The 97,750-nt window shown below is 73.3% G+C and carries 84 protein-coding genes; 36 read left to right on the top strand and 48 right to left on the bottom strand.

Annotated features, from left to right (window positions below; genetic code table 11):
• On the bottom strand, nt 1-668 hold a 668-nt coding region (locus RB614_RS33090), incomplete at its 3' end, for an amidohydrolase family protein (protein WP_308716624.1).
• Nucleotides 665-2,131, bottom strand: a complete 1,467-nt coding sequence (locus tag RB614_RS33085; protein WP_308716623.1) for a flavin-containing monooxygenase — start codon at nt 2,129-2,131, stop codon at nt 665-667. The genes RB614_RS33085 and RB614_RS33090, both read right to left, overlap by 4 nt.
• Before the next feature lie 182 nt (nt 2,132-2,313).
• Between RB614_RS33085 and RB614_RS33080 the strand changes: the two genes are divergently transcribed.
• Both RB614_RS33080 and RB614_RS33075 read left to right on the top strand, forming a co-directional pair.
• A complete protein-coding gene (locus tag RB614_RS33080; RefSeq protein ID WP_308716622.1) occupies nt 2,314-4,779 on the top strand; it encodes a CaiB/BaiF CoA transferase family protein in 2,466 nt (821 codons plus the stop codon).
• Between the two features lie 3 nt (nt 4,780-4,782).
• On the top strand, nt 4,783-4,938 hold the full coding sequence (locus RB614_RS33075; protein WP_308716621.1) for a hypothetical protein: 156 nt from the start codon (nt 4,783-4,785) through the stop codon (nt 4,936-4,938).
• A 27-nt stretch (nt 4,939-4,965) separates the two neighbouring features.
• Here RB614_RS33075 and RB614_RS33070 read toward each other — a convergent pair whose 3' ends face one another.
• Complete coding sequence (locus tag RB614_RS33070) at nt 4,966-5,505, bottom strand: hypothetical protein (RefSeq protein WP_308716620.1); 540 nt, start codon at nt 5,503-5,505, stop codon at nt 4,966-4,968.
• A gap of 660 nt (nt 5,506-6,165) precedes the next feature.
• Here RB614_RS33070 and RB614_RS33065 point away from each other — a divergent pair.
• A complete protein-coding gene (locus RB614_RS33065; protein ID WP_308716619.1) occupies nt 6,166-7,812 on the top strand; it encodes a hypothetical protein in 1,647 nt (548 codons plus the stop codon).
• 48 nt (nt 7,813-7,860) lie between these two features.
• Here RB614_RS33065 and RB614_RS33060 read toward each other — a convergent pair whose 3' ends face one another.
• The gene (locus RB614_RS33060) at nt 7,861-8,670 is read right to left on the bottom strand and encodes an SDR family NAD(P)-dependent oxidoreductase (RefSeq protein WP_308716627.1); all 810 of its coding nucleotides are present in this window, start codon (nt 8,668-8,670) and stop codon (nt 7,861-7,863) included.
• 31 nt (nt 8,671-8,701) lie between these two features.
• The gene (locus tag RB614_RS33055; RefSeq protein WP_308716618.1) at nt 8,702-9,661 is read right to left on the bottom strand and encodes a cyclase family protein; all 960 of its coding nucleotides are present in this window, start codon (nt 9,659-9,661) and stop codon (nt 8,702-8,704) included.
• Between the two features lie 65 nt (nt 9,662-9,726).
• On the opposite strand from RB614_RS33055, the gene RB614_RS33050 reads away from it, so the two are divergent.
• From RB614_RS33050 to RB614_RS33040, 3 genes are read left to right on the top strand one after another with little or no spacing between them, the layout of a single operon-like run.
• Nucleotides 9,727-10,905 (top strand): acyl-CoA dehydrogenase family protein, encoded by a 1,179-nt coding sequence (locus RB614_RS33050; protein ID WP_308716617.1) that lies wholly within the window; start codon nt 9,727-9,729, stop codon nt 10,903-10,905.
• Nucleotides 10,906-10,914: 9 nt separating this feature from the next.
• A complete protein-coding gene (locus tag RB614_RS33045) occupies nt 10,915-12,060 on the top strand; it encodes an acyl-CoA dehydrogenase family protein (protein ID WP_308716616.1) in 1,146 nt (381 codons plus the stop codon).
• 2 nt (nt 12,061-12,062) lie between these two features.
• Nucleotides 12,063-12,998 carry a quinone oxidoreductase family protein gene (locus tag RB614_RS33040; protein ID WP_308716615.1) on the top strand — a complete coding sequence of 312 codons (936 nt, stop codon included), beginning with the start codon at nt 12,063-12,065 and terminating at the stop codon, nt 12,996-12,998.
• 11 nt (nt 12,999-13,009) lie between these two features.
• Here the strand turns inward: RB614_RS33040 and RB614_RS33035 are convergent, their stop codons facing one another.
• The 3 genes from RB614_RS33035 to RB614_RS33025 form a co-directional block, all read right to left on the bottom strand.
• Nucleotides 13,010-13,414 (bottom strand): hotdog family protein, encoded by a 405-nt coding sequence (locus RB614_RS33035; RefSeq protein WP_308716614.1) that lies wholly within the window; start codon nt 13,412-13,414, stop codon nt 13,010-13,012.
• A gap of 90 nt (nt 13,415-13,504) precedes the next feature.
• Nucleotides 13,505-14,017 carry an FAS1-like dehydratase domain-containing protein gene (locus tag RB614_RS33030; protein WP_308716613.1) on the bottom strand — a complete coding sequence of 171 codons (513 nt, stop codon included), beginning with the start codon at nt 14,015-14,017 and terminating at the stop codon, nt 13,505-13,507.
• Nucleotides 14,014-15,132 (bottom strand): NAD-dependent epimerase/dehydratase family protein, encoded by a 1,119-nt coding sequence (locus RB614_RS33025; protein ID WP_308716612.1) that lies wholly within the window; start codon nt 15,130-15,132, stop codon nt 14,014-14,016. The genes RB614_RS33030 and RB614_RS33025 overlap by 4 nt, the downstream gene beginning before the upstream one ends.
• Before the next feature lie 51 nt (nt 15,133-15,183).
• On the opposite strand from RB614_RS33025, the gene RB614_RS33020 reads away from it, so the two are divergent.
• On the top strand, nt 15,184-15,936 hold the full coding sequence (locus RB614_RS33020) for an SDR family NAD(P)-dependent oxidoreductase (protein ID WP_308716611.1): 753 nt from the start codon (nt 15,184-15,186) through the stop codon (nt 15,934-15,936).
• 89 nt (nt 15,937-16,025) lie between these two features.
• Here RB614_RS33020 and RB614_RS33015 read toward each other — a convergent pair whose 3' ends face one another.
• From RB614_RS33015 to RB614_RS33005, 3 genes are read right to left on the bottom strand one after another with little or no spacing between them, the layout of a single operon-like run.
• Entirely contained in the window at nt 16,026-16,913 is an 888-nt protein-coding gene (locus tag RB614_RS33015; protein ID WP_308716610.1) for an enoyl-CoA hydratase, read from the bottom strand.
• 43 nt (nt 16,914-16,956) lie between these two features.
• On the bottom strand, nt 16,957-17,430 hold the full coding sequence (locus tag RB614_RS33010) for an alpha/beta fold hydrolase (protein WP_308716609.1): 474 nt from the start codon (nt 17,428-17,430) through the stop codon (nt 16,957-16,959).
• A 2-nt stretch (nt 17,431-17,432) separates the two neighbouring features.
• Entirely contained in the window at nt 17,433-19,034 is a 1,602-nt protein-coding gene (locus tag RB614_RS33005) for an FAD-dependent oxidoreductase (protein ID WP_308716608.1), read from the bottom strand.
• An 87-nt stretch (nt 19,035-19,121) separates the two neighbouring features.
• On the opposite strand from RB614_RS33005, the gene RB614_RS33000 reads away from it, so the two are divergent.
• From RB614_RS33000 to RB614_RS32985, 4 genes are all read left to right on the top strand, one after another.
• Nucleotides 19,122-20,330, top strand: coding sequence for a cytochrome P450 (locus RB614_RS33000; protein WP_308716607.1), 1,209 nt, complete (start codon nt 19,122-19,124; stop codon nt 20,328-20,330).
• A gap of 3 nt (nt 20,331-20,333) precedes the next feature.
• Nucleotides 20,334-20,525, top strand: a complete 192-nt coding sequence (locus RB614_RS32995) for a ferredoxin (RefSeq protein WP_308716606.1) — start codon at nt 20,334-20,336, stop codon at nt 20,523-20,525.
• A 91-nt stretch (nt 20,526-20,616) separates the two neighbouring features.
• Complete coding sequence (locus RB614_RS32990) at nt 20,617-22,254, top strand: flavin-containing monooxygenase (RefSeq protein WP_308716605.1); 1,638 nt, start codon at nt 20,617-20,619, stop codon at nt 22,252-22,254.
• On the top strand, nt 22,254-23,861 hold the full coding sequence (locus tag RB614_RS32985; RefSeq protein WP_308716604.1) for a GMC family oxidoreductase: 1,608 nt from the start codon (nt 22,254-22,256) through the stop codon (nt 23,859-23,861). The genes RB614_RS32990 and RB614_RS32985 overlap by 1 nt, the downstream gene beginning before the upstream one ends.
• A 4-nt stretch (nt 23,862-23,865) precedes the next feature.
• On the opposite strand, the gene RB614_RS32980 is transcribed toward RB614_RS32985, so the two are convergent.
• Both RB614_RS32980 and RB614_RS32975 read right to left on the bottom strand, forming a co-directional pair.
• Nucleotides 23,866-24,060 (bottom strand): ferredoxin, encoded by a 195-nt coding sequence (locus tag RB614_RS32980; protein ID WP_308716602.1) that lies wholly within the window; start codon nt 24,058-24,060, stop codon nt 23,866-23,868.
• A gap of 24 nt (nt 24,061-24,084) precedes the next feature.
• Nucleotides 24,085-25,278 (bottom strand): cytochrome P450, encoded by a 1,194-nt coding sequence (locus tag RB614_RS32975; protein ID WP_308716601.1) that lies wholly within the window; start codon nt 25,276-25,278, stop codon nt 24,085-24,087.
• A 219-nt stretch (nt 25,279-25,497) separates the two neighbouring features.
• On the opposite strand from RB614_RS32975, the gene RB614_RS32970 reads away from it, so the two are divergent.
• On the top strand, nt 25,498-26,769 hold the full coding sequence (locus RB614_RS32970) for an ABC transporter substrate-binding protein (RefSeq protein WP_308716600.1): 1,272 nt from the start codon (nt 25,498-25,500) through the stop codon (nt 26,767-26,769).
• Nucleotides 26,770-26,950: 181 nt separating this feature from the next.
• On the opposite strand, the gene RB614_RS32965 is transcribed toward RB614_RS32970, so the two are convergent.
• The 4 genes from RB614_RS32965 to RB614_RS32950 all read right to left on the bottom strand — a co-directional run bounded on the left by RB614_RS32965 (nt 26,951) and on the right by RB614_RS32950 (nt 33,424).
• The gene (locus tag RB614_RS32965) at nt 26,951-27,706 is read right to left on the bottom strand and encodes an ABC transporter ATP-binding protein (RefSeq protein WP_308716599.1); all 756 of its coding nucleotides are present in this window, start codon (nt 27,704-27,706) and stop codon (nt 26,951-26,953) included.
• Nucleotides 27,703-30,405, bottom strand: coding sequence for an ABC transporter permease subunit (locus RB614_RS32960; protein WP_308716598.1), 2,703 nt, complete (start codon nt 30,403-30,405; stop codon nt 27,703-27,705). Before RB614_RS32960 ends, RB614_RS32965 begins: the two co-directional genes overlap by 4 nt.
• A 141-nt stretch (nt 30,406-30,546) precedes the next feature.
• Nucleotides 30,547-31,932, bottom strand: a complete 1,386-nt coding sequence (locus tag RB614_RS32955) for an aldehyde dehydrogenase family protein (protein ID WP_308716597.1) — start codon at nt 31,930-31,932, stop codon at nt 30,547-30,549.
• A 28-nt stretch (nt 31,933-31,960) separates the two neighbouring features.
• The gene (locus RB614_RS32950; protein WP_308716596.1) at nt 31,961-33,424 is read right to left on the bottom strand and encodes an aldehyde dehydrogenase family protein; all 1,464 of its coding nucleotides are present in this window, start codon (nt 33,422-33,424) and stop codon (nt 31,961-31,963) included.
• Nucleotides 33,425-33,468: 44 nt separating this feature from the next.
• Here RB614_RS32950 and RB614_RS32945 point away from each other — a divergent pair, with 44 nt between their 5' ends.
• Nucleotides 33,469-35,070, top strand: coding sequence for a GMC family oxidoreductase (locus tag RB614_RS32945; RefSeq protein WP_308716595.1), 1,602 nt, complete (start codon nt 33,469-33,471; stop codon nt 35,068-35,070).
• 57 nt (nt 35,071-35,127) lie between these two features.
• On the top strand, nt 35,128-35,658 hold the full coding sequence (locus RB614_RS32940; protein ID WP_308716594.1) for an HtaA domain-containing protein: 531 nt from the start codon (nt 35,128-35,130) through the stop codon (nt 35,656-35,658).
• Here the strand turns inward: RB614_RS32940 and RB614_RS32935 are convergent.
• The 3 genes from RB614_RS32935 to RB614_RS32925 are packed head-to-tail and all read right to left on the bottom strand — an operon-like array spanning nt 35,609 to nt 40,852.
• The gene (locus tag RB614_RS32935; protein WP_308716593.1) at nt 35,609-37,114 is read right to left on the bottom strand and encodes an MFS transporter; all 1,506 of its coding nucleotides are present in this window, start codon (nt 37,112-37,114) and stop codon (nt 35,609-35,611) included. The genes RB614_RS32940 and RB614_RS32935 overlap by 50 nt on opposite strands.
• Nucleotides 37,115-37,128: 14 nt before the next feature.
• Nucleotides 37,129-39,582, bottom strand: coding sequence for a CoA transferase (locus tag RB614_RS32930; protein WP_308716592.1), 2,454 nt, complete (start codon nt 39,580-39,582; stop codon nt 37,129-37,131).
• 4 nt (nt 39,583-39,586) lie between these two features.
• Complete coding sequence (locus RB614_RS32925) at nt 39,587-40,852, bottom strand: cytochrome P450 (protein WP_308716591.1); 1,266 nt, start codon at nt 40,850-40,852, stop codon at nt 39,587-39,589.
• 75 nt (nt 40,853-40,927) lie between these two features.
• Between RB614_RS32925 and RB614_RS32920 the strand changes: the two genes are divergently transcribed.
• Nucleotides 40,928-42,235 (top strand): cytochrome P450, encoded by a 1,308-nt coding sequence (locus RB614_RS32920; protein ID WP_308716590.1) that lies wholly within the window; start codon nt 40,928-40,930, stop codon nt 42,233-42,235.
• Between the two features lie 112 nt (nt 42,236-42,347).
• Here the strand turns inward: RB614_RS32920 and RB614_RS32915 are convergent, their stop codons facing one another.
• Nucleotides 42,348-43,301, bottom strand: coding sequence for an alpha/beta hydrolase family protein (locus RB614_RS32915; protein WP_308716589.1), 954 nt, complete (start codon nt 43,299-43,301; stop codon nt 42,348-42,350).
• A 57-nt stretch (nt 43,302-43,358) separates the two neighbouring features.
• Here RB614_RS32915 and RB614_RS32910 point away from each other — a divergent pair, with 57 nt between their 5' ends.
• Complete coding sequence (locus tag RB614_RS32910) at nt 43,359-43,886, top strand: helix-turn-helix domain-containing protein (RefSeq protein ID WP_308716588.1); 528 nt, start codon at nt 43,359-43,361, stop codon at nt 43,884-43,886.
• 193 nt (nt 43,887-44,079) lie between these two features.
• On the opposite strand, the gene RB614_RS32905 is transcribed toward RB614_RS32910, so the two are convergent.
• Complete coding sequence (locus RB614_RS32905; protein ID WP_308716587.1) at nt 44,080-44,466, bottom strand: MerR family transcriptional regulator; 387 nt, start codon at nt 44,464-44,466, stop codon at nt 44,080-44,082.
• A gap of 100 nt (nt 44,467-44,566) precedes the next feature.
• Here RB614_RS32905 and RB614_RS32900 point away from each other — a divergent pair, with 100 nt between their 5' ends.
• Nucleotides 44,567-45,676 carry a sporulation protein gene (locus RB614_RS32900; protein ID WP_308716586.1) on the top strand — a complete coding sequence of 370 codons (1,110 nt, stop codon included), beginning with the start codon at nt 44,567-44,569 and terminating at the stop codon, nt 45,674-45,676.
• On the top strand, nt 45,676-46,491 hold the full coding sequence (locus tag RB614_RS32895) for a Bax inhibitor-1/YccA family protein (protein ID WP_308716585.1): 816 nt from the start codon (nt 45,676-45,678) through the stop codon (nt 46,489-46,491). Before RB614_RS32900 ends, RB614_RS32895 begins: the two co-directional genes overlap by 1 nt.
• A gap of 48 nt (nt 46,492-46,539) precedes the next feature.
• On the opposite strand, the gene RB614_RS32890 is transcribed toward RB614_RS32895, so the two are convergent.
• Nucleotides 46,540-47,430, bottom strand: a complete 891-nt coding sequence (locus tag RB614_RS32890) for an ion transporter (protein WP_308716584.1) — start codon at nt 47,428-47,430, stop codon at nt 46,540-46,542.
• Between the two features lie 377 nt (nt 47,431-47,807).
• Between RB614_RS32890 and RB614_RS32885 the strand changes: the two genes are divergently transcribed.
• On the top strand, nt 47,808-48,356 hold the full coding sequence (locus RB614_RS32885; protein WP_308716583.1) for an SMI1/KNR4 family protein: 549 nt from the start codon (nt 47,808-47,810) through the stop codon (nt 48,354-48,356).
• A 117-nt stretch (nt 48,357-48,473) separates the two neighbouring features.
• Here RB614_RS32885 and RB614_RS32880 read toward each other — a convergent pair whose 3' ends face one another.
• Both RB614_RS32880 and RB614_RS32875 read right to left on the bottom strand, forming a co-directional pair.
• On the bottom strand, nt 48,474-48,734 hold the full coding sequence (locus RB614_RS32880; RefSeq protein WP_308716582.1) for a hypothetical protein: 261 nt from the start codon (nt 48,732-48,734) through the stop codon (nt 48,474-48,476).
• A 221-nt stretch (nt 48,735-48,955) separates the two neighbouring features.
• Nucleotides 48,956-49,357 carry an MMPL family transporter gene (locus tag RB614_RS32875; protein ID WP_308716581.1) on the bottom strand — a complete coding sequence of 134 codons (402 nt, stop codon included), beginning with the start codon at nt 49,355-49,357 and terminating at the stop codon, nt 48,956-48,958.
• 193 nt (nt 49,358-49,550) lie between these two features.
• Between RB614_RS32875 and RB614_RS32870 the strand changes: the two genes are divergently transcribed.
• On the top strand, nt 49,551-50,207 hold the full coding sequence (locus tag RB614_RS32870) for a response regulator (RefSeq protein WP_308716580.1): 657 nt from the start codon (nt 49,551-49,553) through the stop codon (nt 50,205-50,207).
• A 682-nt stretch (nt 50,208-50,889) separates the two neighbouring features.
• A complete protein-coding gene (locus RB614_RS32865) occupies nt 50,890-51,468 on the top strand; it encodes a thioredoxin family protein (protein WP_308716579.1) in 579 nt (192 codons plus the stop codon).
• Between the two features lie 443 nt (nt 51,469-51,911).
• On the opposite strand, the gene RB614_RS32860 is transcribed toward RB614_RS32865, so the two are convergent.
• Complete coding sequence (locus tag RB614_RS32860; RefSeq protein WP_308716578.1) at nt 51,912-52,889, bottom strand: WD40/YVTN/BNR-like repeat-containing protein; 978 nt, start codon at nt 52,887-52,889, stop codon at nt 51,912-51,914.
• 342 nt (nt 52,890-53,231) lie between these two features.
• Between RB614_RS32860 and RB614_RS32855 the strand changes: the two genes are divergently transcribed.
• Entirely contained in the window at nt 53,232-54,467 is a 1,236-nt protein-coding gene (locus RB614_RS32855) for an MFS transporter (protein ID WP_308716577.1), read from the top strand.
• A 268-nt stretch (nt 54,468-54,735) separates the two neighbouring features.
• On the opposite strand, the gene RB614_RS32850 is transcribed toward RB614_RS32855, so the two are convergent.
• From RB614_RS32850 to RB614_RS32840, 3 genes are all read right to left on the bottom strand, one after another.
• Nucleotides 54,736-55,962 (bottom strand): sulfite oxidase, encoded by a 1,227-nt coding sequence (locus RB614_RS32850; RefSeq protein ID WP_308716576.1) that lies wholly within the window; start codon nt 55,960-55,962, stop codon nt 54,736-54,738.
• Between the two features lie 34 nt (nt 55,963-55,996).
• Nucleotides 55,997-56,530 carry a PadR family transcriptional regulator gene (locus RB614_RS32845; protein WP_308716575.1) on the bottom strand — a complete coding sequence of 178 codons (534 nt, stop codon included), beginning with the start codon at nt 56,528-56,530 and terminating at the stop codon, nt 55,997-55,999.
• 63 nt (nt 56,531-56,593) lie between these two features.
• Nucleotides 56,594-57,904, bottom strand: a complete 1,311-nt coding sequence (locus tag RB614_RS32840; RefSeq protein WP_308716574.1) for an MFS transporter — start codon at nt 57,902-57,904, stop codon at nt 56,594-56,596.
• Between the two features lie 84 nt (nt 57,905-57,988).
• Here RB614_RS32840 and RB614_RS32835 point away from each other — a divergent pair, with 84 nt between their 5' ends.
• Both RB614_RS32835 and RB614_RS32830 read left to right on the top strand, forming a co-directional pair.
• The gene (locus RB614_RS32835) at nt 57,989-58,969 is read left to right on the top strand and encodes a GlxA family transcriptional regulator (RefSeq protein WP_308716573.1); all 981 of its coding nucleotides are present in this window, start codon (nt 57,989-57,991) and stop codon (nt 58,967-58,969) included.
• Nucleotides 58,970-58,990: 21 nt separating this feature from the next.
• Nucleotides 58,991-60,700: a sugar ABC transporter substrate-binding protein gene (locus RB614_RS32830; RefSeq protein WP_308716572.1), complete on the top strand. Its 1,710-nt coding sequence runs from the start codon at nt 58,991-58,993 to the stop codon at nt 60,698-60,700.
• Between the two features lie 107 nt (nt 60,701-60,807).
• On the opposite strand, the gene RB614_RS32825 is transcribed toward RB614_RS32830, so the two are convergent.
• Genes RB614_RS32825 through RB614_RS32810 form a run of 4 tightly spaced genes read right to left on the bottom strand, consistent with a single transcriptional unit; the run spans nt 60,808 to nt 63,872 of the window.
• A complete protein-coding gene (locus tag RB614_RS32825; RefSeq protein ID WP_308716571.1) occupies nt 60,808-61,254 on the bottom strand; it encodes a universal stress protein in 447 nt (148 codons plus the stop codon).
• A 21-nt stretch (nt 61,255-61,275) separates the two neighbouring features.
• Nucleotides 61,276-62,376 carry a zinc-binding alcohol dehydrogenase family protein gene (locus RB614_RS32820; RefSeq protein ID WP_308716626.1) on the bottom strand — a complete coding sequence of 367 codons (1,101 nt, stop codon included), beginning with the start codon at nt 62,374-62,376 and terminating at the stop codon, nt 61,276-61,278.
• 24 nt (nt 62,377-62,400) lie between these two features.
• Nucleotides 62,401-62,568, bottom strand: coding sequence for a hypothetical protein (locus RB614_RS32815; RefSeq protein ID WP_308716570.1), 168 nt, complete (start codon nt 62,566-62,568; stop codon nt 62,401-62,403).
• A 2-nt stretch (nt 62,569-62,570) separates the two neighbouring features.
• Nucleotides 62,571-63,872, bottom strand: coding sequence for an NAD(P)/FAD-dependent oxidoreductase (locus RB614_RS32810; protein ID WP_308716569.1), 1,302 nt, complete (start codon nt 63,870-63,872; stop codon nt 62,571-62,573).
• 286 nt (nt 63,873-64,158) lie between these two features.
• Between RB614_RS32810 and RB614_RS32805 the strand changes: the two genes are divergently transcribed.
• Nucleotides 64,159-64,968 (top strand): alpha/beta hydrolase fold domain-containing protein, encoded by an 810-nt coding sequence (locus tag RB614_RS32805; protein ID WP_308716568.1) that lies wholly within the window; start codon nt 64,159-64,161, stop codon nt 64,966-64,968.
• 5 nt (nt 64,969-64,973) lie between these two features.
• Here RB614_RS32805 and RB614_RS32800 read toward each other — a convergent pair whose 3' ends face one another.
• Complete coding sequence (locus RB614_RS32800; protein WP_308716567.1) at nt 64,974-69,596, bottom strand: hypothetical protein; 4,623 nt, start codon at nt 69,594-69,596, stop codon at nt 64,974-64,976.
• Nucleotides 69,597-69,893: 297 nt separating this feature from the next.
• Between RB614_RS32800 and RB614_RS32795 the strand changes: the two genes are divergently transcribed.
• Nucleotides 69,894-70,736, top strand: coding sequence for a hypothetical protein (locus RB614_RS32795; protein ID WP_308716566.1), 843 nt, complete (start codon nt 69,894-69,896; stop codon nt 70,734-70,736).
• On the opposite strand, the gene RB614_RS32790 is transcribed toward RB614_RS32795, so the two are convergent.
• Both RB614_RS32790 and RB614_RS32785 read right to left on the bottom strand, forming a co-directional pair.
• Nucleotides 70,733-72,370 (bottom strand): tetratricopeptide repeat protein, encoded by a 1,638-nt coding sequence (locus RB614_RS32790; RefSeq protein ID WP_308716565.1) that lies wholly within the window; start codon nt 72,368-72,370, stop codon nt 70,733-70,735. The genes RB614_RS32795 and RB614_RS32790 overlap by 4 nt on opposite strands.
• Nucleotides 72,357-73,283 carry an S-4TM family putative pore-forming effector gene (locus RB614_RS32785; protein ID WP_308716564.1) on the bottom strand — a complete coding sequence of 309 codons (927 nt, stop codon included), beginning with the start codon at nt 73,281-73,283 and terminating at the stop codon, nt 72,357-72,359. Before RB614_RS32785 ends, RB614_RS32790 begins: the two co-directional genes overlap by 14 nt.
• A gap of 114 nt (nt 73,284-73,397) precedes the next feature.
• Here RB614_RS32785 and RB614_RS32780 point away from each other — a divergent pair, with 114 nt between their 5' ends.
• The 6 genes from RB614_RS32780 to RB614_RS32755 all read left to right on the top strand — a co-directional run bounded on the left by RB614_RS32780 (nt 73,398) and on the right by RB614_RS32755 (nt 79,215).
• Entirely contained in the window at nt 73,398-73,628 is a 231-nt protein-coding gene (locus tag RB614_RS32780; RefSeq protein ID WP_308716563.1) for a hypothetical protein, read from the top strand.
• Between the two features lie 63 nt (nt 73,629-73,691).
• Nucleotides 73,692-74,933 (top strand): glutamate-cysteine ligase family protein, encoded by a 1,242-nt coding sequence (locus tag RB614_RS32775; protein ID WP_428983154.1) that lies wholly within the window; start codon nt 73,692-73,694, stop codon nt 74,931-74,933.
• Between the two features lie 82 nt (nt 74,934-75,015).
• Nucleotides 75,016-76,305, top strand: a complete 1,290-nt coding sequence (egtB, locus tag RB614_RS32770) for an ergothioneine biosynthesis protein EgtB (RefSeq protein ID WP_308716561.1) — start codon at nt 75,016-75,018, stop codon at nt 76,303-76,305.
• The gene (gene egtC / locus RB614_RS32765) at nt 76,305-77,096 is read left to right on the top strand and encodes an ergothioneine biosynthesis protein EgtC (RefSeq protein ID WP_308716560.1); all 792 of its coding nucleotides are present in this window, start codon (nt 76,305-76,307) and stop codon (nt 77,094-77,096) included. The genes egtB and egtC overlap by 1 nt, the downstream gene beginning before the upstream one ends.
• Nucleotides 77,093-78,055, top strand: a complete 963-nt coding sequence (gene egtD / locus RB614_RS32760) for an L-histidine N(alpha)-methyltransferase (RefSeq protein ID WP_308716559.1) — start codon at nt 77,093-77,095, stop codon at nt 78,053-78,055. Before egtC ends, egtD begins: the two co-directional genes overlap by 4 nt.
• Nucleotides 78,052-79,215 carry an aminotransferase class V-fold PLP-dependent enzyme gene (locus RB614_RS32755; RefSeq protein ID WP_308716558.1) on the top strand — a complete coding sequence of 388 codons (1,164 nt, stop codon included), beginning with the start codon at nt 78,052-78,054 and terminating at the stop codon, nt 79,213-79,215. Before egtD ends, RB614_RS32755 begins: the two co-directional genes overlap by 4 nt.
• Before the next feature lie 55 nt (nt 79,216-79,270).
• Here RB614_RS32755 and RB614_RS32750 read toward each other — a convergent pair whose 3' ends face one another.
• Nucleotides 79,271-80,575, bottom strand: a complete 1,305-nt coding sequence (locus RB614_RS32750; RefSeq protein WP_308716557.1) for a S8/S53 family peptidase — start codon at nt 80,573-80,575, stop codon at nt 79,271-79,273.
• A gap of 51 nt (nt 80,576-80,626) precedes the next feature.
• Between RB614_RS32750 and RB614_RS32745 the strand changes: the two genes are divergently transcribed.
• Entirely contained in the window at nt 80,627-83,356 is a 2,730-nt protein-coding gene (locus RB614_RS32745; protein ID WP_308716556.1) for a CHAT domain-containing protein, read from the top strand.
• A gap of 445 nt (nt 83,357-83,801) precedes the next feature.
• On the opposite strand, the gene RB614_RS32740 is transcribed toward RB614_RS32745, so the two are convergent.
• Both RB614_RS32740 and RB614_RS32735 read right to left on the bottom strand, forming a co-directional pair.
• On the bottom strand, nt 83,802-84,272 hold the full coding sequence (locus RB614_RS32740) for a hypothetical protein (RefSeq protein ID WP_308716555.1): 471 nt from the start codon (nt 84,270-84,272) through the stop codon (nt 83,802-83,804).
• A 79-nt stretch (nt 84,273-84,351) separates the two neighbouring features.
• The gene (locus RB614_RS32735; RefSeq protein WP_308716554.1) at nt 84,352-84,936 is read right to left on the bottom strand and encodes an RNA polymerase sigma factor; all 585 of its coding nucleotides are present in this window, start codon (nt 84,934-84,936) and stop codon (nt 84,352-84,354) included.
• A gap of 196 nt (nt 84,937-85,132) precedes the next feature.
• On the opposite strand from RB614_RS32735, the gene RB614_RS32730 reads away from it, so the two are divergent.
• Entirely contained in the window at nt 85,133-86,017 is an 885-nt protein-coding gene (locus RB614_RS32730) for a hypothetical protein (RefSeq protein WP_308716553.1), read from the top strand.
• Between the two features lie 7 nt (nt 86,018-86,024).
• Here the strand turns inward: RB614_RS32730 and RB614_RS32725 are convergent, their stop codons facing one another.
• Together RB614_RS32725 and RB614_RS32720 are read right to left on the bottom strand one after the other, a co-directional pair.
• Nucleotides 86,025-86,792 (bottom strand): class I SAM-dependent methyltransferase, encoded by a 768-nt coding sequence (locus tag RB614_RS32725; protein ID WP_308716552.1) that lies wholly within the window; start codon nt 86,790-86,792, stop codon nt 86,025-86,027.
• Nucleotides 86,793-87,095: a metal-sensitive transcriptional regulator gene (locus RB614_RS32720; RefSeq protein ID WP_308716551.1), complete on the bottom strand. Its 303-nt coding sequence runs from the start codon at nt 87,093-87,095 to the stop codon at nt 86,793-86,795. It abuts the gene before it with no gap.
• A gap of 62 nt (nt 87,096-87,157) precedes the next feature.
• Here RB614_RS32720 and RB614_RS32715 point away from each other — a divergent pair, with 62 nt between their 5' ends.
• Entirely contained in the window at nt 87,158-89,323 is a 2,166-nt protein-coding gene (locus tag RB614_RS32715; RefSeq protein ID WP_308716550.1) for an HAD-IC family P-type ATPase, read from the top strand.
• A gap of 55 nt (nt 89,324-89,378) precedes the next feature.
• Here the strand turns inward: RB614_RS32715 and RB614_RS32710 are convergent, their stop codons facing one another.
• The 6 genes from RB614_RS32710 to RB614_RS32685 all read right to left on the bottom strand — a co-directional run bounded on the left by RB614_RS32710 (nt 89,379) and on the right by RB614_RS32685 (nt 96,288).
• Nucleotides 89,379-90,263 carry a hypothetical protein gene (locus RB614_RS32710; protein ID WP_308716549.1) on the bottom strand — a complete coding sequence of 295 codons (885 nt, stop codon included), beginning with the start codon at nt 90,261-90,263 and terminating at the stop codon, nt 89,379-89,381.
• Nucleotides 90,264-90,414: 151 nt separating this feature from the next.
• The gene (locus RB614_RS32705; protein WP_308716548.1) at nt 90,415-91,209 is read right to left on the bottom strand and encodes an ABC transporter permease; all 795 of its coding nucleotides are present in this window, start codon (nt 91,207-91,209) and stop codon (nt 90,415-90,417) included.
• A complete protein-coding gene (locus tag RB614_RS32700; protein WP_308716547.1) occupies nt 91,209-92,162 on the bottom strand; it encodes an ATP-binding cassette domain-containing protein in 954 nt (317 codons plus the stop codon). The genes RB614_RS32705 and RB614_RS32700 overlap by 1 nt, the downstream gene beginning before the upstream one ends.
• A 187-nt stretch (nt 92,163-92,349) precedes the next feature.
• Nucleotides 92,350-95,442, bottom strand: a complete 3,093-nt coding sequence (locus RB614_RS32695) for an AfsR/SARP family transcriptional regulator (RefSeq protein WP_308716546.1) — start codon at nt 95,440-95,442, stop codon at nt 92,350-92,352.
• Nucleotides 95,443-95,508: 66 nt separating this feature from the next.
• Entirely contained in the window at nt 95,509-95,703 is a 195-nt protein-coding gene (locus tag RB614_RS32690) for a hypothetical protein (protein ID WP_308716545.1), read from the bottom strand.
• A 111-nt stretch (nt 95,704-95,814) separates the two neighbouring features.
• Nucleotides 95,815-96,288: a methylated-DNA--[protein]-cysteine S-methyltransferase gene (locus RB614_RS32685; protein ID WP_308716544.1), complete on the bottom strand. Its 474-nt coding sequence runs from the start codon at nt 96,286-96,288 to the stop codon at nt 95,815-95,817.
• A 134-nt stretch (nt 96,289-96,422) separates the two neighbouring features.
• On the opposite strand from RB614_RS32685, the gene RB614_RS32680 reads away from it, so the two are divergent.
• Nucleotides 96,423-97,547, top strand: a complete 1,125-nt coding sequence (locus RB614_RS32680; RefSeq protein ID WP_308716543.1) for a peptidoglycan recognition protein family protein — start codon at nt 96,423-96,425, stop codon at nt 97,545-97,547.
• Nucleotides 97,548-97,574: 27 nt separating this feature from the next.
• Here RB614_RS32680 and RB614_RS32675 read toward each other — a convergent pair whose 3' ends face one another.
• Entirely contained in the window at nt 97,575-97,733 is a 159-nt protein-coding gene (locus RB614_RS32675) for a hypothetical protein (RefSeq protein WP_308716625.1), read from the bottom strand.
• Nucleotides 97,734-97,750: the final 17 nt, after the last annotated feature.

Below are 97,750 nucleotides of genomic sequence, written 5' to 3'. Positions count from 1 at the left end.
TCCACGAGGGCGTACACGGTGTCGGTGATGGAGGGGAAGGGGTACGGCTCGCGCACGAAGCAGGGCAGGGCCGACGCCTTGACCGCGACGTTGGGGAGCTTGGCCAGCGGCAGCAGCGGCTCGACCGCGGTGCGCAGCGGCACCTCGTCGCTATCGACCGCGAGGTGGTCCACCGTGATCCGCAGCGCCGGGAAGGACTCGGCGAGGTCGCGGATCTCGGTGTGCAGCCGCGGGGCGTAGAGGCTCAGCGGCACCCCGTACCGTTCCATCGTGGCGAAGAAGCCGGACGCGAGCGCCCGGTCGAGCTGCTGGCGGGTGTCGCCGCGGTTGACCGACAGCCGGACGCCGAGCATGCCGGTGCGCTGCCGCCAGCCGGCCAGCCGTTCGACGTCGGCCGGGTCGTGGGCAGCGACCCGGCACAGCGCGCCGAACCGGTCCGGCGCCGCGGCCGCCGCCGCCAGCACGTAGTCGTTGCGCGAGCCCTCCCAGGTCGGGGGCACGAGCAGGCAGCGGTGGACGCCGGCCTGGGCCATCCGCTCGGTCAGCTCCGGTACGCCGAGCGGTGGTACCCGCTGGGGTGGGATCTCCGCCGGCGGCCAGGGGCGCTCGGGCGTCGACTCCTTCCAGACGTGGACCTGCGCGTCGGTGATCCGGTACCCGGTGGTCATCGCGCCTCTCCGGCGGCGGCGGGCGCGGCGACCGGGTAGGTGTCGAAGTCGGCGACGTCCAGCGTGGCGTACTGGTCGGCGTGCTGCTGCCGGGTGAACGGCCAGATGATCGGCGTGCCGGCCTGGTCGGTGTACCAGTTGTCGCACAGCGAGTAGGTGGTGCCCGGCAGCGCCGCCCGGATCCGGTCGCAGAACTCCTTCGTGGCGCGCTCGGTCGGTGCCAGGGCCTTCCCGGTGGTGCGGATGACCTCGAAGACCTTCATCAGGTAGCCGACCTCGTCGCGCAGGCTGGTCGGGATCGCGACCGAGTTGACCGGGGCGAACGGGCCGTTGAGCAGGAAGAAGTTCGGCATGCCCGGCAGGGCGACGCCGCGGTAGGAGTAGACGCCGTCGTTCCAGAGCTGGTCGACGGTCACACCGTCCGGACCGATGACGTTCATCGGGCGCATGTACGCGTGGGTGTCGAAGCCGGTCGCGTAGACGATCACGTCGAGCGGGTGCAGCGTGCCGGACTCGTCGACGATGCCATCCGGTTCGACCCGCTGGATGCCGCCGAAGACGCACTCGACGTTGTCCCGCTGGACCACCTGGTAGTAGTCGGGCGACTTGGGGATCCGCTTGCAGCCGGGCGGCTCGGTGGGGGTGAGCCTGGCGCGCAGCTCCTCGTCGGGGATCTGCTCGCGCAGGACGCGATAGAACTGTTCGGCCATCTGCTCGCGGTCGGGGCCGGGCACGAGCCGCCAGGTCTCGGTGCCGTCGGTCTTCAGCCGGAGCCGGCTCATCCGCCAGTCCCAGTACCGGACGAGTGCCGGGACGCGCAGCAGCAGCCGCTCGACCACCGAGATCCGGGGGTTCGGCTTGACGATGATCCACTGCGGGGTACGGATGAAGTGCCGCACCTGGTGGCCGCGGTTGCCCATCTCGCTGACGATCTGGATGCCGCTGGAGCCGGTGCCGACCACGCCGATCCGCTTGCCTTCGAGGGAGACGGAGTGGTCCCAGGCGGAGGAGTGGAACGCCGCGCCGGCGAAGCCGTCCATGCCGGGCAGCCGCGGCAGCCGCGGCACGCGCAGGAAGCCGGTGGCGGCCACGACCACGTCGTACGTCTCGGTGGCGCCGCCGGCGACCGTGACGTCCCAGCGCCCGTCGCGGTACTTCGCGGAGGTGACCTCGGTGTCGAACCGGATCCGGGGCGTGATGCCCGCCTCGTCGGCGAAGTCGACGAGGTAGCGGCGGACCTCGGTGCCGGGGGCGTAGCGGCGTGACCAGAACGTCTTGCGCGCGAACGGGAACTCGTAGCTGCGCGTGATGACGTCGACGTGCAGCCCGGGGTACGTGTTGTCGTGCCAGGTCCCGCCCGCGCCCGGTCGCTTCTCGTAGATCGTGTACTCGATCCCCGCCCTATCGAGGTGGTAGCCGAGGAAGAGACCCGACATGCCGGCCCCGATGATGGCGACCTTCATCCGCTACCGCCTCCACCTAACTTGTGTTGGTCACGACATACTAACACCATCTTGTTGTGCTACAACGCCGGCAATGGTGTTCTGCGTCTCCGTACCCGCTGCCAGCCGCCCCGCACGGCCCGTCTTTTTATTATGGTCACAGTTGTGTTCGCAAGCATGGAGTAGCTAGCATCATTGCCACTATGGATGATGCTTCCGTTCCCGCTCCGCTGGCCGGTCTGCGCGTGCTGGACCTGTCCCGCGTCGTCTCCGGGCCCTTCGCCTCACAGCTCCTCTCCGACCTGGGGGCCGAGGTGATCCGGGTCCAGGCCATTCCGGCCGAGAAGGGCGCGCGGCACATCGACCCGACGACCCTGAGCGAGGAGGAGGCGTTCTCCTGGGGGTTGAGCCGCAACAAGCACTCGGTGAGCATCGACCTCAAGAGCGACCAGGGCCGGGAGCTGTTCCAGCGCCTGGTCTCGGTGGCGGACGTCGTGTTCGACAACTTCCGCCCCGGGGTGATGGCCCGGCTCGGCCTGGACCGCGCTTCGCTCGTCGCGCACAACCCGCAGATCATCACCTGCTCGCTCACCGGGTTCGGCCAGTCCGGCCCGTGGGCGACGATGCCCGCGTACGACCCGATCGTGCAGGCGATGTCCGGCGCCATGAACTACACCCGGCTCGACGACGACGGCGCGCCGGTCCGCTGGGGGATCCCGATCGGCGACCTGTTCGCCGGCGTCTTCTGCGGGATCGGCACGATGGCCGCCGTCCTGCACCGCGACCGCACCGGCGAAGGTCAGCACGTCGACGTCTCCATGCTCGACGTCATGCTGGCCACGAACACCTACCGGGTCCCGCAGGCCCTCACGTTCGGCCAGGAGCCGCGCAGCTCGCCGTTCGAGGGCGGGCAGGGCACCGTGCCCTTCGGCAACTTCAAGTGCCGCGACGGGTGGCTCGCCATCTGCATCAGCCAGCGCGCCTGGAAGGCGGCCTGCGACATCCTCGGCCTTCCCGAGCTCGCCGCCGACGAACGGTTCCACACCAACCTCGCCCGCCACGCCCACCGCGACGAGCTGATCGCGATCCTCCAGCGCGCCTTCGCCCGGCACAGCGCCGACGAGCTGCAGACCGCCTTCATGAACGCCGGTGTGGTGGCCGGCAAGGTGCTGACCATCGGCGAGGTCTTCGACCACCCGCAGGTCCTGGCCCGGGGGATGGCGGTCGAGGTCTCCGACGACACCGGCCGCAGCGCGACCGTCGCCGGCGACCCGCTCAAGTTCAGCGACCCGACCACCTGGCGCGCCCCCAGCCGCACCGGAGCCGACACGGCCGCCGTACTCTCCTCCCTGCTCGGGCTCACCGCCGCCGAGATCGTGGCGCTCGCCGACGCCGGCGTGGTCTACGCGCCCCGCGAGGCCGGCGGCGCGCTGGCCCCGTCGCCGTACACGCCGCTTCCGCGAACGGAACCGCCGGCTCCCGGCAGCCATGGCGGGTCGATCGGCCGCGCGCTGGACGGCACCGTCGTGCTCGAGCTCAACGGCGACGAACCGAGCAAGTGCTTCGCCGCCCAGCTCCTGGCCGACCTCGGGGCCCGGGTCATCCGGGTCGACCGGCCCGCCGGCCAGGTGGTCGAGCCGTACCCGAACCCGGAGCGCGAGGCGTCGTTTCGCTTCGGCCTCAACCGGGGCAAGGAGAGCGTGACCGCCGACCTCAAGACGCCGGACGGCCTCGCGCTGTTCCGCGCCATGGTGTGCCACGCGGACGTCGTGCTGGACAACTACCGGCCCGGGGTGCTGCGCCGCCTCGGCATCGACATGGAGGCGCTGCACGAGGTCAACCCGCGGGTGCTCTCCTGCTCCATCACGGGTTTCGGGCACACCGGGCCGTGGAGCCAGTTCCCCGCGTTCGACAACGCCATCCAGGCCCTCGGCGGCGGGATGAGCCTCACCGTCGACCACACCCGGCCGGACACGCCCGTGCGCTGGGGCAACCCGATCGGCGGCCTGACCGGCGCGCTGTTCGCGACCCTGGGGGTGCTCGCCGCCCTTCGCGTCCGGGAACGGAGCCAGGTCGCCAAGCGGATCGACATCGGCCTGCTCGACGCCCAGGTCGCCCTGCTCTCCTACCGCGTACCGCAGGCGGTCACGCTCGGCCGGCCGTTCTTTCCCGAGCCGCGCCGCGGCGGGAGCGGGTCGCTGCCCTTCGGTGTCTTCAAGACCGCCGACGACCGGTGGTTCACGATGTGCATCACGCCGCAGTTCTGGCCGACGTTCTGCAAGGTGGTCGGCGCCCCGGAGTGGGAGAACGACCCGAAGTTCGCCACCGAGCCGCTGCGCCGCGAGAACGAGGACCTGCTCAACACGTTGCTGGAGCAGCGGATGCTGACCCGTACGGCCGGGCAGTGGCGCGAGACGTTCTTCGCGTACAAGCTGCCCGGCGCGGTCGTGGTCGACATCCGCTCCGCGTTCAGCCACGAGCAGGTGCTGGCCCGCGGCATGCGGGTCACGATCCCCGACGGGCGGCGGCCCGGCGGCGTCGAGGTCGCCGGCTTCCCCGTCAAGTTCTCCGCGGCCGGCAGCGCACCGGCCGCACCGGCGCCCCTGCCCGGAGAGGACACCGCCCGCGTCGCCGAGGAGGTCGGGTACACCGGCTTCGTCCTCAGCTAGCCCGTGCGGTCCCTGGCCGTCCCCGTCCCGGCGCGGATCCAAGCCGGCTTCGACACCGACCCGGCGACCGTCACCTGGGTCCTCGCCGCGTACCCGCTGTCCGCGTCGGTGGCGAGCCCGCCGCCGGCTCCGGCGGCAGCGCCGACCCCGCGTCGCTGAGCGGCGCGGGGTGAGGGCGGACCCGGGTCAGCCGGCGGTGCGGGCGGGCTCCTGGACCGGCGCGTCGCCGAACAGCTCGTTGAGCTTGGCGCGGGCGAGCTCGAGCCGCTTGGCGTACTCGTTTCGCTCGGCCTTGACGCGCTCGAGGTCGGCGTCGCGGCGCTTGCGCGGCACCGACGCCGGCTCGATGTGGGCGGTCGCGAACTCCCAGAGCTCGCGCACCAGCGCCTTCGCCAGCAGGTCGTAGTCGATGACCAGCTCGCCGTCGGCGGCCGCGGTGGTCACCGCGGCGACCGGGACCCGCGCCGAGCGCGGCGTGCCGGCGTCGGCGCTGTCGCCGGCCTGGACGCCGGGGCTGATCCGGTAGGTCCGCTTGCCACGGATGTCGCGCACGATCTCGCCGTCGTGGTCCATCGCCGCGATGAGCTGGATGAACGCCACGGACGAGCCCTCGTACGAGATCGCGTCCTTCAGTACGCTCGTGGCGAGGCCGGACGGGTCCTCGACCGGCCCGTGCTTCGCCAGGTACTGCTGGATTCGAGTCCGCGCCGTGCGATCACGCGCCACGGTCCACCTACCCCAGTGTTAGTCGATGCTCGGTTGTCACCTTGCATTGCTTCTTCCCAAAACACGACTATAGCGCACCCACAACAGTTGGGCACGCCGGTAGTCGTCAAGGATCATGGGAGTAACACTAGAAGGATCTTCGGGGGCCTATCCTCCGGCGGACCGGTGACGCTGCGCCGCGGACCTCCTTACTAATGGTGGGACATGACAATCGGCGGTCGGTGTCCGAACGCCCGGGGTCCGTGGGCGCGCCCCCTGGCCAGTGCCCGGACGTCAGGAGCCGGATCGTGCGGCGGGACGCGGCCCGGCGGAGTCAACGCGGACGCCAGCGCGAGCAACGCCTGCCAGGTAACAGGGGAATGTCCGTCGAGTTTGCTATGTGACGGGGAAATGTCGAATCCGCGGCAGTCGACAATCGCGCTGATCCGCACCGCGGTGTCGAGGACCAGGTCGCGCCAGGCGAGGTAACCCTCCACGTCGTCCGCCGGCGGAGGCTCGGGGAGCAGCTTTGCAGCATGCTTAGCCAGTGCTACTGCACGACGCATGTTAAGCACTCCGTTCCTCCGGTTCAACTTTGTAACCCCCGTCACGCCACCGTAAGCGGTACGTGGCGGCGCGTCAAGCGATGCTATTGACAATGTCCCGTAGACTTTGGGCACTATGACGAGCAACTCCGAGGACACGATCTCCACCGCGCTGGAGCGGCTGGCCCTGACTCTCGGCGAGAGCGGAGCGGTGCCGGTGCCCGAGCTCGTGCGGGCGCTGGAGCGCGCGGCCGAGCGGCTGCGCACCCGCACCGTCAGCGAAGAGCTCCCCACCGACCTGGTGACCCAGGCGGAGGCCGCCCGCGCGATCGGGGTGAGCCGTCAAGCGGTCAACCAGTGGGTCCGCAACGGCACCTTGCGCTCGTACGTGCGGGCCGGTGCGAGCGGCCGCTACGGCCCCGAGGTGTCCCTGGCCGAGGTCGCCATCGCGGCCAACCGCCGCTCGCGCGAGGTCCCGTTCGCGCAGGGCCGCCGCCGCGAGCTGCTCGACTTCCTCGGCCTCGTCGAGCGGGACTCGACCGCCTCGATCGCCCGCGACATCCGCGAGTCCATCGAGGACGACTCGTTCTCCGGCCGGTCGCACGACCAGCTGCGGGTCCTGCGCGAGTTCGTCATCGCCTCGATGGGCGTCGGCGACCAGCAGCACGAGTTCAACGCGGCCGGGGTCAAGCTGCTGGCCGACCTGGATCCGCGCTTCGAGGTCGACCGCACCAGCCCGTTCGGCCGGCTCGCCGAGTCGCTCGGGCTGGTGATCAGGTCGGCGCACGGGGCGGCCGGGTTCGACTCCCCCGCCACCGCCGTGCTGGGCCTGCTCGGCAGCGCCACCGTCGGCGCGCTCTACGACGGCGACGACGCCGACTGCGGCCGCGCGATCGCCCGGGCCGCCCGGGAGGTGTGGGGAGAGGACTGGCCACTGCGGCTGTACGACGTCGCTTTCCACGTGGGTCAACTGCGCCCGACACCGCTGACCCGGTACACGGCTTCGCTCACCTACCTGGACAACAACCGCTTCCTGCGCCAGGCCCAGTCCTCCGGCGTCACCATCGCGTACGCCCGGGGTCCCGGCGTGATCCTGCCGCAGCGGTTCTACGGCGCGCCGATCCTGCGTGACATCCTCGACGGGCGCCGCGACGACTCGACCACGTGGTGGTTCTCCCCGAGGGCGGCCACGACCGGCCGCCCCAATCAGCTGCCCAGCGGCGAGAGCCCGTTCCGCGCCTTCCACTACGAGCACGGGCTTCTGGACACCACCATCCACGGCATCCGGCGCTACTGCTTCCCAGCCGTCGACGCCGGCCAGGAGCTGCGCTCGTACGCGCGGTCGCTGTCGGCGCCGGAGCGCAAGACGTATCTACAGTGCGCCGTCGACACGCTGGCCCGCACCCTCGGCCAGACGCACATCGAGCTCGGCGTCATCGACGAGCTGGAGCACTTCGACTGGTGGAAGGACCACATCATCCGGGCCTCGCCGCGGGAGATCCTGATCGGTCTACGCGACGAACGCGCCCGCCGTACCGCGCACGCGCTGCTGGTGGAGACGAGCCTGCTGCCCGAGGTCGTGGAGGCGGCCGACTCCGACGGCTCGCTCCGCGACCGGCTGCGCATCTACGTCAAGAACCTCGAGTTCGACGTGATCGACGCCCGCTACCGCGACGACATCCGGCGCGGTGTCGCGCGGGTCGTCAAGCCCGGCGGGCAGGCCCTGTCCCACGGCGAGAGCCTGGAACTCGCCCGGACGCTGATCCGCGACTTCATGCGCTGAGCGGCGGCCCGACCTCCGGAGAGAGCCCCAGGAGAGGGGCTCGCGGTCTCAGGAAGGGGACTCGCAGTTGAAGACGACGCCGGCGCCGCCGTCGACGACCAGCGTCTGGCCGGTCACGTGTCCGGCCAGCGGCGAGGAGAAGAAGAGCAGGGCGCCGGCCACGTCCGGTGGGTAGCCCAGCTTGCGCAGCGGCGTCCGCTCGACGTTGGCCCGCACCAGCTCGTCGGTCCACTTCGGATTCCCCTGGGACCGCGGGGTGCGGATGACGCCGGGCGCGACCGCGTTGACCCGGATCCCGTCCGGCCCGAGCTCCACCGCCGCCGTCCGTACCAGCGACATCAGCGCCGCCTTGGCCGCGCCGTACGCGCCGAGGCCGGGCGCGCTCAGCAGCCCGGCGGCCGAGGCGACGAACGTCAGCGCGCCGCCGGTGCCCAGCGCCCGCCACTGCTCGGTCGCGTACTGGATCGCCAGGTAGGCGTGGCGCAGGACGATGTCGTGGTGGAACGCCCAGTCGTCGTCGGTGTACTCGACCACCGGCTTGGCACGGGCGAGGCCCACGATGTCGATCACACCGTCGAGCCGGCCCTTCGCCGCCACCACGTCCGCGAAGAGCCGCCGCACGTCCGCCCGGGAGGTGATGTCGCCGTTCCACGCGATGCCCTTGACCTCGCCGGCCACCGCCTCCGCGCGGGCGGCGTCGAGGTCGACGCAGACCACCGTCGCGCCGAAGGCCGCCAAGGCGTGGGCGGACTGCTGCCCCATCCCGTTGCCGGCGCCGAGGACCACGTGCACCTGGTCGTCGAGGCGCATCAGCGCGGTGTAGTCGGGGATCAGATCGGCCGGCGGTTCGTCCTTCATCGTCACCCAGGCATCGTACACAACTAGAACATTACTTGATAGCGATCGGGTTCAGCGGCGAACCGACCGCGCCGGTGATCGTGAGCGGTGGCGCGGTGAGGAAGAACTCGTAGACCCCGTCGGCGGCGCAGTCGGCGGCGAGCGCGTCGAGGTCCCAGATCTCGCCGATCAGCACGCCGGCGTTGACCAGCAGCACGACGTGTACCGGATGCCGCACGTCCACCGACTCGAACGGGATGACCTCGAGGCCCCAGGTGTCGGTCGCGACCGCCGCGACGCCGCGGGGGCACAGGAAGTCACAGGCGCCGAGGCCAAGCCCGGGTGCGGGCCCGGCGACGAAGTCGCCCCAGGCTTCCTGGGCGCGCCGGCGCGCCAGGTGGCCGGTGCGCACCAGCACGATGTCGCCCGCGCCGACCTCGACACCCGCCGCCTCCGCGCAGGCCGCGAGGTCCTCGGCCTGGATCGCCTCGCCCGGATCGAGGTAGGGGCGCTGGTGGAACCGCGCCAGGTCCAGCAGCACGCCCCGTCCGACCAGGCGGTCGGCCATCGCGGTGATGCTGTTGCGCAGCGCGCCGGCGCTGGTGACCGTCTCCGGGCCGCGGTCGTTGTAGGTGCGGCCGTCGTGGAACACGTGGCAGAACGCGTCCCACTGGGTGGCCGACTGCAGCGCCATGTAGACCGCGTCGTCGGTCGACTGCATGCCGCGCCCGGCGTTCTCCCAGTCCGCGAGCAGGTCGCCGCCGTGGCGGAACATCACGTGCTGCGGGTTGACCCGGGCCTTGCGGCCGCTCTGCGGGCCGTCCCGATCCATCGGGATGGCGAGCGAGAACGTGGCGCCGCGGCGGATCAGCCCGGCCGCGGCGCGGATCCGGTCCGCCGTGAGGTGGTTGACGTGGCCGAGCTCGTCGTCCGGTCCCCAGCGGCCCCAGGTGCGGTGCCGCCGCGCGATCCCGTGCACCTCGTCCGCGGTGTACTCCCGGCGGTTGATCACGACATCATCATATCTGCGAGACCAGTCACAGCCATCCGACCATAGTAGTGACATAATTGGCGGCCATGAGCATCGACGCGGAGGAGGTCGCGGCGCTCGCCCGCGACGTCGTGCGGAGCCACCCGCCCCGGGCGGTACCTGTCCCCCAGCTCATGGGTGCCTGGTACGACGTCGGCCTCACCTGGTTGCACTTTCCGGTCGGCCTGGGCGGCCTGGACGCGCCGCGCACCCTCCAGCGGGCGGCGAACCGCGTGCTGATCGAGGCCGGTGGCCCCGAGCCGCGCACCGTCAACACCGTCGGGTACGGGATCGTCGCCGGCACGATCGTCCGGTACGCGCCGCGGGAGCTGGCCGCCCGGTGGCTGCGCCCGCTGGCCACCGGCGAGGAGCTGTGGTGCCAGCTGTTCAGCGAGCCGGGCGCCGGGTCCGACCTCGCGGGCCTGGCCACCCGGGCGGTCCGGGACGGCGACGAGTGGGTGGTCAACGGGCAGAAGGTGTGGACCAGCCTGGCCCACCTGTCCCGCTGGGCGGTCCTGCTCGCCCGCACCGACCCGGACGTACCCAAGCACAAGGGCCTGACGTACTTCGTCGCCGACCTGCACGCGCCCGGGGTGCGGGTCCGGCCGCTGCGCCAGCTCACCGGCCGCGCCCAGTTCAACGAGGTGTTCCTGGACGACGTACGGATCCCCGACGCGCACCGGCTCGGCGACGTGGGGCGCGGCTGGCAGGTCTCGATGAGCACGCTCTCCGACGAGCGGCTCTCCCTCGGCGACCGGGTAACCGCCCGCGGCACCGGCCCGATCGGCGACGCGCTGGCGCTGTGGGCGAGCCGGCCGCGGGCGCACACGCCGGTGGCCCGCGAGCGGCTGGCCCGGCTCTGGCTGCGCGCCGAGGCGCAGCGGCTGACCGTGGAGCGGGCGAAGGTGGGCGCGGCCAAGGGCGTCTTCGGGCCGGAGGCGGCGATCGCCAAGCTGGTCGGGTCGGAGCTGAGCCAGCACGTGTACGAGTTCTGCGTGGAGCTGCTCGGCCCCGAGGGCGCGCTGTACGAGTCGTACGACTCCGACCTCGGCGACGACGAGGGCCCCACGACGTACCAGCGCAAGTACCTGCGTTCCCGGGCCGCGACGATCGAGGGCGGCACCTCCGAGATCCTCCGCAACGTCCTGGGCGAGCGCGTGCTCAAGTTGCCCCCCGACACCCGTACCGACAAGGACATCCCGTGGCGCGACGTACCCCGTTCGTAGGTGACGCAGATGGCTGAGTTCGAGTTCACCGAGGACCTGGACGACCTGCGCGCCATGGTCCGCAAGTTCTGCGCGGAGTTCTCACCGGAGCCGGTCGTACGCGCCACGATGGAGACCGAGGCCGGCTACGACGCCGAGCTGTGGCGCCGGCTCGGCACGGAGCTCGGCGTGCTGGGGCTGGCGGTCGACGAGGAGTTCGGCGGCGCCGGCGCGGGCCTGGTGGCGCAGGCGGTGGCGGTCGAGGAGATGGGCGCGGCGCTGGTCTGCGGCCCGGTGGTCGGCACGCTCGCCCTGGCGATCCCCCTGCTCTCGGCGGCCGGCGACGACGCCACCCGGCGGGCGTACCTGCCGGATCTCGTCGACGGCGGGCGGACCGCCACGGTGGCGGCGCCGTTGACCGGCGGCACCTTCGACGCCGCGGCGGTCACCGTCGCGGCGAAGGCGGAAGGCGACGGGTGGAAGGCGGAAGGCGACGGCTGGGTCGTCAGCGGGCGGGTGGAGTTCGTTCCCGACGGCGCCGCCGCCGACCTGCTGCTGGTCGCCGCCCGCACCGACCACGGCGTCGCCCTGTTCGCGGTCGACGCCGCCGCCGACGGGGTACGCCGGGAGCCGCTGGCCACGCTCGACCTGACCCGCCGGCAGGCGGTGGTGGAGTTCTCCGGTGCCCCGGCGAGGCTGATCGCCGGGGAGAAGCGGGCGCTGGCGGCCCTGGCGCACGCGGCGCGGGTCGGCGCGGTGCTGCTCGCCGCCGAGCAGGTCGGCGGCGGCCGGGCGATGCTCGACCGGACCGTGGAGCACGTCACCGGCCGGTACCAGTTCGGCCGTCCGCTCGGGTCGTTCCAGGCGGTGAAGCACCGCTGCGCCGACATGCTGGTAGCGGTGGAGCAGGCGCGCTCGGCCGCGTACCACGGCGCGTGGGCGTTGCAGGACGGCACCGACGACCCGCAGCTGGCGGCGAGCATCGCCAAGGCGGTCGCGTCGGAGGCGTACACGCGGGTGGCCGCGGCGGCGATCCAGTTGCACGGCGGGATCGGGTTCACCTGGGAGCACCCGGCCCACCTGTACTTCAAGCGGGCGACCGCCGACAGCCTGACGCTGGGCACGGTCGCGCAGCACGTCGATCTCGTCGCCGGCATCGCGCTGGACCGGGACTAGCCGTGCGGGCGGTCCGGTTCGACGCGTTCGGCGGTCCGGAGGTGCTGCGGGTCGTCGAGCTGCCCGAGCCGCACCCCGGGCCGGGCGAGGTGCGGATCCGGGTACGGGCGGCCACGGTCAACCCGACCGACCTGCTGACCCGCTCGGGCATACGGGGGAAGGTGACCCGCGGCGTCCGGCTGCCGTACACGCTGGGCATGGAAGCGGCCGGCGAGGTGGACGAGGTCGGCGACGGGGTGGAGCTGGCGGTCGGCGACCGCGTCATGGCGCTCACGCTCCCGTTCGGTCCGCACGGCGGCGCCTACGCCGAGCACGTCGTGGTGCCCCGCCCCCAGGTGGTCGCTGTCCCGGCCGGGATGCCGGCGGTGGAGGCGGCGACGATCCCGATGAACGGGCTGACCGCGGTGCTGGCCGTCGAGGCGCTGCCGGCAACGGCGGGCGCCTGGGTCGGGGTCACCGGCGCGGCCGGCTGCGTAGGCGGGTACGCGGTCCAGCTCGCCGTCGCCGCCGGCCTGCGCGTCGTGGCGGACGCCGCCCCGGCCGACGAGGCGCTGGTCCGGTCGCTCGGCGCCCACGCCGTGGTCGAGCGGGGCGACGGCGTGTCCACGCGCTTCCGCGCGGTCGCCCCGGGCGGCCTGGCCGGGCTCGTCGACGCCTCGACCCAGCAGGGCCGGCTGGTACCGGCGCTCGCCGACCGCGGCACGCTGATCCTGCTGCGCGCGTGGGACAGCGCCCCGGGGCGGGACATCCGCTCGCGGTTCGTCACGGTCGTCGAGGCCCTGGACCGGCCGGAGCTGCTGGTGCGCCTGCGCGACCTGGCCGAGCGGGGCGTGCTCACCCCGCGGGTCGCGACGACCCTCCCCGCCGAGCGGGCCCCCGAGGCACACCGGCTGGTGGCCGGCGGCGGCGTCCGGGGGCGCGTGGTCCTGACCTTCTAGGGAGGAGCCTTTCAGCCGCGCCCCGGCAGCGTCACCGTCGCCGTCCCCGACGCCAGCGTGGCGCCTTCGGCGTCCTCGATCCAGACGTCCAGGTCCGCCTCCTCGCCACGGATCGCGGTCACACGACCGAAGGGCGCGAACTCGACGTCCTTGAGCTGCGGGCCGGTGAACCGCAGGGCCACCGAGACGATGCGGCCGTCGCCGGCGAGCCAGTCGCGCAGCAGGTTGTGCACATAGGACCATTGCAGCCGGCCCATGCCGATCGCCCCCGGATATCCGGCCGCGCGCCCCTCGGCGTCGTCCATGTGGATCGGGACGAACTCGTCGTTGACCGCGGCGAAGCGGTTCCACTCGGCGAAGCCGGCCCTACGAAACCCGGTGGTGAACGTCTCGCCGACCCGCGCGTCGCGGTTCATCCGGTCCCCTCCTTCGGACGGCACCGCCGCCGGTAGCGGATCCTTCGACGGCGCCGCCGTCAGTCGCGGATCCTTCGGACGGCGCCGCCGTCAGTAGCGGATCGAGGTGTCGCGGCCGGTGCGGACGGTCTCGCCGCGCTGGTTGGTCCAGGCGACCTCGGTGACGGTGATGAGCATCCGGCCCAGCCGGCCGGTGCGCTCGCGGTACTCCCCGAGCCGGGTGACCGAGGTGATGACGTCCGCGGGACGCATCGGTACGCCGTACACGGCTTCGGTGCCGCCGTTGATCTGGTGGCGCAGCCCGGGACCGGGGATGCCGATGGCCTTTTCGAGCCGGTCGGGGTCGCGCCGTTCGGGCCGGATCGCGGGCTTCATCTGGTCGGCCACCAGCCAGGCGAACGGGTTGAACTCGGCCGGCGCGGCGATGCCGCCACGCTCCCGGTCGGCGAAGTCGGCGTCCCAGAACTCGCGCGGCGGATCCTCCGGATAGTAGACGGCCACCGCCCACCGGCGGATGTCCGAGGCCGAGATGGGAAACGACACCCGCCAGTCGACGACCTCGCCGAGCGCGGCCCGCATCCGGTCGGAGACGTACGACGTCATCGCGCGCGGTGGTCCGCACCACCGGCCGCCTTCGGATGCGGGTACGGGTGGGCGACCCCCACCGCCGCCGGCTGCCGCGCCCGGAGCCCGGCGGTCGCCGACCGGTACTCCGCCAGCACGCGATCCTCCTCGGCGTAGTCGAAGGTGTCGGCCAGGCGCCGGGTGACGGTCCCGTCCGGCGGGTGCTCCAGGTACCAGCGGACCGTGTCCCGCAGCGCCTCGACCGCCGGCACCGCCTCCGCGTACCCCAGGCGCTCGACCGCCTTGCCGACGCTCACCAGCCCGTGGGCGGTGTGCGGCACCGGGAAGAGGGCACGCCCCGGGCCGGCCAGGTCGAACGGCAGCGACACCTGCTCGATCTCGCGACCGGCCGCCGCGGCGGTCAGCTGGATCCACTGCGCGAGGCTGTACTGGTGCAGGTCGGCCACGTTGAACACCTCGCCGGCCGCCGGCTCGGGCCGGTCGACCGCGGTCAGCAGGAACGCCGCCGCGTTGCGCGCGGCGCAGCGGGTCAGCAGGGTCAGGCCGCTGTCCGGGACGATGATGTGCCGGCGGCCGTCGAGCACCCGGCGGATGACCGACCACTCGCGCGGATAGAGCTGCCGCGGGCCGTAGATCGACGGATACCGCAACAGGGTGGCGCTGAACGCTCCCGCGCGGTGCAGGCCGAGCACGTGCCGCTCCGCGCGGTGGATCAGGTCCGAGAAACGGGTACCGGCTGACTCGTCGCCGCTGCCCCGCCGCGCGGCGGCGCCCTCCTCGGCCAGCAGGGCCATGCCGTGCGGCCACACCCGCTCCGGCTCGTGGTAGCCCGGGTACACCGGCAGCCCGCTGACCGCGACGAAGCGCTCCGTCGCACCCGCCAACGCGTCGGCCACGTGCCGCAGGCGGCCGTAGGTGGCCACGGCGAGGTCGAAGCGTCGCGGCCCCAGCGCCGCCGTGATCGGCTCCCGGAAGTGCGGGTCGGCGTGGATGTGCTCGACCGTGGCCAGCTCGGGCAGCTCGTGCGTACCCCGGTGCAGGACGGCGACGTCCCAGCCGCGCGCCAGGAGGCCGTCGACGATGTGTGGCCCGGTCGGACCGGTGCCGCCGACCACGAGCGCGGTGCCACTCACGAGCACCACAGTAGCACCTTAGGCAGCTTCTAATGATGTTAGGGTCGGTGGATGCGTCGCTTCACCGATCGGGTCGTACTGGTCACCGGGGCGACCAGCGGGCTGGGCCGGGCCTGCGCCCTCCGGCTCGCCGGCGAGGGGGCCGCCGTGGTGGTGACCGGACGCCGCGAGCACCTCTGCGCCGAGGTGGCGGCCGAGGTCGAGGAGCGCGGCGGGCGGGCGCTCGCCCTGGCCGCCGACGTCACCGACCCGGACACCGCCACGCGCGTCGTCGCCGCCGCCCTCGACGCCTTCGGCCGCCTGGACGGCGCGGTCAACAACGCCGGCGTGAGCCCGGCTCCGGTGCCCGCGGCCGGCTATCCCGACGACCTCTGGCGCTCCACATTCGACCTCAACGTCGACGCCCTTTTCCGGTGCATGCGCGCCGAGCTGGCCCACATGGTCCCGGCCGGCGCGGGCTCGATCGTCAACGTCGCCTCGTACGCGGCCGCGGTCGTGCGGGTGCGCGGCATCGCCTCGTACACGGCCGCCAAGCACGCGGTCGTCGGCATGACCAAGGCCGCCGCCCGGGACCACGCGGCGGACGGGGTGCGGGTCAACGCGGTCGGCCCCGGCCACATGCGCACCCCCATGATCGACCGCCTGCTCGATCCGGACGGCGAGGCGCGGCTGCGGGCGCGGATCCCGATGGGGCGCATCGCCGACCCCGCCGAGGTCGCCGCGGCCGTGGCGTTCATGCTCTCCGACGACGCGTCCTTCGTCACCGGCCAGTTGCTGGTCGTCGACGGCGGCCTGTCGATCTGAGCCACCTGCCGGGCGTTCCCGCGCCGCCTCGGCGTCTTCTACACCGCCGGACGATGGACCGGAACACCCGCCACGGCCGTCGCCGGTCTTCACTGCGTCGTCTTCTGCTTCTTCCACGGGACGGCGCCGTCCTCGACCGTCGCATGTGGAACGCCGCCCTCGTGTAGCTCGGCCCAGTGGGCGTGGGTGATCTGGTGGAGGCTGAAGGCGGCCTGCAGCGAGTTGTGGAAGCCCTGGTTGTCGAGGGTCTGGTTGACCGACTCTTTGATCATCAATGCGGTCATCGTCGGGCGCTTGGCGACCTCCTGGGCGTACCGCAGGGTCTCCTCCTCCAGGCGGTCGCGGGCGACGACGCGGTTGACCATGCCGATGCGCCGCGCCTCGTGGGCGTCCATCGTCTCGGCGAGCAGCAGCATCTCCTTCGCCCGGCGCGGGCCGAACTCCCACGGGTGCCCGAAGTACTCGACGCCGCACATGCCCAGCCGGGTGCCGACCGGGTCGCAGAAGGTCGCGTCGTCCGCGGCGACGATCAGGTCGCAGGCCCACATGAGCATGAGACCCGCGGCGAACACCGGGCCCTGGACCTGGGCAACGGTGATCTTGCGCAGGTTTCGCCAGCGGAGGGTGTTCTGGTAGAAGTAGTGGTGCTCCTGGAGCATCCGTTTCTCGACGCTCGCCCGCGTCGCGCCGTTGACGGCGAAGGACGGATGGAAGTCGGGAGAGTCCGGATCCCGCTCGGCCTGCCGGTCCGGGGTGCTCGCGCTCAGCATGTCGTGGCCGGAGGAGAACGACTTGCCCGCACCGGCGAGGATGACCACGCGGACCTGGTCGTCCCGCTCGGCCCGGGCGAAGGCTTCGTCGACCTCCACGAGCAGGCCGCGGTTCTGCGCGTTGCGGTACTGCGGCCGGTTCATCGTGATCCGGGCGACGCGCCCCTCGTCCAGCTCCTCGTACGTGATGTATCGGTAGTCGGCCATGCTCCCTCTCCAATGGTGAACTCGTACACGATAGTGGGCACCGTCAGAGCCCGGTGAAGAACGCGCGCAGGTCCGCGACCAGCAGCTCGGGCAGTTCAAGGGCGGCGAAGTGACCGGCGTTGGCGCTGAGCTGGGCCTCTTCCTCCGGGGTCACCCGTCCATCGCGCGGGCGCAGGCCGCTGACCAGCAGGGTCAGGTGCAGTCCGGTGACGCGGTCCGGCCGCTGGCGGGCGATTTCGGTCGAGACCACCGATCCCCAGTCGGTGCCGTGCGCGCCGAAGCGCTCGTACCCGAGGGCCGCCATCAAATGTAGCCAGGCGCCGCCGATCCGGCCGGCGTGCCAGCCGCGTCGCGTGGTGGGGCCGCTCCAGCCGTAGCCGGGCATCGAGGGTGCCACGACGTGGAAGGCGTCTGCCGGGCTGCCGCCGTGGGCGGTCGGTCGGGTCCTGCTCGGCCGGTCGCGCAGGTCGTCGAGGACCGCGTCCTCGACGTGGACCTCGAACGGCGCGACGGTCATGCTCACGCCTCCAGCCGCGACGCGGCGAGGAGTTCCGGGACGGTGACGAGCTTCCTGCGGGGCCGGGACTCCGCGCGCCCCCGGCGCTTCTCCGCCACGTCGATGCGGGTCCACGCCGCCTTGTCGACCAGATCGGGAAGCCGCGCCGAGAGCAGTGCCGCCAGCTCCGCCCCGCCCTTCGGCGGGTCGGCCAGCCGTTCCGCCGAGAAGTCGTGCAGCAGGCTGTCGACGGTCTCCTCGGCGTCGTGCTTGTTGGTGCCGATGATGCCGCGGGGTCCGCGCTTGATCCAGCCGCAGCAGTAGACGCCGGGGACGTCGAGGCCGGTCGCCGGGTCGATGACCTTGCCCGCGTCGTTGGGCAGCGTCCCCATGACCTCGTCGAAGGGCAGCCCCGGCACCGGGCGCCCGCGGTAGCCGATCGCGCGCAGCACCAGCGAGGCTTCGACGGTCTCGGTGCCGCCGTCGGCGCGCCGGAAGGTCACCGACTCCGCCCGGCCGTCGCCGTTGACCGACACGGGTTCGAGCCCGTAGCGGAAGCGGATCGTCCGGGACCCGGCCGGCGTCGCACGCTCCGCGGCCCGCCGCACGATGGTGTACCGCTGGTCGGCCGCCGGATGCTCCGGTACCTCGGCCGGGGAGGCGACGACAGCCACGTCCGGCAGCCGTTCCAGGGCCATCAGCTCGCCCAGGGTGTAGGCCGCGTGCTCGGCGCCCCGGCGGGCGGTGACGACGACCTCGCAGACCCCGCTGGCCTGGAACGCCTCGATCGCGTGGTCGGCCATCTCGGTGGTCGTGAAGACCTCGGCCGGCCGCAGGAGCGTACGGGCCACGTCGAGGGCGACGTTGCCGTTGCCGATGACCACGGCGCGCTTTCCGGTGAGGTCGAACTTCTGGTCCGCGTGCTCGGGGTGGCCGTTGTACCAGCCCACGAACTCCCGCGCCGAGTGGCAGCCGGCCAGATCCTCACCCGGGATGCCGAGACGCCGGTCGTCCGGCGCTCCCCCGGCCCACAACACGGCGTGGTGGTACTCGAGGAGTTCCTCGATGGTGACGTCCTCGCCCACCTCGACGTTGAAGAAGCACTGGACGTTGGCGCGGCCGAGGATGCCCGCGAACCGCTCGCCCACCTTCTTCGTGTTGGGATGGTCGGGCGCCACCCCCGCCCGGACCAGGCCGAACGGCGTCGGCAGGCGTTCGAGGAGCGAGACGGTGACACCGGCGATCTCGCTGAGCGCCCCGGCGGCGTAGCACGCGGCGGGTCCCGAGCCGACGATCGCCACCCGGAGCGCGGGGCGCCGCTCGGGCAGCACCCGGCGGGTGAAGGCCGGCGGACCGACACCCGCCAGGGGGTTGGTGGCGAAGTAGTCCGCGTTGATCGGCAGGTAGTCGGCCAGCTCCTCGGGCAGGTCCCACTCGGAGTGGATGGCGTCGACCGGGCACTCGTCCAGGCACGCGCCGCAGTCGATGCAGGTGGCCGGGTCGATGTAGAGCTGCTCGGTGTTGGTGAAGTCCGGGTCGCCCGGACGCGGCCGGATGCACTGGACCGGGCAGACCGGGATGCAGGAACCGTCGTTGCAGCAGCCCTGCGTGATCACGTAGGTCATGAGTGGTATCTCTCTTGGCACGCCAACACCGTTGAGACATAATAGCGCAACACAACAATGACAAGAGTAGGGCGAAGGGAGAACGCCGTGGCCGCAGGACCGGACACCGTCGTCACCGACTTCGACCACCATTCGGAGGCGTTCGCCCAGCGCCCGTTCGAGGTGCTGACCGAGCTGCGCGAGCGCGCTCCGGTGGCCTGGTCCACGGCGCACGACGGGTTCTGGGTGGTGACCGGCCACCAGGAGTGCGTGGACGGCTTCGCGGACTACGCGACGTTCTCCTCCAGCGCCGGCCCGGCCATCCCGGTGAACCCCTTCGGCCCCCGGCACATCCCGGTCGCGCTCGACCCGCCGGAGCACGGCATGTACCGCCGCGTGCTCAACGAGTGGTACAGCAAGGCCGCCATCGCCCGGCGCGAACCCGAGATCCGCGCCCTGGTCGAGGGCATCGTCCGCGACCTCGCCGCCCGCGGCAGCTGGGACTTCGTGCCGGACCTGGCCAACGTCTCGCCGGGCGCGGTGACCCTGGGGATCCTCGGCTGGGACCCGGGCCGCCGCCGGGAGCTGCTCGACGTGATGTCCCGCGCGCTGCGCGGCCAGGGCAGCAAGGACCCCGAGGTAGTCGCGCGGAACGCCGAGGGCAACCGGTGGATCCGCGAGCAGATCCTGGCCGAGGCGCGGGACCGCCGGACGGACCCGCGCGACGACCTCATGACCGTGCTGGCGACCGAGCCCATCGCCGGCGGGCGCACTCTGACCGACGAGGAGATCTGCGACACCGTCGTACTCCTGCTGCTCGCCGGCTTCCACACCACCAGCGGCGCGCTGACCTCGCTCCTGGTCCACCTGGAGCGGCACCCGGACATGCGCCGCGGCCTGGAGCGGGACCACGACCTGATCCCCGACGCCATCGAGGAGATCGTCCGGATCTACTCGCCGGCCACCGCCCACGCCCGGATCGTGACCCGGGACGTGGAGCTGGGCGGCGTCTGGATGCGCGAGGGCGACTGGACGCTCTTCGTCAACATGGCCGCCAACCACGATCCGGCCGCGTTCGACGACCCGGACGAGGTGCGTCTGGGCCGGGACCGGGCCAAGAGCGTGGCCTTCGGCTGGGGCGTACACCGCTGCCTCGGCCTGCACCTGGCCCGGCTGATCCTGCGCCTGGAGGTCGAGGCCGTGCTCGACCTGCTCCCCGGCTACCGGATCGACCTCGACCGCGTGGTCCGCTCCGACCACATGGGCATCGGCTACGTCTACCTGTCCGTCCCGGCACATCTACCACAGGAGGCCTGAGCCATGAAGGTCACCGTCGACCCGGAGCTCTGCGAGGGCAACGCGGTCTGCGAGGCGCTGGCGCCGGAGGTGTTCGCGGTCGGAAACGACTGGCAGGCGAAGGTGCTGGCGCCCGAGGTACCCGACGCGGACCGGGAGCTCGTGCGGCGCGCGGCGGAGAGCTGCCCCCGCCTGGCGATCATGTTGACCGGCTAGCCCAATCGTGCTGCCATTAGCTCCTAGTTGTGGTAGAGGAAAATACGACGTTATGATCACGCTCCGAGCGCGCCTAACCATGGAGGACGCGATGGCCGAGACCGCGACCACGCCCGACACCGCGACGACGACTCCCAAGGAGTACGACGTCATCATCATCGGGGCCGGGGTCACCGGCATGCACCAGCTCAAGCTGGTACGCGAGCTCGGCGTCAAGGTTCGCGTCATCGAGGCCGGTGGCGACGTCGGGGGCACCTGGTACTGGAACCGCTACCCGGGCGCCCGCCTGGACTCGGAGAGCTACAGCTACCAGTACGCCTTCGACCCCGAACTGCTCGACGAGTGGGACTGGAGCGAGATGTTCGCCGGCCAGCCCGAGCTCGAGCGCTACTACCAGCGCGTCGCCGACAAACACGACCTGCGCAAGGACATCGACTTCGACACCCGTATCGAGAGCATGGTCTTCGACGAGGAGACCAACCACTGGACGCTGCAGACGACGCGGGGGCAGCTCTACCGGGCCAAGGTCGTCATCGCGGCCACCGGCATCCTCTCCGACCCGCTCTTTCCGACCGCGCCCGGCCTGGAGAAGTACGAAGGCGAGTGGTACCACACCGCGCTCTGGCCGCACGACAAGGCCGTCGACTTCGCCGGCAAGCGGGTCGCCGTCATCGGCACCGGCGCCACCGGCGTCCAGGTCATCCCGAAGGTCGCCGAGACCGCCGCGCACCTCACCGTCTTCCAGCGCACCCCCAACTGGGCGGTACCGCTACGCAACCAGCCGCTGTCGAAGGAACGCATGGCCGAGATCCGGGCCGGCTACCCGGAGATGTTCCCGAAGCTGCGGGCCTCCTTCAGCGGCTTCCTGCACAGCTGGGACCCGGTCAAGTCGACCGACGTCACCGAGGTCGAGCGCGACGCCCGCTACGAACTGGCCTGGAACTCCCCCGGCTTCGCCAAATGGATCGGGCTCTACAACGACATCGCGTACAACGCCGAGGCGAACAAGATCTACTGCGACTTCCTCGCCAGCAAGATCCGGGAGCGGGTGAACGACCCCGCGACCGCCGAGAAGCTGATCCCCAAGGACCACCTCTTCGGCACCAAACGGGTCCCGTGCGAGACGAACTACTACGAGACCTACAACCGGGACAACGTCGAGCTCATCTCGTTGCACGACAACCCGATCAAGGAGTTCACGGCCAAGGGCATCCTGACCGCCGAGGGTGAGCTCGAGTTCGACATGATCGTGCTCGCCACCGGGTTCGACGCGTTCACCGGCGCACTCAACAAGATCGACATCCGGGGCGTCGAAGGGCAGACGCTGCGCGACAAGTGGAAGGACGGCCCGCACACCTACCTGGGCATCCAGGTCGCGGGCTTCCCGAACCTGTTCATCATGGGCGGGCCGCACGGCAAGGGCGGCCACGGCAACGGGCCGCGCTGCAGCGAGCAGGTCGTCGAGTGGATGGCCGAGCTGGTGAAGGAGATCTTCGAGCGCCGGCTGGAGCGCGTGGAGGCGGACCCCGAGTCGGAGCGCGAGTGGACCGAGCAGGTGGTCACGGCCGCCGCCGGTACCCTGCAGGCGACCGCGAAGTCGATCTTCTTCGGCGACAACGTCGAGGGCAAGCCCCGCGTCTACGTCGCCTACCTCGGCGCGCTGCCGGAGTTCGTGAAGCGCCTGTACGACGTCCGCGAGGGCGGCTACCGCGGGTTCGTCATCAGCTGATGTCCGGCGCCTTCGACTACGTCATCGTCGGCGCCGGTGCGGCCGGCTGCGTCCTGGCCAACCGGCTCTCCGCGGACCCGGGTACGAGCGTCCTGCTCGTCGAGGCCGGCGGCACCGACACCAACCCCGTGCATCTGGTCCCGAAGGGCTTCTACTTCACCCTCAACAACCCCAGGTACGCCAAGGCGTTCACCACCCAGGCCTTCGGCGACGGCCACACCGAGTCGCTGGTCCGGGGTCGGGTGCTCGGCGGCTCCACCACCATCAACGGCATGGTGTGGAACCGCGGCTGGGCGCCGTACTACGACGCCTGGGAGGCGGCCGGCAACAAGGGCTGGAACTGGGCGCGCTTCGTCGAGGCGTACCGCCGGATCGAGCGGCACCAGCTCGGCGGAAACGAGGTGCGCGGCGGTGACGGCCCGGTCGACATCGAGATCGCGGGCCCGCGCGAGGAGGCCTGCGACGCGCTCATCGCCGCGATGGAGCGGCACGGCATCGCCTTCCAGCGGGACATGAACGCAAGCGGGGACGACCGGGTCTCGTACGTCGCCTCCAACATCAGGCGAGGCACGCGGATGAGCGCCGCCAAGGCGTTCCTGCGGCCGGCGCGGCGCCGGGCGAACCTCAGCGTGGCCACGCACACCGAGGCCGAGACGCTGGTGTTCTCCGGCAGCCGGGTGACCGGCATCCGCTGCCGGCGCGCGGGCGGCACGGTGACCTACTCGGCCCGCAAGGAGGTCCTCGTCGCCGGCGGGGCGTTCGACTCGCCGCTGCTGCTGGAGCGCTCCGGGATCGGAAACCCCGACGTGCTGGCCGAGGCCGGTGTGCCGGTCGTGGTCGCCAGCCCCAAGGTCGGCGAGAACTTCAAGGAGCACCGCGGCATCCTGCTCCAGTACCGGCTGACCGGCGTGCGCGGCTACAACGCCGAGGCGTCCAGCCAGGCACGCTACCTGTGGACCGGCTTCAAGTACCTCTTCAGCCGCTCGGGCATGATCGCGCACGGCGGCTACGCGGTCAGCGGGATCTACCGGTCCGACCCGGATTCGCCGGCACCCGACACCCAGTGCTTCTTCACGCCGATCTCGACCTCCGCCGTCAACCCGATGACCGGGCGGATGGTGGTCGACAAGCACCCCGGCGCCAAGTACGTGACCTACCCGCTCTACCCGACGAGCACCGGCTCGCTGCACATCACCGGTCCGGGGCTGGACGACGCGCCCCGCCTCGAGCCCAACTTCCTCTCCACCGAGCATGACCGCGCGATGCTGGTCAAGGCGGTACGGCGGGCCCGGGAGATCGTGGCGACCGAGCCGTTCGCCCGGTTCGTGGCCGAGGAGTTGCAGCCCGGCCCGCTCGTGGTGGACGATGCCGACATCGTCGAGTACGGGCGGAACAAGGGCGTGGCGGGCGCCCACGGCCTCGGCACCTGCGCGATCGGGCCGGCGCCCGACGACGTGGTGGACGCCTCGCTGCGGGTGCGCGGGGCCGATGGGCTGCGCGTGGTCGACGCGTCGGTCTTCCGGGACCAGCCGTCGGGCAACAACAACGCGCCGACGATGGCGCTCGCCTGGATCGCCGCCGACATCATCCGGGCTGAGAACGGCTGACGGCTCAGCCCTCCTTGATCGAGATCGCCCCCTCGGGGCAGGCGGCGACGATGTCTCCCATGCGGGCGCGCTCACCGGTCGGTACCGGCTCGTCCTTGACCTGGCCGTAGCCGATGTCGTCGGCGTCGAACCACTCCGGCGCCAGGGTGTAGCAGCGGCCGTGTCCCGAGCAGAGGGACGTGTCGATGACGAAGTTCATGTCGATCCTCTCTGGAAGCGCTGGTCAGCGGTCCGCCGGCGCCAGCTCGAGCGGGAGGCTCAGCAGCTGCTGCATGAAGCTGCCGTAGCGGTGGCCGGCGACGAAGTCCGCGGGCACCCGGTAGTTCGGGATCCGCTCGTGCCACACCTCCAGGCCGATCCGCATCTCGATCCGGGCGACGTGCGAGCCGATGCAGCGATGGATCCCGAGCCCGAATGCCGAGTGCGGGACGCCGCTGCGGGTGAGCTGGACCTGCGGCGCCAGCTTCCGGTCGGCGCCGCAGCGCGCGATGAAGATGCGGTCGCCCGCCTTCACCGGGAAGCCGTTGAGCTCGCCGTCCTCCTTGGCGACCCGACCGCTCGACCCGCCCGTGTTGTAGAAGCGCATGAGCTCCTCGACGGCGTCCGGGATCCGGCTCGGGTCGTCGACCAGCAACTGCCGGTCGGCGGGGTTTCGCGCCAGGTGCCACATGATGTAGCCCAGCTGCGTCGAGGTGGTCTCCTGACCGGCGATGAAGGCCAGCTTCGCCATGCCGACGACGATGTCCTCCGGGATCTCCTGCCCCTCGGCGCGCATCCTCACGAACGCGCTGGCCAGGTCGTTTCGGGGGTCGTCGCGGCGGTCGCGGATGGCGCCGCGGACGATGGCGTCGATCCGCGCCTCGATGTCGTCGCGCTCCTCCTGGGTCGGGAACTCGAACGTCGCCCGCTCGGCCAGGTGGAACATCCGGTCGACGTCCTCGGTGCCGAGGCCGAGCCATTCGAGGAAGAACAGGGCCGGCAGCTTGGCCGCGAAGTCCTTGGTGAAGTCGCAGGTGCCCTGCGCGAGGATCCGGTCGACCAGCTCGTGCGAGATCTCCCGGATCCGCGGCTCCAGGTGGGCCACCGCCTTGGGGCTGAACAGCGGCGCGAGCGCCCGGCGGTACCGGGTGTGGTCCGGCGGGTCCATGGTCAGCGGCGGTACGTCCAGATCCACCTGCTCCTTGGTGTAGACGATCGTGCTGGGCAGGTTCGACCAGACCTTGGAGTCCTGCAGCACGTGCCGAACCGTCTCGAAGTCGGCGGCCACGAGGAAGCCGCGGTTGGCCGGGCTGTAGAAGAGGCCGCCCACCTTCGTCGCCTCGTCCCAGACGGCGAACGGGTCCACCCCCAGGCGCTCGTCATGCTCCAGGTCGAAGGTGTGGACCGGGAGTCCGTGGGCCTCGGCCCTCTCCAGCATCGATGACATGCTCATCTCTCCGTCCGCCGGCGCGGCCTGAAGCATCATTGTATCCGGACACTAACACAATTAGAACCCCGCGCCGCAGGTACCGACTAGATTGCTCTTGTGCTCTAGTTTTGGCACAGTGATGGACAAGCACTGTGCTACTTGATGTACTCCTAGGTTAGTTGCCCGCCGACCGGCGGGGGCCCGGCATCACAACTAGGAGCACACGAAGTGGCACCCAGTACCCACGCTCACAAGCGGGCAACGCGGCTCGTCGCCGTCGCCGCGGCTGCCTGTCTGGCACTGACCGCGTGCGGCGACGACAGCGACGCGTCGTCCGGCACCGATTCCGGAACCACGAGCAACCTCACCGGAGAACCCATCAAGATCGGCTATGCCGCCTCGCAGTCCGGCCCGCAGGCGAGCAACGGCCTCAACGGCGCCGGCGTGGCGCAGGCCTGGGCGAAGTACACGAACGCCCACGGCGGCGTGGACGGGCACCCGGTCGAGTTCGAGATCGTGGACACCAAGAACACCGTTCCGGGCGCCACCTCGGTGGTGCAGAACTTCCTCGACAACGACGAGAGCGACGCGATCCTCCTCACCGACCTGGTCGCCGAGGGTGCGATGGGCAAGATGCTCACGGACGTCGACACCCCGATCCTCAGCGGCGGCGGCTCCAGCGACCTGCTCTGGGCGAACGTGCCGGGCACGTTCCAGCCCGTCTCCGGCTCCACCTACACCGTCAAGGCGTACGTCCAGGTCGCCAGGACGGCCGGGGGCACCAAGTTCGCCTGGGCCGCCTGCGCCGAGGTGGCCGTCTGCCAGGAGAACGGCGGCAAGGCGATCGCGTACGCCAAGGAGGTCGGCCTGCAGACGGAGAACGTGCAGCTCTTCTCCGCGTCGGCCGCCAACTACACCGCCGAGTGCCTGTCGTACGTCGGCAAGGGCGTCGACGTGATCGCGATGAACATCGGCATCGCGACCGGTGCCCGGGTGATGGCCGACTGCCTCCAGCAGGGCTACCAGGGCAAGTGGTCGATGATGAACTCCGGCTTCGACCAGGCGAAGGTCGCCGAGGTCTCGGGGGCGCAGACCGCCGGCAGCAGCCAGGGCTTCCCCTGGTGGGCCGACGACCCGAAGGTGGAGACGTACCGGCAGGCGATGAAGCAGTACTCGCCGGACACCCAGTGGCAGGGCGGCAACACCACCTCCGTCTGGGCGATGCTGGAGCTGTTCAAGAAGGCGATGGAGACGGCCAAGCCGGCGACGATCGACCGCGCCAGCATCCTGACGGCGATGTACGCGGTCAAGGACGAGACACTCGGCGGCCTGCTGCCCGAGCCGGTCACGTTCACCGAGGGCCAGCCCTCCAAGCCGGTCGGATGCAGCTGGTTGTTCAGCTACAACGCCGGTGACGAAAACCCCAAGAGCCTCCCGGTCGAGGGAACGCCAGGCAACGGCGCCACCGGCGACCTGGCCAGCACCTGCATCGGGTACTGACCAGCCGGCCGCTTCGACCAGCGGTACCACAGGTACGTTATGAAGCCGCCATAACGTATCTGTGGTACCGCTGGTCCCGTCTCGACGCCTGACCATGCGATCCGCCACGGGCGGACAGCGCCGCCATCGGTCAAGGGCGCGCGCCGCTTGGTGGCTTCGGGTGGCGCGGACCGGGGTATGTCTAGTGCGTCCCCTCGCCGACGTACTTCTCGAACATGTTGTCGTCGACCAGCCCCGCCGCCGCGCCGTCGTAGACGATCTCGCCGCGGCGTAGGACGTAGGCGTGGTCGGCGATGGCGAGCGTGCGCAGGGCGTACTGGTCGACGCAGAGCAGGGCGACGCCGTTGGTGCGCAGGGTCTTGAGGAACTCGAAGACGGCGTCGACGATGATCGGGGCGAGTCCGAGTGACGGCTCGTCGACGAGCACGATGCTCGGCCTGGCCACGTACGCCGCGGAGAGCGCCAGCATCTGCTGCTCGCCGCCGGACAGGGTGCCCGCCTTCTGCGACAGCCGCTCGCCCAGTCGCGGGAAGACACCGGTGGCGATCTCGATGGTCTCGCGCGGGTCGTGGGAGGTCGACTGCATGAGCAGGTTCTCCCGGACGGTGAGGTTGCGGTAGACGCCGCGCCCTTCCGGAACGTGGCAGAGCCCGCTCTTCGCCCGGCGCGCGGCCGGGCGGCGGGTGACGTCGGTACCCCGCAGCAGGATCTGGCCCGAGGAGGGTCTCATCAGTCCGGACGCCACCCGCAGCGAGGTGGTCTTGCCGGCCCCGTTCGGTCCGATCAGCGCGGTCACCGAGCCGGGCGCGACCCGTAGCGACACGTCGCGCAGCACCGCCGTCTGGCCGTAGCTGGCGCTCACGCCGCGCAGTTCGAGCGCCGGAGCGTCCGCCGTCGCGACCGCGCCCGTGGCGGCCATGGTCCGCTGGCCGGTCATCGCACGACCTCCTCGATCAGCTCTTCGGCGGTCTCCGTCTCGGAGCCGAGGTACGCGGCCTGGACGACCGGGCTGTTGCGGACCTGCGCCGGTGTGCCGTGGAACAGCAGCTTGCCGAAGTCCAGGACGTAGATGTCGGCGCTGACCCGCAGCACCAGGGCCATGTCGTGCTCCACGAGCAGGATGCCGCAGCGGCGGGTCTCGACCACGTCGACCAGGGTCTGGCCGAACCGCGCCGTCTCGACCGAGTCGAGGCCGGAAGAGGGTTCGTCGAGCAGCAGCAGGTCGAACGGGCCGCTCAGGCACCGGGCCAGCTCCACGAGCCGGCGCTGGCCGGTCGAGAGCGCCCCGGCCGGCAGGTCGCGCAGGTCGGCGATGCCGCACAGCTCCATCGCGTACTCGGCCGCGTCGAGCGTCGCCCGGCGCTCGGCGCGCGAGGCGACCAGCTGGCCGCGCAGGTTGGAGCCGGCCAGCCCCGACTCGACGCCGAGCGCGACGTTCTGGCCGACCGTCAGCGAGTCCGCGAGCTGCATCAGCTGGAAGGTGCGGCCCAGACCGCGCCGGCCGCGAGCGGCCGCGTTCAGCTGCGTGACGTCGTTGCCGTGCAGGAAGACCTGCCCAGTGGAGGGCGTCAGCAGCCCGCTGGCGGCGTTGAACAGGGTGGTCTTGCCGGCGCCGTTCGGCCCGATCAGGCCGGTGATCTGGCCGACCGGGGCACGCAGGGAGACCTCGTCCAGCGCCGTACGCCCGCCGTAGCGGATCGTCAGGTCGCGCACTTCGAGGCCGGTGGCGTGGGCCGGGAGCCGCCACGGGTCGTCGGCCACCTCGACCGCAGGCGCCGGCGCTTTCCTGCCGAAGTGCCGGTCGAGGAAGTCGCGCGCCCGTCGCGGCAGGGTGTCCGCACCGCCCTGGGTGGCGATCAGCACCGCGAAGAAGCCGAAGATCACGTTGAGCCACGAGTTGGAGTCGACGCTGTGCCAGTACGCGGGGATGAGCGCGGCGACGACCGCGACCACGGAGTACCACGGCTCGCGGAAGGGCATCAGCGCGAGGGTGGCCACCAGTACGAGCGAGTAGTAGGCGGCGAAGTAGCCGTCGCCGAGGACCACGTAGTTCACCGTGGAGCCGTAGAGCACGCCGCCCACGCCCGCGATGTAGCCGGCGATGCAGAACACGACCATCCGGAGCAGGTTGGCGTTGAGGCCGAGCGTCCGGACGGCGAGCGGGGCCTCGGAGAGTCCGCGCAGCATCCGCCCCAGGCGGCTCTGATGGATCATCACCATGACGAGCGCGGCGACCACGAAGAAGGCCAGGACGACGTAGTAGTAGCGCTCGCCGCTCGCCATCCCGCCGGGCCGGGGCATCGGCCGGCCGGTGCCGGTGGTGCCGAAGAACCAGTCCTTGGTGTAGAGCCACCCTTCGACCGAGAGGCCGAAGCCCAGCGTGGCGAGCGCCAGGAACAGCCCCTGCAGCCGGATCGCCGGCAGCGCCAGCAGCGCGGCGACGGGTACCACGACGAGCGCGGCCAGCAGCACGCCGACCACCCAGGGCAGGTCGAGCCGCTCACTGAGCTGCGCGAAGGTCACCGCTCCGATGGCGGCGAAGATGGCCTGGCAGAGCGAGACCATGCCCGCGGTACGCACGAGGAGCCCGAGCGACAGCAGCACGATCGCCTGGGTCAGGCCGACCGTCAGGTGTGTCAGGCTGCCGGCGAAGATCTGCGGGGCGAGCAGCAGGAAGGCGAGCACGACGACGCCGGCCACGATCCGCGTGGTGGGCGGACCGTGGTACGGGATCTTCGGCGGCTGCTCGGCCCGAGCGGGTGGGTCGAGCTTGCGTCTGGGGATCACCAGCAGGGCGACCAGAAGCACGATCAGCGGGAGCGCCGCGGCCACGCCCTGCAGCTGGTCCCAGTCGACCGCGTACTTCGTGATCAGGTTCGTCGCCACGCCGATGGCCAGCGCGCCGAGGTAGGTCAGCGGGATGCTGGAGAAGCCGCCGATCGCCGCGGCGCCGAAGGCCGACACCACCAGGAACGTCATCGTCACCGCGTCGATGCCGACGAACGGCGAGATCAGCACGCCCGACAGGGCCGCGAACGTCGCGCCGATCGACCAGGACAGCCGCTGTACCGCCTGCGGGCTGGTCCCGTGCAGCGCCACGAGGTCCGGGTCGTTGACGACGGCCCGCATGGCCAGGCCGGTGCGGCTTACCCGGAAGAAGTAGTAGAGCGCCGCGACGGCGACGAGGGAGATGGCGACGATGATCAGCTGCGACTGGGTGACGTTCACCCCCCAGATGCGGTGGATCCTGGTACCGCCCGGCAGGAACTGCGGTGGGCGCAACGCGTTGTAACCGAACTTGACTGTCGAGAGTCCCTGTACCAGCAGCACGATGCCGACCGTGGCGACCACCTTCATGGCCGCCCGTTGGCCGCTGAGCTTGAGGCTGACCGCCGACATCACCAGGCCGGTCAGGGGACCGAAGAGGAGCACCGCGACGACGCCGGCCGCCCACCACGGCCAATCGTGCTCGATGTGCAGCCAGTAGAACAAGAACGCGGCGGCGGCCGCGATCGCGCCGTGGCCGATGTTGAAGATGCCGGACGTCTTGTAGGTCAGGACCAGACCGGTCCCGGCGAGGCCGAGCACCGAGCCCGTGACCAGGCCGGCGACGATGAAGGGCAGGATTGTGTTCACGCTGTACCTCGGGTCAGCTGAGCGCGGCCCGGAGAGCTCCACTCCGGCGGATGACGCCCTTCTCACGAGGGCAATGTTGGGCTAATTGTCTTCCAATAATGTAAGACCTGCCGGGTGGAGTCAACGAAAACTTGCCGGTGCCTACGCGAAGCCGTAGGTCTTGAGGTTGGCGAACTGGTCCATGCCGCTGCGGCCCAGCTCCCGGCCCACGCCGGAGCGCTTCGTGCCGCCGAACGGGATCTCGACCGGGGAGCCGAGGAAGCCGTTGACGCCGACCCCGCCGGTGTCCAGCCGCCGGGCCACCGCCTGGGCCTCCTCCGGCGCGCCGAAGACCGCACCACCGAGCCCGTACTGGTTGTCGTTGGCCAGCTCGACCGCCGCGTCGGCGTCGGGTACCCGGAAGATCAGCCCGAGCGGCCCGAACGCCTCTTCCCGGTAGACCCGCATCTCCGGCGTGATGCCGGTGAGCACCGCGGGGCGGAAGAACGCGCCCGGCCCATCCATCCGCCCGCCGGCGGCCAGCACCTTGGCGCCCTTGGCGACGGCGTCGTCGTACTGGGCCTGCAGCAGGTCCGCCGCCGCCTCGCTGGACATCGGCCCGAGGGTCGTCGCCGGGTCGAACGGGTCGCCGATCACCTGGTCGGTGAAGAGCTCGACGAACGCGGCCGTGAACTCGTCGGCCACCGCCTCGGTGACGATCAGCCGCTTCGGCAGCGCGCACGCCTGCCCGCCCAGCAGCAGCCGGCACGTCGCCGCGGTGCCGGCCGCCAGGGCGACGTCCGCGGAGTCCAGCACGACGAACGCGTCGGAGCCGCCGAGCTCCAGCACCACCGGCTTGATGTGGCGGCTCGCCTGCTCCCCCACGATCGATCCGGCCCGGTCCGAGCCGGTCAGCGTCACCGCCCGGACCCGGTCGTCGGCGATCAGCGTCGAGACCTGGTCGGTCGAGGCGAGGACGGTCTGGTAGGCGCCCTCCGGAAAGCCCGCCTCGCGGAACAGCTCGTCGAACATCAGTGTCGAGCCGGCGCAGATCTCGGCCGGCTTCACCATTACCGTGTTGCCGAGCATGAGGTTCGGGGCGGTGGCGCGCATGGCCTGAAACAGCGGCGCGTTCCACGGCTCGACGCCGAGGACCACGCCGACCGGCTCCCGGCGCAGGATCACCTTCGAGAACCCCCCGACCCGCAGCTCCTCGTCGGCGAGCAGTTCGGCACCGTGCCTGGCGTAGTAGCGGAACATCGCGACCGCCCCGCGGCCCTCACCCATCGAGTGCGGCAGCACCTTGCCCATCTCCAGGGTCGCCTGGCGGGCGAGCCGGTCGAGGTTGGCCTCGATGAGGTCGGCGACCCGGACGAACAGGGCCGCCCTCTCCGCCACGGGCACGTCACGCCAGCGCAGGAATGCCTTATGCGCCGCCGCGAGCCGCGCTTCGAGCTCCGCGTCGTCGAGGAGGTCCCACTCGCGGACGAGCTCGCCGGTCGCGGGGTTCACCGTCCGGTAGGTGCGCTGCGCGGTCGGTGCGGTCATTTGGTCCTCCCGGGATATCTACGAGACGTCAGAGGGCGATCCAGACGTTCTTGCGGCGGCTGAACTCCTCGATGCCGGCGAAACCGCCGATGCGGCCGGTGCCGCTTCGTTTGACGCCGCCGAAGGGCATGGAGGGCGACAGGCCGCCGGTGCCGTTGACCCAGACCATCCCGGTGTCGAGGGCGGCGGCGAGGCGGTGTGCCCGGCGTACGTCGCTCGTCTGCACGTACGCCGCCAGGCCGTACTCGGTGTCGTTGGCGAGGGCGACCGCCTGTTCCTCGGTGTCGAACCGGAAGACGGCGAGGACGGGTCCGAAGACCTCGTCGCGGGCCAGCTCCGAACCGGGGTCGACGTCGCGGAAGACGGTGGGCTCGACGTAGAAGCCGTCGGCCAGCTCGCCGCCGGGTCGCGAGCCGCCGGTGACCAGGGTCGCGCCGTCGTCGACCGCGCGGCCGACCACGCCGAGGATCCGGTCGCGGGCGCCTTCGGTGATCACCGGGCCGAGGACGGTCCGCGGGGACATCGGGTCGCCGAGCGGGAAGTCCCGGACCTTCTCCCGCACCCGCTCGACGACGTCGTCGTACACGCTCGACTCGACCAGCAGGCGGGTGCCGTTGTAGCAGCCCTGGCCGCTGACCAGCATGCAGGATCGCAGCGCCAGCGTGGTCGCGGCGTCGAGGTCGGCGTCGGCGAAGACGAGGTTGGGGCTCTTGCCGCCCAGCTCGGTGGCGACCGGGGTGAGGTTTTCGGCGGCCGCCTGGATGATCCGGGTGGCGGTCCGGCCGCTGCCGACGAAGTGGATTTTGTCGACGCCCGGGTGGGCCACGAGGGCGGCGCCCACGGCCCCGTCGCCGGGTACCACGTTGACCACGCCGGGCGGGAACCCGACCTCCAGCGCCAGCTCGGCGAAGCGGATCGGCGTGAACGGCGTCAGCTCCGGCGGCTTGACCACGATGCAGTTGCCGGCGGCCAGGGCCTGGGCGGCGAACTGCCCCACGGTCGCGATCGGACTGTTCCAGGGGATGATGCCGGCGACGACGCCGTACGGCTCCAGGACGGAGTAGTCCAGCGCGGGCAGCGGCCACACCGGGTTGACGTCGCCGGTGATCTTGTCCGGCCAGCCGGCGAAGTACTCGAGGTTGTCCCGGGCGATGTGCGGAAACCTGCTCGCCACCGCGTGCGGTACGCCGTTCTCGACGACCTGCATGGTGGCGAGCTCGTCGGCGTGCTCCTCGACCGCGCGGGCCAGGGCGAGCATGAGGCGCCGCCGCTCGGTGACCGGCACCCGGCGCCACTGCTGGAAGGCGCGCCGGGCGGTCGCGACGGCGACGTCCACGTCCCGCGGGGTGGCCAGGGGCACGCTCACGGTCGCCTTGCCGTTGCCGGCGTAGACGTGCGGGACGGTCCGGTCTCCGCCGACCCGGAGGCGGCCGTCGCCGACCAGCGGGGAGGGGTCGCCGAGGACTTCGACGTCGAACTCGATAGCAGGCACGACCACTACTCTAGCACCATTAGAACCTGATAGGGTTGGCTGTCGTGGAGTTCGATTACGTCATCGTCGGGTCCGGTGCCGGTGGAAGCGTCCTCGCCGAGCGCCTTTCCGCGCTCTCCGACGCGACGATCCTGGTCGTGGAGGCGGGCGGGTCGGACCGGCATCCGATCCACCGCGTGCCCAAGGGCTTCTTCTTCACCATGCACTCGCCGCGGTACGCGAAGAAGTTCGTGGCCGGGCCGTTCGGACCCGGCGGTCACGTCGACAACTGGTGGCGGGGCCGGGTGGTGGGCGGCTCCACCACCATCAACGGCCTGGTCTGGAACCGGGGCTGGGCCCCCGACTACGACAGCCTGGTCGCGGAGGGGAACGCCGGCTGGGGTTGGGACACGTTCCTGCCGGCGTTCCGGGCCATCGAGGACTTCCGGCCCGGCGCCTCGGCGATCCACGGCGGCTCCGGCCCGGTGAGCGTGGAGATCGGCGGGCCGCCCGAGGCGGTCTCCGAGGCGTTCATGGAGTCCGCCTCCGCGGTCGGGGTGAAGCGGGTCCTCGACCTCAACGGCTCCGACGAGGACCGGACCGGGTACACCCAGTTCTCCACCCGTCGAGGCGTCCGGAGGACCGCGGCCGACTGCTTCCTCCGCCCCGCCCTGAAGCGGCGCGACGTCCGCCTGCTCACCCGGGCGGAGGTCGGGCGCGTGCTGTTCGACGGCAGGCGGGCGGTGGGCGTACAGGTCCGCCACCGCGACAAGCTCGTCGAGATCCGGGCCCGCCGCGAGGTACTGGTCTGCGGCGGCGCCCTGGACAGCCCGCTGCTGCTGGAGCGCTCCGGGATCGGCCGCGGTGACGTGCTCGCCGCCGCCGGGGTACGCCAGGTCGCGGAGAGCCCGAACGTCGGCGAGCGGCTCAACGAGCACCGGGGGCTGCGGTTCATGTTCACCATCTCCGGCGCACCCGGCTACAACCCGGTGGTCAACACCGGAGTGAAGCGGCTCGTCGCCGGCGCCAGGTACCTCGTGCGGCGCGACGGCGTCATCGCGCAGGGCTCGGCGAGCGTCCTGGCCTACTTCCGGGCCGACGACTCGTCGGAGCGGCCGGACACGATCGGGTTCTTCAACCCGATCTCGATGAAGGCGCCGACGATGCACAACGACAAGCTGGCCGTGGACGACGAGCCCGGCCTGATGCTGGCCGCGTACCCGCTGCGCCCGACGAGCCGGGGCCGGATCCACATCACCGGCGCCGATCCGGACGCGCCCGCCGCCATCGACCCGGGGTTCCTGCGCACCGAGCACGACCGCGCGCTGATCGGAAAGGTCGGCCGGAAGGTACGCGAGATCTTCGCCACCGGCCCCATCGCGGATCTCGTGCGCACCGAACGCCTGCCCGGGCCGGGCGTCGACACCGAAGAGGACTTCCTGCGCCTCGCGGACACGGCCGGAGCTTCCGGCTACCACCCCCTGGGCACCTGCGCGATGGGACCGGGGGCCGAGGACGTGGTGGACGACCGGCTGCGGGTGCGCGGCGTCGAAGGGCTGCGGGTGGTGGACGCCTCCGTCTTCCCCCGCCAGCCGTCGGGCAACACGTCCGCACCCACCCAGGCGCTGGCCTGGCACGCCGCCTCGCTCGTCGTCGGGGACCGATGACCGGTACACCCGGAGGGGCGGCCACGGGCACGAGAGCCTCGGCGACGGGAGGAGCGCATGAGTACGCAGGCGCGCGGCGACCAGCTGGTCCACGGGCTGCGGTGGGGCATCAAGGCATCGTTCATCGAGTACCTGCGCCGGATGCCCGGCGGCCGCGCCTCGGCCAGTGACGGGGCGGTCCCCGTCGGTACGAACGAGATCTTCTTCGCCTTCGACCCGGCGGTACGGCCGCCGGCCGAGCACGGGCAGGCGGCCTGGGCCTTTCGCGGTGACGTCCGCTTCAGCGGCCACTTCGGGCTGCTCTTCGTCCGGGTGGCCGCGCCGTGGATCGTGCTGGACGCCGGTTCGGCGGTGCTCACCATCGCCCCACCGCACGAGCGGGAGGACGCGCCGCGCGTCCCCCTGGTGACCGCGACCCTGGAACGTGCCGGCCGGCACGCCGGGACCGAGGCGTGGACCAGCACCAGCGTCCGTCTGACGAGCGCCGGCGCGGAGATCTTCAACGACGTCTACCCGGAGGGCGAGCCCTTCGCGCCACTCACCGTGCAGGTGCCGGACCGTCACGGCTTGGCGGTGGCGCCGCGGTAGACACCTCGGCGCCCGGGATCATGCCGATCTCGGCGTTCGCCGCCGCGAACTCCAGCGCCTCGTCGAGCATGGCCGCACCGATCGGCGGGATGGCGAGCGCGGCCAGGGTGGCGACCACGAGGATGCCGGCGGCCACCAGGAAGGCCGTGACGTAGCCGGACTCCTCCGGAAACCCGCCGCCACCGACGTGTGCCGTGACGACGGCGGCGGCGCCGGCCGCCCCGATGGCGCCGCCGATGGTCCGGATGTTGGCGTTCATGCCGTTGGCGACCCCGGACTGGGAGGCGCGCACGGACGCGGTGACGACGCTGGCCAGGCTCGAGAACATCAGCCCTTGACCGAACCCCCACAGCGTCGTCGCGACGTAGATCTGCCACTGCGCGTCGTGGAGCGTGGCGATCATCAGGAACGACACGGCGTTCAGCAGGCATCCGGACGCGATGACGGCGCGCGCGGAGAACGCGCGGATCAACGGCGGGGTCAGCAGGCCGGATACGAACGCGAACAGCGCCGAGGGAAGCATCAGCAGACCCGACTCGGTGACCGTCGCACCGAGCCCGTACCCCGTCGCCGCCGGCGTCTGCAGAAGCTGCGGCAGGAAACCGAAGCCGGCGTACATGGCCGTCCCGGACAGGAAGGCCACGAGGTTGCTCGCCCAGACTCCGCGCACCGCCATCATGTTCATGTCGATGAACGGCACCCGGACCCGCGTCTCGGAGAACGCCCAGACGGCCGCGAGAACGGGTGCGGCGCACAGCAGCCCGACGACGGGCCAGGACCCCCAGCCGAGCCGCTCGGCCTGGCTGATGGCGAGCAGGAGCGCGATCAGCGCGGCACCGAACGTCAGGGCCGGCAGCGGGTTGATCCGGCCCGGGCTGAGGTGCCGCGACTCGGGGACGAACGCGATGGTGCCGGCACCGGCGACGGCGGTGGCGGCCATGGGGATCCAGAAGAGCCAGTGATGGTCCAGCAGGTCCACGAGCGGTCCGGCGACCACCACGCCGGCGCCGAAACCGACCGCGCCGAGCGCCGCGATGACGCTTATCGCGCGGTGGATCCGGTCGGCCGGAAACACGTCCCGGATCAGGCCGAACGCCAGCGGCAGGACGCCGCCGCCGAGCCCTTGCACCACGCGGGCGGCGATGAGCCACTCGATCGACGGTGCGACCGCGGCGAAGAGCGAGCCCGCCGCCAGAGCGCCCAGCGTCCAGACGAGGGCTCGCTTCTTGCCGATCGCGTCGCCCACCCGCCCGGCGAGGGGTGTGGCCACCGAGGCCGACAGCAGGTAGGCCGTCAGCACCCAGGTGACCGTGGCCTGGTCGGTGTCGTAGGCGTGTTGGATCTGCGCCAGGACCGGCATGACGAACGCCTGCAGGAGCGTGTACGCCGCGACGCCGGTCGTCAGGATCGCGAAGACGACCCCCGTCGACTGCCGCGTCGGGGGTGGGACGACCATCTGCTCTGTGTCGACTATGCTCGGTGCCTTCGCGGTTGGGTGGGGGGCGGTGCGTAGGCCGGCCGCGGGTGGGCCGCCATGATCATATCGGCGGTGCGGGCCAGGCGTTCGCCGGACGTGTAGGAGACGATCCGTCCGCTCGTCCAGTAGCCCGGCAGGGTGCTCGTGTTGACCACCGGGTTTTCGCCGAGGGCCACGGCTCGCGCCCTCAGCAACTCCTCGATCCGGCCGGCGAAGCCGTGCTCGGCGAGCACGTCGAGGGTGTCCATCCCGGGCCGGCGGGCGGCGAGAGACGCGGGCTCCGCGCCGAACACCGGGTGGCCGATGCCCAGTCCCTTGCCGAGGCCCGGGTGGTCCATGACGGTCAGAAGGCCGCGGGACACGACCGAGGGCTCACCGGCCAGGTCGGCCACCGGCACGTACCGGTGCGCCCCGAAGCCGGCCCCGAGCAGCGCGTCGACCGCCTTCTCCGCCGGCCATCCGCGAAACCGCTCGGCCAGCCACGCCGCGAGCCCGGCGTCGTCGACCGACTCGACACCGTCGAGGCCGGGGATCGCGGCCAGCGCCCGTCGCATGGCGGGGTCTGCCGGCGCCGACTCCGCCCTGGTGCGGCCCGGGGCGACGTAGAACCAGCCGTCGGCGGCGCGGTAGAGCCGGTCCAGGGCGTGCCAGCCGAGCGCGTCGGGGCCGCTCGGCTCGTCCCAGTCGCGGCCGTCGAAGCCGACCGTGAAGGGCAGCTGGTGCAGCGTCGCGGTCCGCGACAACGACGCGTTCACCTCCTGGCCCTCGCCCGTCCGGCAGCGCTCCAGGAGCGCCAGCATGACGCCGAACGCGTTGAGGTGGCCCGCCGCGTGGTCGTTGACCACCACGCCCAGCATCCGTGGCTCACCGGACCCGCCGGCGCGTACGCCCATGCCGGTGGCCATCTGCGCCAGCGGTTCGTGGCCGCGGTACTCGGCGCGACGGCCGAAGGCCGAGTGCAGCGACATCCGGGAGCAGATGGCGGCGGGATTGCGCTCGCGGACCTGCTCGGTGGCGACGCCCAGCCGGCGGGCGGCGCCGGTGGTGAAGTTGTGGTGCACGACGTCCACAGTGGAGAGCAGCTCGGCGAGCACCGCCCGCCCCAGCTCGTGCTTGAGGTCCAGGAAGACCATGCGCTTGCCGGCGCTGACGGTGCGGTGTCCGTGGAACGCGGACGGGTCGTCGCTCAGGGGCTCGATGTCACCGGTGGCGAGGCCGGCCTTGTCGACCTTGATCACCTCGGCGCCGTACTGGGCGAGCACCCGGGTGGTCGTCGGTCCGGCCAGGAGGGTGGCGCAGTCCAGGACGCGGATCCCGGCCAGGGGCAGGGTGCCGGCGCCGGGAGCCGGGAGCGAGAAGCCCTCGGCCTCCCACCCGATCGCCGTACCCGCCCGGTCGTGCCGGCGGCGACCCCAACGCACCCGCGGCCGGCTGCGGGACAGCAGCACGCCGTAGCCGGGCTGAGCGGTGCGGCCCAGCTCCGCGTCGTCCACCCGCAGGACGGTTTCGCTGGCCAGCGCGTGGTCGTCGGCCAGCCACGCCGCCGTGCTCTGGCAGAGCCCGAACGCCCCCTCGATCTCCTCCTGGCAGATCCGTTCCCACTCCGCTCCGGGCTTCGTCGCGATCAGCTCGACGATCCGCTCGACCATGCGGGACATCGCGGCGTCGTCGAGGTCGAGCAACCGGTACCCGGGAAGGAACCGGTCCAGGAACGTCTGGAGGCCGCGCAGCGGCGTGTCGAAGTACACGTGGGTGCCGTCGGCCGCGCGGGCGGTCCGGAGCAGCTTGTGCAGCCGGGCGTAGACCGGGCTGTCCGTCTTGCGGGAGACCGGGACCTCGGCGTAGCTCCCGACCGCCTGGAAGGCGGCCTCGTAGAGGGACACCTCGATCAGCTCGCCGGCGCCGGTCCGCGCCCGGGTCAGCAGCGCGCCCGCGATCCGATGTGCGGCCATGAACGCCGCGAAGTTGGCGGTGACGGGCAGAGCGCTGAAGCACGGCTCGCCGTCGACCTCGCCGTGGGCCCGCGCGTAGAGGCCGGTCGCGGAGGCCACGACACCCTCCCAGCCGGGTACGCCCGCGCGGGGGTCGTCGCGCGGGAAGCCCGGGAGCGAACACCAGACGAGCCGCGGTGCCGCCGCCCGCAGCTCTCGCGGATCGAGGCCCAGCCGGGTCATGACGCCGGGGCGGAAGTTCTCGATCACCACGTCGGCGGTCATGGCCAGCGCCCGAGCCGCCGCCAGGCCCGCCGCGCTCTTCAGATCGAGCTCCACCGGCCGCTTGTTGCGGTACAGCGCCGCGTTGGCCGGGCTCTGCCAGCGGGGGCCGCCCGGCGGGTCGACGTGGATGACGTCGGCGCCGTTGTCGGCCAGGAGCATCGCGAGCATCGGACCGGGTAGGTACTGGCCGAAGTCCAGGACGCGCAGCCCGCGCAGGGCACCGGATCCCACCGTCTCAGCCCCGGCTCACCAGGAGCCGCTGGGGGCCGCGGAACTGGTACTCGCGCCGGTACTCGAACGGCGCCGCGATCCGCAGGCCCGGATAGCGCTCGTAGAGCACGGTGAGCGCGACCTCGATGTCCATCCGGGCCAGCCACTGCCCGAGACAGGTGTGGATGCCGTACCCGAAGTCCAGGTGCTGGCGGGCGTCCGCGCGGGTGATGTCGAGCCGCTCCGGCTCGGCGAACTTCTCCGGGTCGTGGTTGGCGGAGGCGACCACCAGCCGGACGGTCTCGCCGGCCCGGACCGGAAAGCCGGCGATCTCGCCGTCGTCGACCGCCACCCGGTGCACTCCGTGCGCGGACGGGCAGTACCGCAGGAACTCCTCGATCGCGTTGCGCATGAGCTCGGGGCGTTCGATCAGCAGCGCGCGCTGGTCCGGCCACCGCTCCAGCGCGATCACCGCGTTGGAGATCATGTCGTTGGCGTTGCCGGAGGTCAGCATCACCGCGAACATCGTGACCAGTTCCTGGTCGGTCAGGTGTGTGCCGTCGATGTCGGTGGCGAGCAGGTTGGAGACCAGGTCGTCGTTGCCGCCGATGCCCGCCTGCGCGCGGCGCCGCTGGATCAGCTCCAGCACGTACGCCTCGAGGTTCTTGGTCGCGTCGTACGCCTCGTGCAGGTTGTCGTAGTTGGTGCCCAGTCCGCGCCGGATCTCCAGCGCCCAGCCGCGGAAGGTCGAGACCTCGGCGTCGGGTATCTGGAGCATGGTGCAGACCACCGCGAACGGCAGCCGCCACGAGAGCGCCGCCAGGTCGAACGGCTCCTCCCCGCCGGCGTCCACCTCGTCGAGCAGCCCGTGCGCCATCTCCACGACCCGCTCCCGCATCCGGCGTACGGCCCCGCCGGAGAACGCCTGGTTGACGAAGCGGCGCAGGCGGCTGTGGTCGGGCGGGTCGTTCTGGCCGATGTGGTTGACGTCGAGCTCGATGAGGTAGTCGTAGAGCCGCACCTCGTCGGGCGAGAGGCCGGCCCGCTTCTGGGTCACCCGGGATCCGGTGTACCGCCGGTTCGAGAAGTTCACGGTGTCGCGGAAGACCGCCTTGACGTCCTCGTACCGGGTGACCACGACCGCCGGCCCGACGCGCATGACCGGCTGCCGCTCGCGCATCTCCGCGTACAGCGGCCAGGGGTCGCGCAGCAGCTCCTCGTCGAGGTCGTAGAAGCGTGTTACCCGCTCCCGCAGGCTGGCCGGCGCGAGCGCCTCCACAGCTTGGTCCATGCGGTTACCTCTGCTCTCCAACTATGGTTTTATAGTAGTGGCAACCTTCGCCAAGACCATAGCATCATAATTGGCATGTCCGTGTACGGCACGGTGCCGCGCGAGGGAGTGTTCATGACGAAGCCGACCGACCTCGAAGGCCTGAAGACCTCGCTGCGGCGTGACTACGACCCGTTCGCCACGAAGGTCACCATCCAGTCGCACCTGGACGAGATCGCCGACCGCCGCGCGGAGCTGCCGATCAGCTACTCCGCGCCGGCTGGCGGCTGCTGGATCGTCACGACGTACGACGACATCAGCTCGGTGCTGCGCCGCAACAACCGCGGCTTCGTCAGCTTCCCGAACGAACCGCCGACCGTGCAGACCAACCTGCAGGGCAAGCGCAAGCGGATGATCCCCATCGAGCTGGACGGCTCGACCCACCGGCAGTACCGCAACCTGCTCGACCCGCTCTTCGCGCCGGGCGCGGTGGCCAAGCTGGAGCCCAGGCTCCGGACGGCCGCCAACCATCTCATCGACCAGTTCATCGAGCGCGGCTCGTGCGACTTCAGCCGGGAGTTCGCGCTGCCGTTTCCGGGCGGCACGGTCATGGGCATCATGGGCTGGCCCATCGAGGACATGGTCCAGCTCAGCGAGTGGGCCGACATCATGATGCACGGCATCTACGGTGGGACCGACGAGGAGAACAACGAGGCGCGGGCCGAGGCGGGCCAGGAGCTCGGCGGCTACCTGACCGCGCTGATCGCCGAGCGGCGGGCCGCGCCGCCGCGGGACGACGTCACGTCGCTGCTGCTCGACGGCGAGATCGACGGCAGGACACTCCCCGACGACGACGTCTTCGACGCGTTCCTGCTGATGATCTTCGCCGGGCTCGACACCGTGCAGAGCGCCTTCTCGCAGAGCATGCTGTACCTGGGCCGGCACCAGGACAGGTGGGACGAGATGTTCTCGACCCCGGACATGCTCGTACCCGCGATCGAGGAGCTGCTGCGGTGGACCACGATGCCGGTGCCCACCCGCACGGCCACCGAGACCGTCGAGGTCGGCGGGATCACGCTGCCGCCCGGTGAGCGGGTGCACTGCCCGCTCGGCGCGGCCAACCGCGACCCGCGGTACTTCGAACGGCCCGACGAGGTGATCTTCGACCGGCCGCGGACCAAGCCCCACATCGCCTTCGGCCTCGGACCGCACCGGTGCATCGGCTCGCACCTGGCCCGGCTCGAGCTACGCATCGGCTTCGAAGAGCTGCGCCGGCGGATCCCGTCGTTCCGGATCGACCCGGGCGTCACTCCGGAGGAGCACCTCGGTATGGCGTGGGGCGTCAACAACGTCAACCTGCTGTTTCCACCGGGCGAGCAGTTGTACCGGGTCGCCTCCGGGTAGTTCCCGGAGGCGCGAGCAATGACAACCTGCCCGAGTTACCTGCCCGCGTCCATGGCCGACAGCGGCGCAGGGTGCGGGAGGTCCGCCGGTCTCGTGTTCCGGCGCGCGACGGTCAGCGGAGCCGGGCGACGGTCCAGTGTGCGATGTGGGCGAGCAGGTCCGGGTCGACCGGCTGGCGCAGCAGGCGGGGATAGGACAGCAGCGACGGGCGGCCGGGGTCGCGACGCAGCAGGTGGGTCATGTCGGGGATCCGGCGCACCTCGGCGCCGCCGGGGACCAGCCGTTCGACCGTCGCCAGATCGTCGGGGTCGACCTGAAGGTCCTTGTCACCGGTGATCGCCAGCACGGGTGCCTGGATCTGAGCCAGGTCCACGCTCGGGTCGTAGGCGAGCTGCTCTCGCCACCACCGGGCGTTGATCCGGGACCCACCGATCCGGGCGGTGTCGGTCGTGGTGGCCTCCAGTCTGGACAGTTGCCCGGCGGCGATCCGCCGGAGGACGGGCAGGAGCGCGCGGACCGGACGGGGCAGGGTGTCAGCGATCCTGGCTGCCTGCCAGTAGAGGGCCTGCCGGCCCGGCCGGGCATAGCCGGCGATCAGTACGATGGCTGCCGGTCGCTCGTGCGCACCGAGCCAGGCCGCGTGCACCGCGCCTTCGCTGTGCCCGATCACGCCGGTGGCGCTGGTCCGGATCTCCGGGCGTCCCCGCAGCGCCCGCAGCGCGGCCGCGGCGTCGGCGCGGTTGTCCAGAAAGCCGACGGCCCGCCAGTCACCCGGGGTCGCCGCGACGCCGCGCCGGTCGTAGCGCAACGACGCCACCCCGTGCCGGGCCAGCTCCTGGGCCAGGGGACGGCCCAGCGACATCCGCAGCCGACCAGCGTTGGACTCCCGGTCCAGCCGCCCGGAACCGGGCAGGAACAGCATCGCCGGGTGTGGTCCCGGACCCGCGGGCAGGGTGAGTGTGCCCGCCAGGGCGACGCCGTCGTCGGCCGGCGCGGCCATCTCGATCTCCCGCGTGCCGCTTCCGGTCGCCGGCCAGGGCCGTGCCATCGCGTCGGTCCGGTCCATATACACCTCCATTGTTCTCACGTATGAGAAAGGTATCACGTCGGTAATAATGTGGCCATGGCAAACCTGGACCTGCTCATGCACCCCGTTCGGCTGCGCATCATCCAGGCGCTGCTGGACCGGCGCCCCAGCACCACCACACAGCTGAGAGCCCGGCTGCCCGACATCCCGCCCGCGACCATGTATCGGCACATCGCGGCGCTCACCACCGCCGGCGTACTGGAGATCCTCGACGAGAGACGGATCCGGGGCGCGGTGGAACGGACCTACCGGCTGCGCTGGGACCGCACCGAACTCGACCCGACCGAACGCGCCGCCATGACCGCTGACGACCACCGACGCGCCTTCACCGCGTTCACCGGCGGGTTGCTGGCCGACTTCGACCGCTACCTGACGCGCGGACCGGCCGACCCCACGACCGACGGCATAACCTACCGGCAGGCCGCACTCTGGCTGACCGACACCGAACTGGCCGAACTACTCACCGAGCTACGCTCGGCGATCACCGCCCGGACCAGGAACGACCCCGGCCAGGACCGCACCCGGCGCATGATCAGTGTCGTCGTCATACCGACCGAGAACTGAGCCCGTGCGGCCGCCGGGCGTGCTCTGGCGTGGTGGGCGGACCGCAACGGCTCGTGTCCGGCCGTTCGCGCCCACCTGGACCATCCGCTGCCGGGCCCGGACAACGACCGCCAAGCCATCTGGCACATGTCGTTCCACAGCCAAGACCGGTTCCCCGAGTCATCGCGAGCGGGGCGGGTCGCTGGAGGGTGTGTCAGACGTCGGGCATGGCGATGAGCAGTTCCATCGCGGCGGTAATCAGGTTGTGCGCTCTTATGGTGAGCGTCGCCGCCATCGGCTGCGCGTCCGCGTCGGCCGTCTCGGCCAGCGTGCGCAGGGTCTCCAGGTCCTGGTTGAGCCGGGCCAACGCCTCGGGCAGGCCGGTGGTGGTGGCGTTGCGCAGTTCGCGGCCGATGTCCTCCAGCGCCATCCCGGACGCCTCGAGCCGGCGGATCGAGGCGATCACGTCGACGGTCGCCGGGTCGTAGAGCCGGTAGCCACCCGGGCTGCGCTCGGCCGGCGTGATGAGCCCCAGCGTGGTGTAGAAGTCGATCGTTCGGTTGCTGACCCCTGCGGCGGCGGCGAGCTCACCGATGCGCATCAGCCCCGCCACCTCGCACTCCTCTCAGTAACCATACAGTTTCACGTGCTACTGTCCGCCAGCCTGTTTCGGAACCGTTCTTCGATCGAAGGGTAGCGGCATGGTCTTCAAGAAGCTCCTCGCCGGACTGGGGCTGGGCGGTGTCGAGGTCGACACCGTGCTGTCGCCACACCCGGCCCGACCGGGTGGCGTGCTCTCCGGCGAGGTCAACCTGCGGGCCAAGTCGGACGCGGAGATCACGGCGATCGACCTGATCCTGGTCGCCAACGGCGCCGCTGGCGAGATCGAGCTGAGCCGTTTCCCGGTCACCTCCGGCCTGCGACTGGCCGGCGGATCGCGCCAGGCCGTGCCGTTCAGCGTCCCGGTCCCCGAGCACACACCGTTCACCGTGCTCTACGGCCAGTCCCTGCCCGGCCTCACGCTCGGCGTGCGGACCCAGGTCACCGTCGCCTCCGGCAGCGCGAAGGGCGACTTCGACCCGGTCGCGGTCGAGGCGTCGCCGGTGCAGCAGCACATCGTGGACGCGCTGGGCACGATCGGCTGCCGGTTCGTGCGCACCGAGATCCGCCCCGGCCACCTGGTCGGCCTGCCGATGGCCGCGGTACACGCGGTCACGTTCTACGCACCCGTGCCGGAGGGGCAGGCGCCGGGGCCGCACGTGCCGCAGCTCGTCTTCGCGCTCGCGCCGCGGCCGGACGGGCTCACCGTGGCAGTCGAGCTGGCCAGCCGGCCGGGCCAGCCCGACGTGCACCAGCTGGCCAGCGGCGACGTCGAGCGGCTCTCCGCCACCGGCGACGGCTGGGTCACCGAGGTCGACCGGTGGCTCGTGCGGGCCTTCGAACGCCTGTCGGCGGCTCCCGCCCCAGGCGCGTTCATCCAGCCCCCGGCCGGCCAAGCGGCCTACGGCCCACCCGCGGGCGGATACGGCCAGCCCGGGTACGGGCAGCCGGCGCACGGCCAGCCCGGCTACGCGTACGGCGGCCACGGCGGCTACAAGTACGGCGGTTACCAGCGCCGGCCCGGCATGGGCGTGGGTGGGGCGGTCGCGGCCGGCGTCGGCGGCGCCGCGCTGGGCTTCCTCGGCGGAATGGTGATCAGCGACATGATCGGCGACGCGATGGCGCCCGACGCGGCAGAGGCCGCCGGTGGGTTCGAGGACGGCGGGTTCGACGATGCCGGCTTCGACGGCGGCGGGTTCGAGGAGATCTGATGCGCAGTTCCAACCCGATCCTGCGCCGCTTCACCACCACGACCCAGCCGCCGACCGGCTACGGTCGGCCGGCACCGACCTACAGCTACGGCGGCCGCACCTACGCCATGCCCACCACCGAGCAGCGGGCGGGCTTGGCTCCGCCGACCACGGACGTGATGACCGTCGACGACGTCGTGGTCAAGACCGTCACCCTGCTCGGCGCCGCCGTCGCGGCGGCGGCCGCGACCTGGATCCTGGTACCGGCGTCCGCGATGATGCCGCTCTGGATCGCCGCCATGCTCATCGGGCTGCTCCTCGGCCTGGTCATCTCCTTCGCCCAGGTCACCAACCCGGTCATCCTGCTGACCTACGCGGTCGTCGAAGGGGTTTTCCTCGGCGCGGCGTCCAAGGCCTTCGAGACCCGCTGGAACGGCATCGTCCTGCAAGCGGTCATCGCCACCCTCGGCGTATTCCTCACCATGGCCGCCCTCTACAAGACGAGGATCATCCGGGCCACACCCAGGTTTACCCGGATCGTCATCGGCGCCGCCGCCGGCCTGGCCGTGGTCACCGTGGTGAACCTGCTCATCACCATGTTCACCGGCACCGCCGGCCCACTGCACGACGGCGGCGGCCTGGCCATCATCTTCTCCCTGGTCTGCATCGTGGTCGCCGCGCTCATGTTCGTCGTCACCTTCGCCCAGATCGAAGACGGCATCCGCGCCGGACTACCCCGCCGATACGGCTGGCTCGGCGCCTTCGGCATCCTCGTCGAACTCGTCTGGCTCTACCTCGAAATCCTCCGCCTCATCTCCTTCCTCCAAGACGACTGACCCGCCACGCGCCGATCCCCAAAGCCACGACGGGTCAACGGTCGTTGTTCATCCGCGCGGCTGGGTAGCGGTCACAGCTGGGCTGTCATCCGGCAGTTGCCGCTCCAGGTCGTCCAGGAGCGCGCGAAGCGCGGCCAGTTGCTCGCGCGTGGACAGCTCGGTGCGGCCGCTGGGTGCCGTGCGCGAACCGTGGGTGCGTCTGGTCGTGGCGCGCTCGTCCTGGTGCGCCTCCTGCAAGGCGGTCAGCACCAGGCCGACGAGCAGGTTGGTGAGCAGGTAACAGGCGGCGACCATGTAGGAGACGTAGTACAGCACCGCCCATTCGGTCACCTCGCGGCCGGCCTGCAACGTGTCGGTGATCCCGTCCAGCGACAGCAGCAGGAACAGCGTCAGCATCGCCTGCCCCACCGTGCCGTACCGCTCGGGGTAGACGTCGCCGAACAGCATCCAGCCGAGCATCGCGTACCCGTACAGCACCAGGACGGTGATCAGCAGGAAGCTGCCCAGACCGGGGATGCTGCGCCGGATCCCGACCAGGATGACCCGTAGGCTGGGAAACAGGCGGAACGTGCGCACGATCCGGGCCAAGCGCAGCAGTCGCAGCAGCGTCACGTTCTCGCGGACGCCGGGTAGTAGCGGGGCGGCCACGACCGCCAGGTCGAACAGGTTCCACCGGTCCCGGAAGAAACCACCCGGCGTGCTGAGATGCGCCCCGAAGCGGACAAGCAGTTCCGCGACGAAGCACGCTACGCAGAAGTACTCGACCGCCCGCAGCACCGCACCTGCCGTGGTAGCCACCGAACCGTAGGTCTCCAGGCCGAGTGTCACCGCGTTGACGACGATGACAAGGAACCCGGTGACGTTGAACCAGGGCGCGGCGACCAGCGCGGTGCACCGGGTGGTCACGTCCCGCACCAAGACCTGGCGGGTGGTGGTCATGGATCGCACGGACTCCTCGGCCAGGGGCGGGCAACCGGCGAAATCCTAAGGCATACCCGGCGACGACGGGCCACCGGTCAGTGGTTGCCTTCCAACAGAGCACCGTCCGATGTGGACGACACTTCGCGTTGGTCCAAGGTGGACGGCCTGGGCCGGTCGGCGGGCACGCCATACGCCGGCCCACCGGTCTCGGGCCGCGGTCAACATCTCGCTGCCGGCGGCGTTTACCCACAGCCTCCTCACCGCACTCCCCGAGGGCACCCTCACGTTAGTGCTTTCCCGTAGCGGGCTGCTTTCCCGTAGCAGGCTGCGGAACCGGCGGATGAGCGGCAAAGGAGTGCGCCGAGGACCGGTTGGCCGGCCGGTACGGTTGCGCCGTGGCTTCGGCGAATCGACAGAGCAACGCACTGGAACGCGCGCTGGACGACATCACCACCCGAATCGGCTGCCACCTTCGGCCACCGGTCGGTCCACCGCGTATCCCTGTCGGCCTGGCCGTCCCCGATGATCTGCGGGAACTGTACCGACGTTGTGGTGGGGCGACGCTGTTCGAAGACGCCCCTTACCCGTGGAGGGTTAGCGGCCCCGACGAGTTGGTCGCCGCCAGCCCTCGGTTGCTCACTCCTGACATCGCCGAGGAGATCGCCGCCACAGACCCGTCGGACCTGACCAACGGATGCTTCGTGATCGCTGACGGAGGTACCGGCACCAGCACCGAGCCGCACATCGTGATCGACCTTCATCCAGCCCGGGCGGGCCTGTGCTACCTCGCGGGCTGGGATACCTACGGTCTCGTCGGAGACATGCCGATCGTCGCCGACGGCATCGCCGAGCTGCTGCAACGACTGCTAGCCACGAACGGGCAGCAGCCCGCCCCGCCCGGGCCGTACCACGGCGACGCCTACGAGGAGCATCTGCGCCGGTAGACAAGCGGATCGCGGCCGATGCCGCGCAAGCTCCGCCCGCCGCATGCAGATGTCCTCACTGACAGCGCCGTGCTATGCGCCACTGTACGGTTGGGCGGTAAAACCCCTGTTCAGGGCTCACTTCTCGGGAATTGGTCGCTTGAGGTAGTACCGGTGGACCTCGGTGGTGCCTTCGAGGTTGTTGACGTCCTCCTCGGTCGAGACCAGCTCCCAGCCGCGGGCGCCGGCCCGGTTGAGGTGGGAGATGGCGGTGTCGCCCAGCGCGGACACGTCCTGCCGCGTGCCGTCCGGCGAGTACCAGGTATACGACAGGCGCCACTCCGAAGCCCCCGACGCCTCGCGGCGGCGAACCAGTAGGGCGTACTCCCACCTCAGCATCCGTCCATTATGGCCTCCCCTCGATCGTGGCCACCCGGTGCGGTGACCACTCTCCTCTGCCGGCTTCGCCGCCCCGGCCTGACCAGCGGCCGAGGGCACCGGTCGGCCGGTAAACGTCAGTGGCCACCGCGTTGGCCGGTCGAGTGGGCCTGCGCTTCCTGCCGGCGTTCGCCCGCACGCGGCGCCGGGTCACTCGGTCGGCGGGTCACTCGGTCGGCGGGTCACTCGGTCGCCGGGCGTTCGATGGCCAGCCTCGGCAGGACGCGGGCGATCGGGCCCGGGAGCCACCACGCGCGGGCGCCGAGCAGGTGCATCACGGCGGGCAGTACCAGGCAACGGATGACGACGGCGTCGAGGAGGACCGCGACCGCCAGGCCCAGGCCGAACTGCTGGAGCATCCGATCGGGACTCAGCACCACCGCCTCACGACGCGCCACGACGACTCCCCGGGCGGCGCACGAGTCGCGCGCCCGGAGCGTTTCGCGGGCGGCGAGCACCCACGGCACACCACGGACCGCGACGACTCCCCGGGTGGCGCGCGAGTCGCGTGCCCGGAGCGTTTCGCGGGCGGCGAACACCGACGGCACACGGCGGACCGCGGCGGCGTCCCGGGCGGCACGCATATCGCATGGCGGAGGCATCCCGCGGGTGGCGGGCACTTGGCGTTCCGCGCGCGTGTCGCGGGCGGCGAGCACCGACCGCATCACTGCCGCGCCGCGCGCCGCGAGGAATCCGCGGGCCGGGAACCGCCTGGGGAGAGCGGGCGGTGGGCGGCCCACGGCCGGCCGGCGGGGCGCGACGGCGCGAGGGGGCGGCGTGATCCGGGTGCTCGTCGTGGACGACGACGACCTGATGCGGGCCGGACTGCGAGCGGTCCTCTCCAGCGACGAGTCCGTCGACGTGGTCGGCGAGGCGGCGGATGGACGGGCGGCGGTCGACGTGGCCCGACGACTGCGCCCCGACATCGTGCTGATGGACGTGCGCATGCCGCGCCTCGACGGGATCGCCGCCACTCGCGAGCTGATCGGGGCGGTGCCGGAGACGCGGATTCTGATGCTGACGACGTTCGAGGACGACGACTACGTGTTCGGGGCGTTGAGCGCGGGCGCGTCCGGGTTTCTGCTCAAGCGCACCCGGCCCGAGCAGCTCATCGAGGCGATCCACACGATCGCGGGCGGGGAGTCGCTGCTGTCGCCGTCGGTGACCCGGACGGTTGTCGACCACATGGCGCGCCAGCCGCGGCTCGACCCCGCCGCCAGCCGGCGGTTGCGCGACCTGACGCCGCGCGAGCGGGACGTGCTGGAGCTGGTGGCGCGCGGACTGTCCAATGCGGAGATCGCCAAGTCGCTGATCGTCGAGGAGTCGACGGTGAAGACCCACGTGAAGCGGATCCTGGCCAAGCTCGACCTGCGCGACCGTGTCCAGGCGGTCATCCTGGCCTACGAGACCGGCCTGGTCCGCCCTGGCGCCTGACGCGCCGCACGCCCGGCAACCGGCACCGCCGCCCCACAGATCGAGCCGGGCCCCGAATGCCACGCAGGCCAGACATCCAACGCCGCCCAACCCATGCCCGACGCCCACAAGCCAAGCCCGAAGCCCCACAGCCAGGCCCGACGCCCCGCAGGCCAGGCATGCCGGCCGAGCCGGAGCGCCAGGCGCAACCGGGACGGCGGCCGGACGCGTTACCTGGACGGACCGCTGCTCCCGCGCGGCTTCACCATGTGCGGTCCAGGGCCAGCACGGCTCTGAGACCGGGCGGTCCGGGGCCTCGCGGGCGAAGCCGTCGATCGGAGCTGGCCCGCGGGCTCGGCCTCCAGACGCCAAAGGCACGCAGCGAGGTCAAGGCCGAAAGCCCGGAGCGAGGTCAAGGCCGAAGGGGGCGAGGCCGAAGGGGGCGAGGCCGAAGGGGGCGAGGCCGAAGGGGGCGAGGCCGAAGGGGGCGAGGCCGAAGGGGGCGAGGCCGAAGGGGGCGAGGCCGAAGGGGGCGAGGCCGAAGGGGGCGAGGCCGAAGGCAGGGGCAAGGTTGAGGTGAAAGGGTGAGGTCGAAGCGAGAGGCCAGGCGAGGCCGAGGCCACGGGCCGGTGGGGCGTCCTGGCGTGCGGGACGTCGCTCGTCCGGCCGCTCGGGGCGTTCGGGCGCGGACTAGGCTCGGTCCATGGCCGTTTCGTCGTTTCTCGTGCCGTTGGGCACGCCCGCGCCGGACTTCGCACTGCCCTCGGTGGCCGGTCCGGAGGTGAAGCTCGCCGACGTGTCCGCGCCGGCTCTGCTTGTCGTCTTCCTCAGCAACCACTGCCCGTACGTGCGCCACGTCGAGTCGGCGCTCGGCGCGTTCGCCGCGGAGTACGCGGGTAAGGGGCTCGCCGCGATCGGCATCTGCAGCAACGACGTGGAGAACTACCCGGACGACGACGTGCCCGGGCTGGCCGCGCAGGTGGAGCGGGCCGGGTTCACCTTCCCGTACCTGGTGGACAGCTCCCAGGACGTGGCCAAGGCCTACAGCGCCGCCTGCACCCCCGACTTCTTCCTCTACGACGCGCAGCGCCGGCTGGTCTACCGGGGCGCGTTCGACGAGGCCCGCCCCAAGAACGACGTGCCGGTGACCGGCGACCTGCTCCGCACCGCCGCCGACGCCGCCCTGCGCGGCGAGGCCGTGCCCGAGCCGCACGTGCCGAGCCTCGGCTGCGGGATCAAGTGGCGCCCGGGCAACGAGCCGCCGCCGGTCAGCTTCCTGTAGCGACCTTTCGCCGATCGGCTTCAAGACCCCGGCCGCGAGAGCGCGGGGCGGCCCGACCCGGGCCGCCCCGAAAGCCACCCAAAGCCCGGCAGGACCACCCAAAGCCCAGCAGGGCCGCCCAAGGCCACCCCAAAGCCAGCAGGGCCACCCCCAAAACCCGGCAGGGCCCACCCCCCAAGCAGGGCCACCCAAGCCCCAGCAGAGCCGCCCGAAGGCCGAGCAGGGCCACCCAGGCCGCCCAAAGCCCGCAGCAGGGCCACCCAAGGGCCACCAAGCGCGCAGCATGGCCGCCCGAAGCCCGCAGCGGGGCTACCCAAAAGCCCGCACAGCAGAGCCACCCGAGAAAGCCGCAGCCAGAGCCGTCCAAAGCCGCAGCAGGGCAGCCTCAAGAAGGTCACACCAAGCCGCCGCAAGGGGCCACCGCCGAGAGGCAGCGGGCCAGGTCACATGCGGGTCAACCGGGCCAGCCGGCCCTGCTCCCCCGACGCCCAGCACGTGCCGTCCGGCGCGCAGTCGACCGCGTCGAAGCTGCCGGTGTCGAAGCGGGTCCAGGTGCGGCCGCCGTCGCGGGACAGGTCGCTGCCGGTCGGGCCGACGGCCAGTGCGGTGTTCCACCGCCACGGCACCCAGGCGGCGCCGGAGCGGTACTCGCCGGGAACGGTCCGGGCGACCCGCCACGTGCGCCCGCCGTCCCGGCTGGTCGCGGCGGCGTCGGGCGCGGCGGTCGGGGCCGCGAAGTCGCCGCCGACCGCGATGCCGTGCCAGGGGTCGCGGAACGCGAGGGAGTAGATGCCCGCCGACGCGCCGCTGGGTACCGGCGTGTCGGTGACCTTCCAGCTGCGGCCGTAGTCGGAGGTGGCGAAGACCCGGGCGGTGGCGCCGCCCCCGGTCGCGAACCAGGCCCACGGACCCGCGCCGGCGGTGACCAGGCAGGTGCCACTCGCGGCGAACGCGAACTCGCCGGCCAGGGCGTCCGGCATGCGGTCGGGCGGGAGCACCTTCCAGGTGCGACCACCGTCCACCGTGGACGCTATCCGGTACCGGCCGTCGACCGGGTCGGAGAGGGCCAGGCCGCGCCGGTGGTCGAAGAACGCCATGCAGTCGTAGAACGCGCGCGGCTCGTCGTTGCGGAACGTCTCGGTCCAGGTGCGGCCGCCGTCGCTCGTGGCGTATACGCGGGAGGCCTCGCCCTCGCCGATCGAGAGCGCGACCGCGCGGTCCGCCCCGAACGCCTCGATGTCGCGAAACTGCAGGTCGGCGGTGTCCGGCGGGCCTACCTGCCGCCAGGTGCGTCCACCGTCGACGGTGCGCAGCACGGTGCCGCCCGAGCCGCTGGCCCAGGCCACCTTCGCGCTCACCACGTCGAGGCCCCGCAAGCGCGCGGTGGAGCCGGAGTCGGCGAGCCGCCAGGAAGGAAGCACCGCCGCCTCAGCCCGCGAAGCGGAACCGGAACCGGCCAACCGCCACGAAGGAACCACAGCCACCTCAGCCCGCGAAGCGAAACCGGAACCGGCTAGGTGCGCGGCCGGCTGAGCCGGAGACGTGCGGGCGGCCGAGGGGGCGGCGACCTGGGCCGGCGAAGCCGGAGCGGAGGAGGGGGTGGCCGCCCGCGCCGGCGTCGCGGCGAGGGTGAGGGGTACGGCCAGAAGAAGCGCGGCGAAGATCGCTCTCATACACGCAAAACATACCGTACGCACGTCAATGTGAGGATGTTAACGGCCATCGATGCTGACGAACACGGGCCGTGAATGATCCAATACGCCATGGTCTCCGCGTCCCTGTGGCGAGATCGCGACTTCACGCTGTTCTGGGTGGTGCAGACGCTGTCCGTCGCGGGCGACTCGTTCTCCTATGTGGCCATTCCTCTCCTTGTGCTCCGCGGCACCGGATCGGTGTCGCAGATGGGTCTGCTCACCGGCCTCGCCGGTGTGTCGACGATCCTCACCGGGGTGTTCGCCGGCGCGCTCGCCGACCGGATCGACCGGCGGCTGCTGCTGATCGTCTGCGACGTGTCGCGCGCCGTCCTGTACGCGCTGATCCCGATCGTCTGGATCGTCTCGCCGCAGATCTGGCTCCTGTACGTGGTCGTCCCGCTCGGCGCCGCGTTCGCGATGATCTTCCGGGTCACCTACGTGGCGACGCTCCCCAACCTCGTCGACCCGGAGCGGATCACCGAGGCGAACGCCCGCCTCTCCGCCACCTACGCGGCGGCCGCCGTGGGCGGGCCGGTGCTCGCCGGCATCCTCTCCGGGCTGTACGGGCCGACCGCCGCGATCGCCGTCGACGCGGTCACGTTCGCGGTCTCCGCGGTCGGGCTCTGCTTCGTGCGGCTGCGCGTACGCACGCCGGTCGGCGACCCGCGGCGGCCGGAGGAGATGTCGTGGCGCGACCTCGTGGTCGGCGTGCGCTTCCTGTGGCGGCACCCGGTGCTGCGGGCGCTGACCATGCTGCTGTGGTTCCTGACGTTCCTGACGCTGGGGCTGACCGACATCATCGTCTACTACGTGGGGCACGAGCTGCGGCGGCCGGACACCACCGTCGGGTACGTGCTGGCCACGGCCGCGGTCGGCACGATCATCGCCGCGTTCGTGGTGGCGCCGGCCCGCCGCTCGTGGGGCTTCGGGGCCTGCTGGATCGGGTCGTACGCGCTCTGCGGCCTCGCCATCGCCGGCATCGGCATGACCCGCAGCGTCCCGGTGGTGGCCGCGCTCGCCACCACGGTCGTGTTCGGCATCGGCGTGGCCGGCATCTGCTCGATGTCGCTGCGCCAGGAGGTGACCCCGGACCACCTGTTGGGGCGGGTGACGTCGTCGTTCTGGACGATCCACTCGGCGCTCGGCCCGGTCGGCGCGACCGTGCTGACCGCGTCGGCGGCCACCTACGGCGTGCCGACCACCACGCTGCTGTCCGGTGTCGCCTGCCTGCTGGTGGCGGTGGTCGGCACCCTCACCCCGATCCGGCAGGCCCGCCCCGAACGCCTCGCCGTCGAGGTGCCGTAACGAAAGAGGACCCGTGCTACCGCATCTCTGTCCGTCGTGGTCCGGACCTCACCCTCCGCGGTTCGCGATCTCACCCCGGCCCTGCCGGGAGCCGGAGTGGGCTTGCCCCGCGGAGCCGGAAGCGGAGGCCGGGGAAGTCGGCGAGCGCCAGCGAGCCGCCGGCCGGAGCGATGCCCGCGGGAGCATGCGGTCCACAGCTGGGGCGGACCGGGGCACATCCCGTCGGTGGAAACCCCGGGACGAGCCGCGCCCCGACTCCGAAAGGTCGCTAGACGACGGTCACGGGGTGCCGGACGATCGCGCCGAACAGGTAACCCAGCGTGTTGTGCGGCACCGTCTCCGGCTGGGTCACCCCGGTCACGTCGGTGGCGCGCGCACGCAGCGTGTACGCGCCGGGAGCCGGGTGCCACGGGTACTCCCAGCGCTGCCAGGCCGCCCCGGGGCCGGTGGGGCGGGCCGGGCGCCAGGTGCGCCCGTCCGTGCTCACCTCGACCCGGCGGATCCGCCCGTTGCCCGACCACGAGCGGCCGGTGAGCACCTGGCGGCCGGCCGGGAGCGTCGCCTCCCAGGCCAGCTCGAACGCGCTCTTCACGGTCTGCCGCCCGACCAGCTCGCCGTCCGCCGGGTAGGTGGGGCCGAAGAGGCGGTAGAACTGCGTGTTCCACGGGGAGAAGAGCGGCTCGGCGGAGACCTCCAGCTCGTCCAGCCACTTGATCGACGCGATGCCGATCCAGCCCGGCACCACAACGCGCACCGGGAAGCCGTGGTCGGGCGGGAGGGGCGCGCCGTTCATCTCGTACGCGAGCAGCACGTCGTGCAGCGCCTTGCCGACCGGCAGCGGGCGGCGCACCGGGCCGAGGTCGACGCCGCCGCTGACGAAGTTCGGGTCGAGGCCGACCGGCTGCACGTCGACCGCCGCGCGGCTCAGGCCGGCGCGTTTGAGCACCGTGGAGAGTCGCACGCCCTTCCACCGCGCGACGCCGACCGCGCCGAGCTTCCACGCGGTGCCCGAGACGGCCTGTCCCTGCTGGCTGGTGAAGAAGCCGCGCCCGTTGCCGGCGCACTCGACCGCCGCGGTGACCGTGTCGGCGGGCAGGTGGCGAAGCTCGCGGTAGGTGAGCTCGACCGGGCCGCCGCGCAGCCCGCTGCCGGAGATCCGCAACCGCCAGGCGTCCGCGTCGATCCGCGGCGTCAGCGTGTGGTTGCGCACGAAGAAACGATCCACGGGTACGAGGTGGCCGGTGCCGCGCAGCGCCTCCCACTTGGTCTCCGCGTTGGTGCCGAAGACGGTGAACAGCTCCGGCGGGAGCGGCTTGAGGATCGGCGGGTCCGCGGCTTGCGCGGGCACGCTGCCGCCGACCGCCGCGCCCGCCGCCACGCCCAGCCCGACGCCGGCCGAGAGGCGCATCAGGCTCCGCCGGGAGAACCCGTCCGCGCGCGCCTCCCCCGCCAGGAACTGTCCCAGGCGGGTCCGGTCGTACTGAGCCTCGTCCATAATGCAGGACGATACTCTATAGATTTAGTAGGAATCAATCACCGCGTGCGGGTGGCACGCTCCGCGCCCACTCGGCCCAGTCGGCGAGCGCCCGGTACAGCCGTACCGCCGCCTCGGTTGTCACCCGCAGCGACTGGGTCCGCGGGCTGTCGCCGTAGTCGCCGCGGTCCTTGGCCGCCGCGTACGCCTCGTACCGGGCCGCCTGCTCGGCGTAGAACCGCTGCTCGTCGGCGAGGTGGCGGCGCAGGTCGTCGGGGTCCATCAGCCAGAAGAAGACCGACCGCAGCAGCGGCTGCAGGCGCACGGTGTGGTCGACCTCGCTCTCCGCGAGCCAGGCCCTGATCTCGACCAGGCCGGCGCCGGTGATCCGGTACGCCTTGCGCCGCCGCGGCCCCTCGCTCTCCACCGCGATCAGCCCGTCGGCGCTGAGCCGCCCCAGCTCCGCGTAGATCTTCGGATGCTGCGCGGGATAGATCGCGCCGAGCATCTCCTGGAAACGCCGGGCCAGGTCGTAGCCGCTGGCCGGCCCCTCGGCGAGCAGCCCGAGCAGCCCGTGCCGCAGCGACATCGCGGGGTCCCCCTGTCGTTCGAAGCCCCCATCCTGGCACGTCACGAGCGGGACGGCGGCGGGCTACTCCTCGGCGGGGCGCAGCCGCCAGCCGACCGGGACCTTCGCGGCGGGCGGCTCGATCACCACCGGTGCCACCCGGCCGCCGCGGCGCAGCAGCAGCGACAGCACCGCCGCGCCGACCGAGAGGCCACCGGCGACGTACCAGGCGAGCGCGTACGTGCCGAGCTGGTCGCGGACCAGGCCGGCGCCGGTGGCCGCGACCGCCGCGCCCACCTGGTGGGAGGCGAAGACCCAGCCGAAGACGACCGGGCCGCTGGCGCCGAAGTACTCGCGGCACAGCGCGACCGTCGGCGGCACCGTGGCCACCCAGTCCAGGCCGTAGAAGACGATGAACACCAGCATGCTCGGGCCGGCCGTCTCGGCGAAGAGCGTGGGGAGCACGAGCAGCGAGCCGCCGCGCAGCGCGTAGTAGGCGCCGAGCAGCACCCGGCCGTCCACCCGGTCGGTGAGCCAGCCGGAGGCGATCGTGCCGGCGATGTCGAAGAGCCCGACCAGCGCGAGCAGGCTCGCCGCCGTGGTCTCGGCCATGCCGTGGTCGTGCGCGGCCGGGATGAAGTGCGTGCCGACCAGCCCGTTCGTGGTCGCCCCGCAGATCGCGAACCCGCCGGCGAGCAGCCAGAACGCCCGGGTCCGGGCCGCCGCCCGCAGCGCGCCCACGGCTCGCGCCGCGGCCCCGCCGGCCAGCGGCGGCGGTGGCGCCTCGTCCGCCGGCGCGCCGTACGCGCGCACGCCCAGGTCCGCGGGGCGGTCGCGCAGCCGCCACACCACCAGGGGTACGACGGCGAGCGCGGAGCCGGACACGATCAGCGCGGCGGTGCGCCACCCGTTCGCCTCGACGACGGTGGCCAGCAGCGGCAGGAAGACCAGCTGCCCGGCCGCGCCGCCGGCGGTCAGCACGCCGGTCACCAGCCCGCGCCGCTTCACGAACCAGCGGCCGGTGACCGTCGCCACGAAGGCGAGCGCCATCGAGCCGGTGCCGAGGCCGACCAGCACGCCCCAGCAGAGGATGAGCTGCCAGCTGGCGTTCATGAACACGGTGAGCCCGCTGCCCGCGGCCACCAGCAGGAGCGCGCCGCTCACCACCCGGCGCATGCCGAACTTCTCCATCAGGGCGGCCGCGAACGGGGCGGTGAGCCCGAACAGGATCAGGTTGACGGAGACGGCCGCGGAGATCGTGGCGAGCGGCCAGCGGAACTCCTCGTGCAGCGGGTGCAGCATCACGGCGGGGGTGGCGCGGAAGCCGGCGGCGCCGACCAGCGCCACGAAGGCGACGGCGGCGACGAGCCAGGCGGGGTGCGGGCGACGGGTCACCGTCCGAGTTTCGATCAAGGGGGTACCGGACGCGAGTGGCCCGCGAGCCATCATCCGCAATAATCGAGCCATATACTCGGGCGCGTGCCCATCGCCGAAAACGCCCACCGCGTCGCCGTCCTCGCCCTCGAGCAGGTCGTCGGCCTCGACCTCGGCACCCCGTCCCAGGTGCTCGGCGCCGCCCGCGACGCCCTGGGCCACCGGCGGTACGCGGTGGACGTCTGCACCCCCACCGGCAGCCCGGTGCGCAGCGCGGCCCGGTTCCACGTCCTGCCCGACCACGGCCTGGAGCTCACCCGGACGGCCGACACGGTGGTCGTGCCCGGGATACACGGCGGCGCCCCGCTCACCGAGGGCACGGTCGACCCCGCGGTCGGCGAGGCGCTGCGGGCCGCGCACGGCCGGGGCGCCCGGATCGTGTCGATCTGCACCGGCGCGTTCGTGCTCGCCGCCGCCGGCCTGCTCGACGACCGCCCGGCAGCGACCCACTGGGCGCACGCCGGCGCGTTCCGCGCGCTGTACCCGAAGGTCAAGCTCGACCCCGACGTGCTCTTCATCGACGACGGCGAGATCCTCACGTCGGCCGGGGTGGCCGCCGGCATCGACCTGTGCCTGCACGTCATCCGCCGCGACCACGGCGCCGAGGTGGCCAACCGGGCCGCCCGCCGGTGCGTGGTGCCGCCGTGGCGGGAGGGCGGCCAGGCGCAGTACACCGAGCACCCGGTCCCCGAGGTCGGCGCGACCGGCACCGCACCCACCCGCGAGTGGGCCCTGGCCCGGCTCGACCAGCCGCTCACGCTGCGGGCGCTGGCCGGGCACGCGCGGATGAGCGTGCGCACGTTCACCCGGCGCTTCCGGGAGGAGACCGGCGCCAGCCCGGCGAGGTGGCTGCTCCAGCAGCGCGTCGACCGGGCCCGGCTGCTGCTGGAGACCACCGACCTCGGCGTCGACCGGGTCGCCCGGCGGTCCGGCTTCGGCACCGCGGCCGCGCTCCGCCAGCGGTTCCAGGCGTCCATCGGGGTCCCGCCGACCGCCTACCGGCGCACCTTCCGCGGCCACGCTTGATCCACTGTCTACAGTCGAGGCGTGGCGGTGGCAGCGGACTGGGGCGACGTACCCACCTGGCTCTCCTCGATAGCGACGATCCTCGCGCTGCTCTTCGCGGCGCTCGCCGCGCTCGCGGCGCAGCGGGTCTACCGCATCGAGTCCAAGCGGGACCAGGTCGCCGCGCGGGCGCGGCAGGAGCAGGAGGCGTTCGTCCGGCGCACCCAGGCGGCGCTGGTCTCGGCGTGGTGGGGATGGGGCCTGGACGGGTGGGGCGCGTTCGTGCGCAACGCCTCCGAGACGCCGGTCTACCAGGTCGGCCTCACCGTGCTCGACATCCACGACCCGGACGTCGGCGAGCGGATCGACCTGCCGATCGTGCCGCCCGCCGCCGAGCCGATCTTCCACCGCAGCGAGCTCGGCACCGGGCTCGTCGCGGACGGGCGGCACGCGGTCGACTACCGGGTCGAGGTGACGTTCACCGACTCGGCCGGCGTGCGGTGGATCCGCGACCAGATGGGGCGCCTCTCCGAGCTCCGGCCGGAGGTGCTGATCTGGGCGGACGGGCGGCGGGCCAACGCGCTGGGCACGTTCGCCGCCGACTTCCTGGCCACCCACGGGGTCCGGCTGCGCTTCCACACCGAGCAGATCGAGCGGCTCCAGCGGCGCCTCGTCGACGGCGCGGAGGGCGACGAGGTGCCGGACGTGGTGGTCGGCCCGCACGACTGGGTCGGCGACCTGGCCCAGCGCGGGCTGATCGAGCCGCTCGCGCTCTCCCAGCGGCGGCGGCAGGCGTTCCTGCCCGCGGCGGTCACGGCGATGACCTGGAACGGCGAGCTGTACGGCGTGCCGTACGCCCTCGACACCGCCGTGCTGCTGCGCAACACCGACCTGGCGCCGGAGCAGCCGGCGACGTTCGAGGAGCTGCTCGCCACCGGTGTGGCGCTGCGCGCGGCCGGGCGGGCCGACGAGGCGCTGGTCGTACAGGTGGGCGCGGAAGGCGACCCCTACTACATGTACCCGCTGCTGCTCGCCGCCGGCGGCTGGCTCTTCGGCCGCGACGCCGAGGGGCGGCCGGACCCGCGGCGGCTCGGCGTGACCGCGCCGGAGACGATCGCGGCGTTCGAGCGCTTCCGGGGGCTGGGCGCGCAGGGCTCCGGCGTGCTGCGCCGGGAGATCGACAAGGACCGGGCCACCGCGCTCTTCGCGGCCGGGCGGGCGCCGTACCTGGTCTGCGCCTCCCGGGTGGTCAGCGACGCCCGCCGGGCCGGGGTGCCGTTCGTGGTGGGGCCGGTGCCGCCGTACGAGGGTCAGGAGCCGGTGCGGCCGTTCGTGTCGGTGCACGGCTTCTTCCTCACCCGGCGCGGGCGCAACAAGACGATCGCGCAGGACCTGGCCGCGCACTACCTGACCCGCACCGACGTGGCCCTGTCGCTGTACGACACCCAGCCCCGCCCGCCGGCGCTGCGCAGCGCCCTGGACGAGGTCGTCGACCGCGACCCGACGATGGCCGCCTTCTACGCCGAGTGCCGCGCCGGCGACCTCATGCCGTCGCTGCCGCAGATGCGGCAGGTGTGGACCGCGCTCGGCAAGGCCGAGGTCGAGCTGGTCGCCGGCGCCGCCACCGACCCGGTCGTCCGCCGCCTCGCCCACGCGCTCCAGGCAGCCCTCCCCGCCGCCGAGCTCCCCACCCCACGCACCCCACCGGAGAGCGGCGCTACGGCACCGCCCAAACCCGGCTCCGGCCGGTGATCGTGGTATTCCAGTGCCCTTCCGGGGGCACCTCAGTACCACGATCTGATCCCCGCCCACCGCGGACGGTGACGCCGGCGGGAGCAACGGTCTGCACGTCTCGGTAGCTAGGGCACGACGGTGACCGGCCACTTGCCGGTCTTCACGAGGCGGATGGCGAGGGAGCCGGCGAAGCGGTGGCCGGCGCGCATCGAGGCGCCGACGATCACGCCGTCGGCGTTGACCTCGTCGGCGACCCGGACGATCTCCGTGTACGGGTCGCCGTGCACCTCGTGGAACGTGGCCTTGATGCCGGTCAGCGCCGTGCCCTCGGCCACCTGGTGGCGCAGGTCCTCGGCGATCTCGTGCTCGGCCTGCCGGACCACCGCCGCCGCGCCCGGGGCCAGGCCGACGAACGCGCCGGGGCGGGAGACGTACACGACCACGAGGCGGGAGCGCTGGCGGCGGGCCAGGCCGGCGGCGTACGCGCCGGCGCGCATCGACGTGGTGGAGCCGTCGACACCCACGACGAGCACCTTGGGACCGTCGGTCCCGAGCTCGAACTCGTGCGCCACGCGCCTAAGTATGGGGGTCGATCACGGGACCAGCACGGCGGCCCCGTTCACCCGGTCTCCGGCCAGGTCGGCCAGGGCGGTGTCGGCGGCCTGGAGCGGGTACGGCGCGGTGGTGACGCGCAGCCGGTGCCCGGCGGCGAAGGCCAGGAAGTCACGCCCGTCCGCGCGGGTGTTGGCGGTGACGCTGCGCAGCTGCCGCTCCTGGAAGAGGTGCCGCTCGTAGTCGAGCGAGGGGATGTCGGTCAGGTGGATGCCGGCGACCGCGAGGGTGCCGCCGCGGTCGAGGGCGGCGAGCGCGACCGGCACGAGGTCGCCGACCGGGGCGAAGAGGATCGCGGCGTCGAGCGGCTCGGGTGGGGCGTCGTACGCGCCGGCGACCGAGGCGACGCCCAGGTCGAGGGCGAGCTCGCGGGCGGCCGCCGCGCGGGTCAGCACGTGCACCCGGGCGCCCTGGGCGAGCGCGACCTGGGTGGCGAGGTGGGCCGAGGCGCCGAAGCCGTACACCCCGAGGCGGCCGCCGGGTGGCAGGTCGGCACGGCGCAGCGCCCGGAACCCGATGATGCCGGCGCAGAGCAGCGGGGCGACCTCGGCGTCGGAGTAGCGGTCGGGCAGCCGGTACACGTATGCGGCCGGCGCCACCGTGTACTCCGCGTACCCGCCGTCGGCGTCCCAGCCGGTGTAGCGGGACTCGGGGCAGAGGTTTTCCGCGCCGCGCAGGCAGTAGACGCAGCGGCCGCAGGTGTGGCGCAGCCAGGCCACGCCGACCCGCTCCCCCTCCCGGAAGCCCTCGACGCCCGTGCTGTGCTGGTTGGCGCTCGCTCCGCTCGCGCTCAGGCCCGGGGGTCGACTCGGTCCATCCTCGTCGCTGCGCTCCTCGGACCGGACCTCACCAACCCCTGGGCCCAGCGCCACCACTTCGCCGACGATCTCGTGGCCGGGCGTCACGTGCGGGCGGTGCACGGGCAGGTCGCCCTCGGCCACATGCAGATCCGTGCGGCAGACGGCGCACGCGCGTACCCGCAAAAGCAACTCCCCCACGCCCGGCTCCGGACGGGGCCGGACCACCGCGTGCAGCGGGGTCGTGGCCATCGGACCCGGCTGCCGCACCTCCCACGCCAGCATCTCGCTCACGCTGGCGATTCTTCCCTAGGCCGGCGCGGCGGCGGGCCGGCGACCCCGCAGTGGACCGCGAAGTCTTCGCCGATGCGGGGGAAGCGCGATGTTGACCACGGTGGCGTCGAGGAACGTGAGCCCCGAGCCGAGCACCGTCGCCAGCGGCACCCACCGTCCGGCGGCCTCCGCGTACCGCACCATGATCACATGGTACGGACTCCCGGGGTGGTCGTGTCGAGCGGAACCGCCGGGGCCCGGACCAGTCCAAGTTGGACGGTCTCGCGCTGGAGCACGGAGTTGAGCGCCCAGTCGGCGGCGGTGCGGACCCGGTTGCCGGGCATCGCGGCCAGGTGGTAGCCGGCGGTGACCGCCTTCGCCATCGGCCCGCCCAGCGGTACGCCGAGCGGGTCGGCCGCCGCCTGCACGCCGCCGAGGTCGACCACGAAGCCCAGGTCGTGGTGCTTGTACGGGCGCGGCTTGCCCCGGCCGTACGAGGCGGCGATGTTGTGCGCGGCCAGCCGGCCCTGGCGGCTGGCGTGCTGCGCGGTCATCGCGGTGATCTCGCCGGGCCGGGTGAGGTCGGGCACCGCGGCGGCGTCGCCGCAGGCCAGCACCTCGGGGCGGCCGGGCACGCCGAGGAACTCGTCGACGACCAGCCGCCCCTTGTTGGTGGGCAGGCCGAGGTCGGCGACGAGCGGGTCGGGGCGTACGCCGACGCACCACATCAGCGTGCGGGTGGGCACGAAGCCGCCGTCGGAGAGGTGCACCCCCTCGTACGTCGCCTCCTTCACCGAGGTGCCCGTGCGCACGTCGATGTCGCGCTCGCGCAGCACCCGGTCGGCGGTACGGGACAGCCGCTGGTCGAGCTCGGGCAGCACCCGGTCGGCCAGGTCGAGCAGCAGCCAGCGCACCGCGTCGTCGGCGAGGCGCGGGTGGCGGGCGACCAGGTCGCGGGTGAAGAGCGCGCCGTGCGCGGCGACCTCGGTGCCGGTGTACCCGGCGCCCACCACCACGAACGTCAGCCGCGCCGCCCGCTCCTCCCGGTCGTCGGTGGCGTCGGCGAGCTCGACCTGGCGGGTGATGTGGTCGCGCAGGTACAGGGCCTCGAAGATGCCGCGGAACCCGTGCGCGTGCTCGGCGACACCCGGGATCGGCAGCAGCTTGTTGACGCTGCCCGCGGCGAGGACCAGCCGGTCGTACCGGAGCTCGCCCTTGCCCCCCTCCGGGTCCGTGAAGTCGACCCGCCGCCCGTCGAGGTCGACGCCGGTCGCCGTGCCCAGCACCAGGCGCACGTCGCCGCCGATCGTGCCCGGTATCGACACCGCGATCCGGCGCGGCTCCAGGCCGGAGGCGGCGACCTCGGGCAGCAGCGGCAGGTAGAGGAAGTAGTCGGTCGGGTTGAGCAGCAGGATGTCCGCCCTACCCCGGGCCAGCCGGGCCAGCTTGCGCGCGCAGTGGTAGCCGGCGAACCCGGCCCCGACGATGACGATCCGCGGACGAGCCATTGATCAACCTCTCGTTTTCGCGTACTGGGCTCTCGTTTTCGCGTACTGGGTTTGACGGTGGCGCGCTCGGGTTACCACGAGAGTGGCGCCACAGGCCGGGCCCGGGCGGCGTTTGCGTCCCCCGTCCCGGCTTCCTCCCCGGGGCGCCAGGCGGGGCCCGGTCGGCAGGGGACGCGTGAGCGAAGCCCGGGCTCCGCTCTCCCCGTGCAGCGCCGTGCGTGGCTCCTCCTCATCCCGCGTCTGCTACCCGAGCGGTCCGCGAGCAAACCTCGCTACGCTGCCGGTTGTGACCGAGCGCGCCGACCTGACGTTCGCGGAGGTCCTCGGCTTCCGCCCCCTCCGCCTGGACCTGTACGTCCCCGCCGGCGACGGGCCGTGGCCGCTGGTCGTCTGGGTGCACGGCGGCGCGTGGCGCACGGGTGACCGCCGCACCCTGCCGGAGACCATCGCCCCGCTCGACTTCTTCGGCCGCGTGCGGCGGCGCGGGTACGCGGTGGCCAGCGTCGACTACCGCCTCTCCGGCGAGGCCCGGTTTCCCGCGCCGCTGCACGACGTGAAGGCCGCCGTCCGCTGGCTCCGCGCGCACGCCACCGACCTGGGGCTGGACCCGGACCGGTTCGCGCTGTGGGGCGAGTCGGCCGGCGGGCACCTGGCCGCGCTGGCCGCCCTGACCGCGGACGCCACGCTCTCCGGCGACGTCGGCCTCACCGCCGGGTCCAGCGCGGTGCGGGCCGTCGTCGACTGGTACGGGGTCGCCGACCTGACCGCGATGGGCGCCGGGCACCCGGACAGCCCGGTCGCGCAGCTGCTGGGCGGCCTGCTCCCGGAGGTACGGGCCCTGGCCACGCTGGCCAGCCCCACCGAGTACGCCGACGCGGACGCCCCGCCGTTCCTGTGCGTGCACGGCACCGAGGACCAGGTCGTCCCGTACGCCCAGAGCGAGCACCTGGCCGCGGTCCTGCACGCGTACGGCGCGAGGTGCGACCTGCACCCGGTGCCCGGCGCCGGCCACGTCTTCCACGGCGCCAAGGACGTGGCCGCCCTGATCGAGACGTCCCTCGACTTCCTCGACGAGGTGCTCAAGCCCGCGCGCTGACCTGGTCAGCTCTCCGGCCGTTCGCCCGGCTCCCCGTCCTCGGTCGCGGACGCGCCGACGCTGCCGAGGAGCCCGTTGACGCGGGCCGCCCGGCCGCGGATCCCCTGCGCCTCCACGTCCCGGCCGGCCCGCACCAGGTGCTGGGCGTGGTCGAGCAGCGCCTTGACCGCCTCCGCGCCGAACTCCGCGGGGCGCTGCTCGGCCAGGTCGGCCAGGATGTCGACGCCCAGCCGCCCCTCGCGCAGGCTCTCCGGCCGGTGCCTGCGGCCCCGGGAGCTCAGCTCGCCGGCCAGCCGGATCTGCGCCCTGGCCAGCCGGGGCAGGTATGGCTCGGGCGCGTCCTGGCTGAGCGTCCCGTAGATCTCGGTCGTCTCCCGGAGCACCGCGATCCGGTCCAGCGAGTCATCAGCCGGCAGCTCCAGCCGGTCGAGCAGGGCCTGCGCCAGCGCGGGCCGGTGGGCGGCGCGGTTGGCGGCCACCTCGCGGTGGTAGGTGACCGCCTCGTCGGCGTCCGCGGCGCTGGCGGCGACGTTGCCCACGGCGGCCTTGAGCCCGGCACGGTGCATGAGCACCCCGGCGAGCTCGCCGAGGTAGATGTCGGGCCGCTCGCGGGCCAGCTCCTCGAACCGGTTGGCCGCCGTGTTGGCCAGCAGCATCGGTCGGGCGCCCTCTTCGGACGTCCCGTGGTGCGGCAGCAGCCGGGCCAGCAGCGCCGCGGAGGCAGCCAGCTCGTGCCGCCCGGCCTTCGGGTCGCTTACCTCGCGGCTGAGGGCGAACGCCTCCTCGGCGGCGTCGCGCGCGGCTTCGGGGTCGGTCGCCTCGAGCCGCTCAGCCAGCCACCGCAGCCGCGCGGCCTGGTCGGCGGTGTGGACGTGCGGCACCGTCGCCACGAGTGTCCGGCCGACCTCGATGGCCTCGACCATGCGGTCGTACGCGTCCTCGCCGCGGTCCATCCGCCCGTACAGCTGGGCGGACCGGTCGAGGGCCGCGACCAGGGATGGGCGGAACCGTTCGGGCTGCTCCGCCGCCAGCTCGCGGTAGCAGGCCACGGCCTCGTCCGCGGCGCCGGCCGCCGCGAGCGGCGAGACCACGTCGGAGGGCATCCCGGCCTGGAGCATCGCCAGGTCGCCCAGTCCCGCGCGGTGCCGGGCCAGGCCCATCCGGACCAGCCGGCGGTGCGCGTCGCGGGCCCGCTCCACCGCCGCGGCCGCCTCGGCGAAACGGACCGCCTCCGCGTACCGCTCCGCGAGCGAGCCCAGCGCCTCGGCGGCCAGGACGAGGTCGGCCCGCCGGACGCCCAGGCCGGCGCAGACCTCGACGGCGCGCTCCGCGGCGGCGACGCTGTCGGCGGTGTCGCCCGTCGCCGCCCGCTGCCGGGCGAGCGTCAGGAGTGCCCGGACGAGGCCGGCGGGGTCCCGCTCGTCGAGGCCCCGCACGGCCTGCTCGGCCAGGCTGGCGCTCTCGTCCAGCAGCCGCTCGCCGCCGGGCCGGCCGGTCGCCGCTCCGAGCACGATGGCCAGGTTGTTGCGGATCGCGGCGAGCTGCGCCGGGTCTGGGCTGTCGAGTGCGGCGGCCGCCTGCAGGGCCTGCCGGGCGAGCGGCTCGCTCTCCCGCGCGATCCCCTGCCGGCCGCGGAGCACCGCGGCGTTGCTCAGCGCGCCGGCGAGCGCCGCCCGGTGCTCCTCCTGGCCACGCTCGACCAGCCGGCGGTACCCGTTGGCGGCCTCGACCGCGGCGTCGGCCGCGTAGTCGGTCTGGTCCATTTCGTCGTACCGCCGGGCGAGCGTGTGCAGGGCGGCGCAGAGACCGGCCGAGACCATGTGCTCCGCGGCGGCGGTGCGGTGCCGCTCGACGCTCTCGTGCGCGGCGGACAGGGCGTCGTCGGCGCGTTCCGCCACGGCGTACAGGTCGGAGAGCCGGCGCAGCGCCTCCGCGTGGTCGGTCGACCGCTCGTCCCGGGCCTGCTCGCCGAGGCGCCGGTGGACACGAACGGCGCGCTCCGCGGCCTGGACCGCCTCGTCGGTGCGTCCAGCCGCGGCGAGCCGCCCGGCCAGCACCTCCAGCGCCACCGCGAGGGTCGGCTGGTACGTCTGCGGATCGGTAGCGGCCAGCCTCTCGTACGCCACCACGGCCTCGGCCATGGCACCCGCGGCCGGGCCGGTCCGCCCGCACGCGGCGAGCGCGTCGGACAGTCCACACAGGACGACGCCGAGCCCGTCGCCCGGTGTCGCTCGCCCCTCGGCGGCGGCCCGGCGGTGGGCGCGCACCGCCTCGTCGTACGCCTCGGCCGCGGCCTCCGGCTCGCCGCCATCGAGCCGCATCGCTCCCAGGAACTCCAGGTCGGCTGCGAGCCAGGTCGCGACCTCGCGGTCGGCGGACTCGGCCTCCCGGCACAGCTCGACCGCCTCCCGTGCCGCTTCGGCCGCCGGGCCGTCCTGGTCCAGCGCCAGGTGGCGGATGGCGAGCGTGCGCAGGGCTGTGCGCAGCCCCCGCAGTACGCCCGGAGCGGGGGCGACCTCGCGCTGCTCGCGATGCCGGTCGACGGCCTCGCGGGCGGTCGCCAGCGCGTCGCCGGCCCGGCCGGCCTCGGCCAGCGCGCGGGACAGCGCGAGCAACTCCGTCGCGAGCAGCGACCGCGCCTGCCGCTGGCCGCCCTCGACGGAGCGCCGGTACCCGGCGACCAGTTGCTCGCGCAGCGGCACCTCCACCTCGGCGAGCGCGCCCGCCGGGGTCGGCAGGGCGTCGGCGAGCGCCACGCGCGCCTCGGCCGCCAGGTCGGCACGGCCGAGCTCGCGGAGGACGGCGACCAGCGGGTCCGGTGCCGCGGTGGCCCGGATCGCCCGGATCGCGGCGGCGCCCCATCCGACCGGGTCGCCGAGGACGAGGACGCGGAGCAGTTCGGCGGGCGGCTCGCCGTACGGGGCGGCTTCGGCGAGCCGGGCGAGCGCGAACGGGGTGTGCGGGGTGTCGAGCCGGCGGACGGCGGCGACGAGCCCGGCGTCGGCGCAGGCCGCCACCAGCCGGCGGCCGCGGAGCCGGGCGGGCAGCGGCGTGCCCCAGTACCGCTGGTCCGGCTCGGCGGGTGGGCAGGTGGTCCGGACCCAGTCGGCCAGCTCGGCCACGCCCGACGCCCCGGGCAGCCCGGCGAGGATCTTCGTCGCCTCGGCCTCGTCGGCGGGCCGGATGAGCGCGGCGAGGTCGATCGCCGGTAGCGCCAGCGACCGGACCCGCTCTCCGTGCCGCGCGGACGCGCTGGTCCAGCGGTCGACGGCGTCGGCCAGGACGACCTCCTCGGCCGCGGCGAGGTTCGCCGGCGGGTCGTCGGCGAGCAGGGTCGCCAGCACGGCCACGGCGGCGGTCTCCGGAGAGCCGCCCGCGGCCCAGGCCGGCAGCCGGCCCGCGCCGGGCCCGCTGAGTCGCCGCTCGACGTCGGCCGGCTCGACGAGCCCTTCGAGACCGGCGGCCAGAGCGAGGCTCCAGCGGCGGGCGGCCGCCGGCGCCAAGCCGGCTCCGGATGGGAACCCCGGCACCACCAGCGGTGCCTCGGCGAAGGCCAGCGCGCCCGGGCTCCCCGGGCGCTCCCGCCACGCCACCCAGCCGGCGGCGTCGCCGGGCGCGGTCACGAGCAGCCGGACCGGATGCCGCGGCGGCTGGCTGGACAGATGGGCGGCGACGGCCCCGGCGGTGTCGAGGCCCCCCGCCCCGTCGAAGGCGAGCAGCACCGGTCGGTCCGCGGCGGCGAGGTGTCGCAGCCACGAGTCGGCCAGCGTGGTCGCGGCGACGTCGCCGACCAGCCAGCCGCGCGCGTGGAGGCGGGCCGCGGCCTCCCGGGCGAGCCGGGTCTTGCCGTGCCCGGGAGCCCCGGCGACGAGCAGCCCAGCCAGCGCGGGCCCGCCGTCGCACCAGGCCAGCAGCTGGTCGAGGACGTCCGCGTACCCGGTGAACGGGGTGACCGCCCGGCGCGGGTCGAGCAGGTCGGCGGCGACGCGCGGGGCGGTGAGCGGCGTCCAGGGTGCGAGGAGGCCGGCGAGCTCGACCGGCTCCAGGTGCACGGGACGGCCGAGCCGCTCCTCGATGGGCTGGCGCAGCGCGCGGACGTCGACCAGCGCCGCGACCGGTACGGCGGTCCACTGGTCGCCCGCCTCCCGGATGGCGACGCCGGTCAGCAGGTCGCCGGCGAACACCGGGGCGCCCGACGGCTCACCGCCGGTGGTCGCCGGCAGGGGTGCGTGCCGCAGGTCCCAGCGCGCCGGGCGGCGCCAGGAAAGCGGGCTGATCTCGACCGGATGCTCGGCCTCGCCGTCGAGAATCGCGGCCGCGGTCCAGTGCAGGCTCCCCGTGAAGGCGCCCCAGCGCGGCGGCACGTAGTCCCGGGACGGCGCCCAGGCCGGATCGTCGATCTCGAAGAGGGCGGCCTCCACGCCCCTGACGTCGTCGCGGTGCTGGGTCAGGAGGCGGCAACCGTACGTGTCCGACCCGCACGCGACGCGGTAGCCCTCCCCGTCGGGCGCCGGGACGGCCCGGGTGAGGACGAGATCGGCGGCGACCAGGCAGCCGCGGGCGACCGGCACCAGCCCGTCGGGCCCTGGCGCGACGATCCGCGGAGCTGACGTGGCGTTTGGCCGCACCGGCCTTTCCACCTCCATCCCGAGGCATCCGGACGACGGTTCCGTGGATTTTGGGGCGAACGAATAATATCGAGCGCCGAACCGCCATCCATCCCCCGCCGATCGCCCTTTCCGGCGCCTTTGTGCATTTCAGATTGTTGATCCTTTCAATCTCTCACCCGTTCGGATGAAGGAATCCGTCTATGCCGTCCGGTTACCGTCTTTTCCGTGCCACCTTCGCCTTCGGAAAGATCAGTTTGGGCCGGCGCGATAACCGTTTCCGTCCCCACGACCACGCTGCCGCCGGCCCGTTTGGCGGTGACCCGTGGCCGGCGCCCGGCGTTCGCCGTGTCGGGCCACGACCTCGGATCGCCGACCGAGCAGGTCCGCCGCCTCGAGGCGCTGGTCAACACGGGATCCGTGCGGGTCCGCACCGCGGCGGAGTCGAAGAACTCGGTGATCCCGTCGGTGATCGAGCTGATCGACTCGAGCTCGCTGGACACCGCGTCCCTGGAGAGCATCTTCCGCGCGTTCACCCGCAACCGGCAGCTGCTGCCCCGCCTGGCCGATCTGGAAGCCACCGGCCACCTCACCCACCTGCTCCAGCAGATGCGGCGCTACCAGGGCCTCAAGGAGCTCAAGCTGGCCGTCGCCGATCCGGACGCGGCGGTGGCGGCGCTGTGCCGGCTGCTGCGACGGGAGTGGTGGGTGTTCGGCGGCCACCTGGAGCCGTGGATCAGTGACGAGGTCATCCCGGGGCTCACCGACGACCTCATCGCGATGGTGCGGTACGACAGCGCGATCCACGTCGTGATCGTGGGGCCGCCCGCAGTGCCCGACCTGGTGACCGCGGTCGAGGGTGGCGGCTTCGCGCTCTCCCCGCTGGTCGCGGCGGCGGCCGACCGGGCGCGTGGGCTGGTCCGCTTCCTGGAGGAGCGGCGCCGGCCGCTGAGCGACCAGCTCCAGCTCGAGTGTGGGCGCGCCTTCGTCACGATCCTGCTCGGACACCCCGACCACGTGCCCGGGGTCGAGCCGCAGGCCGTCCGCGAGGAGATCCGGGTGCTCAACACGTTCGCGACCGGGATCACCGTGATCACGTACGAGGAGCTGGTCAACGTGGCCGAGCAGACACTCAGCGGCGCCGGGGAGCCGCCGCCCTAGCCGCCGTACCGCTGGTGGGCGGCGTCGTCCAGCAGCGGCGGCCACCGGGCACACCGGGCGCTGGCCAGGGTGTCCGGATGGCAGGGCCCGAGCACGCGGTCGCGCAGCGCCGCCACCTCGCGGTAGGTCCGCAGCGCGGTGGCCGCGTCGCCGTCCAGGTGCGTCCAGCGGGCGAGCTCGTGCCGCAGCCGGAGCGTGCCGGGGTCGTCGCCGCCGAGGATCTGGGTGGCGTCCTCGACCAGGTCACGCAGGCGGGTGCAGACCTCGCCGGGCGCCGCCCCCGCCTTCCCCGCGCCGGCGAGCTCGGCGTACGCCGCGTCGAGGTGGGCGCGGGCCGCGACCGGGTCGGTGAAGGCGGCACGCCAGGCCCGGGCCACCGCGCGGTCGACGGCCGGGCGGGCGGGGCGCCGGGACGCGACGAGTGCGCCGCCGCCGCTCGGCGTGGGGTCGTGAAAGGGGTTGGGTGTCGGTGGTGCCCGGTCCGGCACCGGTACGCCCAGCTCGGCGAAGACGCCACGGGCGAGGCGGGCGGCGAGGCGGAAGAACCACCAGCGCACCTGCGGCCCGAGATCGGAGAAGCTGGTAAAGAGGACCGCGACCCCGATGAGCGAGAGGCGGAGCTGAAACCGCAGCTCCTCGCTCCAGCCGCGCCGCCCGCCCGCGACCGTCTCCCGGACCGCCGCGACGACCCCGTCCACCACGTCGCCGAGGTATCCGTCCCGTCGCCCGCCGGATGGCGCAACGAGGTGGTCGAGGAGCGCCTGCCGCTGCGCGGGAGCGAGCCGGTGCAGGCCGCGGGCGATCGCGGAGAGCATGAGGAACACCGGGTCGGTGGTGACCGGTCGGGCCGGCGAGTATCCGCCGAGGTCGATCAGCTGGAAGCCGTCGGGGCGGAGCGGCCCGCCCGGGGCCAGCGGCAGCAGGACGTTGAGGAAGTGCAGGTCGCCGTGGCAGCGCCCGACGAGGACGTCCACCGGCCGGCCGTCCAGCGGCGACCCGCGCCGCGCGAGCAGCAGCGGGTTGGGGCACACGGCCCCGTCGTCGCGCAGCGTCACCCAGGGCGTCTCCGGCTCCAGCAGGCCGGCCTCGCGTGCCCATGCCCGGATCGAACCGCCGGCGGCGAGCCCGTACCCCATCTGGTCGCGCAGCACGTCGCCGATCGAGGTGCTGTCGATGGCCGGCTCGGGGTTCCACGTCCGCAGGAGGCGGCCGGCGACCAGCGCGCACGCGCCCGCGACCGCACCGGACGGCAGCTCGGCCATCGAGCGGCAGCCGGTGACGTCGTCCGCCGCGAGCTTCTGGAACGTGAGCACACCGCCGGACGCCATCGGCCAAGCCGGCATCGCGGCGAGCACCAGGTGCGGGCGGAAGTCGGGCGGGCAGTCCGTCTCGGCCGCCGCGTAACCCGCCGGCTCCGCCGAGCCGCCCGGCGTCACCTTCAGGATCACCTTCTCCGCGCCACGATCGCCTTCCAGCGCCACGGTCACGAGGACGGCGCCGGTGTACCCGTCGGTGGCCCGCCAGGGCAGGGCCGGGACGCGCGGGTGCCAGCCTCGCCGGCGCCCGCACGCCAGCAGCTCGCGGGCGATCTCCGGGCTCCGCAGGTACGCGGTGAGCGGGTCATCCTCCGGCATCGGGGCCTCCCCCGGCCGCCCGGCCCCGCACCACCGCCGCCAGCTCCGCGGTCACCGACCGGAAGTCCGCCCGGTCGGCCTTGGCGAAGCGGGTGAAGAACCAGTTCGGCACCCGGATGTCCCGCGTCCGGGTCTGGAGGATCGCGTCCTGGACCCGGCGGGCCATCTCCAGCAGACCCGCCTCCCGCCCCGGCGCGCTCGCCCGGACCTCCGCCCAGACGAGGTCGAGCACCCTCTCCCGCCCGGCCGCCACGTCGCGCTGGGCGCGGAACGCCTCCCAGGCCACGAGCGCGACGCCGAGCGACGGGACGTACCACCACAGGACCGTCTCGGTCACCGTCAGGCCGGCGAACGCGCCGACCACCACTCCCGCGGCCGACCAGCCGAAGACACCCGCGAGCAGCGTGCGGGCGTACCGGCGGCGGATCCGGGCGCCCCACGCCAGGTTGAGCATCTGGCAGGCGATGACGTCGTACGGGCGGGGCAGGGTCGGCACGTCGTAGTAGTCGCGCAGTGCCGAGCCGCCGCCGCGGTACCGCTTCGCCAGCCAGTTGACCTCCGCGGCGCCGATCGGGTCGCCGGCCGCGACCGTGTTCCACGGCAGCTCGAACAGGCGCACGTCGAACATCTCCTGGATCGTCGCGGCCCGCTGGACCTCGCGGCGGGTCCACGCGGTGATGCCGGCGCCGCAGGCGACCGCCCACAAGCCGCCGACGACGGAGACCGGGACGGCGAGTACGTCGACGAATGTCGCGACCAGCCCGGAGAGCGCCACCAGAATCGACACCGAAAGATACGAAGCGTCGAATCGCCGGGCCCGCCGGTGGGCCGCCGACATCGCCTTCAGCAAATGCGCCATCTCCCGCGTGTTCTGGCGGTGGGAAAGCGGTGCCGGCGCGACCGTGCTCTCCATGAGCGCACACTGTCGTCCATCGCCGCCCGCATGTCCAGACTTGCCTTTGTACTTGACAGAACGACCTGCCGGAGAAATGCTCCCTCCCATATCGCGATCAATCCAGGGGCGCCGGTGTTTTCGTGGCTGTACGTCGAGGGCCGGAGAAGTCTCGGCCTGGTCCTCGTGGTGCTCGTGATCCTTTTCGTCACGGCTTCCCTCACCGTCCGCGCCCTGCGCGGGCGACCCGAGGCGGCACCGGGATCCTGCCCGCGGTGCGGCGGCTCGGGGCGGGTCCGCGGTGACGACGGCGGCGACTGGCCCTGCCTCGAGCCCACCCATCGCGGGCGGCACGGCATCCGCTGAGCCGGCTCCCGCGGCGACCTCGGGGAACGTTCCAACGCGGAGCGGATGTCATACGGCCGGGGTATGGTCGCGACCGTGCCACATTTCGAATCGGTAACGGCGAGCTCACGGGGGAGTGTGGTCACAGACCGGTCCGGCGCTGAAGGGTACGTCGGGCGGGTCTGTTTCAAGACCGGGCCACCCAGCCGTGTCGGCATCGAGCTCGAATGGACCGTTCACCACACCGAAGATCCGTCCCGTCCCCTCGACCCGGCCGCGCTCGCCGCGGCCCTCGGTGACCACGCGCCGCCCACCCTGCGGGCGCGGAGCCCGCACCTGGCGTTGCCGCGCGGCGGCACCGTCACCGTCGAGCCGGGTGGCCAGGTGGAGATCTCCACCCCGCCCGAGTCCTCCCTTTCCCGACTGCACGCCGGCACGGCGGCCGACATCGACTACCTCGCGGCCCGCCTGGCCGGCGCCGGCCTGTGCCTCGGCGACCGCGGGTGCGACCCGCACCGGCCGGCGCGGCGGGTGCTGCACACCCCGCGCTACCAGGCCATGGAGCGCGCCTTCGACCGCATCGGGCCGCACGGCCGGGCCTGGATGTCCGGGTCCGCCGGGCTCCAGGTCTGCCTCGACGCGGGTACCCCAGACCGGGTCGCCGCCCGCTGGACCGCGCTGCACCGGCTCGGCCCGGTGCTGGTGGCCCTGTTCGCCAACTCGCCCCGCCAGGCCGGGCGGGACACCGGGTGGGCGTCGAGCCGGGTGCGCACCTGGTTCGCGACCGACCCGAGCCGCACCCATCCCCCGCCGCCCGGTGACGGGGAGGCGGGCTCGTGGCCCGGGCGCATCCTCGACACCCCGCTGCTCTTCGTCCGGGAGGGCGCCGAGGTGCGCGACCCGCCGGGGCCGGTGACGTTCGCCGGCTGGATCGCCGGCGAACCGGGCGGGCCGGTCCGGCCGCCCACCTACGACGATCTCGACTACCACCTCTCCACGCTCTTCACGCCGGTCCGGGCCCGGGGCTACCTCGAGGTCCGGTACCTGGACGCCCAGCCGTCCGGCGACTGGTTCACCCCGGTCGCCGTACTCGCTGCGCTTTTCGCTCGTGAGGAGACGGTGGACGAGGTGTCCGCGCGGGCGCTGCCCGCCGCGGACCGATGGGTGGCGGCGGCGCGCGACGGGCTCGCGGACCCGGTGGTCGGCGCGGTCGCGCCGCGGGTCGTGGAGCTGGCCCGGCGGGCGCTCGCCGACACCGACCTCACCGCCGCGCAGGCCGGCGCGGTGGACGACCGGCTCCAGGAAGCAGCGAAGTGGAGGCTCTGAAGTGACCGAGCGTAGCGAGGGAACCATCGGGCACAGTCGGCTCGGGAGTCCCGTGGCCGCCCGCAGCGAAGCGAGGACGGCCGTGGGCGATCTGGACGTGCGCGCGCTGGTCGCGGCCGAGCTCGACCGCACCCGGCGGCGCAGCACCGCACTGACCGACGCCGTGGACGACGACGACCTGGTCCGCCAGCACTCCCCGCTGATGTCGCCGCTGGTGTGGGACCTCGCCCACGTCGGCAACCAGGAGGAGCTGTGGCTGGTCCGCGACGTCGGCGGGCGCGAGCCGGTGCGGCAGGACATCGACCACCTGTACGACGCGTTCAAGCACCCGCGCAAGGACCGCCCCCAGCTGCCGCTGCTCGGGCCGGCGGAGGCCCGCGCCTACACCCGCACCGTCCGCGACAAGGTGCTCGACCTGCTCGACCGGGTCTCCCTCGAAGGGCGGCCGCTGGTGGAGCGGGGCTTCGCGTTCGGCATGATCGTGCAGCACGAGCAGCAGCACGACGAGACCATGCTCGCCACCCACCAGCTGCGGGTCGGCCCGCCGGTGCTCACGGCCGCGCCGCCTCCGCCCGCCACGGCCGCCGCCGGCGGCGAGGCGCTCATCCCGGCCGGATCCTTCACCATGGGTACCTCCGCGGAGCCCTGGGCCCTCGACAACGAACGGCCCGCGCACACCGTCGACCTGCCCGCGTACCTGATCGACCGCGCACCGGTGACCAACGCGCGGTACCAGGAGTTCGTCGACGCGGGCGGCTACGACGACCAGCGCTGGTGGAGCGCCGACGGGTGGGCGCACCGGCAGCGGGCCGGGCTGACCGGGCCGATGCACTGGCACGGCGACGGCACGTACACCCGCTTCGGGCGGCGCGCGCCCCTGGTCCCGGACGAGCCGGTGGTGCACGTCTGCTGGTACGAGGCGGAGGCGTTCGCCGCGTGGGCCGGCAAGCGGCTGCCGACCGAGGCGGAGTGGGAGAAGGCGGCCCGCTTCGACCCGGCGACCGGGCGGTCGCGGCGCTACCCGTGGGGCGACGAGGACCCGGAGGAGCGGCACGCCAACCTGGGGCAGCGCCACCTCTCCCCCGCGCCCGCCGGCGCCTACCCGGAGGGCGCCTCGCCGGCCGGGGTGCACCAGCTGATCGGCGACGTGTGGGAGTGGACCGCCTCCGACTTCCGCGGCTACCCGGGCTTCGCCCCGTTCCCGTACCGGGAGTACTCGGAGGTCTTCTTCGGCCCGGAGTACAAGGTGCTGCGCGGCGGCTCGTTCGGCACCGACAAGGCGGCCTGCCGGGGCACGTTCCGCAACTGGGACTACCCGATCCGGCGGCAGATCTTCAGCGGCTTCCGCTGCGCCCGGACGGTGCCCGCCTAGTGTGCCGGCACCTCGCCTACCTGGGGCCGCCGGCCACGCTGTCGGCCCTGCTGCTGGAGCCGCCGCACTCGCTGCTGCGCCAGTCCTGGGCGCCGCGTGACATGCGCGGCGGCGGCACGATCAACGCGGACGGCTTCGGGGTGGGGTGGTACCCGCTTCTCGCCGCCGGCGGCGTCCGGGCCGAGGAGCGAAGCGACGAGGACGGACGGAGCGGGCCCGGGCCCGTCCGCTACCGGCGTGCCGGTCCGATGTGGAGTGACCCGGGCTTTCCGGAGCTGGCCCGGGTCACCGCGTCGGGGGCGGTGCTCGCGGCGGTGCGCTCGGCGACCGTCGGCATGCCGGTGCACGAGTCCGCCTGCGCGCCGTTCGCCGCCGGAGACCTCCTCTTCAGCCACAACGGACGGGTGACCGGGTGGCCGCGGAGCGTCGCCAAGCTCGCCGAGCGGCTGCCCGTCACCGACCTGCTCACGCTCGACGCCCCCACCGACGCCGCGCTGCTGTGGGCGCTCGTCCGGCACCGGCTGCGCGGCGGCGCCGACCCGGCCTCGGCGCTGGCCGCCACGGTGTCCGAAGTGGACGCCGCCGCGCCCGGCTCGCGGCTCAACCTGCTGCTCACCGACGGTCGCCGGGTGTACGCCACGACCGCCGGCCATTCCCTTTCCGTGCGCCTTGCGGCGGGCGCCGTCACCGTCGCCTCGGAGCCGTACGACGACGACCCCGCCTGGCGGCCCGTACCCGACCGCTCGCTCGTGGTAGCCGACCCGACGACCCACACCGTGGAGGACCTGTGAGGCTCGACATCCACCTGACCGAGGCCGACCTGGCCCGCGCGCTGCGCGACGACGCCCGGGCCGGGCTGACCGCGGCCCCGAAGACGCTCCCGCCGAAGTGGTTCTACGACAGCCGCGGCAGCGAGCTCTTCGAGCGGATCACCGAGCTGCCCGAGTACTACCCGACCCGCGCCGAACGGGCCGCGCTCACCGCGCACGCCACCGAGATCGCCGAGGTGACCGCCGCGAAGACGCTGGTCGAGCTCGGCTCCGGCTCCTCCGACAAGACCCGGCTGCTGCTCGACGCGCTGCACCGGCACGGCACGCTGGGCCGCTTCGTACCGCTGGACGTCTCCGAGCCGGCCCTCCGCGCGGCCGCCATCGCGATCGACGCCGACTACCCCGACCTCGACGTGAACGCGATCGCCGGCGACTTCACCCGCCACCTGGACGAGATACCGGCCGGCGACGGGCGGCTCGTCGCGTTCCTGGGCGGCACGATCGGCAACTTCCCGCCGGGCGAACGGGCCCGCTTCCTGCGTGGCCTGCGCGCGGTGCTGCACCCGGGCGAGTGGTTCCTGCTCGGCACCGACCTGGTCAAGGACCCGGCCACGCTGGTCGCGGCGTACGACGACAGCGCCGGCGTCACCGCCGAGTTCAACCGCAACGTGCTGCGCGTGCTCAACCGCCAGCTCGACGCCGACTTCGACCCGGAGGCGTTCGCCCACGTGGCGCTCTGGGACCCGGAGCGGGAGTGGATCGAGATGCGGCTGCGGGCGACCAGACCCATGCGGGTACGGGTGGCCGCCCTCGACCTCGCCGTCTCGTTCGCGGACGGCGAGGAACTGCACACGGAGATCTCCGCGAAGTTCCGGCGCGACGGGATCGCGGCCGAGCTCGCGGCGGCGGGCTTCGACGCGGTGCGCTGGTGGACCGACGCCCCGGCCCGGTTCGGGGTGACCCTGGCCCGGGCTTCGTGATCGACGTCGAGCGGGCGCGGCGGGAGACACCCGGCTGCGCCCACGTGGCGCATCTCAACAACGCCGGCGCCGCCCTCCCGCCCGCCGCCGTCACCGACGCGGTCGTCGGCCACCTGCGGCTGGAGGAGCGGATCGGCGGGTACGAGGCGGCCGCGGCCGCGGCGGCCGAGGTGGAGAACGCGTACCCGGCGATCGCCCGGCTGCTCGGCTGCGCGCCGCACGAGGTAGCCGTCGTGGAGAACGCCACCCGCGGCTGGGACATGGCGTTCTACGCGTTCGACTTCCACCCCGGCGACCGGATCCTGACCGTCCGCACCGAGTACGCCAGCAACGTGATCGCCCTGCTCCAGGTCGCCCGCCGCACCGGTGCCGTGATCGAGGTGATCGAGACGGACGAGCACGGCCTCCCCTCGCTCGACCACCTCGCCGGCGAGCTGGAGCGGGGCGCCGCGCTGGTCGCGGTCACCCACGTGCCGACGCACAGCGGGCTGGTCAACCCGGCGGCCGAGATCGGCGCGCTGACCCGGGCGGCCGGCGTGCCGTACCTGCTGGACGCCTGCCAGTCGGTCGGGCAGCTGCCGGTCGACGTGGGCGAGATCGGGTGCGACATGCTCGCCGCCACGGGCCGCAAGTTCCTGCGCGGGCCGCGCGGCACCGGCTTCCTGTACGTCTCGGAGCGGCTCGTCGAGCGCCTCGAACCGCCGTTCCTCGACCTGCACGCGGCGACCTGGACCGCGCCGGACGCGTACGAGATCCGGCCGGACGCCCGGCGCTTCGAGACGTGGGAGACCAACTACGCCGGCAAGATCGGGCTCGGCGTGGCGGTCGACTACGCGCTCGGCTGGGGGCTCGACGCGATCGAGGCGCGGGTCACCGCCCTCGCCGAAGGGCTGCGGGAACGGCTCCGCGCGGTGCCCGGCGTGACCGTGCGGGACGAGGGGAAGCGGCGGTGCGGCATCGTCACGTTCACTGTGGACGGTGTGCCGGCGACCGAGGTGCGGCGGCGGCTGGGGGCGGCGGGGATCAACACGAGCGTCTCGCCGATGGAGTACGCCCGCTTCGACCTCGCCGCCCGCCGCCTGCCCGACCTGGTCCGCGCCTCGGTGCACTACTACAACACCGAGGACGAACTCGACCGCCTCTGCGCCGCCCTCCGGTGATCGAAGCTCCCTTCATGTCGTTCTAACGGCATGAAGGGAGCTTCGATCACCGCGGCTACGGCAGCAGCACCGCGCCGACGCCGGGGACCGCTTGGGCGCGGGCCTCCACCAGCAGGGCGGCCGCCGCGTCGCGGGCGTTCTCGCCGGTCCGGGACATCCGGGCGGCGACCAGCCCGGCCACGATCGGCGTGGCGAACGAGGTGCCGCTCCACATCGCCATCCCCTCGAACGTCTCCACCCGCGGCTGCGGCAGCGTGGGCGGGATGTTCGGCGGCTCCTGGTAGGTGAACTTGCCGTCCGGGAACGCGTTGACCAGGTCGGTGCCGGGCGCGTACAGGTCGACCCAGCCGCCGAAGTTGCTGTAGTCGGCCCGGCTGCGCCAGTCGCTGTCGAGGGCGCCCACCGAGACCGTGTACGGCGCCGCCGCCGGCCAGAAGAACTGCCGCTCCCCGTCGTTTCCGGCCGCCACGACCAGGGCCACGCCCTTGTGGTGGCGCAGCCGCCGCTCGTTCCAGACCTGGAAGGCGAGCAGCCCACCCGGGTACGAGCGGGTGCCGGCCGACATGCTGATCACGTCCGGAAACTCGGTGGCGAGGGCGTGGTCGAGGTTTCGCACCAGCGTCGACTCCCACGTGGCGCCGCCCCGGTCGAAGAAGCTCAGCACCCGGACCTCGGCCCGCGGCGCCACCGCCCGCACCAGCCCGGCGATGAACGTGCCGTGCCCCGCGTACGGGTCGAGCACCCGGCCCGGCCCGATCAGCGGGTCGGTCTCGCCGGTCACCCCGTGCAGCCAGAACGGCGTGCTGGCCATCCCGGTGTCGAGGCCGGTGTCGACCACCACCACCTTGACGCCGGCGCCCGCGGCGGGGTCGGCGGACACCGGCGGGTACGGCGCGCCGCCCGGCCCCACCGGCTCCGGCTCGGTCGCCGGGCAGGTCGCCGCGTCACCGGAGATGTGCACCAGGTGGTCGGGCGCGGCGAGGCCGGCCCCCAGCCCCGGGATGTCGAACTCCTCGTGCCCGTCCCGGATGAGGTCGAGCACGTCGTGGGTCTCCAGGTCGCGGGCCCAGAGCAGGCGGACGCCGTCGACCACCTGCTCGACCTCGTCACGCTCCCGCGGCGCGGGTGTCTCGGTGCGCCCCGCCCCCAGGTCGCGCCGGTAACGGTCCACTATCGACCGCACGTCGTCCAGCGCCTCCTCACGTACGAGGACGCAGCCCTTGCGGTACATGTACCTGATCTCCGCCGGCTGTCCACTGCGGACGATCCCCACCTCGTCCGCCCCGCCCATCGCGCGGATGGCGTGGTCGGCCTGTATCTGCTCGGTCGATCTCGACTTGTCGTCGGGCTTGTCAGCCACGACACCTCCCCGGTGTCCATATCGTTTCCATGGAATTCCTACGATGTTCCCGTGGACGAGGCCCTGCTCGCGCTCGCCGTGTCACGCCCGGCCGACGCGCTCGCCCAGGCCGGGCAGGTGCTCGCCCAGCGTCCAGACCCGACCGCCGCCTCGGTCGCGCACCAGGCGCGGGCGATCGTACTGCGCGACTCCGGGCGGGTCGACGAGGCCGTCGCCGAGCTGCGCGCCGCCCTCCGGGCCGCCCTCCGCTCCCCCTCGGCCGAGCGGGCCGTCGACGTGCGGGCCACCCTCGGCGTGACGCTCGGGTTCGCCGGGCGCACCGCACAGGGTCTGGCCATGTTGGACACCGCGGTCGCGGGCTGCGCGGGCGGGGTCCACGCCGGCCGGGTGCTGATGCGCCGGGCCAGCCTGTTGCGGGTGCTGGGTCGCTACGACGAGGCGCTCGCCGACCTGCGCCGCGCCATCGACCTGCTGCGGCGCGGCGGCGACCCGATCTGGGAGGCCCGCTCGCGCACGCACCGTTTCCTCGTGTACGCGGCGCTCGGGCAGGCCGCCCGCGCCGACCGCGACCTCGCCGCCGCCGAGCGGCTGCTCGCCGGCGCCGGGCAGGAGATGGAGTCGGCGATGGCCGTGCACAACCGCGCCGACCTGGCCCTGCAGGGCGGCGACATCCCCCGCGCGCTGGGCTTCCTGGACGAGGCCGCCGAACGGTACGCGGCGCTCGGCGTCAACCGCCCCAACCTCGCCATCGACCGGTGCGGGGTGCTGCTCGCCGCGGGACTGGCCGCCGAGGCGGTCGCGGTCGCCGACGAGGCGGTACGCCGGGCCGGCACCGGCGGCGAGCGGACCAAGGTGGCCGAGCTGCTGCTCGCGGCCGCGCGGGCGGCGCTCGCGGCCGGACGCTCCGCCGAGGCGTCCACCCGGGCGGCGGACGCCCGCGACCTCTTCCGCCGGCAGGGGCGGCCGTGGTGGCAGGCGCGCGCGGCGTTCGTGGTGACCCAGTCGCGGTACGCGGCCGGCGAGCGCGGCGCCCGCCTCCTCGGGCAGGCCGTCGACCTCGCCCACCGCCTCGACGCGCTGCGGGCCGAGGAGGCGCCGGCCGCCCACCTGCTGGCCGGGCGGGTCGCCGCCGGGCTGGGGCGGGCCGCCGACGCGGAGCGCCACCTGGCGAGCGCGGCCCGTTTCCGGCACCGCGGTCCCACGTTCGGGCACGCGGCCGGGTGGCTGGCCCAGGCGCTGCGGGCCCAGGGGCGGGGCGACACCCGGGCCGCGCTGCTCGCCTGCCGGCGCGGGCTGGTCGCCGCCGGGGAGCACCAGCGCACGCTCGGGGCGCCGGAGCTGCGGGCGCACGCCGCCGCGTACGGGACGGAGCTGGTCGCGATCGCGCTGCGCCACGCCGTCCAGCGGGGCGACGCGCGCATGCTGCTGCGGTGGACCGAGCGGTGGCGGGCCAGCGCGCTCGCCGTACCACCGGCGCTGCCGCCGGACGACCCCGAGCTGGTGGCCGAGCTCGGGTCGCTGCGCGCGGTCGTACGCCGGCTGGAATCGGCCCGGGCGGAGGGTGGGCCGACCGCGCGCCTCGACCACGAGCGGGCGCTGCTCGAAGCCTCGATCCGGGCGCGCACCCGGCGGGCGGCGGGCGACCCGGACGGCGGCGGTTTCGCCGGCACCGACCTGGCGGCCCTGCTGGACGGCCTGGGCCGGCACCGGCTGGCCGAGCTGACCGCGGTCGACGGCGTCCTGTACGCCACGACGGTCGTCGGCCGCCGCGTCCGCATGCACGCCGTCGGGCCGGTCGCGGAAGCCGAGCGGGAGGTGGAGCTGGCCCGGTTCATGCTGCGCCGGCTCGCCCACGGCCGGGCGCCGCGCGGCGCACTCGACCGGCTCGACCGGGCCGGGGTGGCGTTGCAGCGGGCGCTGCTCGGGCCGGCCGCCGCAGACCTGGCCGGCGACGGGCCGGTCGTGGTGGTACCCCCCGCCCAGCTGCACGCGGTGCCGTGGGCGCTGCTCCCGGCGCTGCGCGGTACCCCGGTGGGGGTCGCGCCGTCCGCCGCGACCTGGCTGCGCGCCGGGGCGGTACCCGCGCCGCGACGGCACCGGGTGGCGCTGGTCGGCGGGCCGGGGCTGGACGCGAGCGCGGTCGAGCTGAAGCAGCTCGCCGCCCTCTACCCCGACGCGGCGGTGCTCAGCGACGGCGCCGCCACGGCCGCCGCGACGCTGGCCGCGCTGGACGGGGCGTGGACCGCGCACGTGGCCGCGCACGGCACGTTCCACGCGGAGAACCCGCTCTTCTCCGCGCTGTCGCTGGACGACGGGCCGCTGATGGTGCACGACCTGGGGCGGCTGCGCCGCGCGCCGCAGCGGCTCGTGCTGTCCAGCTGCGAGTCCGGCGTGGCCGGCGCGATCACCGCCAGCGCGATCACCGCCGGCACGGTTACCGCCGCCTCGGTCGCCGTCGGCACGATCACGGCCGGCACGGGCGCCGCCAGCTCGGTCGCCGCCGGCACGGGCGCCGCCGGCACGGGCGCGGCCGCCGGCGCCGCGGTGGTCGACGAGCTGCTCGGTATGGTCACCGCGCTCGTGCCGCTCGGCACCGCGAGCATCCTGGCCAGCGTCGTGCCCGTGCACGACGGCGCCACCGCCCCGCTGATGGTCGCCTTTCACGAGCGGCTGCGGGCCGGCGCGTCGTTCGCCGAGGCACTGCTCGCGGTCCGGTCCGCCGGCGAGGGCGACCCGGTCGCGGTCGCGACCGCCCTGTCCTTCCTCGCCCTCGGCCGCTGACCTTTCCCGACGCTGCTCACGGGCCTTCCGCCCGCGAGGCCCGCGCACGCCGGCCTCTTGCTCGCGGGCGTGGCGTTGTCGGGCTCGGTGCTCGCGGGCCTTCCGCCCGCGGGCCCCGCGGACGCGGGCATTTTGGTTGCGGGCCCGGCGCTCGCGGGCCTTCTGGCCGTGGGCCTTCTGGCCGTGGGCCGAGCACACGCGGGCCTGACGCTCGCGAGCCCCGCGGACGCGGGCATTTTGGTTGCGGGCCCGGCGGACGCAGGCCTTCTGGCCGTGGGTCGAGCGCACGCGGGCCTGACGCTCGCGGGGCTGACGCTCGCGGGCCCTGCGGACGCGAGCCTTCGCGCTGTAGGCCGAGCACACGCGAGCCTGGCGCTCGCGGGCCTGGCGCCAGGCGGCCCGGCGGTGCCGCGGGGCTGGGTGGGCGGTGCCGGGCGGGCGTCCCTCACGGGACCAGCCACGCGGTCCGCACCAGCTGGCCGATCTCGGAGCGGTAGCGGAGCCGGATCGGGCCGGGTGGGACGCCGTCGGCCACAAAACGGCCCAGCTCGTCGACGTCGACCTCGACGCTGCCGCCGTCGCCGCGCTCCACGCCGCACTCGGTCACCGGGCCGGTGAACTGCCCGATCAACCGCAGCCCCGACCCAGCCGGCTCCAGGTCGACGTCGACCTGCACGCCCCCGCCGTCGAAGGTCAGCAGCCGGCTCTCCGCCGCACCCGGCCCCCGCACCGCCTCGAAGAGCAGGCCGGAACCGGCGTCGGCCGAGTCGGCGACCAGCTCGGCGAGCTCGTGGTCGAGGTGGCGGGTGGCGATCGCGGCCCGGGCGGCTTCCAGCACGCCGGGCGGTACCGGGTCGACCTCGGCGGCGATCCGGCGCAGCTCCGCCATCAAGGCGTCGTCGTCACGCTCGCTCACGGCCGTCCTCGCTTCGCCGCGGGCGGCCGCGAGGCTACGACCGCACTGAGTCTCATGATTCGCTCGCTCACGGCAGGCCTCACACGTTTCCTGGTGACGGGGCCTCGAACGGATGCGCCCCGGTCAGCATGATCTTGCGAAGGTTGTCGAGGCAGCGGCGCCGGGTCGGGCCGATGCCGCCGACCGGCATGTCGAGCGCCGCGGAGACCTCCGCGTACGACGGTGCCGGGTCGGCCATCAGCATCCGCAGCAGCGACTGGCAGCGCGGCCCGAGCCCCTTGAACGCCCGCCACAGCGCCGCGTCCCGCTCCCGCCGCAACAGTGCCTCGTCGAGCGCGGCCGTGTCGCCGGCGACCTGGTCCCAGCCGTCCGCCGACACCACCCGCGCGCGGCGGCGGAGCACCGCCAGGCACTCCCGCCGCATCGTGGTCGCCAGCCAGGAGCCGATGCGCGCCGGGTCGCGCAGCCCGTCGAGCGCCTCGACCAGCCGCAGCCAGGTGGTCTGCACCGCGTCGGCGGCGTCCGCCTCGCTCAGCCGCATGCTCCGCGCCACGGCCCACAGGAGACCGACGTACCGCTCGGTCAGCGCCGCCCACGCGTCACTGTCGCCATCCCGCACCCGCTCGACGAGATCGCGCGCGTCCGCCTCCGCCAATGGGTCCATCCCGTCCCCCCGGATCGCCGGCCCCATTCTCGCGAACGGCCGGCCGGCACGTCCACGGCGCGCGCCGGGACAGTGCTGATCGGACGGGATCGATTTTGGCATCACGTAGACATGAGCGCTCCACACGTCCCGCTGATACGCCCCGGTGTCTCTTTTGTTCAAGCCGGGAGCGCCGCACGGTGGGCACCATGGGCCCATGGAGAGCTATCTGACCCGGGCCGCGGCGTTCCTGAACGGCAACGCGCGGCTGATCGACCGGCGCCGCTTCGACCTGGTGACCGGCCGCGACGGGGGCGCGGGGGCCCTGGCCGCCCTCGCCGCCTACCGCAATCCGGACGGCGGCTTCGGCTGGGGGCTGGAGCCCGACCTGCGCTCGCCGGAGAGCCAGCCGGCCGGGGCGCTGCACGCGTTCGAGGTGCTGGCGGAGGCCGGGGGCGGCGAGTTCGGCGTACCGCTCTGCGACTGGCTCGACTCGGTCACGCTCGGCGACGGCGGCCTGCCGTTCGCGCTGCCGGTCACCGAGCCGGCCGGCTCCTCGTGGGTCTGGACCGAGGCCGGCACCACCGCGTCGTCCGCGCAGATCACCTGCGCCGTCGCCGCGGCCGCGCACCTGGTCGCCCGCCACGACCCGGCGGTACGCGACCATCCGTGGCTGGCCCGCGCCAGCGCGTACTGCCGGGAGCGGATCGCCGCGCTGACCGCGCTCGGGCACGCGCTGGAGTACCGGTTCATGCTGCTCTTCCTGGACGCGGCGGACGGCACGTGGCCGGGCGCGGACGGTGAGGCGCGGCGGCTCGTCGGGTTTCTGCCGGCGTCCGGCACGGTGCCGGTCGAGGGCGGCATCGAGGGCGAGTCGATGCGCCCGCTGGACTTCGCGCCACACCCCGGGCCGGTCCGCGACCTGCTGCCGCCCGCCCTGGTCGAGGCCGATCTGGCCCGCCTCGCCGCCGCGCAGGGCGAGGACGGCGGCTGGAGCGTGGACTTCGCCGCCGGTTCCCCGGCCGCGGCCCTGGCCTGGCGCGGCTACGCGACGGTGGCGGCCGTCAAGACCCTGGCCTCGTCGCTCCTCCGCCCGGCGTGACCGCCGGTCAGGCCGGACCCCTCAGCGCCGGTTTCGTCGCCTCGACGAGGAAGCGGCGGCTCCAGGCGACGAACGCCCCCTCCGCCCGGATCCGCTCGTGCACGGCGCGGAGCTGGTCGCGGTAGGCCTCGACGGTGAAGCCGGGCACCGTCCAGATCACCTTGCGCAGGAAGTGCACGACCGCCCCGACGTCGAAGAACTCCGCCCGCAGCGCCGCCTCCCGCAGGTTGACCACGGTCAGCCCGGCCTCCCGCGCGGCGGCGACGGCCCGGTGCGGGTCGCGGGCGGTGCCGGCCGGTACCGGGCCCATCATCGCCACGGTCAGCTCGCGCATCGTGCCGTTGCCGATCTGCTGCGACAGGTACGTGCCGCCGGGGCGGAGCACCCGGGCGATCTCGTCCCACCGGGTGAGGGTGGGGTGGCGGCTCACCACCAGGTCGAACGACTCCGCCGCGAACGGCAGGTCGGCGTCGTCGGCCACCTCGTACACCGTCCCGCCCAGCGGTGCGAGGTTTCGCCGGGCCACCGCCACGTTGGGCGGCCACGACTCGGTGGCGGCGAGCCGGGGCGGCGCCTCGGGGATGGCGGCGAGCACCTCCCCGCCCCCGGTCTGCACGTCGAGGCCGGCCTCGGCGGTGGCCATGCGCCGGCCCATCAGCCGCGCGTACCCCCAGGGTGGCCGCTCCTCGGTCGCCCGCCCGGCGAACCAGGAGAAGTCCCACCCCTCCACCGGCGCGGCGGCCCCCTCCTCGACCAGCTCGTCGAAGGAGGTCATCTACGAGCGGACCAGCCTGGCGATGGCGTCCGAGGCCTCGCGGATCTTCTCGTCGGCCTCGGGGCCGCCGGCCTGGGCCGCCTGGGCCACGCAGTGGCTGAGGTGCTCCTCGAGCAGGCCGAGCGCGACCGACTGGAGTGCCTTCGTCATCGCTGACACCTGGGTCAGGATGTCGATGCAGTACTTCTCCTCCTCGACCATGCGCTGCAGCCCGCGCGCCTGCCCCTCGATGCGGCGCAGCCGCTTGAGGTAGTCGTCCTTCTGGTGGATGTATCCGTGGTGTGCGTGCGAAGTGTCGTCCATGTCATCCTCTCCCTGCCCCATCGTACTCGCGGCACATACCCTAGGGGGGTATAGTACAGGCCATGGACCACAGCGAACATCACGCGCACGGTCACGATAAGCACGCCGGGCACGACCCGGAGATGTTCCGGCGGAAGTTCTGGCTGAGCCTGGCACTCACCGTCCCGGTGGTGCTGACCAGCGAGATGGTCATGGACTGGTTCGGGTACACGCTGGACTTCCCCGGCGTCGACTGGGTCGGCCCGGTCCTCGGCTCGGTCATCTTCTTCTACGGCGGCTGGCCGTTCCTGGTCGGCGGCGTGCGCGAGCTGCGTGACCGCGCTCCGGGCATGATGCTGCTGATCTCGATGGCGATCACCGTGGCGTACGCGGCCTCGATCGCCACCGCCCTCGGCGCCTTCGACCTGGACTTCTGGTGGGAGCTGGCGGCCCTGGTCACGATCATGCTGCTCGGCCACTGGCAGGAGATGAAGGCGATCGGCCAGGCCCAGGGCGCCCTCTCCGCGCTGGCCGCCCTCCTGCCCGACGAGGCCGAGCTGGTGACCGGCGAGCGGGTCTCGACCACCGAGCTGAAGCCGGGCGACGTGGTGCTGGTCCGCTCCGGCGGCCGGGTCCCGGCCGACGGCCGGGTCGTCGAGGGCGCCGCCGAGCTGGACGAGTCGATGATCACCGGCGAGTCCCGCCCGGTACCCCGGCAGGAGGGTGACCGGGTGGTGGCCGGCACGGTCGCCACCGACTCGGCGATCCGGGTCCGGGTCGACGCGGTCGGCGACGACACCGCGCTGGCCGGCATCCAGCGCCTGGTCGCGCAGGCCCAGGCGAGCGCCGGCCGGGCCCAGGTCCTGGCCGACCGCTTCGCCGCGATGCTCTTCTACATCGCCACCGCGGCCGGCGTGGTCACGTTCCTGGCCTGGTGGGCGACGGGCGACCTGGACGAGGCCGTGGTACGCACCGTGACGGTCCTGGTCATCGCCTGCCCGCACGCCCTCGGCCTGGCCATCCCGCTGGTCATCGCGCTGTCGACGGCGGTCTCCGCGCGGGCCGGCATCCTGGTCAAGGACCGGCTGGCCCTGGAGCGCATGCGCACGGTGGACGCCGTCCTCTTCGACAAGACCGGCACCCTGACCCGGGGCGCCCACAAGGTCACCGGCGTGGCCGGCGGCCCGGACGTGCTCCGCCTGGCGGCCGGCGTCGAGGCCGACAGCGAGCACCCGTTGGCCAAGGCGATCGTGGCTGCGGCGGACAAGCCCGCCGCCGCGAAGGACTTCCGCTCCCTGACCGGGCGCGGCGTCCGCGCCACGATCGACAGCATCGGGTACGCGGTGGGCGGTCCCGCCCTCCTCCGCGAGCTCGACGCCGAGCTCCCCGACGACCTGGCCGAGCAGACCGCGCAGTGGTCGAGCCGCGGCGCCGCCGTCCTCCACCTGATCCGCCTAGCCTCCGCTTCCGCCGCCGCTGCTTCTCCCGGCGCCTCCGCCGCTGAGAGTGCCGCCTCCGCCGCTCCCGGCGGCACTGCCACTCCCGGCGGCACTGCCACTCCCGGCGGCACTGCCACTCCCGGCGCCACGGCGGCCGCCCATGGCCGGCGGCCGGGCGACGACGGCGAGCGGCTCGGCGACGGCGGCGACCGCCCGCGGGTGATCGGTGCGCTCGCTCTTGAGGACGAGATCCGTCCGGAAGCCCGCGACGCCATCGCCCAGCTCCGCCAGAACGGCGTCCGCCGGATCGCGATGATCACCGGCGACGCCCGGGCGGTGGCCGAGTCGGTCGGCGCCGATCTGGGCCTGGACGAGGTCTTCGCCGAGGTGCTCCCCGCCGACAAGGACAGCGCGGTCGCCGGCCTGCAGGAGCGCGGCCACACGGTCGCGATGGTCGGCGACGGCGTCAACGACGCCCCGGCCCTGGCCCGGGCCGACGTCGGTATCGCGATCGGCGCCGGCACCGACGTCGCCATCGAGTCGGCCGGCGTGGTGCTCGCCTCGTCCGACCCGCGCGGGGTCACCGGCGTGATCCGCCTGTCCCGCGCCTCGTACCGCAAGATGGTCCAGAACCTGGCCTGGGCCGCCGGCTACAACATCATCGCGATCCCGCTCGCCGCGGGCGTGCTCGCCTGGGCCGGCCTCACCCTGAGCCCCGCGATCGGCGCCGTCCTGATGAGCGGCTCGACGATCGTGGTCGCCCTCAACGCCCAGCTCCTCCGCCGCGTCAAACTCACCCCCACGCCCTGATCCCACCCGGATCGTGGTACTTCGGTGCCCCCATGCGGGCATCGGAATACCACGATCACCGGCGCCAACCCGCCGCCGTCAGTGCGGCCCGTACCTGTGCCGCCGCATCATCCGGATTTTGGCGAATCATCCATGCGGGAAAACGCAACAGCCGCTCACCCGCGATGGTGATCTCGTTTTGCAGTCGCATGTCCGCGTACCAGGAGGCGACCTCCATGTGCTGGGCGCCGTCGATCTCCACGTGCAGCCGCCACCGCTCGAAGTACACGTCCCGGTAGCGGCGCCGCCCGGCCGAGTCGGTACGCACCGCCTGCCGCGACGGCTCCGGCAACCCGTGACGGCGACACAGCCGGGCGAAGTCGACCTCGGCGATCGACTCGGTGCCGCCCGAGGCGTCCGCCACCGCCGCGATGATCAGTTGTCGGCGTTTGACGTGCGTCATCCGCGCCAGCACGGGCGCCATGTCGACGGCCGCGACCAGCCGCTGCTGGAATCCGGCCGCGATCACCGCGACCGCTTCCCGGTCCGAGTCCGCCCAGCGCGCGGCGTCGACGAGCGACCGGGCCGGCATCGTGCACGGCGGCCGGCCCAGCCGGTGCTGGTCCTCCGGGGGCAGGTGCCGGGTGCGGTGGAGAACGACCCCGGGCGGCAGGCGCCGGTGCTGGCGCCGCACGCTCGCCAGGACGTGGATCCGGTGGCTGTCAAGGCCCCGCATGCCCAACACCGCCAGCGCCGACGGGCCGCCGAGCATCGCCGGGTGGCCGCCGCCGACCGCCAGCGAGGCCACCCACCGGCGCTGGTGCACGCTCATCTGACCGCTGTGGGTGAGGTACACGCCCGGATGGGCGATCTGCCAGCGCCCCGTGGTGAGGCGGTGCCGGAGCGCCTTCTGCGAGAAATACCGCAGCGCTTGCCGACGGCTGATTACTCCGTCCTGCACGAAAAGCAGAAACTCAAGATCCGACGACCCCACCCGTCCATGTTCGCCATTTCTGCTCCCTCCCGGCAGACCCTGTGGACAACCAGAGATCGTGGTATTCCGATGCCCGTATGGGGGCACCTAAATACCACGATCTCCGTTAGGGAACCCGTCAGCGGCTCAGGCGCTGGTAGCGGCGTACGGCGAGCGGGGCGAAGATCGCGATCAGTACCGCCGGCCACGCGATCGACAGCAGCAGCGGGTGCTGGGCGACCCAGGAGTCGCCGCCCGTACCGGGGTTGCCGAAGAGCTCCCGGCTGGCCGCCACCGTCGCGGAGAGCGGGTTCCAGGCGGAGACCGTGCCGAGCCAGTGCGGCATGAGCTCGGGCGCCACGAAGACGTTCGAGAGCGCCGTCAGCGGGAACGCCACCGGAAACACGATCACCGAGACGGTGTCCGGGTTCGGTACGACCAGGCCCAGGTAGATCCCGACCCAGGTGAGCGCCAGCCGCAGCAGCAGTACCAGCGCCACGGCGGCGAGCGCGTCCCCGACGCCGTGCCGCCACTGCCAGCCGACCAGCAGGCCGCACACGACCAGCGTCGCCATCTCCAGCAGCGCGCGGAGCAGGTCGGCGCCGCTGCGCCCGACGAGCAGGGCGGAGCGGGCCATGTCGATGGCGCGGAACCGGTCCACCACGCCCCGGCTCACGTCCACGGCGACGCCGGTGGCGGTGGCGCCCAGGCCGTACAGCATGGTCATGACGAAGACGCCGGGCAGCAGGTACTCGCGGTAGTTGCCGCCGCCGGGGACGGCCATGCCGCTGCCGAAGACGTACCCGAAGACGAGCACGAACATGATCGGCAGGCTGAAGTAGATGACGATCTCTTCGGGGGCGCGCACCACGTGCGCCATGTTGCGGCGGGTCATCGTCCACCCGTCCGCGATGCCCCAGCGCAGCGCCGACATCACGACACCGCCCGGTGGCCGGTGATCTGCAGGAACGCCTCGTCCAGCGTCGGACGGCGTACCCCGATGTCCTCGACGGTGATCCGCGCGGCCTGGAGCGTTCGCATGACCTCGGCGAGCGCGGCGACGCGGTCGGCGACCGGTGCGCTGACCTTGCGCACGTCGGGGTCGGTCTCGGGTGGCGCGGCGGTGGCCCGGCCGACGAGCCGCGCCGCCTCGCCCAGGTCGGCCGCGTCCCGCACGACGACCTCGACGCGGTCCGCGCCGATCTTGCGCTTGAGCTCGTCGGAGGTGCCCTCGGCCACGACCCGGCCGTGGTCGACCACCGAGATGCGGTCGGCGAGCTGGTCGGCCTCCTCCAGGTACTGCGTGGTGAGCAGCACCGTCGTCCCGCCGCCGACGAGCTCGCGGACCGCGTCCCACAGCTGGTTGCGGCTGCGCGGGTCGAGGCCGGTGGTGGGCTCGTCGAGAAAGAGGACCTTCGGCGTCCGGATGAGGCTGGCGGCCAGGTCGAGCCGGCGCCGCATGCCGCCGGAGTAGTCCTTGGCGGACTTGTCGGCCGCCTCGACCAGCCCGAAGCGTTCCAGCAGCTCGTCCGCCCGCCGCTTGGCCGCACGCGGGCGCAGGTGGTGCAGGCGGCCGAAGAGGACGAGGTTCTGGCGGCCGGAGAGGATGTCGTCTACCGCCGCGTACTGGCCGGTGAGGCCGATCGCGCCGCGTACCGCGGCGGGGTCGCGGGCCACGTCGTGGCCGGCCACCCGGGCGCGGCCGCCGTCGAAGCGGAGCAGGGTGGCGAGCACCCGCACGGCGGTGGTCTTGCCGGCGCCGTTCGGGCCGAGGATGCCGCACACGGTGCCGGCCGGCACGGTGAGATCGAAGCCGTCGAGGGCGGTGGTCGTGCCGTACCGCTTGCGCAGGTCCTCGGCCACCACCGCGGGGGTCTGTGTCGTCATGCCCGCTACGGTGTCCGGCGGCGCTGACCGCCCACGCACGGCACACTGACGGCACCGTCAGCGCCGCGCCGCCGACCGCGCGACCGCGCGGCACGACCAGAACAACCGTCAGCGCCGCGCCGCCGGCCGCGCGGGACGGGCGGCACGACCAGACGCGGCGCCGGCCCGAGCGGGCAAGAGGGGCGCGTCAGGCCGCGGACAGCGCCGCCAGCGCGGCGGAACGGGACAGGCCGGCGCCGCGCGCGAAGGCGGCCGGGTCGGCGGCGCGGGCCCGGGCCTCCTCGCGGGGCAGCGCCTCTGCCGCGGCGGCGGCACCCAGCAGCAGGGACGCCTCGGTGGGGTCGCTGAGCCCCACCAGCCCTTCGACCGCCTCCAGGAACGCCGGCATCGTGCGGACCCCGGCCGGGGCGGCGAGCGCCCGCCGGTACCAGTCGCGGGCCGCCGCCTCGTCCCCCTCCGCCCGGGCGATCCGGGCGGCCGCCACCAGGAGGCCGAAGCGGGTCGCGTCGGCGCTGAACCACCCGGCCGGGCAGGCGGCGAGCGCCTCCGCGCACCACTGCCGGGCCACGGGCAGGTCGCCGCGGCGGCGGGCTACCTCGGCGAGCCCCAGGTGGCCGGCGGCCACCATCTCCGGAACACCGGCCCGCCGGGCGAGGGCCGCGGAGCGCTCGTAGTCGGCGCGGGCCCGGTCGAGGGCACCGGCCTGGACCAGGCCGTCGCCGCGGGTGCGCAGCAGGTCGGCCATGTCGACGGTCGAGCCCAGCTCCCGGGCCAGCCGCAGCGCCTCGTCCATCGGCGCGGCGGCCGCGGCGTGGTCCCCCCGCCCGTCCGCGAACTCGGCCATCGCGGCGAGGGCCAGCATCATGCCCCACCGCTCGCCGATCGCCCGGAAGCCGGCCAGCGCGTCCGCGATCTCCCGCCTCGCGGGGTCGACCCGCTGGTGGAAAACGTGCATGAGCCCCGAGCCGATCCCACCCAGCGCGTGGAGCCACGGATCGTCGCCGAAGATCGCCCCCCACCGCTCGACCATCTCCGGCATGGTGAGCGGGCCTTCCGCGGGCGGGCCGGTCGCCATCGCCGAGAGATACAGCAGGAACGGCTGCCGCGGTGGCCGCCGCAGCACCGGGAGGAGCTGTTCGGTGGTCCACGGCCGTAGCGGGACGCCGGCGACGCCACCGAGATGTGCGGTGATCGCGCAGAGCGCGTACTCCTCGACCAGGTCCTCCGGCGGCTCCGGCCCGACGGCGGCGAGCAGGCGCGCGGCGAGCGCGCTCCCCTCGGTGCGCAGGCCGCGCAGCCACCAGTAGAACGAGAGCGCGGCGAGCAGCCGCATCCCGGTGGGCGGGTCGTCGTCGGCGGCCCGGGCCAGCGCGGCGCGCAGGTCCTCGCGCTCGCCGTCCAGGCGGCGCAGCCATTCGAGCTGCTCGGCGCGGCGCAGGTGGGGGTCGGCCTCGCGGGCCAGCTCCAGGTAGTAGGCGGCGTGCGCCCGGCTGAACTCCCCGACCTCCCCGGCCTCCGCGAGCCGCTCGCCGCAGAAGGCGCGCACGGTCTCCAGCATCCGGTACCGTCCACCGGCGGCCACCACCAGGGACTTGTCGACGAGCCCGGCGAGCACGTCGAGGTCGGCGCCGCAGACCCGCTCCGCGGCGTCGAGCGTCGCCCCGCCGGCGAAGACGGTGAGCCGCCGCGCCAGCCGCCGCTCGGCCTCGTCGAGCAGGTCCCAGCTCCACTCCACGACCGCGCGCAGGGTCTGGTGGCGGGGCTGCGCCGCGCGGCTGCCGCGGGTCAGCAGCCGGAAGCGGTCGTCCAGCCGGGCCGCGACCTCCGCGACCGGCAGGGCCCGCAGCCGCGCCGCGGCCAGCTCGATGGCGAGGGGCAACCCGTCGAGGGTACGGACCACGCGGAGCACGTCGTCCACATTGGAGTCGTCGAGCGCGAACCCGGGTACGGCGTCGCCCGCCCGCTCCACGAAGAGCCGCACGGCGGGGTACGTGCCGGTGCCCTCCGGCGCGGCGGCCGGCGGGACGGCCAGGCCGAAGACCGGGCAGAGCGCCTCGCCGGTGATGCCCAGCGGCTCGCGGCTGGTGGCCAGGACCCGTACGCCCGGCGCGGCGGCGAGGATCCGCGCGGCGAGCCGGGCCGTCTCGGCCACGACGTGCTCGCAGTTGTCGAGCACGACGAGCAGCCGCCGGTCGGCGAGCGCCGCGACCAGCCGTTCGGCCGCGTCCCGCGGGTCGCCCGGCCCGCGCAGGCTCGCCTCGCGCAGCCCGAGCGCGCGCAGCACGGCCCGCGCCACGTCACCGCCCTGGCCCGGCGAGCGGTCGGCCTGGGGCGGGAGCGCGGCCAGCTCGACGAAGCAGACCTCGCCCTCCTGCCGCCCGGCCGCCTCGACCGCGAGCCGGGTCTTGCCGGCGCCGCCCGGCCCGTGCAGCGTGACCAGCCGCGCCTCGCCGAGCAGCTTGCCGACCCGGCGCAGCTCCTCCTCGCGCCCGACGAAGCTGGTCAGCTGCGCCGGCAGCTCCGGCGGCCGGGCCACCTCGTCGCGGAGGATGGCGACGTGCAGCGCGGCCATCTCCGGTGAGGGGTCGGTGCCCAGCTCGTCCGCGAAGACCTGGCGCGCGTCGTCGTACGCGGCGAGGGCCTCGGCAGGCCGCCCGGCCGCGTACAGCGCGCGCATCAGCAGCGCCCGCGGCCGCTCCCGCAGCGGATGGGCGCCCACGACGTCGCGCAGCTCCGCGACCAGCTGCCCGGAACCTCCCCCCAGCCCCAGCTCGGCCTCGACCCGGTCCTCGACGGCGGTGAGCCGCAGCTCCTCCAGGCGGGCCGCCTGACCCGTCGCGTACGGCGCGTCGACCAGCGCCGGCCCCCGCCACAGCTCCAGCGCCTCGCGCAGCGAAGCCACCGCCCCGGCCAGGTCGCCCGCGCCCAGCGCCCGCTGCCCCTCGGCGGCGAGCCGGGTGAACCGGTGCGCGTCGACGTCGTCCGGCTCGACCGCGAGCCGGTAGCCGGCGGGGTGGAACTCGATCGGCGCGTACTCCCCCACCGCCTGCCGCAGCCGCGAGACCTGCGACTGGAGCGCGTTGGCGGCGCCGGAGGGCGGGCTGTCGCCGTAGAGGCCGTCGATGAGGCGCTCGGCGGGCACGATCCGCCCGGCGTCGAGCAGCAGGAGCGCGAGCAGCGCGCGGGCGCGCGGCGCCCCGACGGGGACCTCGACCCCGCCGGCGCCGAGCACCTGCGTCGCCCCGAGCACCCCGTACCGCACGTCTACATCCTCCCCCACGGCGCCGCGCTCGTGGGTGGGCGGCGCCCGGGGTGGCGGTGCGGCGTGGTGCGCGGCCGCCGCGGGTCAGCGGCGGAACGCGTTCCCGTTGTCGCCGGGGACGTCGTCGTCCTGCTTGACCAGGTCGAAGTGGCCGGCGCCGTCGAGGTCGTAGGACAGGCGGTCGACCTGGGTGTCACGGTTGCGGTCGCCGCGCACCAGGTCGATCAGCCCTTCCCAGCCGGGCCGGACGTCGAGGTCGCGGTCGTGGAAATCGGTCATACCGTCAACGCTAGGAAAGCGCCTGTCCGGTGATATCCCCGGAACGTGCCACCCCCCGCCGGTGATCGAAGCTCCCGCCACGTCGTTCTAGCGACGTGGCGGGAGCTTCGATCACGGGAACAGGGCGTCTTGCAGGGCGCCTTCGAGCGTGAGCAGGTGGCGCTTGGCGTCCAGCCCGCCGGCGTACCCGGTGAGCGTCCCGTCCGACCCCACGACCCGGTGGCAGGGGCGGACGACCAGCAGCGGGTTGGCCCCGACCGCGGCGGCCACCGCGCGGATCCGGTCGCGGGGCGCGCCGACCCGCTCGGCCAGCGTGCCGTACGTGACCGTGTGCCCGTACGGGATGCCGTCCAGCGCCGCCCACACCCGCTCCTGGAACGGCGTGCCGGCCGACCGCCACGGCAGGTCGAAGCGGTGCCGCTCGCCGGCGAGGGAGGCGCGCATCTGCTCGGCCGCGCCGGGCAGCGGGCCGGGCCGCCACGACGGGTCGGGCCGGCCGAACCAGACGCGGGTCAGCACCCCGTCCGAGGCCGCCAGCAGCAGGGGTCCGGCGGGCGTGTCGAGGGTCGTGAACACAGTGGACATGACTCCAATCTGCCCTGGTCGCGGGGCGGATGCTGGCGGGATTCGGACGCGGCGATTGACCGCGGCCGGCCGGCGCTGGCAATATCTTTCACGCGCGGTCCAATCAGTCGGCAGAAACCATCAGGAGCGAGCCCATGACCCTCGACCGCCGTACCCTCATCAAGACCGGCGTCGGCGCGGCCGCCGTCGGGGGCCTCACGCTCCCGGGCGTCGCGCAGGCCGCACCGTCCACAGCGGACGCGCCGGCGCCGCGGCCGTTCATCGACCAGATCATCACCGGTACGTCGTGGGCCGCCCGCGCCCCGTCCGGCACCCCGACGCTCAACACCGGCACGACGCAGAAGGTCGTCATCCACCACACGGCGTACCCGAACAGCACCGACTACTCGGTCAACCAGGCGATCTGGCTCGCCCGCGACATACAAAACCTGCACATGGACGGCAACGGGTGGCTCGACAGCGGCCAGCACTTCACCGTCAGCCGCGGCGGCTTCGTGCTCGAAGGGCGGGCCGGCAGCCTCGCCGCGCTCCGCGGTGGCACCCAGCAGGTCGTCGGCGCCCACTCCCCGGGTGAGAACGGCCGCGCGATCGGCATCGAAAACGAGGGCATCTACGTCGAGGAGGCCCCGCCGCGGTCGATGCTCGCCGGGCTCACCGCGCTCTGCGTGGAGATCTGCCAGCGGTACGGGCTGGGTGCGCACGTCCTCTTCGGACACTGGGACTTCCGCGAGACGCAGTGCCCGGGCATCGAGTTCTACAAGCTCTTCCCGAAGGTACGGCGGGACGTGGCGCGGGCGCTGGGGCAGCGGCCGTCGACGATCCCGGCGCGCACCTGGCCCAACGTCCTCTCGCCGAGCACCGGCCCGGTCGTCCGGCTCGCCCAGTATCTACTGAGGACACACGGGTACCCGGTGCAGCCGACCGGCACGTTCGACCCGGGCACGGTCACCGCCGTCAACGACTTCCAGGTCCGCAACGGCATGCCGGCCGCCGGGCTGGGTGAGGTGCTCGGCGGGACGTGGGATGTGCTGGTGCCGGCGCTGGACGGCCGGTCGACCGGCGACGCCGTGCTCGGGTTGCAGAGCATCCTGCTGCCCAAGGGGTACCCGGTGGAGCTGACCGGGACGTTCGACGTGGCCACCCGCGACGCCGTGCGCAAGGTGCAGCGCCTGCACGGCCTGGCGCCCACGGGCAAGGTCGACCTGGCCACGTGGTGCGCGGTCGCCGGCGGCATCGTGCGCCAGGAGTTTCAGCGCTGACGGCACCGTCCGGCGACCGCTGGAGCGTCAGGAGGCCGGTTCGCCGGAGGGCACCGCGAGCGGGGTGCCGAGAGAGACCGGCGTGCCGAAGTTGGGCGTGCCGTCCGCGTTCCACGTGAACTTCTGCGCCCGCGTCGACCGGTTCATGTCACACCCACCACCAGCCGAGCTGTTCGCGTGATACACGATCCAATCCTCCGTCC

The organism is Phytohabitans maris (genome assembly GCF_031085175.1).
GTDB lineage: Bacteria > Actinomycetota > Actinomycetes > Mycobacteriales > Micromonosporaceae > Phytohabitans > Phytohabitans maris.
The sequence above is the reverse complement of the archived record's forward strand: the minus strand, read 5'-3'. Positions and strand labels throughout refer to the sequence as shown.

Excerpts from the sequence above, each read along its gene's own strand:
- RB614_RS33080 (WP_308716622.1), top strand. The coding sequence starts at position 2,314 with ATGGATGATGCTTCCGTTCCCGCTCCGCTGGCCGGTCTGCGCGTGCTG.
- RB614_RS32845 (WP_308716575.1), bottom strand. The coding sequence starts at position 56,530 with ATGTCGCTGCGGCACGGGCTGCTCGGGCTGCTCGCCGAGGGGCCGGCC.
- RB614_RS32815 (WP_308716570.1), bottom strand. The coding sequence starts at position 62,568 with ATGGTGCGGTACGCGGAGGCCGCCGGACGGTGGGTGCCGCTGGCGACG.
- RB614_RS32975 (WP_308716601.1), bottom strand. The coding sequence starts at position 25,278 with ATGCTGGAGAGGGCCGAGGCCCACGGACTCCCGGTCCACACCTTCGAC.
- RB614_RS33005 (WP_308716608.1), bottom strand. The coding sequence starts at position 19,034 with ATGACCTACGTGATCACGCAGGGCTGCTGCAACGACGGTTCCTGCATC.
- RB614_RS32685 (WP_308716544.1), bottom strand. The coding sequence starts at position 96,288 with ATGTCCACTGTGTTCACGACCCTCGACACGCCCGCCGGACCCCTGCTG.
- RB614_RS32980 (WP_308716602.1), bottom strand. The coding sequence starts at position 24,060 with ATGAACTTCGTCATCGACACGTCCCTCTGCTCGGGACACGGCCGCTGC.
- RB614_RS32865 (WP_308716579.1), top strand. The coding sequence starts at position 50,890 with ATGGCCGTTTCGTCGTTTCTCGTGCCGTTGGGCACGCCCGCGCCGGAC.
- RB614_RS32850 (WP_308716576.1), bottom strand. The coding sequence starts at position 55,962 with ATGGACGAGGCTCAGTACGACCGGACCCGCCTGGGACAGTTCCTGGCG.
- RB614_RS32905 (WP_308716587.1), bottom strand. The coding sequence starts at position 44,466 with ATGCGCATCGGTGAGCTCGCCGCCGCCGCAGGGGTCAGCAACCGAACG.
- RB614_RS33010 (WP_308716609.1), bottom strand. The coding sequence starts at position 17,430 with ATGACCGTCGCGCCGTTCGAGGTCCACGTCGAGGACGCGGTCCTCGAC.
- RB614_RS33015 (WP_308716610.1), bottom strand. The coding sequence starts at position 16,913 with ATGGCCGACTACCGATACATCACGTACGAGGAGCTGGACGAGGGGCGC.
- RB614_RS33030 (WP_308716613.1), bottom strand. The coding sequence starts at position 14,017 with ATGACGTCGTACGTCTCCGACCGGATGCGGGCCGCGCTCGGCGAGGTC.
- RB614_RS32990 (WP_308716605.1), top strand. The coding sequence starts at position 20,617 with ATGGCCGAGACCGCGACCACGCCCGACACCGCGACGACGACTCCCAAG.
- RB614_RS32925 (WP_308716591.1), bottom strand. The coding sequence starts at position 40,852 with ATGGACCAAGCTGTGGAGGCGCTCGCGCCGGCCAGCCTGCGGGAGCGG.
- RB614_RS32890 (WP_308716584.1), bottom strand. The coding sequence starts at position 47,430 with ATGACCACCACCCGCCAGGTCTTGGTGCGGGACGTGACCACCCGGTGC.
- RB614_RS32895 (WP_308716585.1), top strand. The coding sequence starts at position 45,676 with ATGCGCAGTTCCAACCCGATCCTGCGCCGCTTCACCACCACGACCCAG.
- RB614_RS32875 (WP_308716581.1), bottom strand. The coding sequence starts at position 49,357 with ATGCGTGCCGCCCGGGACGCCGCCGCGGTCCGCCGTGTGCCGTCGGTG.
- RB614_RS32880 (WP_308716582.1), bottom strand. The coding sequence starts at position 48,734 with ATGCTGAGGTGGGAGTACGCCCTACTGGTTCGCCGCCGCGAGGCGTCG.
- RB614_RS32690 (WP_308716545.1), bottom strand. The coding sequence starts at position 95,703 with ATGACCGATTTCCACGACCGCGACCTCGACGTCCGGCCCGGCTGGGAA.
- RB614_RS32855 (WP_308716577.1), top strand. The coding sequence starts at position 53,232 with ATGGTCTCCGCGTCCCTGTGGCGAGATCGCGACTTCACGCTGTTCTGG.
- RB614_RS32785 (WP_308716564.1), bottom strand. The coding sequence starts at position 73,283 with ATGGAGAGCACGGTCGCGCCGGCACCGCTTTCCCACCGCCAGAACACG.
- RB614_RS32910 (WP_308716588.1), top strand. The coding sequence starts at position 43,359 with ATGGCAAACCTGGACCTGCTCATGCACCCCGTTCGGCTGCGCATCATC.
- RB614_RS33045 (WP_308716616.1), top strand. The coding sequence starts at position 10,915 with ATGGCTGAGTTCGAGTTCACCGAGGACCTGGACGACCTGCGCGCCATG.
- RB614_RS32720 (WP_308716551.1), bottom strand. The coding sequence starts at position 87,095 with ATGGACGACACTTCGCACGCACACCACGGATACATCCACCAGAAGGAC.
- RB614_RS32920 (WP_308716590.1), top strand. The coding sequence starts at position 40,928 with ATGTCCGTGTACGGCACGGTGCCGCGCGAGGGAGTGTTCATGACGAAG.
- RB614_RS32735 (WP_308716554.1), bottom strand. The coding sequence starts at position 84,936 with ATGGACCCATTGGCGGAGGCGGACGCGCGCGATCTCGTCGAGCGGGTG.
- RB614_RS33065 (WP_308716619.1), top strand. The coding sequence starts at position 6,166 with ATGACGAGCAACTCCGAGGACACGATCTCCACCGCGCTGGAGCGGCTG.
- RB614_RS32940 (WP_308716594.1), top strand. The coding sequence starts at position 35,128 with ATGAGTACGCAGGCGCGCGGCGACCAGCTGGTCCACGGGCTGCGGTGG.
- RB614_RS32820 (WP_308716626.1), bottom strand. The coding sequence starts at position 62,376 with ATGCTGGCGTGGGAGGTGCGGCAGCCGGGTCCGATGGCCACGACCCCG.
- RB614_RS32680 (WP_308716543.1), top strand. The coding sequence starts at position 96,423 with ATGACCCTCGACCGCCGTACCCTCATCAAGACCGGCGTCGGCGCGGCC.
- RB614_RS32715 (WP_308716550.1), top strand. The coding sequence starts at position 87,158 with ATGGACCACAGCGAACATCACGCGCACGGTCACGATAAGCACGCCGGG.
- RB614_RS32700 (WP_308716547.1), bottom strand. The coding sequence starts at position 92,162 with ATGACGACACAGACCCCCGCGGTGGTGGCCGAGGACCTGCGCAAGCGG.
- RB614_RS33050 (WP_308716617.1), top strand. The coding sequence starts at position 9,727 with ATGAGCATCGACGCGGAGGAGGTCGCGGCGCTCGCCCGCGACGTCGTG.
- RB614_RS32705 (WP_308716548.1), bottom strand. The coding sequence starts at position 91,209 with ATGTCGGCGCTGCGCTGGGGCATCGCGGACGGGTGGACGATGACCCGC.
- RB614_RS32900 (WP_308716586.1), top strand. The coding sequence starts at position 44,567 with ATGGTCTTCAAGAAGCTCCTCGCCGGACTGGGGCTGGGCGGTGTCGAG.
- RB614_RS32725 (WP_308716552.1), bottom strand. The coding sequence starts at position 86,792 with ATGACCTCCTTCGACGAGCTGGTCGAGGAGGGGGCCGCCGCGCCGGTG.
- RB614_RS32955 (WP_308716597.1), bottom strand. The coding sequence starts at position 31,932 with ATGACCGCACCGACCGCGCAGCGCACCTACCGGACGGTGAACCCCGCG.
- RB614_RS32915 (WP_308716589.1), bottom strand. The coding sequence starts at position 43,301 with ATGGACCGGACCGACGCGATGGCACGGCCCTGGCCGGCGACCGGAAGC.
- RB614_RS32790 (WP_308716565.1), bottom strand. The coding sequence starts at position 72,370 with ATGCCGGAGGATGACCCGCTCACCGCGTACCTGCGGAGCCCGGAGATC.
- RB614_RS32985 (WP_308716604.1), top strand. The coding sequence starts at position 22,254 with ATGTCCGGCGCCTTCGACTACGTCATCGTCGGCGCCGGTGCGGCCGGC.
- RB614_RS32935 (WP_308716593.1), bottom strand. The coding sequence starts at position 37,114 with ATGGTCGTCCCACCCCCGACGCGGCAGTCGACGGGGGTCGTCTTCGCG.
- RB614_RS32810 (WP_308716569.1), bottom strand. The coding sequence starts at position 63,872 with ATGGCTCGTCCGCGGATCGTCATCGTCGGGGCCGGGTTCGCCGGCTAC.
- RB614_RS33060 (WP_308716627.1), bottom strand. The coding sequence starts at position 8,670 with ATGAAGGACGAACCGCCGGCCGATCTGATCCCCGACTACACCGCGCTG.
- RB614_RS33035 (WP_308716614.1), bottom strand. The coding sequence starts at position 13,414 with ATGAACCGCGACGCGCGGGTCGGCGAGACGTTCACCACCGGGTTTCGT.
- RB614_RS32775 (WP_428983154.1), top strand. The coding sequence starts at position 73,692 with ATGGTCGCGACCGTGCCACATTTCGAATCGGTAACGGCGAGCTCACGG.
- RB614_RS32730 (WP_308716553.1), top strand. The coding sequence starts at position 85,133 with ATGGAGAGCTATCTGACCCGGGCCGCGGCGTTCCTGAACGGCAACGCG.
- RB614_RS32965 (WP_308716599.1), bottom strand. The coding sequence starts at position 27,706 with ATGACCGGCCAGCGGACCATGGCCGCCACGGGCGCGGTCGCGACGGCG.
- RB614_RS33085 (WP_308716623.1), bottom strand. The coding sequence starts at position 2,131 with ATGAAGGTCGCCATCATCGGGGCCGGCATGTCGGGTCTCTTCCTCGGC.
- RB614_RS33020 (WP_308716611.1), top strand. The coding sequence starts at position 15,184 with ATGCGTCGCTTCACCGATCGGGTCGTACTGGTCACCGGGGCGACCAGC.
- RB614_RS32995 (WP_308716606.1), top strand. The coding sequence starts at position 20,334 with ATGAAGGTCACCGTCGACCCGGAGCTCTGCGAGGGCAACGCGGTCTGC.